This is a genomic window from Dehalobacter sp. TBBPA1, assembly GCF_040931655.1.
Lineage (GTDB): Bacteria > Bacillota > Desulfitobacteriia > Desulfitobacteriales > Syntrophobotulaceae > Dehalobacter > Dehalobacter restrictus.
Genome location: NZ_CP162385.1, coordinates 1,745,671 through 1,861,013 on the forward strand (window position 1 = coordinate 1,745,671; position 115,343 = coordinate 1,861,013).

Genomic DNA, 115,343 nt, shown 5'->3' on the forward strand with positions numbered 1-115,343 from the left:
CTTAACCTGCTGATTTGGCGCAGATATCTTAAATAATACGTTGCCGACTTGTAGAGGATCTGAAACAAAAACCTTGTTCGCTTGGCCGTATTGAAAGAACGCCGGTTATACTCATTAAATTCGAGAACAACGGGGTTATTTTCGAGACAGACCGTGATAATGTTTTCAGTCGTTATAACGATACCCAAAGGCAACGTGTCATAACTCGTCTCACTTAACATGACCGGTATATTAATAAGAATAAGCGCAGAATCATCTTCGATTTCAATACGCGGACGTTCTTCTTCATCAAGCGCCGCTTTTAGAAAATCAAGCGGGCAGTTGGTTTTTTCCGCAATCAGAACAAGTTCATCTGACGCGGGATTAACAAGGTTGACCCAGGCATTTCGCGTCAGGCTGTTCAGGTCATATTCCTGGTAATTAATTCCATCATTTTTATAGATTCTGAGCACAGCTTCCCCCCCGTTTTCCGCAGGAAGAAAGTCTCAGAATCAAATGATCAACGCTATCTGCTTGATGACAGAACTATTTTCAATGTTCAAAAAATCGTAAGAAAACTAAGACTTTTTCCTGCTTTATACTATTGTAGATTTCTATTCCTCCGTAGGAACCATCACCGTCCAGTTTTCTCACCTGCTCTCATTTTTAGAAAACTTGGCTGATGCCAAGCCTTTTGGCATCGCCTTCGTTTCACTGAAAAAAGACTCTAATGTTTCAAAAGTCTTTCGAAGCCTATAAAAAATATACTCTCTAATCAGGCATAAGTCAAACATTAATGAAAAATGACCGGCTGAACACGTACCGGCCATTTTTTATAATAATTTTTTGGACACCGAATTAAATAAAGTTTCCGTTCATCCTATTGTAACTTGTCAGGTGGTCATACCACCGTCCGACATGTACAATATATCACAAATCACATGAGTATACAAGTACTTTAGGTGATAGTTTTAAAATTTTTTACATTTTTTTGGATGGTGCCAAAAGTGCACCTCCAAATGCTAGATTCTTTTGTCCAACATTTGGGGTGCACTTCAATATGATGTCTTTTATTTAGGGCTAAGTTGTGTTACAGTCAACTAGTTTGTCATTAAATACGCGTCGATCGAAGCTGCAGCCGTTTTTCCAGCGCCCATTGCCAGAATGACAGTGGCTGCGCCGGTCACGATGTCTCCGCCGGCATACACACCCGGAATCGAGGTCGCCATGGTCGTCTCATCGGCTACGATGTTCCCCCACTTGTTCAGTTCCAAACCTGCTGTCGTGGTGGTCACGAGCGGATTCGGTCCCTGGCCGATCGAGACTACGACGGTCTGCACCGGCAGGTCAAACTCGGAACCTTCAATCGCTACCGGACGGCGGCGTCCGGATGCATCCGGCTCACCCAGCTCATATTTCAGACAGGTCATGCTCTTGACATTACCGTTTTCGTCACCATTGATCGCAATCGGATTGGTCAGGATCTTAAATTGAATGCCTTCTTCCTCAGCATGATGCACTTCCTCAACACGCGCCGGCAGTTCGGTCATGGAACGGCGATAAACGATGTATACGTCTTTGGCGCCGAGACGAAGTGCTGTTCTGGCTGCGTCCATGGCCACGTTGCCGCCGCCAAGTACCGCGACCTGCTCCCCTACTTTGATAGGGGTCGCATGATTCGGGAAATCATAGGCTTTCATCAGGTTCGACCGGGTCAGAAACTCATTGGCGGAATATACGCCGTTGTAATTTTCACCCGGAATCTTCATAAAGTATGGCAATCCAGCGCCGGTGCCGATAAATACGGCATCATAGCCGTTTGCCAGCAACTCCTGAACAGAAGTGACTTTGCCGACAACCTGGTTAACCAGGATTTCGACGCCCATATCTTTTAAGCTGTTGATTTCTTTCTGAACAATGGCTTTCGGCAGACGGAATTCAGGAATTCCGTACATCAGTACGCCGCCGGCCACATGCAAGGCTTCCAGAACGGTTACGGCATGGCCTTTGCGGGCAAGCTCAGCTGCACAGGTCAGTCCGGCAGGACCAGCACCAATCACGGCTACTTTTTTGCCTGACGGCGTTGCTTTTTCTAATTTGCTTGTACCGTTGGCCATTTCGTAATCCGCTGCAAAGCGCTCCAAACGGCCGATTGCAACCGGTTCGCCCTTTACGCCAAGGATACACTGGGCTTCACACTGGGATTCCTGCGGGCAGACACGTCCGCAAATTGCCGGCAGGGTATTTTTACCTTTTAAGATGGACGCGGCTTCGAGGTGTTCACCCTCGGCTATTTTATTGATAAACTGCGGAATATCTACCCCTACCGGGCAGCCTTCCACACATTTTGGCTTCTTGCACTGAATGCAGCGTTTGGCCTCTTCTGCAGCAGTCTCTACCGTGTATCCCAGCGCAACTTCGCTGAAATTTTTCCCCCGGACAATCGGGTCCTGACAGGGCATATCATGTCGTGGTGCTTTTGATGCCATGATTATTTGCCCTCCTTTGCACACTGGCACTTGACTTTACCGTAAGCGACAGCTTCTTCGTTTTTAAAGAAGGCCGAACGTTTCATGGCCAGGTCAAAATCTACCTTGTGGCCGTCAAATTCTGGCCCGTCAACACAGGCAAATTTGGTTTCGCCGCCGACATCGAGTCTGCAGGCACCGCACATTCCTGTTCCGTCGACCATGACAGGATTCATACTGACGATGGTCTTGATGCCAAGAGGTCTGGTGAAATTCGCTACGGATTTCATCATAACGACCGGACCAATCGCCCAGATCGTATCAACTTTGATGCCCTGGTCCAAAACGGACTGAATGCCGTGCGTGACAAAACCTTTCATACCATAAGTCCCGTCATCGGTTGTAATGATGACTTCATCACTTACAGCCCGCATTTCGTCTTCGAGGATCAGCAGGTCTTTGGTTCTTGCTCCGAGAATGGAGATGACCTTGTTGCCTGCTTCTTTCAGGCCGCGCGCAATCGGATGAACCGGCGCGACGCCCACGCCGCCGCCAATGCACAGAACCGTACCGTAATTCTCGATTTCGGTGGCTTGTCCGAGCGGACCTACAAATGTAACAAAAGAATCCCCCTCCTGCATCCGGGTAATCAGATTGGATGAATAGCCTACTTCCTGGATGACGATGGTGATTGTCCCTTTATCCCGATTAAAGTCCATGATGGTCAAAGGGATCCTTTCAGATTCCTCATTTTGTCGAACAATGACAAATTCGCCGGGTTGGGCTTTTTTGGCGACTTCCGGAGCTTCTACTTCCAGCAGTGTAATAATGTCCGCCAACTGCCTTCTTTTGACTACCTTATACACGTTGTCTCCCCCTCAGGATTATTCGTTGTACCGACCAAACGGATGAATGGCGCCTTTTCCCAAGCTATACAAGTATATACATCTATGTTTGGCACAGTAACACGTATTTGATACTTTACCTTGTTTATTATAAATGAACTTTTGCCTCGAAATCAAGTCTTTTAATTGTAAAATGTCCTTAGGGCACGAAAAAACTCATTATATAATATCATATTTTTAGTTTTATTCTAAAATATTTTTTCTAAATCTCTTTTTTAAATCTCTTTATAGAAGATAAAAACAATTAATGATTGTCCGACAGCATGGTTTCCCGTGTCAGAAGTGCGACCCCAATCGAATTATCCGAACTCCATCCCGGCTTTGCCCAAAATAATCTGGCCTGAGATTCCAGCTTCTTTTCAAGCTGATTCCTTAGATATTGATTTGAGGCTACTCCGCCGACAATCAGAATATCTCTGAGTCCGGTATCGTCAACAGCTTTGGTCAATACCTTATAAATCGTCCGGACAATACATCCTTCCACCGCCCGGGCCAGATCGGCCGGACGTTTTTTTTCTTCGATCAGACGCTGAACTGCCGACTCGACGCCCGAAAAACTCATCTCATATCCTTTGACCGAGGAAGGCAGCAGGGAAGAAGATCCAGGCGCTGATTTTAAAGCCAGTTTTTCGAGCTCCTTTCCCGCCGGGAAAGATAGTCCCAGACGCACGCCGACCCTGTCTACAAATTGACCGGCATGCAGATCACTGCTTCCGCCAAGAATCTGCAAACTTAGTTTTCCCGGAGAATCCTTCCGGACTTTCAATACTTCCGTTGTTCCTCCCGAAAGGTGGACAGCCAAAAAATCCGTCAAAGCAAAACCTTCGGCGGATTCCAATCCTGCAGCCAGATGTCCTTCCTGATGACTCGTCGTTACAAGCTTTACATTTAAAGCGCTGGCCAGAGATGAAGCAACCGACCTTCCTGCCAGAAAGACCGGCATATAGGATTGCTCTGCCGGACGAGGCGCCGTACTGACGCCAATGCCGGCAATTTCCGGCCATATCGTTGGCGGAACCAGGGCCAGTAGTTCCGGAAGATTTTTAATATGATTAAAAAGAGCTTCCGACTGGGCCAAGCCTTTCTCTCCCTGAGGAACTTCGAGTAGGCGTCTTTTTTCCCAGACCAGATGCTTTTCTTGATCCACCACGGCAACGGATGTCGTGTATGCGCTTGTATCAAGACCTAAGAACATCATTTTTCACTCTCGTCCATCAGCTTGTCTAAAATACCGTTAATGAATTTTGCTGAATCATCCCCGCCGAACCTTTTGGCAATCTCAATCGCTTCATTTAAAGTGACCCGCTGGGGCGTGCCGGGGCTGTACAGCATTTCATAGGCAGCAAGCCGCATCAGATTACGGTCCACATTGCCCATCCTGTCCAGGGCCCATTCGTGGGAAGTCGAAGCAAGCTTGGCATCAATATCCGTTTTGTTCTGCAGGGTTCCTTCAACCAGTTCCCTAATAAAATCTGCCGTCTTATCAGAGACGGCAAATTCCTGGATCCAATGCTGCAGGACTTGTTCCCGCTTGTCCGTTTCTCCCGTTATATCAATTTGATAAAGTATTTGCAGTGCCGTTTCGCGGGCCTTTCTTCGGCCCATTATTTTACTCATGAATATGCCTCCGGAATTTCATTCTACGTTTTATGTTTGCCCCAAAAAGGTATTCTATGTATTACTTTGCTCAGTCCGGTAGGCCAAACCCCATCATCCCAGCATTTTCCCAAGTAATATCCCCCGCAGGATAAGGCAGCTAAAAGCAGCGTCTGCCAAAATCCCAGCAAAATAAACATCAAAGCCACAAAAAAACCAATCAAAAAACCAAAAAATTTACCAGGATGATTATCAAGACACCATAGAAAAAAAATATTGAGTTTATCTCCGATATTTCTCCAGAAATTGCTCATCTCTCCACCCTGCTGCACTGTTCTATTTTTCTTTCAAATCTTTTTCTTTATTCGTTTTATCTTTGCTGTCTTTGACGTCCTTGATCTCAGCCGTGTTTTTAAACGCGATGCCTTGAATATGAACGTTGATGACCATGACGGTTAATCCGGTCATCCCTTCAATCGCTTCTTTCACAACGACCTGTACCTTCTGGGCTACATCAGGAATTGACACCCCGTACTGGACGGCAATAAACAAATCCACGGAAGCTTCTTTTTCGTCAATTTCAACTTTGATGCCCCTGGAACCTTTGGATGTATTTTTGCCCCGGCCTAAAATATTGGCGATATCCTGGGCGAAACCTCCGCTTAACTCAGCGACTCCCTCAACTTCCGAAGCTGCCATTCCGGCAATCACTTCGACGACCTCATCAGCAATTTTGACTGACCCAATTGAATGATCTATTTTGTTATTATCCATTATCGCACCTCATTTTCCATCTTCAACCTGTTATTATTTTTATTATAACAGAATCCCCCGTTGCCGCAAATCCCCCTGCCTGATTAACGTAAATTTCATTCCTGAATAACGCAAATATGGAACATTTCCCACCGGACCCGATTCTCAGATTTTTTCCGACGTGTCTTTGACGACTGCTACTTCGATTTGATCAACTGAAAAACCGGTAATTTCCGATGCCGTGTTTTGGATAATAAACATGTCCTGAACTTTTAATTGGTTTGTCAGGACTGTAACCGTGGCCTTTTGCGTGTTGACTTCCGAAACAATATCTGTAAAACCTTTCATTTTCAGCACATTCTCAATTTCGGCTTCCCTGCTGATCTTGTCGCTTAAGGCCAGCCAGCGCTGCTGCGCCTGACTGCGTGTCTCCGTGATATCGGACGCCAGCAGAGGCTCCAGCATGTTAAGTGTTTCCTGTCTGGTCTGTTCCCGTTTGATCCTATAATTAACAAAGTAGTTTTCCCCCTGATTTTCCGTCAGTTCAATAATTTCTGCTGAGAAACAAACGGAATCCGGGATATTGACCGGCAAGCCTTCTTCCTTTTGCTGCCCAAAACATGCTTGGCTGAGCCAAACAATGGAGCATACCGCGATGGCCGGAATCACGGTGATCCAGATCAAGGATGCTTTTATTTTGAGGTCCAATTCAGACGCCCCCCATTGGAACAACGCTGATTTTGGCCGGTTCAATATTCAACAGCGTCCTGACCGCTTCAAATACTTGTTCCTTTATTTTGGGATCACTTGCTCCCTGCGCGATAACCAATACTCCCGTGACCTGTGGACGCTCCTCCGTAATGATTAAAGCATTTTCGCCGACGACCACGATCTTGTTATTCTGAGTTACCTCTTCCGTCTCTCTGGTTCCGCCGTCTTTATCCGTTTCCTTGGAAGTTTTTTTCGTAACGCTTTCATCCCTGGCATACTGTTTCTTTACATCGGAGATCAGGGTAACCAGGACCTTCGTTTTGCCAACGCCCTGAATTTTTTCCAGATTGGCTGCAAGTTTTTCTTCAAGTTGTTTTTCCAATGCAGTAAAACCCGATTCATTTTCTGGAACGGCTGTTACCGTTTCAGCCGGGAGTTGGACTGATGCAGCGGACTGATCCTCCTGTGAGGTAAAAATAAGAATGGCTGCGACGATTACCAGCAAGATCACGGCCAACGTAATCTTTTCTGTGATCACCTGCTTGAAAAATCCCATACTGACTTCCTTCCTCCTATTTTTCTTCCTGCACAAACACGATTTCTTCCGGCAGCTGCATGAGTGCTGCAACCTGTTTTTTTATTTCCATTGCTTTCGCTGACACAGCCGCTCCCTGACCCTCGGCCTGGTCTGTGTTGACGCCTCCGATAATGACCGGCTTAACAGGCTCAATGCTGACACTTTGCTGACTGAAATGGATCTCGACTTTTTGGATTTGCGGATAGTCAGCAAATCCCTCTCCACCGTCCTCCAGTTCAACATTCGTATCCGAGCTTTTGACCCCTTCCACCCCGGATACAAGGGCCTGAATCTGGCTAACCAGAATCCTGCGGTATTGTTCGATCACCAGAGCATTTGCTTCCGTGGAAGAATTGTCTTCTCCGTCAGAACTATTTTCCTGTGCCAGAACAGGCAAGTCTCCGGAAGAACTGCCGGCCCAGGCCGGCACGCTATTTTCAAAGTCCCAGTTCAGTAGATCTGCCAACGGATTCAGGATTGCCGCAATCACAAACAGCCCCATGACCATCTGCACAAATCCCCGCATGGATTTATTCGGCAGAAGCATCTCGAGAAAGGAGGCCAGCAATAGAATGAAAGCCAGGTTGCGGATCAGCGTCTTTAATCCTTCCATTTTTCCACACCTCAAAATCAGCGAAGCATTACCGCCAAATTTCCAGTCCCGACAATGATCACAATCGTCATAAAAAACATGATACCGACGGATGTAACGGTTACAAAAATATATAATAAGCCTTTGGACATGTCCTGAAGACTATCCGCAAGTTCTTTTTCTCCCAGAGGTTCGACCAGCGCCGCAGCCAGTTTAAAAGTAAACATCATCGCGATAATCTTAATCGCCGGCAGAAAAGTAATGATGATAATCGCAATCATTGCTACGATCCCCAGCGCGTTCTTAAGCAAGAGACCTGAGCTTGCCACGATCTCAACAGCGTCTTTGAAAAATTTGCCGGCAACCGGGATCAAATCTGCTGCATATTTTACCGTCCTCAGCGTGACCCCGTCGGCTACGCCCCCTGTTACGCCTTGTACCGACATAATGCCGATAAAAACCGTCATGACGATACCAATACTGAGTTTACCTCCGAACTCCAGCAGAGAGGCTAATTTACTGAGCTTGAACTGTTCGGAAATGTTATTGAACAGCCTCAGGATAATGCTCAGGAAAAAAAGCGGCAACACAATGTTTTTGATTACCGTAGCCAAAAAGATCAGACTGCCGATGACCATCGGTTTAAACAAGGCTGCGCTGGTCAGACTGCCCATGGTCAGCAGGACAGTATACATGGCCGGGAGGATGATCTGCATAAAAGAAACCATATTGTCAATGGACGCATTGCCAACATCCAGTGCAATACGAAAAGATGTCATCGCAAGCGCCAACAGAACAAGATATACGAGCATTCGGGCTATCCTGCTTACTTCGCCTGTAAAAGCAGACTGCAGTTGATTGATGATTGCGCAGATCACAGCGAGCACCAGCAGCTTTGCAATCAAAGGCGCGTTGGTGACTACCTGTTTTAGCAGAGCCTTGACAATACTGCTGCCGATGCCCTGCAGACTAAAATTAACCTCGCCGTTTTTAATGCTTTCAAAGATCTCTGTTAAAGAAAAATCAGGCAGAGCGTCCTGAACATCGCGGTCCAGTTGATTCAAAAATTCTCTGACTTTAGATAAATCGATCTCCTCGGACAAATCTACTTCTTCGGACACGCCCATCTCCCCGGAAGTCTCTGCTTCCGCAAATCGTTTATCCGCCTCCGTCCCTGTGTAACTCGTCTCCTGACTTTCTGCCGCCAGGGTCACCACTGGAAAAGCAAATACCAGGGTCATCCATATGGCAAGCCCCAGCGCAGCCAAGACTTTTTTTGTCATCCGTATCGCTCCTCACGCCAGCAGCTTCATCATGGATTCCATAATCGCTGCAATGATCGGGATAGCCAAAATGACCACGAATACTTTGGCTGCAATTTCAACTTTTGTGGCCAGTGCATTCTCTCCGGCATCCCGGCAGATTTGGCCTCCCAATTCCGCCAAATAGGCTACTCCCACGATTTTAAGAACAATGAACAAGTAGTAGGAACTGATATCTGCCTGATCAGCCAGTTTCTGCAGCAGATCAACCACCAGTCTGATTTTGTCCATGATCAGCAGAAATATGGTTACCCCTGCCAGAATGCTTAGCTGAATTGCAATCTCAGGTTTAATTTGTTTCAGAACAGCTCCGAGAACCGTGACAATGATGGCGAGTCCAATCACTTGTGCTATTTCCATTGCCAGAGCCCCCTAGTATAGATTAAATACGCTTTTCACCAGAACAAACAGATCGGAGATTCCCTGGATGACCAGATACAACACGACCACAACCCCGGCAATGGTAACCATCTGGGCCTGCTCTTTCTTACCGGCCTCATTCAGGATAATTGCACAAATGCCCACCAATAGACCAATACCTGCTACCTTCAAAATGAGGTCAATACTCATCGCGAACCCTACCTCCTCACATGATCATAATGACAACCGCAATTCCGCCCAGGAAACCGAGGTAAGACCACATCTTTGCCCTGCTTTCTGCCTGCTGCCTGGCCTTTTCGTCTACGCCTGCCAAATGCCGCTGAACAAGTTCGAGCTGTTTATGCTGTTCATTCCGGTCCGACCTGCCCAATCCCTGACTAATTCCACTGATCACCAGCCAATCGTCCTCTATCAGGCAGGTTTTCCGGCGGTGCATTTCAATGCTTTTTTTCCAGGCCTGAGAAGCATTTTCTCCGGCTCTGATCTTTTCCTCGAGACTCGCAAAAAACAGGTGCCAGGGAGGACCGGTTCTTTCCTTAAGTACCTGGAAAGCATCCGGCAGGGGTGTTGCTCCCCAGTATATCTCCGTATCCAGCAGCGCCAAGGCATTGATCATTTCCCTGATTTCCTGCGGACGTTTCTTAATTTGATTTGCTCTGATAATCCCCAAACAGCCGAATCCAATAATTAGCCCAAGATAACCTGCAACCAACATACTTTTCGCCTCCAGCGGCCTAATAAAGCGGACCAATCAACTAGTGAAACATTCTTTATATAACTACCCTTAACTACCCTCTTGGCTTAGAGACTAACCTAAGCAAACTTATCACCAGTCTGGGGGGTACAATACCGCTGTGAGCGGAGCACGATGCGGAGCGCGGCTTTTTGCGCCATAGATGGCGCAACAGCCGAAAAGCGGTATTGTGCCCCACAGACTTGCCCAAAAAATAGTTCAATCATTTTGAGATGAATCTGAGAGTAGTACTAATGTCGCGATGCCATGGAAGGCTTATTAAACAAATTAACGCCGCTCGCCATGTCATAAACGGCTTCCACTGTGCCTGGACCGTTTGCCCTGCTTAACACAACAACCCTTTCAAACGTCTCTCTATTCAGCAATTCCCTGAGATGGGCCCTTTTTTGCAGTTCGTCCAGAGAACCGGCATGGACCGTAGCCAGAATTTTTACGCCGCAGCGAACGGCCTCCCCAAGCGCCGCGGCATCTTCCCGCCCCCCCAGTTCATCAACAGCAACCACCTCAGGCGCCATAGACCTAATCAGCATGATCAGTCCCTGGGCCTTGGGACATCTGTCCAGCACATCTGTGCGGCAGCCAAGATCAAAAGAAGGAATGCCTTGCCACATTCCGGCAATCTCACTTCTTTCATCAACCACGCCGACAGTATGACCTTTTAGTTTTAGCTGAGGTACACCGTTGCTGAGATTTTTTACTAAAAATCTCAGCATTGTGGTCTTCCCTGCTCTCGGAGGTGAAACAAGCAAAGTATGGCAGACTGTATTTTCCTGATTGATCAGTAAGCCCAGCAATTCCGGAACGATCATTTCCGGCTGTCTCGCTAAACGAATATTCAAAGCGGAAATATGGCGCATGATTCTGATCTTGCCATGTTCAACGACTGTTTCTCCGCTTAATCCCACGCGGTGCCCACCGGGCAAAGTCAGAAAACCCTGCCGTAATTCCTCCTCAGCGGCATATACAGAACTGAAGGTCATTTTTTCCAGCGTTTCCAACAGGTCTTCACGCTTGACAATATACGCTAGATTCTTTGTTCCGGTTTGCCCCGCCGAAGTACAGAAATATTCCCTGGTTCCTGTTCTAAAGAGGACAGGCTGGTTGATTCTGAGACGAATTTCCTCAATATTTTCCGTGTCGGGTAAAGCCCCTGCCGCCTTGCGGATCATTCCGCCCAGCCGTTCCCCAAACCAACGGATAATCCCTTCACCCTCTGATTCCGGATTAAAGAGTACATCATTTTTATTTCTAGGAAATTCCGTTAAAGGTGAAGCAAAGCTTACCTTCATGTTTTAACCTCCTCTGTATTAGAAGGTATGTCCTAATAAACGTTTTTAGAATTACCAGTTTGTTCGGAGAAAATAAAAAACAGCCTCAATGGCCGTTTTAAGGAAAATTAAACATGAAGGGCCCCTTGCCAAAGATAAATCACCTTGAGTCTCCTTTCTACATATCTTACATGAAAAGGAGTGGGAGGTGCTCTATGCTTATCCATGTCGTCAAAGCGAATCAAACTTTGGATCAGATTGCAATTACATATCGGGTCTCGCCGGCATCAATCATAAGCGTGAATGGACTTGTTGAACCTGTACAATTGCTAACCGGACTAGCATTAGTTATACCGACTGAAGATGTCCTCCATATTGTGAAATCGGGAGAAACATTATGGAGAATTGCCCAGATTTATGGAACGACCGTACAAGTCATTCTCGGAAACAATCAAATTACGAACCCTGCCAATATTTATCCTGGTCAGTTGATCACCATTCCTGCCAGGCGGCATCGCGTCCTTGCTGGGGAGACTTTATGGTTTATTGCTCAAAAATATCAAGTCTCTTTACAAAACCTCATTAAAGTCAATAACATCACGAACGCCAATTTGATCTATCCGGGCACCGTACTCATGATCCCGCGTAAGCCTCGCCCAACCATTGATGTCAATGGCTATATCTATCGTTTCAGTCAGGACGCGGTTGCTACTGTCAATCGGGAAGCTGAACATCTTACATATTTAAGTCCTTTTGCCTACTTGATTAGAGAGGATGGAAGTCTGCAGGCAATCGACGATCTTCCGTTCATTCAAGCTGCCATAACAAAAAAAGCGGTCCCGATGATGTCCGTTACCAATTTTACGTCAACTACGCGTGGGGAAAATCTTGCTCATCTGGTCTTGACCAATACCGAAGCCATTAATCGGTTAATGACAAATGTCATCAATATCATGAAAGAAAAGGGTTATCGGGGACTTAACATTGATTTTGAAAACGTACTTCCCGAGGATAGAGAAGCTTATAACGCTTTGCTTCAAATAGCCGTAACCCGTCTTCATGCAGAGGGTTTCTTCGTTTCAACGGCTTTAGCGCCAAAATTAAGCGCAGAGCAACGGGGATTGCTCTATGAGGCGCACGATTATCCAGCCCATGGCCGAATTGTCGATTTCGTTGTTCTCATGACCTATGAATGGGGTTGGCGTGGTGCTTCACCGCAGGCAATTTCTCCATTGAATCAGATCAAAAGGGTTTTGGATTATGCTGTTTTAGTCATGCCAAGAGACAAAATCTTTTTTGGCTTTCAAATTTATGCCAGAGATTGGCTTTTGCCGCACGTCTCCGGCCAAATTGCCGAAACCTTTGGGATGGATGAAGCAATGTCCAGAGCCCTTCGATACCATGCTGAGATCCAGTACGACACGGTTACCCAGTCCCCTTTCTACCGGTATACGGATACGCAGGGAAGAAGTCACGAAGTGTGGTTTGAGGATGCCCGCAGTGCCCAGGCCAAATTTGATACCGTCAAAGCTTATGGCTTAAGAGGTATTAGTTATTGGGCTTTAGCCTATCCCTTCCCTCAAAACTGGGCCTTGCTGGAAGATAATTTTACAATCCGGAAATGAGCCAAATAAAAAAGGGTTGTTGCTCAAGAAAATTACTTGCCCAACAACCCTTTTTATTCTAATTATTCTTCTTGCGGTAGATAAGATGACTAAGCCCGGGAAACATACGCTCCGCTTCTGGTGTCGATAATCAGGACATCGCCTTCATTCACAAAGAATGGAACCTGAACCGTAGCGCCAGTCTCGACAGTGGCAGCTTTCGTACCGCCTGTGGCCGTATCACCCTTAACTCCGGGCTCACATTCCGTTACTTTAAGCACAACTGTATTGGGAAGGTCTACCCCAATGACTTCGCTATTATAGAGCAAGACACCAAGGTTCATATTTTCTTTGAGCCACTTGACTTCCTGGCCAATTTGAGCCTCGGTCAGCATAATCTGCTCATAGCTTTCATTGTCCATCACAACGAATTGATCACCGTCTTTATACAAATATTGCATCTCACGGCGATCCAGACGGGCTCTGGGAACTTTCTCCCCAGCATTGAATTTTTTTTCGACAACGCCGCCCGTTCTGACATTCTTAACTTTGGCACGCACAAAAGCAGCGCCTTTTCCAGGTTTCACGTGTTGGAATTCGACTATCTGAAATATATCGCCATCCAGTTCAATAGTCACTCCGGTTTTAAAATCGTTTGAAGAAATCATTTTGCTGATCCTCCCATAATATTGTAGATTCTTTTATGTATCAATAACGGATACAAGTCATACCACTAATCAATAATAATGCACTGCTTTGGCGTTTGTGTCAATACTTCCGCACCAGAATTTGTGACAAGCGCAACATCTTCGATTCTGACACCGCCCCAGTCAGGGATATAAATTCCGGGTTCAATGGTAAGTACCATACCCGGTTCGAGTACCGTTTCATCACGGGTATTTAAAAACGGTGTCTCATGGATCTCGATCCCGAGGGAATGCCCCAGACTGTGACCGAAATATTCACCGTAACCAGCACGTGTAATCACTTCTCTGGCTGCCGCGTCGACATCTTTGGCCTTAACGCCGGGCTTCAGAGCTTTAAGCCCGGTCAGTTGTGCCTCGAGCACGATATCGTAAACTTCCAGGTGCTTGCTCTCAGGCTTTCCCAAAAACAGCGTCCGTGTGAAATCGGAACAATACCTTTGGTAGACCGCTCCAATATCGAGCGTTAAAAATTCCCCTTTTTGCATTTTTTTGCTGGAAGCTGTACCGTGCGGCAACGAGGAGCGTATCCCTGAGGCCACAATATAGTCAAACGAACGACTGCTGGCACCCATTTTTCTCTGCGAGAATTCCAGTTCCAGAGAAAGCTCTTCTTCCGTCATTCCTGGATAAATCTTGCTGAGCGTCTGGGCGAAGGCATGGTCCGTGATTTCAATCGCTTGGCGAATCAGCGCAATTTCTGTTTCATCCTTAATTTGTCGAAGCTTCTTGAAGAGTGCTGAGGCATTCTCAAATCTGCGCCCGTCAAGAGTCTTCTGCAGTTTCTGGAAATCGCCCAGGGACAAAGCCTCTTCCTCAATCCCTATCACGATCAGCCCTTTAAGCATTTCCCCGATGACTGTATAGGGATCTCCGGTCACTTTGACAATTTCAAAACCCGGAGCTTCCGTTGCGGCCTGTTCCATGTACCGGAAGTCTGTGAACAGAATGGAACGTTCTGGTTCGATCAGCAAGGTTGCACTGGTTCCCGTGAAACCGCTCAAATAAAAAATATTGGGCGGTGAGGTCACGATCAGCGCATCAAGTTTATTCTCGGCCAGTCTCCGGCGAATCTTTTCCAGCCTCATGGTTGCTATTCCTTTCTTTCTGACGGTACTTTTGAAATTCCAGCGCATAGGCTAAGGCCAGAAAATAACTGTCTGTCCCGAGTCCGCTGATTTGCCCGACGCAAGCTCCAGCGATCACCGAATGGGAACGGAAGCTTTCCCGGGCGTAAATATTCGACAGATGCACTTCGAGAGCGGGTACGCTGACCCCTTTGATCGCATCGTAAAGCGCATAGCTCGTATGGGTCCAGGCCCCGGGGTTAAGGATTAAAAAATCAGACGGCGTTAACTTTGTAATCCAGTCCACAAGCTCTCCTTCATAGTTCGTCTGACGGCACTCGACAGTGAAGCCATGTGTTTGCCCCGTCTCGATCAGTCTGCCGTTCACTTCATCAAGGGTTATTCTGCCGTATATATCCGGTTCTCTCTGCCCGAGAAGATGAAGATTGACACCATGGAAAACATGAATACGGTTCATAGGTCTCTCCTTCTTTATCGATTATTTTCTATAGAAAACAAAATAATGACATAGCCTTTTTCTATCTAAAATAAGGCATATCTCATTATAACGAAAAAATGAAGATTATTAAAATCATTTTAGTGATTTCTTTCAAATCGTTATGAACCGCGTCAGGGACATCTATTTTGGCGCTTCGCTGTTCGTCTTCTCACTGTTCTGGGTTTGACGATAAATGACCCCAAGCGCAGATTTTTCGCCTTCGATCCGCGGAGAATTGACAATGTTAATATTGCTCAGCATGATGCTGGTTTCAATAACTCCATTTCCGGGACATTCTACTTTCCGGATTTCAGTCCTTGGCAGGATAAAATGCACCTCATGCGGAACTGTCGGTTCGCCTATTCTGGCAACCCGGATTTTTACGCCTTCGACTTCAAGGATTACATCATCATACCGTTTTTGGGCACCGGTAAAAGAATTGCCTGGATTGTTGGCGTAAGCTGAACCGGCAGATCCGGAAGCACCATAACCGGAAGCCTGACGATCTGGAATATTGATGAGCTGTCCGATGACCAAAGCACAGGGATCAACGCCGGGGTTTGCTTTGCTGATATCCTGCCAGCAGCACCCGTTTTGGCTGGCTAAAAGGAAAAATGTATCTCCTGACTTTATTGCATACTTTTTCAACGGCCCTACCCCTTTCTACATTTCCATATTATGGGGATCAAGGTTGTCAGGTTCTTTTTTATCTAGGAGGTCTTTGACATCTTTAACGAAATTTAGCTTCATTTACCTCTTGTTTTTATCCTTCTCCATGGTAATTTGAGAAAGTACGAGTTTGGGTATATTTTGCGGACATTGAGACTTTACAATGGCATAAGCATATTGCACTGAGAAGGGCTTTGGAAAATAAGCAAGATACCGGTTTTCCCAATGTGTGGGTGCATATTTGGCCTTGGCATGATGCAAAGCCTTAAAATCGTACGCATGATTCATATATTATAAATATAGGCAAAAAACTTTCGATTCTTTACATCCTTACTTTCTTTACGTCTACTATGCTACTGTAAAAGGCATATGTGCAAATGATTAACAGTCATCCATTGTTGTTCCCTTTCCCCGCATGACTTGTTGTCAAGTCTTTCGATGTGAATCTTCGATACGGCAAATTTTTTAATTTAAAGAACTTGTAAGCGCCTACAAATTCTTCGGTTAATGAAATAATTGACTTGCCGTTCTATTGATAGCAATTAAACACAACGACGGAACCCTTACTCTTGATGAATTTGATATATCGAAAGATGAACCGATTAAATTAAATTATGTAGTTAGGGTGGTAAAAACAAATTAAAGCAGCTGCCGGGGAAATGTTCTCGGCAACTGCTTTAATATGAAGTTGAAATTTACAGCTTGAGCAGACGCTCTGCATTGCCATGGGCAATCTTTTCCTTATCGGAAGGGCTGATTGGTGCAGTTTCAAGAAACGCCCGCGCGTTCTCGTTGCCGATATAAGGATAATCTACAGAGAATATGATCCTGTCTGCTCCCAATACCTGCAAGATAAATTGGAAGTGCGGCAGCGTAAACATACCGCTTGGCGTAACATAAACATGGTTTATAAAGGTCTCAGATATTGTTTTCGGGAGATGTGTCGCTTCCTTGGAAAGTGCTTCATCAAGACGTGCAAGGAAAAACGGCACCATCTCGCCCCAATGACCTGCAATCAGCTGTAAATCGGGATATTTTTCAAAAATACCCGCTAATATCATTCGTAGCATATGGACGCCTACTTCTGCGTGCCACCCCCAGCCAAACGCTGACAACCTTGCACTGACAACAGGGTCTAATCCGGCATAATACGCCTCCTGCACTGTTCTGGCAGGAAATCCCGGGTGCATATAAATGGGCACCTTTAAAAAGTTTGCCATCTCAAGAACAGGCTCAAATTTAGGGTTATCAAGAAAGGTTGCGTCTGCAGACGGTCGTCCGCTAAGTAAAACCCCCTTGAAATTAAGTTCTTTGACGGTGCGTTCCAGTTCATCTGCCGCCGCCTTCGGGTCTGCCCATGGTAGTGTTGCAAAAGCTGCAAAGCGGTCAGGATATCTTTTAACCCTCTCCGCCATTTCATTATTGGCTGCCTGCGCTATCGAAACAGCTTCCGGTGCCGGAATTAGCTGAGTCGCTGTGGTATAAGAAAGCACCTGCATATCTATTTTTCCTGCATCCATGCTTTCCAACCACTTTTCCTCAACATTCCCATCGGTACTCGTTGTGTAATAGGCCAACCCCGGCGAGTGGGAATCGGAAATGTATGGTGTCATTTGCAACAAACTCGTCCATGCAGCTGCGGTTATTTCTTTATTATTTACATGTTCTTCTATTGTAATAATCTTCATTTTTTATTCACATTTCCTTTATGCGTTAATAGATGACGCAATCCCATTGACCCATACGCATTTAACCTTATGGAGGGCTTTAATATCGGTAGTAGGGTCACCATCAACCAAAAGCAAATCCGCCCTGAGACCCGGTTTAATCATCCCTCTGTCAGTGATGAATCCGAATAATCTGGCTGGAAGGCTGGTTGCGCTTTGCAGCGCCTGCACAGGAGTCATGCCTGCAGCCACAAACGCTTCGATTTCATCAAGTAAACCAATGCCGTGGTCGATACTGGCAGGGGCAAAGGGTGCATGATTTGCATCAGTACCTGCAATGACTGGTATTCCCGCATTCATTAAGGCTTTTAGTGTCATATCTATATTTTGCGTATCCAAGTTGACATTGGGGATACGATTTAGAAAAGCGATCGTTTTTTTCATCATGCCCGAAGTAGGAACCGTAATAGTCCCTTTTTTCAACATTTCTTCGATCAGGGATTGCGACATCGGGGCTTCAACCGGAATGTGCGTAATAACATCAACACCTGCATCAATGGCCGTTTTGAAAGTCGCCATCGATACAGCATGAGCGAATACCAGAAGTTTATGTTCGTGTGCTGCCTCCGTCAAGGCGGTAATTGTTTCCTGGGATAAGGGCTTTTCCGCCATACGCGGTTGATCCTCAATGATGATTTTTATATAATCTGCGCCTTTATTAACCTGATCGGCAACGAAAGCTTTGGGATCGTCAATAGGATAAAGCGCAGCTGTGTAACACGTCAATATATCCGAAAATCCCGGGCGTTTTTTCAGGCTGTTTATAAACTCCGTGGAATGAGCCGCCATATCAAGCATAGAGGTGACTCCGTATTTTACACCATTTTCCAGATCATTTAATGCTTCCATATGGACGTGCGCGTCAATCAGTCCGGGCAGCAGTGTACCCCCCTCGCCGTTAATAACCGTGTCCCCTTTGGTTTCGTGGGATATGAAACCATTTTCAATCACAACCGATTTATGATTCGTTAATTTTATGCCATCAAAAATCTGTACATTGGTTATTTCTATTGACATAACTTCCCCTCCTAAATTCTCATTTTGGGTCAAGCGCTTACTTCATATTTGTTCCCGCTAGTCCAATTCCCGACGATCCCTGTTATTCATATGATATTTCCTTCTATTTCATATGCCTGGCAGACCACCTCTCAAAGTAATATTTACTTTATGGTAAAAAAAACTTTACCGTTGACAATGATACTACCGGATGTTACCATTGTCAACGGTAAAGTAAAATATTTTTTACCGTAATAAAATGATGTAATAAGGTGTAACGATCATGCAGAATAAATCCGAACTAATAAAGGAACTAACCGATGTCGGGCATCTTTTTCGCAAGATTCTAACCCGGCCCATAGAATCGAATTGCAAAGTGAATGTAAAGCCTTCGCAAAAGTACGCCCTGATCGCACTGTCAAATTACAGTGAGATGACCATGTCAGAACTCGGTCGGGACCTATTGGTCTCGAAGCAGCAGCTTACCATCATCGTTGGCGAATTGCTGAGAAAGGGTTACGTTGAGCGTTATCTTGATAAGAATAATCTTCGTATTGTCTATGTCCGGCTGACCGAAGAGGGAAGAAACGCTCTTAATGAGATCTATACGCATGTAGAAACCGGACTTTCATCAAAGCTGGATCTACTGTCCGATGAAGAGCTTGACGCGTTAATGTCTGCGGCGGTTTCAATTAAGAAATCGCTCGAGAAAATAGATGAAAATGAATAGGATAAATATAAATATTTAGATAGGAAATGATCAAAGTCACCCTCTCTATTCGGAGCGAATAAGAATACTCAGACGAATTTCCGCTTCTCCGTTTACATAATCCAGTTCCTGAATCAAAAAAGGGACCTCCTTCTGAAGCTGAATTGTATTCACCGCCCGAAGTATTTTCTTCAGTTCCCCTTCTCCGTTTACTTTGATCGTGGCTTGAAAGAAATCCCCTCTTTTCATTGATGGCTGGGTGATATCCATTGCCTTAACCGAAACATTTTCGGATTTGAGGCAATGATTGATTTGTTCCAGCATATGCGGAAGATCGGCGCGATCCGGTATCAGCACATTGTTCTTGGCGCCTTCTGCTAGAATGTCCTGGTATTCCTGCCGGAGTAAGTTTTCTTTTGCACTGACGGTATCTAGTTGCCGGGTCAGCGGTCGCACTGCCAGGACTTGGACTGCGATGACGGCCAATAGAATGATACTCGCGCCCATGATCACAATTCTGCTTAAACTTAACCTATCTAAAAACCGCCACCTTGTAGCAGGCTCAGATAAGAAATCTCTCTGAGATGAGATGTTTCTATCAGATAAAAAGTGCTTTAAAAATTGAAGGTATTTAAAAGACACATTTTTACCTCACTTCAAATTTTTCTTTCTACACGCAAGCAGAACGAAATTGTTTTATCCCGATAATCATAATCGGTCAGGACTGGTTCCCTCCAGCCTTCTTCCGTCAAAACCCCGATTAAACTTGTGATACTAAGATTATCGGAACAGTCCGCATATAGGTACAGCGTATTCTGCCGATAGCTCAGACGATTCAAACGTATACTGCTGTTAAGGCTGGTTAAGGACTTCTGAACCATTGTCAAATCCCCAAATGTATCGCTGCGGTTCCGTTCCCATTCCGACCAGATCTGATTTTTCCGTTCCGCGTTTAGTTCATCGACCTGTTCCTGCAGTGCCGTAATTTCTATCTGGTGCTCAGAAATATGATTGATTAGCGGATAGCAATAACAACCTATCCCGAAGACCATTCCAATAAAAATCATCAGGGCCAGCAGGCATGTTTTTATTTTGGCCGGCCGCAAAAAAATGCAGCCAAAATTGCAGTTTTTCTTTTCTTTCACTCTTTGCCTACCAGCCAGCAGTGCCAGGTAATGAAAATTCATAGAATGGCTATCTGCCGAAAAATCACTGGAATCGAATTCCTGATAAACGGATTCCAGTGTCCGGGCACCCTCAGCCTCTCCTGAATCAATCAGGATATCTGCGATCCGGGTGGCTTCAGCGCTTCCATCCGTGACAACGATATTGAAAGGAATTGTGCAGTCTTTCAGCGCAGTATAAATCTGATATTTCGGAGTCTCCAGTTCACTGCCCGGGATCACCCTTATCACTTCCGGCAAGCCATTGCGATATTGGACAGCCTGGATATTTTGATTATGAAGTTTAAACAGGCAAAGAATTCTTTTTTCTTTTAAAGGTGCCAGGATCCCGCCAAATGCCTGAACAGTATATTCAGCACCGCAAAGTTCATATCCCGTCTGCTGAAGACACCGGGCATAAAGCTCAAGCGTAGTTTTCCTTACGCCAATGACGCTGATCCGAAGATATTCATCCTTCTTCTCGTCCAATACCACGTATTCATAACTAAGTTCGCTGATTGGAACCGGAACTTCCTGTTCAAGCCAGAAATGAACTGTTTTATCCCGATACTTCGGAACAACCCAAGGAATACAAAATTCCCTGATCAGCCCGTTCTGAAAAGGAAGCAACAGATAAACAGGGACTTTTCTCGAACATTTTCGTTGCCCGAATCGTCCCTGACAGTCTTTTTGACGATATTCATCCAGAACCATTTTAAGATTTTCTTCGGTGTCACTGCCTTCGGACCCTGAAAAAGTCTCCAGTGGAAAGCTGGAGACGACAATATCGGAACCCATGTTTCCAAGACGCTTCGAGCGATAAAAAAATCTTATTTCTTGGGCATCAATCTCTAAAAAAAGCATTTTTTCTCGGCCTGCCTTCTAAATAGACGACCATAAAGTACTGGCAAGGCTTTCGTCAAAAACTTTAACTTCAGCCTGAGATCCATCCGAACTTAGATATACCATAATCAAATTTCCGGGGTCAGGAAAGGTATTTCCGGTAATTTCTGCAATACCAAAGCCCGTTTTCCCTGTCTCGGCCTTTTGCTGCGTCACCGTTGGATCAAGTCTGGCAATATAATCAGGGATAAGTCCTGAACCCGTGATCGTTCCGTTTGCAGCAGAAAGTTCATCAATCCTGAGATATATTCCATTGTCGACCTGATACCTGTCCAGCGCTGCTTTGACTTCACGTCCTGTTGTGATGTCGGCTTTCTCCCGAGCTGTTTCTGCATTCCCAACGAAACGCGGGATGACAATTGCGGCTAGGATGGCCAGAATAACGACCACCAGCATAACTTCCAGAAGGGTAAATCCTTTCTCGTTTTTAACCACTTAAGACATTCCTCCCTGTATTTTTTGACGTTTATTTTAATTTTTGCCTGTGATTTAATGGCATGTTCAATTTTATTGTACAAAATATCAGCTTAATGGATCTGTGAGCTTATATCAAAGATCGGCAGGAGAACTCCGATAGCCACGAACCCGACCAGGCCCGCCATAAGAAACACTAGAGCAGGCTCTAAGAGCTTCGTATACTGCTCAATTCGCTCCTCCAGCTCTTTTTTGAACATCCGAGTCATATACGCAAGCATTTCACTAAGTTTGCCGGATTCCTCCGCAATCTCCAGCATTTTTGCAACTTCAGGAGGAAACAGCTTACTCGCCATGATGACCGAGAACATTCTTCTTCCTTCGTTAACAGCAAAAATTAATTGGGTTGTCAATTCCTGCATCAGATGATCCTTGAAAAGGTTTTTCACCAGGAGCAGTGATTCCTGCAGAGACAGCCCCGCGTCCAGCAATCTTCCCAGGACCGAACAAAATTGAATGAGCTGCCTGGTTCTGTTGATCTTACCGGTTCCAGGTATGATGAAGGAATATCCTTTTTTATTCAGCAGCCACACCGTTATGGCCAGAACAGGGATAACGGCTGTCAAATACGGGATACAACAACCCACATTAAACATTATTTTTGTTGCCAGCGGCAATTCCGTCTCAAACCCGCGGAAAAGGGTTTCATACATCGGCAGAATCATAATACTGAGGGTATAGATAATAAACAAAGATGCGACAAGAAGCAGAACCGGATAAAATAAAGCATTTTTGAATTTCTTCTCAAAAAAATACGCGTCCTCCAGATAATCTGCGATATCGATCAACGCAGTCGGCAGAGTCCCGCTTCTTTCGCCGGCTTTGACCATCGTGTCAAACAGGTGCCCCGGAGAGGGAATGATGCCCTGCAAACTGACATGCAGTTCGACGCCAGCCTGAAGAGAGCGGCTAACCTGCTTCCATTGATTTTTATCTAAACCGGTTCTTTCTCTTTCCGCAATGACATCTAATACCGCAAGCAGAGGAATGCCTGCCTCCAGCATTGTTCCCAGCTTACGAGCTGTCCTCCCCCAAAACAGTTTTCTATTTCCCGTCTTGTATCTGATCCACATCGAAGTGAATAATGCCCTGGTGATCTCCACGGGATATAAATGCTGTTCCCTTAGCCCGGAAACAACTCTGCTTTGATCTTCCTCCGCCCAGTAGCCCTTCCGTATATTGCTATTTTTATCAACGGCTTTCCATTTCCAGAGCAATCGCAAACCCTCTTATTGTCCTAATCTATATTTCCGCCCACAGTCTCATGATTTCTTCCAGAGAAGTTATTCCGGCAGCGACTTTCCTAAGCGCATCTTCTTTCAACGTAAGCATTCCAGATTTTCCAGAGACCTTTTCAAGGCTGGCGGCACTGCCTTTTTGCAGAATTAGTTCCTTAATTTCCTGATTGTAGGGAAGATATTCATGAATCCCTATCCTGCCGTTGTATCCGGTCCCATGGCACTTGGAACAGCCTGCCGGTTCATAAATAGCTGATAAGGCTTCCCCGTGAAAAATTTGTTTCTCTTCAGCTAAAACCGGTTTTAATTTCCGGCAATTCAGACATAGTCTCCGGACAAGTCTCTGAGCCAGTACCCCGCAAACCGCCGAAGCTACCATATAGGCATCGATATCCATATCCAATAAACGGGTAAGCGCTTCTGCTGCAGTATTGGTATGAACGGTAGATAAAACAAGGTGCCCGGTCATTGCAGCCGCTGTTGCAATTTTGGCGGTTTCTCTGTCTCTTATTTCCCCTACCATGATAACATCCGGATCCTGACGAAGAATGGATCTCAGGCCACTTGCAAAGTCCAGGCCAATACCGGCATTGACCTGGGCCTGACTGACTCCCGGTAGCCGGTATTCGACAGGGTCTTCGATGGATACCATATTGATGGTTTCAGACTGCAGCTCCCGGATCAGGGCATACAATGTGGTGGTTTTGCCGCTCCCGGTCGGGCCGGAAATGAGGATCAGCCCATGCGGCTGGCGGATAAGCTTTCGAATTTGGTATTCAACATCCTCCCGCATACCCAGTTCTTCCAGGGAGAGACGTGCGGTCTTTTCATCCAGAATCCTGGTCACGACTTTTTCTCCATAGACAGTCGGAAAAGTAGAAACTCTGACATCAATTTTCTTATCAGAAATGTCCAGCATGATTCTGCCATCCTGAGGGAGACGTCTCTGGGTTATATCCAGACCCGACATGACTTTCAAGCGGGCGGTAACACTTCTGGACAGATCCTTTGGCAAGTTTTCCTTAACCATCAGCAGCCCATCTATCCGAAATTTCACGCTGAATCCGGTTTCGATCGGTTCCCAGTGTATATCACTTGCTTTTTCGATAACAGCCTGTCGGAACAGTGAATCAACAAGGCTGACGACCGGCGTTTCCTGGGCATTAATATTTTCTTCAATCTTCCAGCTCACTGATTCGTTTGGATTTAGAACAGCATGTTCCCCAGTTGATCTTTCCAATGTAAAACATTCTCGGATCGCAATTTTGATTTCTTCAGCGGAAGCCAGGAGTGGATCAACCTGATATCCGGTAAAAAGCATCACATCATCCAACGCGGTTCTATCTGTAGGATCCGCCATAGCGATGATGATTCTTTGATTCTGAGCCGCAATCGGAATCAGCGTATATTTCCGGGCCAGTTCTTCCGAAACCAATTTTGCTGCTGAAACATTGACAGGTCTCTCAGCAAGACTGATCATGTTAATTCCTGATATCCGGCTTTTAAATTCCAGGATTTCCTCTTCTGCCAAATACGCTGCAAGAAGTTCTTCAAGTTTTACTCCCTGGTCGAGCAGGGCAAGCTGAGTAGCTATCTCATCGGCATTTGAAATAAGCGCCTTGTTCTCACGGGCATACACGTAAAGTTCTTTAAGTACAAAATCTTTCCAAAATCCTGGTTTGGACTGATCAATCATAAACGTACCTGTACCCGGTAAGGTCGTACTTCCCATCTTCTCCCAACACAAGCTCCCCAACCCTGCACTGTTTCATATTCCCCATTGTTGCCCTGGATGTGATTTGAGTTACATCGTTTTCCCGTATAACATCAACTTTCACAACCATTCCTTCCGAATCGTATTGAATGCTCCCCTGCCAGGAAGGATCATGAGCAAGAACTGCTTTGGCGTATTCCAGCCCGCTGTCAGCCATATAAGCGGTCTTAATTTTTTGGGCCTCGCAGACAACGATACGTTCCTGTGAGCAGATCAGAATAAAGGTCTGAACTCCCATCCAGGATAAAGAAAACGTAACAAGAAGTATCAGTAAAGATACATTACCGCTTTCCCAATTTATTCCGAAGAACTTCTGACGCGAACAGTTCTTTGCCAATAAATGGCTCTTTCCGCCTGCGCTGCTGTTATAGATATTTGCCATAATCCCTCCCTAACCCCAGTACAATGAAATTCACAAATCCTGCTTGCTACCGGAATCGGAACGCCAAGATGTTCACGGTACAAGTCCAAAACTCCGTTAAAGTCCTTGTCCGCAAGATAGTAGCTGTCTGTAATGATCTTACCGTCCTCAAGACAGTTGATACGTAATACTTTGCCTGTCCATGCTACACCTTCTGCTGTAGAAACAGCGGTGGTCAATACCTGACCTGCCCGGACAGCTGCAAAGGAAAGGTCGCCATCTGCCATTAGCCCTTTAGCCATCCGGTACTGGCTGATATACAATTGAAGAACCATTGCCGCAATGATTCCGGTAATGACCAGCGAAACGAGGACTTCTAACAGCGTAAACCCCTTGTTATTTTGCTGTACCGTTTTCTTTGTCAACCCAGCCATATGTTACTCCAACCAGCATAGTCAAACTCTCATCTACTTTATTTCCATTATTTAACTTAATTACTATATTTCTACATATTTCTAAAACTTCCTGCCTGTTTTATAAATAATTTACTTATTTTCCCAAATTAATTATTATTCTGCAATATAATGCAGATAGGTCAGGTTGTACTCTTTTTGATCTTTCAACTCTGTCCAGATGATTTTTACAGAAATTTTCAGCAGATTTTGAGAGTCCCATTCACAACAAACAGTTCTGGAAAACCGGCCGGATTCATCGCGCTCAGTTCCGTTCAAATAACGATTAACGGCAGAAGGATCCTCGAGCAGGACCACCGTAATTTCATCTACTGTCGAGCTGGCAAGATTGACTGCCTGCAGGATATTATCCGTATAGCTGTTCTTGATATAAGCTGTGTTGATTAATGCAAGCATGACTGCAAATCCCAAACTAAAAATAAAGAGTCCCGTTAAAACGTCAAGCAAAATAAAACCTTTTTTCTTATCGTTCATTCCTGCGCCTCCCCCCTAAGTAGATTAATTCGTAAATCCTATAAAAATTAAAAAAAACAAGCTTTGCTTGGATTAGTATCCTTAGCTTAACGAACCACTGCTTTTCCATCATCAAGCGTATAATGTTTGCTTGGATCAAACGGGCATGCCGGTATTTCCTCAAGATACGGTCCTTGCCAGTTTAGATCAGCAGAAGGGCAGGTAATCAGATCATTCAGACTTTCCGGATAGCTGCCCACGTCAAGACGGTATAGTCTTGCAGCACTTTCTATTTTGAGAATATTGACTTTGTGCACTTCCGATTCTGTACTGTTGATACTGCCGCTGTAACATGGCAGAATCATAGAGGCCAGGATACCCAACAAAGCGATGACCAATAATACTTCCCATAAAGTAAAACCGTTCTTGCAAGCTTTTGGCATAACGATTCCTTTCTTGTCTCTGATAAAACAAAAAAATATGTAAATTAATTACATATTTTCTACACAAATATTCTATTTCCTTTAAGATTGGTATTTTTTGGGAACAGCAAAAAGGTACTGCTGTAAATCTCAACTTACATTTTTTTGTTCTGCAATTTATATTATTAGTACTTATTTGACCTAAATGATGACTTTTTCCCAGGCCCTAAGGATTTCTTCATCGTTACAGTCTGCAGCGATGACCGATCTCCCAATGCCGACCGGCAAAATCAGCACCTTATTACCGGCTTTATTCTTCTTATCTGCAGACATGTGTCCAAGAAGTACTGCCCGGTCATGCGCTTTGGCCGTAGTGGGCAAATCCATTTTCATTAAGAGATTCAGGATTCTGTCAAGCTGTTTGTCGTTAACCAAACCTCTTTCTCTGGACAGATTGGCTGCGGCGGCAATCCCGATACTGACCCCTTCGCCGTGCATAACACCCTGATAGGCTTCCTCTGTCTCCAGAGCATGCCCGAAACTGTGTCCGAGATTCAGAAGCATCCTGTTTCCCTTTTCTTTCTCATCCTCAGTGACAATCTTAACTTTGACAGCCAGAGACCGCAGGGACATTTCCTTAATGATCTTGTAGTCCAATCCTTTGATAGCATCAGCATGTTCTTCGATGAATTCAAACAAATCCGGATCAGCGACAAGCGCGTGTTTAATGGTTTCGGCAAGCCCGTTCCGCATCTCTTCCCACGGAAGTGTCTGCAAGGTGTCAAAATCCGTCCAGACGGCCTGGGGGGCATAAAAAGACCCCAGGAGGTTTTTACCGGAAGGATGGTTCACCGCCACCTTGCCGCCAATACTCGAATCAATCTGGGACAGCAAGGTGGTCGGAATATGGATGTAACGCATTCCACGCATAAAAATACTTGCAAAAAATCCGGACAAATCCCCGATCACCCCTCCGCCGAGGGCCAGCACCACAGTGTCCCTGTCCGCTTTGAATTGCAGCGCCTGTTCCGTCAGTTTACTGATCCTGTCCAGTGATTTCTCCTGTTCACCGTCAGGAACGGTAATCAAATCGGTCTTTAAGTCCTTCATTCCGTCCAAAAGTTTATCTGCATAGTATCCGGCCACAACATCATTTGTGATGAGAAGATAATGCCCGCTCGTGCCGTATGCTGTTTTCAAATGACCGCCAAGCTCGTCCAAAGTTGCTCCCAGTAACAGTGGGTAACCGTGTCCTCTACTGACATCTATTCTCTGTATCATGCTGTAATGTGTTCTCCTTTCAGCAGTTCGAGGATCTCCGCCGCAACGGTTTGAACATCTTTATCCGATGTGTCAACCGTTATAGGCGCCTTTCTGTAAATCACTTCCCGGTCTCTCCAGAGCTTTTCTATTTGTTCCGGCTCGCTGCTGGAAAGAAGCGGCCGATCGTGATGTTCTTTTGCTCTCTGTAAAGCAATCTCCAATGGAACATATAGGTAAACCAACTTCCCAAGTCCGTGGAGAATATTCCAGTTTTCCGGATTTAAAACCGTTCCTCCGCCAGTGGCAATCACTGTATCGGTAAATCCGGAAATCTTATGAACCAGCAGATTTTCTTCCGACCGGAACCTTGCTTCACCGTATTTTTGAAAAATTTCCGGGATTTTCAACCTTGTCACTCTTTCGATCTCACTGTCCGTATCCAGAAATGCCCAGCGGAGTTCCCTGGCCAGAAGCTTGCCGACACTGCTTTTTCCAGCAGCCATAAAGCCGATAAGTACAATATTTTGGGGTATCGAATTCAGGCTATCGGACACGAAATTTCACCTCTCTATTCCATCCTGATCCTGCCCATCACAGGCGCAACAATCACATTTCTTTCTAAATCCCCTGACGCCAGCATGACCGTCAGACCGGTGTCAGGCGTCCCTGTCGGGCGAAAAGTAAGATCAGAAGGACTATTGGCAAAGTGCACACCATTCTCCAGGTTAACTTTGCGGATAAATTCTCCCTGTCTGAAGATCTTATATTCACCGGTATAAACAAAAAATTTGACTTTATACCAAACATTCTCAGCCAAAGCTGTCTGCTGAACTTCCCGTAAGTCCTGAAGCAGAACTGCCGCTGAGAGTTCCAGTCTCCGTTCCTCCATTTGCTGCGGAATGTGCACAAGGAAAGTAAAGGCTGCACTTGATAACAGCGCAAGCACAAGCAGGATCTCAATCAATGAGTACCCGTTTCTTTTCTTCGCAATCATTCCGATCCCCTGTTATCTCTCAGTTTCTCCTGTAAAGCTTTGCGCATAATGTCCAGCGGAGCCTTCTGCTCCAGCCAGAACTCCCAGGCAAGGATCCCCTGAAACAGCAGCATATCCAGACCATTCATGGACCGGCAGCCGCAGGCAGTGGCCTGCGCCATGAAATCTGTAACGGCCGGATGGTAAATCAGATCAACGGCCCAAGCCGAAGGATTAAGGCCTTGAAGATCGATCGTATACGCTTCGCCTTTCATGCCAATCGAGGTTGTTTGAATCAGCAAATCCACAACCTCCAGCCAGTGCCCGGGTGCCAAAATACCCGAGGCCGCATTTCCGCCGAGCGTGTTGACTTTTCCGGCGAGAATCACAGCTTTTTCCTCACTTCTGTTAAGAATAAGCATTTTTACCTGTAAGGATGCCAGGGCTGCCGCAATGGCTTTTGCAGCCCCTCCGGCCCCTAATATGACAACTTCTTTGCCCTCAAAAACGAAACCCTTACTCAGCAAAGCCTGAATGAAGCCGCCCCCGTCCGTGTTATGCCCATAGAGTCTTCCGTTTTGGACTTTCACGGTGTTGACTGCGCCAATACGTTGCGCTTCAGGAGTCAGGACATCCATATAAGGAATGATTTTTTCCTTCAGCGGATACGTGACGTTCCAGCCATCATAGCCGTTATTTTTGAGATATCCGATACTTTCAGCCAATTGAGTCGGCTGAACTGTGATCCTGTCGTAGGTTGCAGGCAAACCGGCAGCCTTAAATCCTGCCTCGTGCATTTTCGGAGACAGGGAATGTTCCACAGGATAACCGATGATTGCATACTTCATGCGTATCCCCTTAATAGCCTTAAGTATTCTTAAGATTTTATGGTGCGGGTATACTTGGCTTTTCTGCCTACCAGCCGTTCCATAAAACGCAGGACTTTCGTACCAGGGAATTCCCTTTGAGCAATCGGTGAAACTAATATGGTCTTAAGTCCGAGCTTGTTGCCGCCAAAAACATCTGTAAACAGCTGGTCCCCAATCACTGCGACCTCGGACTCCGGAATATCCAGGACCCGGATCCCTCTCAGAAAAGCTTTTTTCTGCGGTTTCTTGGCCCTGTAAACATAAAGTATTTCCAGCACATCAGCAACCGCAGAAACCCTTTCGGGTCCTCTGTTATTGGAAACGATGCAGGCTTTAATCCCTGCGTCATTCATTTTTTTAAACCACGCAATCACGTCTTCGGTTAAAGTTCTGTCATTCCAAGGTGTTATGGTGTTGTCCAGATCCAGGATTAAACCCTTGATGCCATTTGCCTGCAGATCCTCTGCCTGAATATCCTGCAGCATCTCATATTGAAAATCCGGTCGTAAGATTCCGCGCATACCGGTTCCTCTGCTTTCCATTTATATTACCAAATAATTATATATCAGCTCAATATCCAAGAGCAACCTGTTTCTGGCAAGTTTAAGGCAAGTTGTACCTGACAGGTTGTTATTTTTCCCGGTGATCCTTCATTTCCTCCATCAGTTTCTGCACCGCTTTTTTCTCTATCCGTGAGACGTAGGACCTGGAGATTCCCAGCAGTTTGGCTATCTCTCTCTGAGTCTTTTTGGGCGTGTTCATCAGGCCGAAACGAAGTTTTATCACCGTTTGTTCCCTTCCAGTCAAATATTTGAGTTTTTCCAGGACCACTCTTTGTTCAAATTGACTTTCCACCTGATCCGAAATTGCATCCGGATCTGTACCCAGGACATCAATCAGATTAATCGCGTTTCCTTCTTTATCCGTACCAATCGGATCATAAATGGACACTTCCCCGCGGGATTTTTTCAGGGAGCGCAAATACATTAGAATCTCATTTTCGATGCAGCGTGCCGCATAGGTGGCGAGTCTGGTTCCCTTTTCCGTGTTGAATGTATTGATGCCCTTGATTAAGCCGATGGTCCCGATCGAAATTAGATCGTCACTGTCCGCTCCGGTTCCGTCATATTTTTTTACAAGATGCGCGACCAGCCTCAGATTATGCTCAATCAGTTTATTTCGTGCGTTTTCCGCGACAAGTTCATTGGAAAAACTTCCGGCATTTTTGTAGTCCGCCAGGATACTCAGATATTCGGCTTCCTCCCTTTCTCCTAACGGCTGGGGGAACGCATTATTATTAATATATGATACCAGTAGGGTAACGCCCTTAATCACCGATAAGGCAAGCCCGACAAGAAAAGCTTCAGCAATCATTAACTCTTCAACTCCTTACGCATGCTCTTTTAATTACTATGCGCGGAGCAAAAGAATACTGCTTATCCTGACCCGGAAATTTTTTGGTCAAACAAAAATGGCTGTACAAAACTCAGCCATAAAGTGTTACATTTGCAGTTTTTCTTCTTTTCCCTTGGGCAGTGCAGCCTTGCACAGATACGAAGTGAACGCAAGTGCCAGCTGCGTTTAGCAAACATAAACCAACAGCTTTTAAATATGCCAACGGTTCACTTGCAGAAAGCCCAGAGGTTTTGGCATATTAGCAAGGGGTTATGTTTGTAGCAGCGAGAACGTGTGAGCGCAGTATCTGTGCAAGGCTACACCATCCTGAGCAAGTAAAACAATACCCCAAAATGGATGCATTTTTGTTTAAAATCACCTTAGTTGTTTATTCTTTGTATCCGTAAGCAATGATCCTAATTCTGGCTGCAGCCGTATCCTCTTCGCCTTCGGTTACCTGGATGCTGTCCAGCGCCAGATTATACTGACTTACCTTGCGAAGCCGTTCCACAAAGGCATAGATTTTGGCGGTTGGCCCCGTACAGGAGAAATTCATAGCCAGAGAAGAATAACTGCCTTCATCTTTCATCTCTTCAAAAGTCAGATTCTGAGAATTGATCCCGCTGTCTTTGGCCAGATTGAAAATAAAGACCATCATATCCGGTTTGACCAGGTTTTTCGGAACGGTCAGATCCAGTTCAGCAGCTTGAGTTGTTAAATCCGTCTGTTCCTGTTTCAGCCCGGACAAATTGATGTAATTGTTCTGCAACGTCACCAAATAAGCCTCGCGTTCGCGGAGTTGAGCTGAATTCTTCTGCAGCACCCCAAACTGACCAACCAGCAGATAGACATAACCTATCCCGAGCAGAATGATCAGGCCTGTTATTAAAATGCCATTTTTCTTCATACGCATCGTTTCTATTTCTCCTACGGTTTCAGTTTCAGAGCGAGATTTAACGTCTGTCCCCTGTCATTCAATGAAATCGTTTGGATATCAAAACTTTCAAACCTACCGGAATCAATAAAAATATTTTCTAAACTGCGGATATTTACTGATTCAGGCAGGATCAGCTGCAATTGGACCATATTATCCGCCTGAAGCAGAAAAGAAGTAACCTGCGCGTCTCCCGGCAAAAGTCCGCCTATTTGACTCCTTATAACTGCCGGATTGCTGATTGATCCCTTTGTCCCAAGCTCCAGAAAGCTGCGCTGATCAGCGATCAGGGAACGGAGCCTGTCGTTTTCTGCCATGACAGCAGCAACTTCATTGTAGGACTGAATGCTGGCTTCTATCCTTTCTAAATCTAAGGCCAGTTTTTGCTGCCAAACCCACGGGGAGGCTAGAATGATGACAGCAAAAAAAACAGCAATTATCCTAACAACGACGCTAAGCTTTCTTCGAACAGGCTGTTTTCCGCTGCCGGCTTCAATTTCCCAGCGCAGCGCAAAATTAAACTGTGTTCTTTCGTTCATTTGCCCCTCCAGTTAGTGGATATCTTCACGTAAGGCGAGTCCATACAGACTGCCATACTTCTGCCAGTTTTCCGCTAGGCTTGTATCCCCGTCCGCCTTAAACAGCGGCATCCAGTTATTTGGAAAGCCTGTTTCGGTGTTGATCCGTAAACTTTTTCGAAAATATTCTTCCAGCCCTGGCCAGAGGCAGTACTCTCCGGTCAGATAGATTGTCCCTACCGAATTTCCGGCATGACGGTCGGAATAGAAGTTCAATAGCTTGGATAATGCGGATATGATCGGGCTTAAATCTAATTTGCCGGAAATATCAGAAAGTTCTTTCGGCGAACTGTACATACTCAGGTCAGCTTTTTTGTCAGCTTTTTTATTAGCTTTAGCGGCCATTTCTTTTTCTAAATCCTGATATGTAGAAGAGATAGGTAATTCCTCGTCCAATAACTCGTAAGGCACAAATAAATCTTCCAGGACAAACTCGTCTTTTTCTTTGACAGATTTGACGGATTCCAGCTGGGAATAATAGAATTCCGCGGCTTCTAATTCCTCCAGAGATAATGTTTCTTGATGATTCCGCAGGTTTTGGACCCTATAAAAATCGAGCCGCGGATATTCGTCATCTTTGGTCTCCAACCCAATTAATTCATTTAACAGATCAGAAGGTTCCTGGCCTGTTGATTGGGGCAAGTCTTCAGGGAAAGCATGTTTTTCGGTATTCCCTGTTCTACCCGCATTTTGATTTCTTTCATCCGCATTGAGAGTTTCTTCTGCATGGACGGTTTTCTCGTCCGTATTAACTTTTAAATCGGTATACAAAAAGAAGCTGCCATTTTCCAGCAGTACAAACTCAATCAGCCCCGGATTTAAAGAGACAATCGCGAAATCGTTATTGTTTTGTCCTTGTTCCGTATTTCCCTGGGAAGCATGTGCAGGCATTCTTTCTGCCAAAAAAGAATAAATTCTGGCCAGGCAATCCGCAGTAAGATCCACCGTCTTGGGCTCAATCCCAAGATCCCGGCAAAACGACTGAACCTGTTTCATTTTTTCGGCTGGGAAAGCTGCCAGGAGGACTTTTAACATGGGCGTCCCGTTTTCCTGATATTTTTTCAGGATGCGATAGTCCACAATATAATGATCGGTATACCGTTCAAGATATTCATCCATATCTCCGGCAATAAATTTTTCGAGTTCCTGATCCGCCATATTCGGCAGTGTAATAATGGTCGTAATTAATCCTTGACCCGAAACGGCAATTTTTAGTTTATGGAGCGGTATCCGCTGGTATTGAAGCCAGTTCTTCAGACCCGAAACATCATAACCGGCCGGCACGGCATAGCCAATATTTTTACCGCCCGGTTCCTTGTATGATGCATGCATATGTATCTCAATTTCTTTAGATTTTCCGACAGCAATTGTGGCTATTGACAATTCATTTTCACCGATGACAGCCAGCCAGTGTTTTTTCATGCGGAAAGTCTCTCCTACTCTTCTCGTATCACCCATAACACTATAATAGTATAGGATTTTTCTCAGAACAACAAGATTCTGGCAGAATATCCAATTATAATTCAAGGAATATCAAATTCCAGTTAGGGTAAAATCTCCATTTGCAAAGGAAGTGCCGAGAGTATTTTTTCTAGTTCAGGCCAGCAGTACCTGGTCGTTTGGATCATTACTTCACCTCTGGCTTTATCGGTTGTTGTGACCACCCCCAGGTGACCAAGTCCCTCGACATATTTGGCCAAAAGCTGAATATCTGAACGGGGAATCCTCGCTTTGACCAGCAGATCAGAACTTTCCCAGCTGATGTGGGATTCTTCAGCAATTGATTTCGCTTTTAGATTTTCGTTTTCCGTATTCTCGTCTTTTTTCATCTGGTCTTTCTCCTGTGTCTTTGCCCGATGCTTTTATTCTTTGTTGTTATCTCAGGTTGTTCTTCCCTAGGGTACATCAAGCTTGTATGAATGATTGGGGTGATCATGAACCTAACGGGCAGGCACAACTTTTCGCAGGATACTGAAAGGTTGCAACGATGCGGGAGCCGCAATCTTCAGTTTTTGCTGCGGATGCCTTGCCGCATCGGTTTCCTCCCCGTCCAAATTCCAGAGGCCGTTCACTCTAAATGTCCACGGTTCTCCTTCCGGGGCAAGCACTTCAAGCTCGTCGCCTTCCCGAAAATGATTACGCTGCTCTATCCAACAGCCGTATTCGTTTTCCTTCCCGATTGCCGCGCATTCCTCTTGTTCCAGCACTCTTCCGACAAAACTGTATTCGCGGATATAATTGGAAGTCTCAATGTTATGCGCTTCAGCCCCCGGTTTTCCAAAAAGGAATCCGGTCGAATAGTCACGGTGACTCACCTTGTCCATTTCAGCAAGCCAGGAGGGAATTTTTTCTCTAAATTTTGTTTCTCCTTGTTCCCATAGGACGTCCAAAGCTTCCCGATATACTTTGACCGTACTCGCTACATAATAGGCGCTTTTCATTCTACCTTCTATTTTATAGCTTGCCAGATTTAAATCTCTTAATAAAGGCAAATGGGGCAGAAGGCAAAGATCATGGGAGTTAAATATATAGCTTCCCCTGACATCTTCCTCCAACGGAAAATACTGTCCGGGTCTCTTCTCTTCGACCAGCGCGTAGCCCCAGCGGCAGGGATGGGTACATTCTCCGTGGTTGGCGTCACGACCAGTGAGGTAATTGCTCAGAAGGCAGCGTCCCGAGTACGACATACACATGGCTCCATGGACAAAGATTTCCGATTCGCCTTGGGCTTGGGGACAGAGGGTTTTTAGTTCTTCCAGTGTAAGTTCCCTTGCAAGTACGGTCCTGCGCACGCCCTGGGAAAACCAGAAGTTGGCACTGGCTGCATTCGTACAATTGGCCTGCGTGCTCAAATGGACGGGCAGATCCGGCGTTTCCTTCCGGGCCAGGGACAGTATCCCGGGATCAGAGACGATGATCCCGTCAATTTCAAGCTCCGTTAATCTGATCAGATAATCCTTAAGTCCGGCAAAATCCTGTTCATGCGCAAAAATGTTGACGGCAATATAGATCTTCCGGCCAAGTCTATGCGCATATTCGGCTCCCCACTTAAGTTCGTCATCATTCAGGTTCCCGGCATAAGCCCGCAAGCCAAACGAAGCTCCCCCTGCATATACCGCATCAGCACCATACGCAAACGCAAATTTTAACTTTTCAAAATCCCCGGCAGGTGCCAGGAGTTCCGGTTTATTCATCAGTTTCTCCGCTGTATTATTTTTAAACTTAGACAATTAATGATCACGTTTTTATCAAATATTTCTATTGATAGATGCTTACATTTTTTAAATGTTCCTCATAGGTAACAGCAAAAGCATGTGACCCGTCATTTTTGGCGACAAAGAAGAAATAGTCGGTATCTTTCGGGTAAAGCGCGGCCTGTAAAGAAGCATGACCCGGGTTCGCGATCGGTCCGGGAGGCAGCCCGGTATTCCGGTACGTATTATACGGAGAATCGATCTGGGTATCCGCAATGGTTAGCACCGGTTTGACTTCCCCCAAGATATACTGAATCGTTGCGCAGGATTCCAGCGGCATGTCAATTTTTAGACGGTTTTCAAAAACACCTGCAATCAACGGTCTTTCTTCCGCTTTCTTCGCTTCTTTCTCGACGAGGGAAGCTTTGATGAGCCACTCAGAAACAGACATATTCCGTTCAGCCAGTCGTTTCGTGATTTCAGGTGTCAGCTCCTGTTTAAAACGCTGCAAAAATCGTTCAATGGTTGCTGAGGGCGTAGCCTTTTTATCAAAGAAATACGTGTCGGGAAACAGAAAGCCTTCCAGCCGGTTTTCACCCGAAGGGATATCTGCCAAAAAGCTGTAATTATCCTGATCAAATCGTTCCATAGCGTCATAAAATTCATTCTTCGTTCCCAAGCTATTCTCGACGAGCTTATCGACAATCTGGGCAACCGTATATCCTTCCGGAATCGTAATCCGGACAACTTCCGGTTCCGGTCCTTTCATCAGCGTATCCAGGATCTCCCTGGAGCTCATGGAAGGTGAAAGATAGTATAATCCTGCAACCAGCTTGGAATCAGCTTTGTTAATCCGGCATAACTGGCGGAACACACTTGCCTGGCGAATTAAATGGTCAGTTTCAAGCTTGGCCGCAACTTCAGAGGCATTCATGCCGGGCTCCAGAACAAAAGCAACTTTATCGGAAGAGTCGGAGACCGGCTTTAAATTCCCTGACCACCATGATCCTCCGGCCAACAGCACAAGCAGCACGACCAAAATAATGCCAATCGTATAGATTTTTTTTCTTACAGGAGCCTTTCGGCGTTTTCTCCTCACTTTACCTCTCTCTTTCCTTATCCCAGAATTTAAATGACTAAAATAATGATCAATTGACAAACCTGCTATGTGCTATTATACCTTTTTTTTCGTCAATAAGAAACTCACGCTTTTCAGCGTGAGTTTCTAAAATTATTTATGACTTTAAGAACAAATTTTCTGCTTATTCTTCGTCAAACTCGTCTTCCATTTCTTCCCAAGCATCGGCAACTTTTTCCCATTCCTCATCGTCTTCAATATCCATGAGCATGTCTTCACCGTTTTCATCTTTGCCAAGCTTCAGAATAATGGCTTCGGCTTCCTCTTCGTCTTCTTCTGTTTCTTCAACAGGAAGAAGCACGAAATACGTACTGCCTTCAACTTCGAGGGTGGCAAGATGCATGAATTCGTTTTCATTTCCTTCGTCATCATTTAAGACAATGACATCAAAAACCTCTTCATCATCAAGATCATCTTGCTTATTAATTTCATCGGACATATGTATCACCTCTTCAAATCAGATATTGTAATTCTACCTTGGCAGGAAAAGAAAGTCAAATGGTATCTCAATTTCCGTTCACTTGCTATTAAGATATCCCTGGAGAATGAATACTGCCGCCATTTTATCAATGACTTTTTTTCTCTTTGCTCTGGATAGATCTGCCTCCAGCAAGGCCCTTTGGGCTCCGATGGTGCTCAGCCGTTCATCCCACAACTTCACCGGCAGTAAATAGCCTTCACGAAGTTCTTCGGCAAAAATCTCCGTCAGCTTCGCCCTTTCACCGAGTGTCCCATTCATATTCTTCGGATATCCCAGAACAATTTCATCCACTTCGTATTCCCGAATCAGGCGGGCTAATTCTTCCCGCTCTTTCTCTTTTTTGGTTCTTCTTATGACTTCCACTCCCTGGGCGGTAATACCCAGCGGATCGCTCATCGCGACGCCAATCGTCTTTTCACCAAGATCCAGCCCCATTATCCTCATTCATGCACCTCAGCAACTGCCTGACCACGCAAGGTCTACGCACGGTCCTGCTCGTCATCGTTGTTTAATGGAATAGAGTCGTTCATTACACCCTGCGAATTGTGACTTCCGCAATTCTTACACAACCATTCTTCGCCATCATACAGGAATTCAGTAACTTCACCGCATTCAATGCAATACTCCTGAACTTTCTTTTCCATAACAGCGTCCCCCTGTCTGTACATTTTGGTATCACTATTCGATTATTTTCAGATGTACGTCACTTATCCTAATTATATACCTTAACATTTTTCTCCGCTATTATTATCCCGGTTTACAGAAAATATTATTTAAATTTTTTTCATGAAAGGCATCAAGTATGCTAACCTCAGGTCGGCTCAATTTCATATGATCAGTCTGCGTGCCACAGTTCCGCGACAAGCGGAGCATGGATGCGGAGCGCGGCCTTTTGACGGCCACGGATGGCCTAATGTCGCGATGCCATGGATGGAAAGGAGCGACGCGTCAAGGAGGACGCAACGGCCGAAAGCGGTATTGTGGCATGCAGACCGTCCCCAGAAAAAGGCAAATAATACAAAGGTATCATATAATCTTCAAACAAAAATGTGGGCAATATCTGCCGCAGTATCCGCATAGAACACATCTTTCCGGCTGCAGACAAACCTGTCCATCGTTAAGATAAAGCGCATTTTGCGGGCAGCCGCCGACGCATTTTCCGCAGCCCTGGCACCAGTCGGCGATGTACAGTTTTCTCTCCCGGTGCAGAACCGCTTGACGCAATTCATCGGATATAGGTTCCTCGTTTAGCAGTGCCAGGTTATAGTCTACTTCCGGAATCGATGACATGCCTAAAGCCATCGCCTGAATTCCTGGAATACTCCGGATAAAATTCACGGCCCTTTCTGGTTCAGCCGCCAAGTGCCCACCGCCAAAAACCTTCATCGCATAGATCCCGATACCTAATTCAGCTGCAAACGCAATAGCTTCCAGCATGTCCCCAAGACTTCCATCGATAATACCGAGCCCCTGGTAATTAATGAGTGGGTGAATCACGTCAAGACCCGGCTGAAGTGCCCCTGCTCTTACCCCTTGAACCGCATGGGTCGAGATTCCGATCGCCCCGACCTGACCCCTGGCCTTTGCTTCAAGCAGTCCTTCCCAGGCCGCAGCATGTCCTTTGAGCGTCAAATGGCTTTCCTGCTCATGAAGTAGAAAGATATCAATAGAATCCCTGCCCAGTTCCTTTCTGGCTTTCTCAAGACTCGCATCCAGCTCCTGATGCGTCACCGCATAAGATTTGGATACAACTTTCATCTCGGGGTTCCTAGCCAGAACAGGTTTTAACTGACTGTAGTTTTCATAGAGTTCTGCCGTATCGACCCAGTCTATCCCCCTTGAAAACGCATATTGAAGGATCTCTCTTCCCTGCTCTTCGCTCACTCTGCCCTGAAGCGAAGAAATCGCGAGGCTGCCAAAACATATCTCCGACACCGTCGGACCCTTTAGCCCTAATTTGACCTTCAGCAAATGACTGTCCTCCAAAACAAAGCCCCCACGTACTGTGAGGGCAGCTATCAAACGCAACGCAAAAATAAGAACCATTCGTGTTAATTGAAAAAATCCAAAAAAATGAAAGGTATTCAGATGCCAAAAGAATTCTTAAAGAAAAAGGTGAAAATAAAAAATAAGAAAATTCTTTTTTATAGATCGCGCAAATAGAATTTTACCAGTTCCTCCAGCAATTCATAACGTTCCAGCTTACGGATTTTGGTTCTGGCCTGATTATGACTGGTAATATAGACAGGATCTCCGGACATCAAATAACCCACCAACTGATTGATCGGATCATATCCTTTCTCCTGCAGTGCAGCATAAACCTGTTGCAATATTTCCCGCGGTGAATTGTCACCTGGATGGGATTTGAACATCATGGTTTCTTCCATCTTACTCAAGGTTTATACCTCCTTTCTTTCACCAGTATGTTATACATTATTCTGCATTGATCCAAAGATTACCTGTCAGTTTGTTAAAAATATTTTAACTTTTTTAGTAATCTTTAACTATTATGCCCCAAAAAATGATGGATTATGGAAGGTACTTTATCCAGCGCCTCGCCAAGCTTGGAAGGGTCCTTGCCACCGGCCTGGGCCATGTCGGGACGGCCCCCGCCTCCGCCGCCTGTAATCGAAGCCACTTCCTTAATAATCTTGCCGGCATGAAGTCCATTTAACCCCGACGGATGAACCACAGTCACCAGATTTACTTTTTCGTCGGCAACCGCGCCCAGTACAATGACACCTTCTTTCAGCTTGTCCCGGAGCATGTCCGCTGTTTGTCTGAGTGTCTCCATATCCGGGGCCTGAACCCTGGAAGCGAGTATTTTTACGCCGTGGATATCCTGAACCTTGCTCATGATGCTGTCCGCTTCATATTTAGACAGCTTAGCATTCAGCTGCTGAATTTCTTTTTCGAGTTCTCTGATCTGAGCAGTCATAAGGTGAATCTTTTTCACGCTTTCCTTTGGTTGAACTTTCAGCACCGTACTGATCTCATCGAACTGGCTCTCCATTTCTCTTAAGTATGCCAAAGATTCCATACCGGCCACAGCCTCTATTCTTCTTAAGCCTGCGCCGATACCGCCCTCGGAAATGATTTTAAACAAGCCGATTTCCCCTGTATTTTTGACATGCGTTCCGCCGCAGAGTTCTCTGCTGTAATCACCCATTTCGACCAAACGCACAATTTCTCCGTATTTTTCACCAAATAACGCAATCGCGCCTTTTTCGCGGGCCTGGTTCATGCTCATTTCCTCCGCTTGCACCGTAAGACTCGCCATAATTTGCCTGTTCACGTTGTTTTCTACTTCGGTAATTTGTTCAGCCGTAAGCGGTGAAAAATGTGAAAAATCAAACCGCAGGCGTTCACTCGTAACAAGAGAACCTGCCTGTTGGACGTGATCTCCCAAGATCTTACGCAGCGCCGTCTGCAGAAGATGCGTTGAACTATGGTGTCCGGCGATGGCCTTGCGTTTTTCCTTATTGACGACGGTGTGGACCTTTTCCCCTATTTTCAGCACGCCATCCTTGATCAGCAGACGGTGCGTGATCGCGCCGCTCGGAAGTTTCCGCAATTCCAGTACTTCAGCATACGCCTTGCCGGTCCGGATGATTCCTTCGTCTGAAATCTGTCCGCCGCTCTCAGCATAAAAAGGTGTCTGATCCAAAAGACAAATGACTTCCTCTCCTTCACCGGCCCCATCCACTTCCCCTTCTTCATTGAACATCGCTTCAATGATGCTGTCACTTTCCAGTTGTTCATAACCGAGAAAACGGGTCGGCCCCAGTCTTTTCGCTTTTTCCGTGAGCAGGCTGTTTTCCCCGGCAGCCTTCATCTGACGGGATTGTTCTTTCGCCAGCAGACGGTGTTCTTCCGATGCTTTGTCGAACGACTCCATATCCACGGAGATCCCCTCTTCCAGCAACATTTCTTCCGTCAATTCTACCGGGAAACCATAGGTCTCATACAGGTGAAAAGCGTCTTCCCCACTGAGGATCTTCTGACCCGATTCTCTGAACGCTTTCACCTTATCCTGAAGGATCAGCATGCCCTGCTCGAGGGTAGCCTGGAAATTCTTTTCTTCCAGCCGCAAATGATTGAGGATAAAATTTTCATTCTCCTTGAGCTCCGTATACCAGTGTGCATAATGTTCCTGGATAACACGGAATATTTGTTCCAAAAACGGCTTTTCAATTCCTAAAAGCCGGGCAAAACGAATGCCCCGGCGTAAGATTCGCCGCAAAACATAACCACGTCCGTCGCTGCTCGGCCTAATTCCGTCCGCCAGCATAAAAGATACTGCTCTGGCATGGTCGGCAACGACCTTCAACGCAACATCCGTCTTCGGATCTTTTTTATATTGCAAGCCGGCGATTTCTGCCGTTTTATTGATGAGCGGCATAAATAAATCCGTATCAAAGTTGGATTCAACTCCCTGAATCACCGATGCGATTCTTTCCAACCCCATCCCGGTGTCAATATTTCGCTTCGGCAGAGGAGTCAGTGTACCGGCTTCATTTCTTATGTACTGCATAAAGACCAGGTTCCAAACCTCCAGGAAACGGTCACAGTCACAGCCAATTGCACAATCATCTTTGCCGCAGCCCCGACTTTCTCCAAGATCTACGTAGATTTCCGAACAAGGCCCGCAAGGTCCGACCGGTCCGGCAGCCCAGAAATTCTCGGGATCGGCGACAATCCGATCCGGACTTACACCTGCCTTTGACCAGATACTTCTGGCCTCTTCGTCCTCTGGATAGATGGTTACCCAGAGCTTTTCGACGGGAATTTGCAGTATGACGGTAATATATTCCCAGGCCCATGGAATGACTTCCTCTTTAAAATAGTCACCAAAAGAAAAATTACCGAGCATCTCAAAAAAAGTATGGTGTCTGGCCGTTTTGCCGACACTCTCCAGGTCGGGGGTCCGGACACATTTCTGAGCGGTGGTCGCTCTCGAAAACGGAGGTTCCACTTGCCTTAAAAAATATGGCTTAAACGGAACCATTCCGGCTACCGTTAAAAGCAAAGTAGGATCATCTTTCGGGATCAGGGAGGCACTGGGCTGAATAACATGTCCTTTTCCCTCAAAATATTTCAGAAACATTTCGCGCAGTTGATTTCCGGTATACATCTACTTCCTCCTTATATGGAAGGCTCCTCGTGCCTTGTCAACTCTAAAATGATAACATAATGGCGATCAACGACAACGCCGTATTGCGAGAAATCTGCCCACAGGATATATCAGATTTAGGGTTGACATGGTACTTAAGCTTATATTTATTACAGAATAGCAAAGGCAAATCTAGCTAAGACATAAGAAAACTTGGCTGGCACCAAGCCTCTTTGGCACAGGCGGCAGCCTTCGTTGCACTTAGCTGGTTCAGGAAATACTTACACTTTCTGATACACTAAAATAAGTATAGCCAAAAGAGAAGTTGCCTGTCAACAGACCTGATAGCCACAAATCCTACTTAATTCTTCGTTGACTTCAGATCTCGCGGTGCAATCAGATAATAATAAATATTTCTGATGATAATACGCAGGACCGCTGCCAGTGGAACGGCAAAAAGCATTCCGAGCAAACCGCCGATTTCCCCGCCGGCCAAAAGAGCAAAAACGACCCAGAGCGGATGAAGCCCGATTTTATTACTCATCAGACGCGGATTAATCAGATTGCTGTCCAGCTGCTGGACAATGAAGATTACCAGGGTGACTTTTACAGCCATCAGAGGGGATCTGCTTAAGCCTAGTAAAATTGACGGTATGCCGCCTAAGATCGGACCAAAATACGGGATCAGATTGGTAATTCCGCAAATAATCCCGATAATCAGCGCATATTCCATACCGATGAGCTTAATCCCTATGCCGATCAGAAGGCCGACGATGACCGCATCAATCATATTGCCCTGGATATACCGTTTGATCACATAATCAATTTCCTGTAATACCTTGTGCCACTGCTCCCTCATCCTGCCAGGAACAAGCATTAAAACCCCGTCTGCAATTTTTCTCCAGTCCGTCAAAAAATAGATGGCCAGAATTGGGGAAAGAACCATTAATCCGATGGAAGAAAGCAAAGCCGGAATATTTTCCATGACCTTTTCCAGCCAGCCGGTCAGATAGGATTGCCCTTGAATCAGTTTTTTATCCATTAATCTGCTGAGCTCTTCAGGCAGGATATTTTGCGGGTAGACACTTTTCCCAGTTTGTACATAATGGTAAATGACTTCCAGCCTCTCTGGCAGTACGACGGACAGTCTTCCAAGCTCCAGGTAAAACGTGGGCAGCAGCAACAAAAACAGCACAGCAAGCAAAACCACAATCCAAAGGAAAATCAAGGCAATTGCCCACCGTCGGCGCAGGCCTTTTTTTTCGAGCCAATTGACCATGGGACTTAAAAGATAGGCTATAACGGCGCCTGCTGCAAAAGAAAAAGCAATCTTTTTAACCTTCATAAACAGAAGGAAGCCTGCTATAACCAACAAGATGCCAAAAATCCAACGCAGCTTGGTCTGTCCCATACTCGCCTCCTGTTATGTTTTAAGACAAATAAAGGGTGGTCTTTTCAAAATGAATTTGAAAATCCCAACCCCCGATGGACAGGCCGTGGCCTTAGCTTCTTGGCCTTGCCGCTACTTGCCATCCATGGTATAAGCGAAGTGCCAACTCTATCCTACACATGCACGGTATGAAGGTATAGACATGGCAATTCGGCGTCATTCAGCAGCTGCCTGAGCCTGAACGATCTGCTCGCTTTCAAGGAAGAAATCTTCCCACGCTACCAGTGTCCCATCTTCTTCCAGATCAAATACGACTACCTGATCGGTATGACTGTTGAATTCAATAAAACAGTCCCAGCAATAGTATTGTTCCACACCGACCTTTCCGGTCTGTCGTCCCCCGCAAACCGGGCAAATCATGACAATGAACCTCCTTCAATCACAACAACATCCTGGCTCTCGCAAAGAATGTTTTCCTCAAATACAGCCTCCCTGCCCTTCACCAAATCCGCAAAAAGACCGTCTGATATTTCATAACCAAGTACTTTTTGGACTGTGTTGTCCACATAGATATCGCCTATCGTTCCTTTGATATCGCCTTCTCCATTAAAAACCTTGTTTCCGACTTTCTGGGACCAGGATGCACCTGAAATCTTTTTCCCTTCTGGGTTCTTAACAGCAAGGGAATCCTTGCCGAAAGATACGATATCATCTCTGCTCATGTCTTCGAGTGGGTGCGTGAGCAGAGAATCTTTTTCCACGATGACGCCGGAAACCGTATTGTCTTTTTCATTATATATGATATCTTTTACCCAGCCCAGACGTTCCCCGGAATTTAGATCAATCACCGGGAGCCGGACAATATCTCTCATCCTCCGCATAATTCCCTCATTTGCCTTAGGATTATATCCGGTATTATTGCCGGAATATCAGGATAATATTCCTTTCAGCAATATTGCATTTTATATTATGACATAAAACTGAAATATCGCTGAAAGAAGTATTTCGCACGGGTCAGCCCTTCGGCAACCACTTCTTATTCTGCCTTAAGAAGATCTTGGCGGATTCCGCACTTATCCGATACAATGACCCCTCCTCCCAACACCGTCGGCCCGTCATAGAACACAACCGACTGACCGGGAGTAACTGCCCGCTGCGGAGTCTCAAACTGAACCCTGACAAGATTATTTTCAGGATAAAGAACAGCTGCTGCGGGATTCGCCTTGTAACGAATCTTGGCCTGCACCTTCAAGGGGTCGGACAGCCTTTCCAGAGCAATCCAGTTCAGATCTGTCGCCCAGAGAACATCGGTATAGAGATCATTTCCTTCTCCAAGTATTACCCTGTTGCCAACCGGGTCAATCGAAGCCACAAACATTGGTTTACCAAATGTTACCCCTAATCCCTTGCGCTGTCCGACCGTATAATGGATCAATCCCCTGTGTCTGCCGATAATGCGGCCGGAGAAATCCGTGAAATCACCTGGTTCAGAATCTTTGCCCATTGTCGTCCTAATATACTCCGCATAGTTGTTGTCAAGAATAAAACAAATTTCCTGACTCTCACTGCTGTCAGCAGCTGTCAATTTTCTGTTCCTCGCCAAGTCCCTGACCTGTTCTTTCGTATAATCACCAAGCGGGAAAAGTGCATGGGCAATCTGCTCCTGGCTTAAGGAGTATAACACATAACTCTGGTCTTTTTTCGCGTCCAGCCCGGTTTGGATCAGCCAGCGGCCTGAAGTTTCGTCAACCATTTTCCGAACATAATGACCGGTCGCAAGATAGTCGGCACCAAGTCTGTGCGACTGTTTCAGCAATTCTCCAAATTTGATTTTCCGGTTACACAGCACACACGGATTTGGCGTTTCCCCTCTGTAGTAGCTCTCCGCAAAAGAATCGATGACTTCCTGTTTAAAAACCGTCCGGAAATCAAGCACATGCAGCGGTATCCTGAGCTGTTCAGCTGCTTCCAGCGCAGCGGTTTCAGCAAGTCCGCCTTCATGGGTCACAATGGTGACTCCGATCACCTCATGACCATTTTCTTGAAGTAAAGAAACGGTGGTGGAACTATCCACGCCGCCACTCATTCCAACAGCAACTTTCATACGTTTAACCTTCATCCTTCCTCAGACCTTGGTCTTTTTCTGGATGTAGTCTTTGATAGCTTCATGAACAGCATCTGCGGCAAGATTGGAACAGTGCAGCTTGGCTTCAGGCAAACCTCCAAGGGCTTCGGCAACAGCAGCGTTCGAAATATCCAAGGCTTCATTCACGCTTTTGCCTTTGACCATTTCCGTAACCATACTACTGGTCGCTACCGCAGCCCCGCAGCCAAATGTCTTAAACTTGATATCTTTGATAACATCGTTTTCAACAACCATTGAAATCCGCATAATGTCGCCGCACTTGGCGTTGCCGACTTGCCCAACGCCATTTGCATTTTCAATTTCACCTACGTTGCGGGGATTCGTAAAATGATCGATTACTTTTTCTGAATACATCTGATTCACTCCTGTCTTATTCCTGTCTTTCAACTTGCTTTGAGGAACTATCTATTTGCTTTAAGCTAGTTCAAATTGCTTTATGATATAAAGGAGACATTTCTCTTAAGCGCTGCACGATCTTCGGAAGCTCCTGTAACACATAATCGATCTCTTCATCCGTATTCTGTCTGCCAAGCGAGAGCCTCAGCGAACCATGGGCAACCTCGTGGCTTAAACCCATGGCCAGTAAAACATGCGAAGGATCCAAAGATCCCGAAGTACAGGCCGAACCGCTGGAACCGGCTATTCCAACCAAATCGAGACTTAAGAGCAGTGATTCTCCTTCAATAAAATTAATGCTGATATTGACATTGTTCGGAAGACGCTTGGCGCCACGCGGGCCGTTCACCTTGACACGATCAATGCTGGCGAGGATTCCGTCGAATAATTTATCACGGAGTCTGACCAGTTCAATATTTTCGTCTGCCATCCTTTGTCCGGCCAGCTCACAGGCTTTGCCAAAACCAATGATCCCCGGAGCGTTTTCCGTACCGGAACGGACTTTTCTCTCCTGTGAACCGCCAAAAACAAGCGAAGAAATCCTGACGCCTTTGCGGATGTATAAAGCCCCGACCCCTTTCGGGCCATAGATTTTATGGCTCGATATCGTTAACAGGTCAACATTCATCTGATTTACATCGATTGGCAGTTTTCCAAGAGACTGGACGGCATCGACATGGAACAGGATCCCTTTTTCCCTGGCAATCCGGCCTATTTCAGCGACAGGCTGAATCGACCCGACCTCGTTGTTGGCGTGCATAATACTGATTAAAATCGTGTCCGGACGGATTGCTTTTTCTATATCCTGAACACTTACCAAGCCTTCCTCATCGACCGGCACAATGGTTATTTCGTAGCCGTTTTTAGCCAGGTATTTAAAAGTATCCAGAACAGCATGATGCTCAATCGCCGAAGTAATCAGGTGCGTGCCTTTTTTTGCTCTTGTTCTGGCGGCACCCTGAATGGCCAGGTTATCAGCTTCCGTTCCGCCGCTGGTAAAGGTAATCTCCGAAGGATTTGCCCCAATCAGAGATGCAACCTGTTCTCTGGCTTCGTCGATGGCCTTATGAACTTGTCTTCCAAAGGAATGTACGCTGGATGGGTTTCCGTAGTACTCTGTAAAGTACACCATCATTAACTCTGCCACCTGCGGGTCAACCGGCGTTGTGGCACTATGATCCAAATATATTCGTTTCATCTTATCCTCCATTAAGCAGCTTTTATCTGTCGACAATTATCTGACAGATCGTAGCGAAATCATCATCTCAGACACCTATTGAAGAAATCCCAAGTTTTCTCCGCCGCTACCTGCTTCTTTTAGTAAATCAGCCAGAGAAATAGAATCAACGACACCGTTGATGGAATCCCTAACCTTCACCCATACTTCCCGCGTTACGCAGAAATCTGTTTTCTGGCAGCAGTCTTCTTCCGACTGGGTAACGCACTCGACTGGTGCGATCGGCCCTTCCAGTACCCTGATCACATCGCCGATATTGATTTGTTCAGGGCGCTTGGCCAGTTCATACCCGCCCTGGGGCCCCCGGATGCTTCTGACCAGCCCTGCCTTACGCAGCTCAGGAACGAGCTGTTCCAGATAATGCTCAGATAGTTTCTGCCTGTCAGCGACAGACTTCAGAGAAACCGGACCATCAGCCGCGTGCTGGGCTAAATCAACCATGATTTGTACGCCATATCTGCCCCTGGTAGAAAATCTCACGCAATTCACCTCATGCCATGCAAAATGTTACCCTTCGTCAGTACGCTTATATCCTACTAAACCAATCGGAATTTGTCAATAAGCATTCTGGTTATTCTTTTGCAATTTTTTTGGTATAATGGATTCATCTTTCATAACATTTCCTTTTTATTATTGGTTTATCAATGATCAAGTATATCTGCAAGAATAATTTTGGAGGAAAAAGAAAATGAATCTTTTTTCGGCTGCTTTTGACTCCGGCAAAGTTGCTCCCCTGGCCGACAGAATGCGTCCCCGTACCCTCGAAGAATTTATCGGCCAACAGGAAATTCTTGGGCCCGGCAAACTTCTACGCCGTGCCATTGAAGCAGACCGGGTGACATCGATCATTTTATACGGTCCGCCTGGAACAGGTAAAACATCCCTGGCTCAGGTCATCGCTAATAAAACAACCTCGAATTTTATCCGGATCAATGCTGTTTCTTCAGGCGTCAAAGAACTCAGAGAGATCCTGGAAAAAGCCGAGGAAAGGCTGCATCTTTATCAGCAGAAGACGCTTGTATTCTGCGATGAAGTCCACCGTTTCAACAAAGGCCAGCAAGATGTTCTACTCCCGGCTATTGAACGCGGTATGATCACCTTTATCGGAGCAACCACTGAAAATCCTTATTTTGAAATCAACTCCGCTCTTTTAAGCCGTTCCACGATTTTCAGACTGAATCTTCTTTCAGAACATGAACTCCGTCTGGGGCTTGAGAATGCCTTGAAGGACAATGAGCGAGGTCTTGGTAATTACCATACGGAGATTACAGCAGAAGCCTTTCAGCATTGGGTTGATTTCGCCGGCGGAGATCTGCGCCGGGCGTTAAATGCGCTCGAACTCGCAGTTCTGACCACAGCTCCTGAAGACGGGATCCGCAGGATTGATCTGGAGACCGCCATAGAGTCCGTTCAGGAAAGACACTTCCGTTTTGACAAAAACGGTGACAACCATTACGACATGATTTCGGCGATGATCAAAAGTATGCGCGGGTCCGATCCTGATGCAGCCCTGTATTGGTTTGCTGTTCTGCTGGAATCCGGCGAGGACCCTCGGTTCATCATGCGCAGGATCATCGTGCATGCTTCCGAGGACGTCGGCCTTGCTGATCCGTCAGTCATGCTCCAGGCCCATGCCGCAGCCAATGCCTTGGAGTGGGTTGGCCTGCCTGAAGCCAGAATACCGATGGCACAAGCTGTCCTGGCTATTGCGACTGCTCCGAAGAGCAATTCTGTTGTTGCGGCGATCAATCAGGCTCAGGAATACGTCAAAGCAAACAAAGCCGGCCAAGTGCCGCTGCATCTGAAAGATGCCTCTTATCACGGCGCCAAGAAGTTTGGCCACGGTTTAGACTATCTTTACCCGCATGCTTATCCAGGCAACTGGGTGGAACAGGACTACCTGCCCGAAGAAGCCAAGGGAGCAAAATTCTTTGATCCGACCGGTCGCGGGATAGACAAGAACAGAGGAAAACCGACTTAATAAACTTACCTAATCTGTGAGAAAAATAATTTTTCTTTCATGTCAATGACAAATAGTTGGCAACAATTAAAAATCCGAGCAAAAAAATGCACACCTCGCTGTCTTTTAGCACAAGTGTACATCGATAATCTCTATGAGAAGAAAATCAGGCTAACTGTTCTTCTTTTCTCTTTTCTTTTCATACATGACCTCATCCGCTTTTGCCAGTACATCATTCGGGGTCTGGCATCCCTGCAACGGGGCAATCCCGAAACTAAGGTCGACCATCGGTTCAATATTTTTCACATAGTCTTTAAATTCTGTTTTGACTTGTTCCAAAACCGTCTCCACGTGTCCGCTTTCACCAAAATAAACAACAATAAACTCATCGCCGCCCCAACGGCTGATCATATTTTTCCCATTATCAAAATGCCGCCTTAAAATAGCCCCCAAATGTTTCAGTCCATCGTCTCCGGCTAGATGTCCTTCTTTATCATTAATCATCTTAAAATTATCGACATCAAGCATGATCAAATGACCGTTGTAATTTCCGGATTCAAACTGTTTCTGCAGGATATCATTAAAATTTCTTCGGTTCAACAGCCCTGTCAGCTCATCAAAATGAGCAAGTTGCATGAGCCTTCGATTCGTCTGGTAGTAAGCGTCAGCAAAATAGCGTACAACTAAGAAACTCAAAAACAGGACAATTGGAACCTGAATCAGCTGGTCCACGAAAAAACTGCCGGGATCCAGTACGGGTATTCTCTCCGGGAAATAATGGGCGTAAGTGTGGACACCGATAAAAGCCAGAATAATCACAGCGATAATTGTATTGCGGTACCAGCCGTCCAGAATGTAACTGGCGACAATCAAGAGAAAAAATACATACGCAATCGTAAAGCTGTTACTACCTCCGGCATCGATAAAACCAAAAGGCAGAACAATCCCTGTCAGAACCAAAAAAAACAAAAATTTGCTGCGCTCGGAAAAACCTCTATGTCTTTCATACAATACACTGCATACTGCTAAAACGAGTAAAAAAATCCATTTAATATTGAGGCTTAATGGGTAGCCTACGGCAAGATTTCCAATAATAGAAAACGCTGATAGTAGTATCATGGCCTTTAACAGGACTAGATAAAACCCCTGCTTAAGATTCGTTTCCTTCACTAACCCCATCTCTATTCTTTTTTAAATTAATACCAGTCATATTGAAAATCATAACATGATATTTTTTGGATAACAATCATAATTTTGGAATTTTTTCCAAAATGATTCATCTTTAATCTGAGCATCAAGACAGAACAATACCCCGGAAGAGCCGGGTCATTCGTATATTTATTTAATTAATACCAGTATCTAGCTTAAAATGTTCTGGCTTTTTCTTCGGCTTCCTGCATTTTTTGGGAGAGTTCTCCCTGCGCATCAAATCCGATAACATCAAGTTGTTCCGCAGCGATTGTTGTAAAGTCGGTGATGCCCAGAAAACCGAAAATTGTTCTTAAATACCTGTCACCCATTTCATAAGCACCGCCTGCTCCTTCAGAATAAGCGCCGCCCCGGGTTACGATATGAACAGCTTTTTTCCCCTGGCATAAGCCCACGGGGCCTTGTTCGGTGTAATGAAAGGTAATCCCGGTGACCGTAATATAATCCAGATAACATTTGAGAATGGATGGAAAACTAAGATTCCACATTGGAGCAGCGATAATGATTTTATCACTGGCCTTGAACTCATAAGCATACTTTAAAACGGGATGATTGACGGAATCCGCGTCCTTTGGACCAAAAACAGATTGTAGATCCTCTGCAGACAGAGGCTTGACACCTTCCTGGTAGAGATCGTGGGTAATAATCTCATCACCAGGATTGTTTTGCCTGTAGGCGGTGATAAAACTCCCTGAAAGGCGAAACGTCCTCGACTGCTCGTCCGGCTTGGGATTTGCTTTAATATACAGTACTTTAGCCATAATTTTTATCCTCCATAATCATTGACAATCTTCAAATAGTTTTAGTCATTTTTGATAAAGCTATGACTGCCATTTCAAACCAAAACAATCATCTTCGCTTTGGCTGCTTTTGCCGAGTTTTTCCCTTACCCTGGAGCTTCTCCTGCAGTTTCTCCAACGCCTGGCGTATCTCCGGCTGCAAAGCGTCTTCCAATTTAGGATCTTCCAGATCTCCCATGCTGGCAAGGCTCTCCACATAGGAATCCCGAAGACCCCGATTGATTTCCACGAGCTGATAATCTTCTTTAATCCCGGCAAGCAGAGCGTCCCTGCTGCTGAGAAAGGTTTCTGAAGTTTCCCTGACTGATCCATTTGCCGACTTTGTCCGGATCGGAGCTTTTGGTTTGGCAGCCCGAGTTTCCGTTTTCTGGTGATCTTTCTGTGGGAGGGCATCCCGGGTCTCTTCGAGCGCAGCTTGAAAATAATTGATTTCTTCCATGAGCTTTGCCGCCCATTCCTTGACTACCTCAGGGCTCGGGGTAACGATAAAGGCCTCCTGAACAGATCCACCATTTTTCAGTAGGATCTTACATCCGGTCGGTGTCTCGTATTGATAGGTCGCACCGCGTTCCCTGGTATTGGTTACATCAATCACCCCTGGAATAATGTCTGTGATTTCGCGCCGCTTACTCAAATCCTCCAGCCAGTCCAGGGCGCCGGTAATGATACTATGTTCCCTTTTAATTTTATTGCGGCGAAATTTCATATGATAACCTCAAACTGCGCGATGGACAAAATAATTAAGAAACAGATTAAAAAAACAAATGCTGGATATCAAAATTTCCTTTTTTTTCACTTAAGTTTAATAAGCCCATCGAAAACTGTGGCTGTCCTCTTCTTTCTGTTGGAGATCCAGGATTGAACAGCAATACCCCTTCATAGACATTTTTATAAGGTATATGGCTGTGTCCAAAGATAATCATATCTACATCTTCTCCCGAAAAGAAATTGTAAGCCCTTTCCGGGGTATTCTTTCCGGATCCAAGATAACCATGCGTAACACCAATCCTTAGAGAACCTAGTTTGGCTATGATTTTCTCCGGCAGCTCTTCCATTAACCAGTCACAGTTTCCTCTGACTGCAATGACCGGTGCAATCAAATCCAGTTCCTCAATCAGACTCTTCGTCACAACATCTCCTGCATGAATAATTGTATCAACCTCACTTAAAACATTCCAGACAAATGATGGGAGTTTCCGTCCATAGCGAATATGCGTATCAGAAAGAATGGCAATTTTCATTTCTTTCCTCCCGTTCTGTCAGACTGCTTTGGATACATGTTCCACATTTAATACTTTTCGGATTATTTGGTTAATTTCGTATTTATATAATAGTAATGAATAATTGCTGATTTGCCAATAGCTGTCTACATAATTTAACAGACAATATGTAAAAATAAACAGAGACATTCATCTCTGTTCTCTTCATTGTTATAGAACGTTATAAATACTGGCATTGACATTTTAAGGTTTTGCGAATTTCGTTGGCAACCCTCCAGGTTTCCTGCAGATGCGGAGTAAGCAGCTCTATCTTGCCGCTGAATCGGTCTACAAGCAGATCGGGGCTCGGATCACCGTCAAGGTCTTTATTGGAATGGCGGATATCTATCGCGATTTTATTGTCGTCAAACACAGGCGGAACAAAATAATTGAGTACTTCTTCTGTCGCATCTATCAGATCAGCCACTTGATCATCCGAATAACCTTCCCGTAAAAGAATCTCTTTAACCTGAGGCAAAGAATGATCTAAAGTAAGCAACATCTGCGCCCTTCTGACCATTTCAGGATCTATATTCATTCTGCCACCTCTTTTCATTAGCTGCTTATCAACATTTTTCCCTGTAAGACGGAACAAATACTACTATATTTTTTACTGACTTGGTGTTCTTGCCCAACATCAAATCTTTATTTTAATATATGTGCCAATTTAGTGGAGGTTAGAGTATGTTAAAATTTTTTTCGCTGCCTGCTGTTCTGGCAGCAATCTCCGGAGCTGCAATGGCCGTGCAGGGAACGCTGAATTCACAGCTGACGCAAAAAACTTCTTTGCTTTCTTCGACGCTGATCGTACACATCATTGGCAGTTTGATTGCCCTTCTGGCCGTATTGGCTTGGAAAGTACCTATGTTTGGGCATAAATGGCTGCAAATCCCTTGGTATCTCTATTTGGGAGGAGCGTTAAGTGTCGGAATCGTTGCCTTAGTCGCCATAACGATATCCAGAATTGGCGTATGCAATGCCACGACGGCCATTATCCTTGGACAAGTCGGCCTTGCGGTCATTATTGATCACTTTGGGCTTTTCGGGGTCCAAAGAATAAGCTGGAATCCGTGGCAGTTGCTGGGTCTTGCACTTTTTGTCGGTGGCGCAAAGCTGCTGTTTAAATAAATACTAGATTGTTCCGGAACGGTTATTGATCATATTTAAATTCAAGAGGATATTATAAACTTCTTCCGTGACCACGTATTTGTGAATATTGCCATTAGCGGAAAGCAGTAATATTTTTGTTGCTTCCCCTTTCCGATCTCCATCGATAAGCCTTATAATATACGCATAGCTCTCTGCCGACAAAGAAAGTTGCTGAAACTCGTTGTCGCCGACAAACAACGCCCAGTATCCGTCTGAGATTTCACTGTCCCCAGTATAGATGGAATTATAGACACTAGTTGTATCCGTCCCATCCCCTGTTGTGGTATCCTTAACCTCACTTGAGGTTGGCAGCGTAATTTCGCCTATTTCTTCAGTATTTGCAGTTGCGGAGGTTAGCTGATCGTAAACATTATGAAAAAAATCCGGGAATAGCAAATATCCGACAATACCGACGATGAATATCCATAATGCAAGCACTTTAATATCGCCCCAGATATCATTTTGTGGAGGACGTCCCCAGGCGTTGCTGCGCATAATACCACCCCAAGAAAATATACGTCCATTTATTGGAGAATATGACGTTGCATCTTTTAATTATTCCCCCTACAATTTAACTGAGGTGAAAAATTTTGATGGATTTGCTGCAAAAGAAACTGAAATTGCTGCCGGATAATCCTGGCGTTTATTTGATGAAAAATGCTACTGGTAAGATTATTTACGTTGGCAAAGCCAAGGTGCTGAAAAACCGGGTAAGGTCTTATTTTACAGGGTCCCATGATCAGAAGACCCAAAAACTTGTCAGTGAAATTACCGACTTTGAATATATCCTGACATCTTCTGAGGTTGAGGCTCTCCTGCTTGAATGCAACCTCATCAAAAAACACGACCCGTACTATAACATTATGCTAAAGGATGATAAATCTTATCCGTATATATTAATAACATCCGAAAAACACCCCCGGATTATTGTTACCCGTAAATTTTCCAAAAAAGCCGGCAAATATTTCGGTCCCTATCCCAATGCAACAGCGGCCAGAGAAACTGCCCGCCTGCTGAACCGGCTGCTTCCTTTCCGCAAATGCAGTCAGATCCCTACCAAATCCTGTCTTTATTATCATATTGGACAATGTCTCGGTCCGTGTATTCATCCTATTGAGCCTGAACAATATCAAGAGGTCCTCGATAAAGCCACCATGTTCCTCCGCGGCAATCAAAAAAGCATCATCAACTGGCTGGAAGGAAAGATGACCAAAGCCGCCGAAGCGCTGCAGTTTGAGGCAGCCAGAGAATACCGGGATCTGATTCAAGACCTGAAAACCATCAGTGAAAAACAAAATATTACGCTAAGTGATTTGCGAAACCGCGATATCGTGGCCTACGCGTTTAATGAAGAGCTAATGAATATTCAGGTCTTCTGTTTTCGTCAGGGTAAACTGGTTACCCGGGACAGTTTCTTCTTTGCCTACTACGATGAACCGGAAGAATCATTTCTTTCATTTCTGATCCAGTACTATACGGACGAGATGGTCATTCCGGATGAGATTTGTATTCCTGAAATCCAATCGACCGCAGTCATGGACATCCTTCCTCTGACCATACCTAAAAAAGGTAAAACCAAACAACTTTTGGCAATGGCCGCCTCGAATGCTGAGACTGTTCTGAAAGAAAAAATGGACCTGGAAAAAGACAAAAATGAAGAGATTCAGAAAACGATGGCAGGATTATGTGAACTTCTCGGAATCGCTCAGGCCGATATGATCGAAGCCTTCGATATTTCAGGACTGTTCGGCAGCAATATTGTCGGGGGTATGGTTCAGTTTAAAGCCGGAAAACCCTTTCGGGCAAACTACCGCAAATTTAATATTGCCCCGCTCGCGAACAACAATGATGATACTGCCTACCTCAAGCATATTATCGGGCGCCGTTATTCCCGTCTGCAGAGAGAAGAATCCGCAATGCCGGATCTGATTCTGGTTGATGGCGGAAAAGGACAAGTCAAAGCCGCACTTGATGCTCTGAAGGAGCTCCGCTTGACCATTCCGGTTGCCGGTATGGTTAAAAACGACCGGCACGAAACGCGCAGTCTGATCAATCAAGCAGGCCGTGAGCTTTCTATTGACACCAGAGTCGAGGTGTTTTATCTGATCCAGCGAATCCAGGACGAAGTGCACCGTTTTGCGATCACTTTCCACAGGCAGCAGCGGATTAAAAACATGACCGCATCGGAGCTGGATGGTATCCCCGGAATCGGGCCAAAACGAAAAAGAATGCTCCTCAGAACTTTTGATTCTTTGGATGCGATCAAAAATGCTGCACCTGAAGAATTTATTAAGTCCGGTTTGTCGGCAGTGGCCGCCCAAGAAGTCTATAACCACTTTCACCACACGTAAAAACAGGTATGATATTATTTTATATCTTGTTAAAAATTTCTTTGATGTTTGTTTGATTTTTCTTCCTGCCTTGACAAGACAGTCAAAGACGTATATCCTAGAAAATGGATTAATGACTCACAAAAACGCGAAAATATAATATATTTTCGTTTTTTGTGTCTTATTCAGGAGTGATATTTTGAAGCACAAATACTCAATTATTATTATCCACCCTGACCACGACAAAGCACCCCGGCAGATTCAGTTTTCTGTCAAAGCGAAAAAAATGATTGTTACCAGCTCAGCTGCACTGGGTATCTTTTTTACGGGACTTTTTGCTTATGACATTTACCAGGCTCATTACATCAATGTTTATCAGCAAAAAATTGCCTATGTCGATAAGCTTGAAGATCAGTTGCAGGCCAAGGATTTGGAAATCGCGAGATTAAATGAAAAGACATCCGAAATCAATCAGAACTTGTTAACCATCTCCTCACTGGAATCTAAAATTGCCGGCATTCTTAAAATCCAGCAGAAAAGTACGACGGAAGTCAGCCGCAGCAGTTACTCCGTACAGTCATATTCCGAGCCAGAAAGCCTTGATCAGGCTTCAAATCTGCTCAATTCTCATTTGGAAACCCTGCAGAAGTATTATGATGCTTCCGTAGAATACAAAGACAAGCTGAACCGGACACCGAATATTCTTCCGGTCAATGGCCCGATCTCCTCACCTTTTGGCTATCGCCGCAATCCTTTTGGCGGCTGGAGCAGTGAATTTCATTCCGGTATTGATATTGCCTGCGATTATGGTACACCTGTCCAGGCGGTTGCTGCCGGGACCGTCACTTATGCAGGCTATGACGGTTATTGGGGACGAAGGGTGCAGATTGACCACGGCTATGGCGTTGTAACGTTTTATGCCCATAATTCTAAACTGACAGTCAAAGTCGGAGACACGGTTCAGAAAGGCGAGATTATCGCGTACAGCGGAAATTCTGGCCGGAGCACCGGCAGCCACCTTCACTACCAGGCCTATGTTGACGGCGAACTCGTTGATCCGACAGTCTTTACTACATATACCGAAGCGCAATAAAATAAGGAGCGGCTAAGCATGTTTAGTAAAAAAGAAAACGACATAAAACCGGTCATCCGCAATATCAGCACGAACACAAATATTACATACATTGCCGAAGACTGTGAGCTCAAGGGGTCTTTGGTATCGAGCGGCAATATTCGGATAGACGGCAAGCTGGAAGGCACTGTTGAAGTCGGGGGCGACTTAATCATCGGTCAGTCTGCCTCAGTAAAAGCCAATATTTCTGCTGCTACAGCAACGATTACGGGCGTTGTCTGCGGGAACATTAAGGTCGGAGACCTGTTGGAATTAAGCCCTACCTCCCGCCTCTACGGGGACATCACCGCCAAACAGCTTAAGATCGACCAGGGCGCCATCTTTGTCGGCACAAGTTCCATTGTCACTGACAGTACAGATCATCCCGATGACTCTTCCCCTGAAAAAAAGTCCTAAGAAACAATGTATATTCGGAGTCGGAGTTTTGCAGGAATGCTGTAACAGCAGCCCAGCAAAACTCCTTTTTTAGCTCTGTATCAAATATGAAGAATTTTTTCGTCCTATAACATATCTTCTTGAGGTCTAAGTTCTTAGATATTATAACATACGATATTTTTATTTAGTTTATTAATTTCGCTATGGTTAGAGGCATATTGAAAAATTTCTTGAGTTATAACTTTATTTTTTTTATTTTCTTTCATAAGTACTGACAAACAAGCTTTGACTACCTCACTATCATATAAAACATTACTATGTTTTAATACTTCAGCCATTGCTTCTCCTAAACCACGGGCAGGTCTATAAGGTCTATGAGAAGACATCGCATCTATCGTATCCGCAACAGCTAATATCTTTGCATCTATAAGTATTTCATTATTTCGTAAACCATTTGGGTACCCAGAGCCATTCATTCTTTCATGATGCTGTAAAATTATTTTAGCAATTGGCCAGGAAAAGTCTAAGGTCTTAATAACTTCAAAACCATTCTGAACATGCTCTTTGATTAAATTGAATTCATTATCTGTTAAATTACGAGGTTTATTAAGTATATCTAAAGGTATAGCTATCTTTCCAATATCATGTAGTAGTGCAGCTACTTTTATTCCTTTAATTTGTTCCTCCGGTAATTTCATTTCTTTGGCTATAGCACAAGACAAATTAGCAACATTTGTTTGATGAGAAGCCGTATATGAGTCCTTTTGTTCTAACAGTTCACTCAATGCTGTAATTGTAGATTGTGAAAGGATTTGTAATTTCTCATTGGTTTTTTTTAGTTTTGCTTCCAATGACTTAAATGCTTCCTTTTCCATTAATAATTCTGTTTGCACTTGCTTATACTTTGACATATCACACATATATTCAAAGCGAACATCCCTGCCGTCCCTCCAACGGATTATCTTATTGGTAATTTCAAAATATTTATTTACAAAAGTATTATAATGTTCCCAGATATATGGTTTGTCCTTGGTTTCTTTTATAATTTGATTTGTACAAAAAATACATGGATAATCCTTATTATGCAAGACCTTATAGCATAACTCTCCTATCGGTTCTCTACCATAAATATCTTTAATAAATTTATTTGCATAAAGTATTTTGTAGTTTTCTATATCCGAAACGTAAATTCCCGCATTGATGCTATCAAACATAGTACAGTATTGAATACGTTCGAAATTCATGCTTTTTTTCGCCATATCATTTGCAATAGTTGAACAAAGAATTCTAGCAATAGACTGGAGAAAGTTAACATCAACTTCCAGCCATTCACGATAATTTCCCCATACATCAAAACCTAAACAACCGTAGTATATATTTTTAACAAATAACGGGATAATAAAAAGAGATTTTATCCTTTGGTTAAGTATTATTTTTTTTGTCATCTCATCGGGAATATCTTCAATGTCTGAAAAACATATTATTTTATTATTTTCCACTTGATTTAGTAACCAAGGTGTAAAACATTCCGACATATCATGAAGATTATTTTTTTCGTGCACAATACCGGGCGAAACCCATACAAAATTATTATTTATATTTGTTTCTAAATAAGGTTCTAATAAATAGGCTCGACTAACTAATAGAGTTTCTCCAAGAACTTGAAGACTTTTATTTATGCAATCGTCTATATCACTATCTTCAAGAGTAATAAGAGAAACTTTATTTAGCAATTGTTCATATATGAGTCTGTTTTTTAATGAATTTATTAAATTCCTTTTTTCAACAGCCAAATGTGTATGCAAAAATGCTTACTCACTTTCTAAAAGAAGTTTTATAATCTTAGAAGAAGTGTAAATCGGCTACCAAATGATCGTCATTTTAAATTTAAAAAATCCTTATTTATTTTTAATTATACTATTATAAAACATTTTACTCAAGAAAAATTTTGTTTTTCAAAATATTTTTATTACTAAATATTTATTTAAAGCTCCATGAATATTCAATAGCCGAAAAGCGGTTGGGGACACGATATAAACCCCTAAATTTACAAAAAGATACTGCCAACAGTATAAAACTATTAACAGCATCTTATAGGTTTGGAGTTACTCTTATTTAGGGGGTTATCCCTACAATACAGAACCTTATCTTACATACCACTTTTGATGGTAGTCCCTTGGATTGTAGGATATCGAGAAGTAAATGTTGCGGCTTAGGTCAAGTAGGTTTTCCCACCAGGATCCCTTTGGTTTCCTGCAAGGGCGGTTTCCCCTTCCTCCTGGTCTGAAATGTTGCCATTTCTCAGAACTTGATCGCCACTTAGTCCGCACTTCAATCCTTCTCAATAAAACGCTCTAGAAGTTTTCCTTAACACTCCCGGTCACCCTAGCCTCTTTTGCAGAAAAGAATTTCCGGCAGGTATAACGGATGTTTGCCAACACCAGTTAACCAATCATCGCCTTTCCAACTTTTCCACCTCAAGGCAGGCTACACTGCACTAAGTTCCTTCCTAATGCAGGTTCATCCCCAAGCCGTAGCTATGTTTCAAACCACGTACCTGGGCCTCCACGGATAAAGGGTAGCGCCCACATGCCATTGCGGATCCCCCTCTGTCCTTAACTCCCAGCAGCAGCCCACGACTGGGCGTCCCAAGCCACCACCAGGAACTTCATCGGTATGCCCTTAGCGGATTCTTAGGCCCGCCCTCGAATGACCGTTTCATGCACTAGAATAACGCTCCATGATCCAAAGGAACCTTACACATCTGAAACTAAGATATAATTAGTTTTCACTAGTTCATTTTTATTAGCTTCCACATCATTTTATACATATAGCTTCCATATCATTTTATACATAATCCGTATTTTTTGCAAAAGCCGGATGTACTATAAAGCGAATTCATACCGCAGATAACTGAACGTTCGTTGATTAAAGAATCGTCTATTTCCGTCAGTTGATTATTTTCGGCTAAATTCGGCCAAAACAGTCTATATTGCCGACCAAAAACCACACCATTATTTGCTGTTTAAAAATAAAAGTCGATCAAAATTATATATCATTTTTTTTGTGATATTTTTCCCATAGCGAACCATCAGCATATTGGCTGGATGAGATGTGATTTCCTCATCGTCCGTATCTTTAATAAGCAGATCCGTATGCGTCATCAGACGGCGCATCATTTCCCTGTATTCCCAAATCGGCAGGTTTGTTCCATCCAAATCCCAGTGCCAGTAATATTCTGTTGCAATCACAATATAGTCTTCCATTTTTCCGTCACCAAAAGCAGCTTCCAGCATCCTGCGGGCTACTCCATAATTGCGGTAGCGCGGAGACACTTCAATCGCTCCGAGCTCCAGAACCTTGTTTTGTCCGGATGACCACCGTTCAAATTCATCCGGCGGATGAAACGTAATATAGCCGACCAGCTCCCCATTGATTTGGGCTGAGACGACTTTTCCCTGTGGAAGACAGCTGATCTCAACAATGGCTTTTTTTTGTTTGGCAGCCGGACGGAAAGCTTTTAATTGCTGGTCAATTTCAAGCTTTTCCAAGATATCCGGAGGTGTCACCCCGGATATCAGCAGTTCCCCTTTCGAAGTCTGGATAGTACAGGTAATGTTGATCCATTCCTCTTTATTCATTTACCCATCCTGCTAGGTATTCCGCCTGATCCGATGTCAGGCTGTCAATTTGCAGTCCAAGTGAATGAAGCTTCATCAGCGCAACCCTGTTATCCAGTTGTTCCGGAACATTAAAAACTTTGTTCTCAAGCCCCTGGTTTTTTACCAGATATTCGAGGGCCAAAGCCTGCAACGCAAAAGACATATCCATTACTTCCACCGGGTGACCGTCTCCTGCAGCTAAATTTACCAGTCTGCCTTCAGCAAGCAAGAAGATTTTTCTCCCGTCTTCAAGGGTAAATTCTTCAGTGTTGGGGCGGACCTTTCTTTTGGAAACAGCTAGAAGACTCAGGTCCTGCTTAGATATTTCCACATCAAAATGACCGGCGTTCGCCAGGATTGCACCATTCTTCATCCGTACAAAATGATCTTTTGTAATGACATTCTTATTGCCTGTCACGGTAATAAAGTAATCTGCCATAGAAGCGGCTTCCTTCATCGGCATGACCTCGTATCCGTCCATCCAGGCCTCATTGGCTTTAACCGGGTCAACTTCACAGATAATGATTTTCGCCCCAAGCCCTCTGGCTCTTAATGCCACACCTTTGCCGCACCATCCATAACCAACGATACAAACCGTTTTTCCTGCAACCACCAGATTGGTTGTCCGCAGAATTGCATCCCAGACGGATTGACCCGTTCCGTATCGGTTGTCAAATAAATACTTGCTTCTGGCATCATTGACGGCCATCATCGGAAATTCAAGCTTTCCTTCCCTGGACATGGCTTTTAATCTGAGAATACCTGTTGTGGTCTCCTCCGCTCCACCTCTAACCTGGCCAATCAGTTCCCGCCGGCAAGTATGAATTGTTGAAACGAGATCCCCACCGTCATCAATGATATAATCAGGCCCAAAATCGAGGGCCTTGTTGATATGCACTTTATACTCCTCATCTGTCGCACCGTGCCAGGCATGAGCCCTGATGCCGTTTTCGACCAGAGCCGCCACCACATCATCCTGCGTAGAGAGCGGATTGCTGGCGACCACAGCAACTTCCCCGCCTCCCGCCTGAATTGTCAAGGCCAGATATGCGGTTTTTGCTTCCAAATGAAGGCAGATGACAATTTTTTTCCCTGCAAACGGGCGCTCTTGAATATATTGATCCCGAAGTGAATTCAACACCGGCATGTACTGTTTTACCCAGTCTATTTTTCGTTGTCCGTCAGCAGCCAGCCTAATATCTCGAATGGTAGAAACTTCGTTCATCTTAGCACCTCCTCCGCTTTATTATACACGTATTTGTTCTAAAAGTCAGACTGCTTAGGAAGAAAATCAGGCTCCTTTTCAGGACCTGATTGTACAGTCTTGCTTGCGTACTTATGCTGTTTCTTTCGGACTTTTTTCCTTGCTGCAGGCATCAACTTTTTGAGCAATTACATCAAACAGCGCCGACTGATATTCTTCAACTTGCCCGGCATCGGAAAGCGCCGTTAGTCTTGGATCAATCGGCAATTGGCCGAGATAAGGAATTTCATTCGCCGCAGCTTCCTTCTCTCCGGCCGGTTTGCCGAATATCTCAATGCGCTTGTTGCAGTCCGGGCATTCAATATAAGCCATATTTTCAACAAGTCCATAAAAAGTAGCTTTATACATGGTGGCCATTTTTATGGCTTTGCGAACAACCATGTTAGCGAGCTGCTGAGGACTTGTGACAATGACCAAACCATCCACCGGAATAGACTGCAATACGGAGATCGGCACATCGCCGGTTCCCGGAGGCAAGTCAATCAGCAGGTAATCAAGTTCTCCCCAGATCACATCCGTCCAGAACTGTTTCACCAGTTGGGAAATGACCGGACCTCTCCAAATCACAGGATCATCCTCATTTTCGAGCATAAGATTCAGAGAAACAATCTTGATGCCACTCATGGATTCGACCGGCATAATCCCCTTTTCAGCGGCACTTGCTTTGTCTTTGAGACCAAAAATCTTCGGAATGCTGGGTCCTGTGATATCCGCATCGAGAATACCGACTTTATAGCCCTGACGCATCAGGCTTACTGCAAGCATGCTCGTTACAGAGGATTTTCCGACTCCACCCTTGCCGCTCATGACTGCAACAACATTTTTAATATTACTTAATTTTTGAGCTTCAGTAAGTTCCGGAACTGAGGAGCAGTTGCCGGAGCAGGTTGAAGCTGTTGAACAACTGCTGCATGGATTACTCACTTTTTTTACCTCCATTATTATTTGACAAGTTTTTCCAGCTGGTCGAGCAGCTCCACAAAAACATCCAGTGCCTGCTTAACCGGTTCCGGTTTTTCCATATCGACTCCGGCTTGGCGCAGAAGTTCGATCGGATAATCTGAGCCTCCGCTGGACAAAAACGCCAGATACCGCTGTACAGCAGGTTCCCCTTCCTGCACGATTTGCTGAGCGAGAGCCGTCGCTGCTGAAAATCCTGTCGCATACTTATAAACATAGAAAGCATTATAAAAATGCGGAATCCGTGTCCATTCCATATTGATCTGTTCATCCAAGACAATGTCTGACCCAAAATATTTCAGGTTCAGGTCCCGGTAAATTTCGGACAGGTAGTCCGCCGTGAGGGATTCATTCCGTTCGGCTGCAGCATGTATTTCCTTTTCAAACTCTGCGAACATGGTCTGCCTGAACACGGTTCCCCTGAATTGTTCCAGATAATGATTAATCAGATAGGCCTTCATTTTACTGTCATTCGAGGCATTGATCATATGACGCATAACCAGGGATTCGTTCAGTGTGGACGCAACCTCGGCTACAAATATTTTATATCCTGCATAAAGATGCGTCTGGTTTTTATTTGATAAATACGTGTGTAGGGAATGCCCCATTTCATGGGCCAGCGTAAACAGGGAATCCAGCGTATTCTGATGATTCAGCAAAACATAAGGATGGGAGCTGTACGTGCCCCAGGAGTAGCCTCCGCTTGTTTTGCCGATATTCTCATAGATATCGATCCAGCCGGAACGAAATCCTTCGTCCAGAATGTCCAGATACTCTTCTCCCAAAGGTTTCAGCCCTTCGCGTGCAATGGACTTCGCTTCCTCAAACGGAATATGCGTATCCATTTCAGGGACGAAAGGAACATAAATATCATACATATGCAGCTCAGTAACGCCGAGGACTTTTTTGCGCAGCTGGATATACCGCTGGAACTGCGGCAAATAGTCATGAACTGTCTGTATCAGCGCGTCGTAAACGGAAAGTGGCACTTTGTCGTCGTCAAGAGCGCTTTGAATCGCAGAATCATAGTGTCTGACCCTTGCATAAAAAACATCGGCCTTGACACTCGCTCCGAGCATTGCCGCCCAGGAGTTTATTTGTTTGCCGTAAGCCGCATACATCGTCGTAAACGCATCCTGTCTGACTCTACGGTCTTTACTTTCCATATACCGGATAAAATTTCCCTTGGTCAGTTCAATTTCCCGGCCTTCTTCATCCTTGATCGGGCCGATTTTCAGATCCGCATCGTTGGCCATGCTGAAAATCGTGCTTGGTGCTGAAGCCAGTTCGCCTGTTTCAGCCAGGATTTTTTCCTCGGCCAGACTCAAGACATGTTGTTTTTGTCTCAAGATATTTTCCAGGTAATGATGATAAATCTGCAATCTCTCATCCTGACGAATCTCACTAAAGCGTTCATCCGGAATAGCCAGGATTTCCGGAACAATAAATGACAAGGCGCTTCCGGCCTGTACTGAAAGCATTGTCGCCCGGTCTGTCATCCCCTGGTAACGGGAAATCCGGTTATCTTCATCCCTTCTCATCCGGGCGTACGTAAACAGTTCTTCCAGGTTCAGGCTGAAACGGTCTGCCCATTCCATACATTCAACAAAAATGTCCGCACCGCCGGCAAGCTGTCCCTGATATTTTGCGGAAAGCCCAATCATCTTTTCTGTTTCGCTAAACATTGTCTCCCAGTCCTGATCACTGGCAAAAATATCTTCGAGTCTCCATTTATATTCCTGCGGGATTTCTTCCCTTGAACGTAACGTCTCTGACAAACTGATCCCTCCAAATAATTGATCTTCTCGAAATATTATACACAGTAAAAGAAAAAATTACTAATTTTATTGAGCAAATTATTACTAATTGTTTGCCCTTAATAACAAGAATACCAGTCTGTGTAAACGACAGGCTGGTATCTTTTTATTCGGCTTATTCTGCCCACGTTGCAAAAGGCTTCCTGCCAAGATTAAGATTCGTGTAACGCTTCTCTCCGGTAATTTCACAGTCACCGGCAACCCATTCCGGAAATTCCAGCGGAAAATCTTCCTGCGGAATTTCTATATCCACCGTAATCAAGCCGGCATTCTCCTCCTCATAAACGTCAATCTCCCAGATTAACCCCTGACGGCTTTTCACCAAATATCTTGTCTTAATGATGGGTGGGCTTATTGCCAAGGATATAAGCTTTTGAATCTCTTCCTCTGTTATTTCTTTCACAGGGGTCTCCAGTTCAAACCGCCTGTTTTTTGTATAATAATCCTTGATTGTCAAAACCATTTTATTCCCCTTAATTCTGAACCTGACCGACGGTTTCTCCGAAAGATAACCTTGAATCATCCGTTCCCCTTCCTTCAGTTCCGGCAGAAGATGCTGATGAACAAGGTACTTGCGCTCAATCTCCAGTCCCACTATCCCCAACTCCCATACGAGTGCCATGTTAACCCCTAAAATTACAATAAATGGCGAGCCGATTCCTTGTAAGACAAGGCGGTATCACGAGAAATCTGCTGACAGTATATGAAGATTTAGGGTTGACATGGTACTATTGCAAATTTATTTTATAAGCTTCATTATACCTTAAATTTTCCAAGGTCTATATAAGTCTATTTAATTTATTATCTAACTTTTAATCTAATAATAAGGTTGAAATTTTGATCAAGTGTCTTCTGTTTTAGCTCCTGGTTTTTTATCGTAATCAACAAGTTTCAAATAGCCCCACGTCGCTAATAGGAACCAGATGATAAAAAGGCTGATGGGATAAATCAGCGGACCCGGTTTTAAAATTCCCAGTTTGGAGATCACCTGAGAAAACATCACGCTGTAAAATATCCCGGATAAGACATAAACATAGCGGTAAATATTTTTCTTAGGTAAAAAGTAGAAGTATAAAACATAAAATACAGCCCAGGATATCGGAGCAAAAAAATGCACTGCCATTATCCCGAACTCCTGGTAATTGATATACCCGAACAATCCGGTGAAATAGCCGATGGCCGCCGCAATAACATCAAATATAGCCCCGAATATGATTCCGTAGATCGATAGTCTTCGAATTTCTGCTCTCGGAACAACGGCAACCATAGTCAATACAAAAATAAATGTATAGACCATCGGAATAAATTTTACAGCCATAAAACGTGCTCCTTTACTAAAGAGAATGCTGATATTAATCATTCCTGCTTTTCGAAATTATTATGCAAATGACAGTCTTAAAATAATGTTGTATATCAGTAAACAGAGATCTATGACATGACAAGCAACAGTCCAATTAAGAAAGCAATGGTTCATAAGGCCTACAAAGCAAAGAGCACTTCTGACTGTTTATGACAGCAGCAGTGCTCTTACTTATTTTAGCCGGGACATTTGTACCCGCTCGTAATGCTTAATTTTAATACCTACTCTCTTACTGCTTCCCAATCTGCTGCAGCGCTTCAACTGCTGAGGCATCGGCAAGGGTCGTCGTATCGCCGATTGCCCTCCCTTCAGCAATGTCTCTTAAGATTCTACGGATAATTTTCCCACTGCGGGTTTTCGGCAATTCTTCCGTAAGATGAATTTCATCAGGTCTGGCGATTGCCCCGATTTTGGCGGCAACATGATTCTTAAGTTCATTCACCAAGTCTTCCCTGGCTGCAACCCCTTCACGGAGGGTGACGAAAGCTGCGATTGCCTGCCCTTTTACTTCATGGCTTTTACCGATGCAGGCAGCCTCAGCCACAGCCGGATGCTCAACAAGGGCGCTTTCGACTTCAGCTGTACCGATTCGATGACCGGAAACATTGATGACATCATCGACTCTGCCGATAATCCAGAAATAACCGTCTTCATCGACTTTGGCCCCGTCCCCGGCAAAGTATCTGTCTGGCCATGTTCCCCAGTAGGTGTCCTTATAGCGCTTGTCATCACCATAAACCGTTCTGAGCATTGCCGGCCAGGGTTCGGTGATCGCAACGAATCCAACCTCTCCGTTTTGAACCGGCTGTCCGGATCTGTTCAATATTTCGGCTTTGACACCCGGGAAAGGCACAGAACAGGAACCGGGCTTCATGTCGGTTACTCCCGGCAGAGCTGAAATCATAATCATTCCTGTTTCCGTCTGCCACCAGGTATCGACGATCGGGCATCTTTCTCCGCCGATATGCTTGTGATACCATAACCAGGCTTCAGGATTGATCGGTTCTCCAACCGTCCCGAGGAGTCTAAGGCTGGTCAAGTTTCTTTTCTGGGGATAGCTTTCTCCCCATTTCATAAAGGTCCTGATTGCCGTAGGCGCGGTATACAGAATGGTTACCCCGTACTTTTCAATCAGTTCCCAGTATCTGTCCTTCGCAGGGTAGTCAGGCGTTCCTTCAAAGAGGAATATCGTCGCACCGTTGGCCAGCGGTCCATATACAAGATAGCTGTGGCCTGTAATCCAGCCGATATCGGCCGTACACCAATAAATATCGTTTTCCTTCAGATCAAAAATATACTGATGGGTCGTCGAAACCCCCGTCAGATAACCTCCGGTCGTATGCACAACGCCTTTAGGCTTTCCGGTGGTGCCGCTCGTATATAGGATAAACAGAATATCTTCCGCATCCATTTCTTCAGCCGGACAATCGGCTGCAGCATCCTTCATCAGCTCATGGTACCAGACATCTCTTTCTCCTTGTACGGCATTATCTAGGCCTACCCGTCTGACCACGATGACTTTATCGATTTCCGCGACACCTTTCAGAGCCTCATCGACATTTTCTTTGAGCGGAAGAACCTTTCCGCGGCGATAGCCGGCATCAGCCGTAATCACAATCTTCGATTTAGCATCATTGATTCTGTCCCGAATGGCCTCAGCGCTGAATCCGCCGAAGACCACACTGTGCGGCGCTCCGATTCTGGAGCAGGCCAGCATGGCAACGACTGCTTCCGTAATCATCGGCAAATAGATAGTGACAACATCCCCCTTTTTCACACCGAGAGAGCGAAGTACCCCAGCAAATTTGCTGACTTCATGATGCAGCTCCCTATAGGTGAGCATTTGGGTATCACCATTTTCGCCTTCAAAAACAATGGCATTTTTACCCGCCCGGGGCCCGGCCAAATGCCGGTCCAAACAATTGTAGGACGCATTGAGTTTACCGCCGTTAAACCATTTGGCAAATGGCGGATTCCACTCCAGAACCGTATCCCATTTTTTGAACCAACTAAGCGTTGAAGCCCTCTCTTCCCAAAAGGCCAATCTGTCTTCTGCCTTTTGATAAATGCCCGGGTCGGAAATGAGAGCATCTTTCCTGAATTCCTCTGAACTCTGAAAGACGTGTTTATTTTCTGAACTTAGGGTAATCTCTTTGGACATCTCTTTTTCCTCCTTACCGACCCAACGATAATTTTTTATTTTTTTCATCATATCACAACCGACTGCCCAAATCGTCTGCTTTGGAGTCAATTGCCCGTATTTAAGGGTTAAACGCAAAATACCGGCCTTCGCCGGTATCTCCAGATTTCTTTATCATCTTATCTATATGTGTCTTTAAATATCTTGCTTCTCATCTGATCATTCATTCCTGCTTATAGATTAATAAGTGAAACAGGCAGCGTACGTTCCACTGCCTGTTTCAGCCACCTCGTCCACCTTTTCTCCCAGGAAGGTTCCCCATCCTTCCAATTAATTATTTTACTTGATGATATTTTCAAATGCAAGTGCAAATCCAAATATGTCCAACATAGGTACTAGTCCTTGAGAAATTTCCTTTCCAGATAAGCGGTAATTCCCTCCGGCTGGCACCTGTATACCTCCTGGGCAGGCTTCTCTCTTAAACCCTGCAGCCCGGAAGGGATATCCCAGCCTGTCAAAGCGCTGAGCCCGGTCAACGCTTCCCAGGGGCCACATTCTCTGTACCTGTCGCCGGCAATTACTGTCAGAACGCTTTGAGCAAACTTGAAAGGACTCGCCGTTGAAGTCAGGACAGTAAAGGTTTTGTCCCCGCTGTTTTCTCGATAATCGTTGTAAACCTTCATCGCGACAGCCGTATGCGGGTCCAGCAGATAGTTGTCTTCTTCATACACTTTTTTGATGGTTTCGAAAACACCCTCTTCATCCGTCCAGCCAGCGATCATATTCTCCCTACAGGCAGTCAAAGTATCCGGATCCACACTGAACTTTCCTTCGCTGGAGAGACGTTGGAACCAGCTACTGGTCTTGCCGGCATCCCTTCCGGATACTTCAAACAAAAAGCGCTCAAAATTGCTGGAAATAAGGATGTCCATTGAAGGTGACGAAGTCAGATAAAACGGACGATTGCTTTCATAAGTTCCGGCAGTGAAGAAGTCTGTAAGCACATTGTTTTTATTCGATGCACAAATCAGTTTGCCCAGTGGCAGTCCCATTCTCTTAGCATAATAAGCGGCCAGAATATTGCCAAAATTACCCGTGGGAACCACGATGTTGATTTTCTCTTCCGCAGCAGTTCTTCCGAGTCTTACTGCCTCGAGATAAGCCCAGAAATAATAAACAATTTGAGGCAGCAGTCTTCCCCAGTTGATGGAATTCGCTGAGGAGAAAACCATATGGTTGGCATCCAATTTTTGGCGCAGTTCTTCAGATGAAAAAATCTTTTTAACTGCAGTCTGGCACTCGTCAAAATTTCCGTTGACCGCTACAACGAAAGTATTTCCTCCGCCTGTCGTAACCATCTGGCGCTCCTGCACAGCACTGACGCCGCCGTCGGGATAAAAAACCACAATCCGGGTACCCGGAACATCCTTAAATCCGTCCAAGGCGGCCTTGCCGGTATCTCCGGAAGTCGCCGTAAGAATCAGAACTTCCACATCAAGCCCAAGTTCTTTAATACTTGCAGTAAGCAGATAAGGCAGCATCTGCAGGGCCATATCCTTAAAAGCAGCGGTTGGGCCGTGCCAGAGTTCCAGCATCCCGCAGCCACCGACTTCAACAAGCGGTGCGGGGTTTGACGTATCAAAACGTCCGTCTCCGTATACTTTGACTGCCTCTTCCAGCGTTCCTGCCGGTAGATCTCCGCAATACAGCTTCATAATTTGCATAGCAAGCTCGGCGTAACTGCAGTTGGCATATTGTTTCCAATCCACGCAGGGGATCTCCTGAGGAACAAATAGTCCTCCCTGAGGTACCATTCCTAGAGCAATCGCCTGGGCAGAGGTTTGAGCATCAATGTTGCCGCGGGTACTAAGATACATTTTTTCTCCTCCAATAATCACTGTGCAATATTTCAATCATCAATAATTGATATTTTACTTGATTTTATATGAAAAGACACGTAAAAACAATATAACTATAATAGAATCCTGCTTAACTATCAAGGATTATCCTGTATTATTTTGAACACAAGACAAGGTATTTTACGCCTGAGCAAGAATATATTGGATAAGCGACTGATGCACTGGATAAAATGACTCATATGGCTTGACATTCCTCAAATCAACCAGAAAGCAAGGCGAAATACGATGAAAGATAATTTCACCCGCAAATATAGACAGACTTTGCTGCTCGGCTTAATCAAGGTAATCCAGGAACTGTTCCCCGAAGAAATGCTGAAGATTCCTTATTCCATCCTTGACGGCGTTTATTGCGAATTTTCCGGCTCCTTGGTTTCTCCCAGAGAAGTCAGACAGATTGAAACAGCGTTAAAGAGCTGGGCTTATAATAAAAACTGCATTGAATTTTTGAGGAAAGAAGAGAATTTTCATATCTACAAATTGGATGAAGCCATCATAAAATCAATTTATTCCGCCTTCGAGGATACTTCTGCCATCAAGGATTTCCGGCTTATTCCTTTTCAGCCGGGATTTATCCTGGATTTTTCCGATGAATCCGGTTATTTGGCAGACTTTGTTCTTCCCAAAAAGCTTTCAGCAACCTATACGGAAACTCAACGCTGGCTTGAAGTCCTGGATCTGGCTGAGGTCAAGGACGTGAATTCCTATATCAGAAACGGCCGCTCCATCGATCTCATTAATATTGCTGAAGCTCTCCAGGAGAAAAAGATCGCGGACATTGCGGATATAATAACCAATGAAAATAAAAATGTCAGAATCGTGCTGATTTCAGGACCATCCTCATCAGGGAAGACGACCTTTACCCATCGTCTCTCGACTCAGCTGATCGTCAACGGCCTGAAACCGATTTCCTTATCTCTGGACAACTATTACCTGAATCGGGAAAACATTCCGCGTGATGCTTCCGGACAGCTGGATTTTGATACCCTATACTCCCTGGACCTTGCGCTGCTCAATGAACATCTGGATAAACTGATTATGGGAGAAACGGTCCAGACACCGGTATTCAACTTTTTCACCGGGAAGAGAAATCCGGACGGAAATTGTATCCGTCTTGACTCGGACAATATCCTGCTGGTCGAAGGCATCCATGCCCTGAACCCAGGTTTACTCACCATTAACAGAAATTCGTTCTTTAAAGTCTATATCAGTGCGCTTTTTCTGCTGAATATCGACCGCCATAACCGCGTCCCGACAACTGAGGCGAGACTGATCAGACGAATCGTACGCGACGATAAATTCAGGGGCTTTGGCCCGGAGCGGACTCTGAATCAGTGGCCAAGTGTCAGACGCGGGGAAAATACCAGCGTTTTCCGCTACCAGGAAGAAGCAGATATCATGTTTAATTCCAGCCTGCTCTTTGAAATGAACGCCCTGCGTTCATTTGCCGAACCCCTTCTTGAAAAAATTCAGGAAACAAATAGGTTTTACGATACTTCAATTCGTTTGCTGAATCTTCTGTCGTTTTTTGAACCCATGGACACATCCAACATCCCCTTAAATTCAATTCTCCGGGAATTTATCGGAGGAAGTATCTATAGTGAATAGCCATAACATATCATCCAAGGAGAAAATGATGGAACCCAACAGACTTATGATGCGTGATTGTAAAATGAACCGCATTCTTTGTATTTTAGAACAAACCTATCCGGAAGCGCACTGTGAGCTTAATTTTCGCAACCCCTTTGAACTCCTTGTTGCAACAATTCTCAGTGCCCAGACCACAGACCAAAAGGTCAACAAAGTAACAGCCGTACTTTTCGAACGCTGCCCCACTCCCAAAAAGATGTTGGAGATCACTCCCCGCGAGTTTGAAGAAATCATTCGCCCGATCGGACTCTTCCGCACCAAAGCCAAAAATATTCTGCAGACCTGCGAGCTGCTCATTGAAGAACATCACGGAGATGTCCCCTCGAATCTGGATGACCTCGTAAAAATGCCGGGTGTTGGCCGTAAAACAGCCGGAGTAGTCTTAGCAAACGCCTATGGCATTCCTGCTTTACCTGTGGATACCCATGTGCTGAGGGTTGCCAATCGGCTCGGCCTGTCCCGGGAAAAAGACCCTTCTAAAGTAGAAAAAGAGCTTACCGCTCTTATCCCTAAGGAACTATGGATAGATACCCATCACCGTTTGATTTTTCACGGTCGCAGACTTTGCCATGCCCGGAAGCCGGAATGCCCGATCTGTCCTTTGAAAGACTGCTGTCCGGCATTTACCAGCGCTTCCTAGTATCTATTCTTCCTGAATAAAATGATAGTTCTTAAGCATTAGTGCTTCTTTAGCTTTTTCCAGAACGAATACCCTTTGAACATAAATCTGCCCGTTTTTTTTTGCTGTCCCGGTTCATTTTTCATCAACAAGGAACTCTGGCCGTTTCACTGACCGATTTGATATTGGCTGCAGAAGCGGCCAGATTTTCCACCATCTCAGGCAATTTCGCATTAATGACGTTTAAGGTTTCCTGCGCCTCCCCGATAAATTCTTCAGCTTTGGCAGCAATATCCCGGACCGTGTTTAATGCACTGTCCATTACTTGCATAGTCCGGCGTGCTGAACGCAGCAGTACAAGCAGATATATCCCGGCAGAGCAGAATATGACCGTTAAGAGCACGGCGCAAATCAGTGCATAATTCGTAGCATTCATTTTATTTCCACCCTATTTTACAACATGAGCTGTCAACTGCATTAATGTGCTGCGGTTTTTCACCCCGGAAAGATTCTCACCCGTAATTTGCTCTCCTGCTTTTAATACTGTACCGTTCTCAAGCTGAATGTCATTATTCAGCGTTTTTCCGAGCAGGAACTGAAGCTGGCGCTGCTCAAAGACATTAAAATCCTCCGGATATATGATTGTCCCGCTATTTTCAGCTGTCTTCAGTAAACTTTCACTCTTACCGAACTGTTCAATTTTCTTCTTCAAAAGCTCTTTTTCACTCAAGGCCGGGCTCTCCTTACCGCTCGATGGCTCGGATGCCTCTAACGCCTTGTTCCGTTCCAGCTTGATCAGTTCCTTGGCTTGTTTTCCTGAAGAAGGAGGATTGTCATCAATCAGAATGATCTCCTTACCGTACGTGATCACGTGATCACATTTAAATTCGCTGCATTTCCCCTGCGGATCAACGACCTCACAGGCTGCAATTATTCCGGTTGTTTCATCGAACAGTATTTCCTTCACCTGACCTATTAGGCACCCCCGGGTCGTCAGAACCTGAGAACTAACGACCTTGACATCTTTTTTTAGAAGTTCCACAGCAAGGTCGTTATGCGCAACATCCTGAACAACGGTGCTGTCATTGATGATTAATGCATAATCCCCTAACCCCAGGATATCGGCGTAAGCGATTAATCTTGCACCAAAATAATCTGACGGCTGGTCGATGACAAAGAAAGCCAAACTCCCATCCTCAGAATTGATGATGATGTCTTTGACAGTGCTAATTTGCTTTCCTTCATTTATGCTGATAATTTTCAAACCCCGAATTTCTGCCGAAGACTTCATTTTCCGATATCCTCCCGCCTATTAAAAATGACTATCATTGCACTCTGGATGTAGTTCTACAATCATACAAAATTCTCCTTCTTTATCGAATAAAATACAAATACAACCTTATTGCTTCAATAACTGAATAAGGTCCATATGAGGCTGAAACAAAGTGCAGCCAGCCAAGGCAGCACATTCAGCCGGACAATCTGTGCGGCTTCCGTTTGGGTGACCGCACTGACAATAGCCGGGAATCCCCATGGAATCACTGCAGCGTCTGTCCAAATTGCCGTAACCTGCCCCAGAACGGCCAAAGGAACGGCTGAAATTCCGGCCGCCTGTCCGAGAGCTGCCGCAATCCCGCCGGCTAATGGCAGAGCAGCGAAACCGGATCCGCTCATTGCCCCCAATACCGCTGTCAGCATTACCAGCAAGGCACAGGAATACTTATTAAGCACCACGATACCGGATAACTTATAGGCCAGCTGTTCCAGATAGCCCGCACCTTGGTGCAGCAGGACATTTTCATAACCGGAATGCGTCCCGAGGAGGAAGAAACCTGATATTACAACGATCGGGGCAAATACCTCCATTGAAAACTTCATTCCGGTCTGGATATGCCGCCCAAAAGTATTAAAAGATGTCTTATAATCAGTCAAAATCGTGCCAAGAATCAGGACAAGCAGCGTTACGCCGCCGATAACCGCTACGGCACTGTCTCCCCGCAATCTGCCATAGATCAGCCAGATCACTGCCAACAAGTAAAATGCAACTGCCGCCAGCGCCAGGATCATTCTTTTTCTTTTCTGAATCTGATGGTTTTGCTTTATCGGAGAAAGTACATCAAGTTCTTTTTGCTGCTCCTCCCCCTTCTGCCCGTCCAGTCGTTCCCTGTTGTCTGCCACCACGTACGCAGGAATGTTTTTCTTTTGCTGAACCATCATCATTCGAAAGCCGATCAAAGAAGCGATGATCCCGCTTCCGCATACAAGCGGCAGAGACTGCCGTAAGACCTGCTCCAGAGCGACACCGGCTGACCTGGCGCTAAGGCTGGGCGCACCCTGAATCACGTAATCACCGGCCAGCGCAATTCCTTCGCCAAAAATGCATAGACCAACCGCCAAACCAAGCGGAGAAATCCGGCTGCGGTGAATCAGTGGAAGGATCAAAGCCCCCAGCAGGGAGACTGCAGGCGTCGGCCAAAGAAATAAACTAAAGGTAAGCAGCATGACCCCTGCGAGCCAGTACAAATAAGCGGCATTTTTAATCTTCAGAATTGGCTTGATCAGGATGGTTTCCGTTTTCGTTTCTTTCAGCATGCCGGTCATAGCGACTACCAATCCGATCAGCAGGATGATCGGAAGCAGATCCGCAGCTGTCAGGAGAAACCCCCGGAAGGCAGCCTGAATTCCCCCAAAGAAGCTGCCGGTGTCCAGCACGCCTACGGCCAAAAGTCCAATGGCAGCAATGATTACCGGTTTTTTCTTAAAAAAAATGGCGATTATGATCAAAAGAATAAAAGCAAAGTAGACAAGCATGCCGGGACTTGGCAAACGATATTCACTTCCTTTTCCAAAAGACAAATGCTATACTTTTTTATGGGTTGAATCATTTGAAATGAGAGGACTATGATCATGAAACATTATGATATCGGTATTGTCGGCGGTGGAATCTCCGGTATAATGTGTGCCTATGAACTGATCAAACACAACCCTAAGCTTAACATCTGCATTTTTGAAAAAGGAAACAGCATACGCGACCGAAAATGCCCCCTGACTGAAAACAAATCCGTGAAATGTGCCAATTGCCCGACCTGTGCGATCATGGAGGGGTTCGGAGGGTGCGGTTCCTTTTCTGACGGAAAATATAATTTTACCACCGAATTTGGTGGCTGGCTGAATGAGTATGTCTCCAATGACCATGTCATGGATCTGATAGAGTATATGGATTCCATGCTTGTTGACTTTGGCGCAACGACCAAACGTTTTAGTACCCAAACTCCCAAAGCGCGCGAAATCGGAAAAATTGCGCTCCAAAACGATCTTCATCTTCTCCAGGCCGAAGTCAAACACCTTGGCACTGAGAATAATCTTAAAATCATGACCAATATCTTCAATTTTTTAAAGGACAAAGTTGAAATCAGACATAAGACAGAAATCATCGATGTTTCCCAGAATAAAGACAGGTATATTTTGTCCGCAGCCGTTGGGGAATATTCCTGTGACTGTCTGGTCTGCGCGGTTGGCCGGGTTGGAAGCGAGTGGTTTACTTCATTATGCAGGAAGATGAATATTCCGATGACGAACAATCAAATTGATCTCGGCGTCAGAGTCGAACTTCCTTACGAAGTGTTCAGTCAGATCACCGATGAAGTCTACGAGGCTAAGTTGCATTACTACACCCGGAAATACAATGACCTGGTCAAAACCTTCTGCATGAATCCCCGGGGACATGTCGTCACAGAAAATACCGTCGGCGTACTTACTGTAAACGGTCACAGTTATTCCGACGATAAACTGAAAAGCAACAATACGAATTTTGCGCTGCTGGTCTGTAATAAATTCACTTCTCCGTTCAACGAACCATTAAAGTATGGCAAATATATCGCCACGCTTTCCAACATGCTTGGCGAAGGTGTCATCGTTCAGCGCTTCGGCGACCTGATGAAAGGCCGGCGGACAAATGAAAAAAGAATGATGAAATCATTCACCAAACCCACTTTGCAATCCGCGAACGCCGGCGATCTTGGACTTGCCCTTCCGAAACGCCATCTCGATAATATCATTGAAATGATCTATAAACTGGATAAAATCGCACCCGGAACGGCGAACTATGATACATTGCTTTACGGCGTTGAAGTGAAATTCTATTCGGCCAGGCCACAGCTGAACAAGCAGTTGGAAACAAAGTATTCGAACTTTTATGCGATTGGCGACGGAGCAGGCATTACCCGTTCCCTATCCCAGTCCGCAGCCAGCGGCATCTATGTCGCCCGCAATATACTAAAAAAGCTTGAAGTCTAGCTGGCTTATAGGTTTTGGCTTATCTGCGGGCTATAATACCGCTTTTCGGCTATTGGCCCGTAAATCTGCATGCTAGAAACTATGTAAACTATAGATTGCTTTCGAGGTAGTCGAGAGCTTCTTCTATACAGGGGTAGTTGCTGATACCTTCCGCAACGGCTGCATCCCCGATCATAAGGAAATCGTTTGTTTCGTCTTTCATTGGCAAATCCACGATCGTATTTCCAAATACAATGACTTCCTCACTGCGAATACCAAGGATCTCTTTGACCACAGCAAGGGCCCGACCCTTGCTGTTTTCTTTGGGCATGACCTCTACACAATCATCGTATCGATTGATTTTATACTTATTTCTCTTCACCGGTTCCAGAGCTTGTACTGCCTGATACAATAAATTAACCGTGGAAAAATCCTTAGGTGCAGCAGTCAGCATCGTCTGATTGGGCTGAAACCAGAGATCCGGAAATTTTTTCAGAAGATCTTGCTTCATTACCTCACCTATCTGGTGCGGGATAGCTTCAAGCTTTTTCTCCCATTTACGCAGCGGCTCAAAAATAACGCCGCCGTTTTCTCCTGCAACCAAAGGTTGACAGATCCCAATTCCCCTAGCCAATCCCGCCAGGTAGGAAGCCGTCCGACCGGAAATAAAAACAATTCTGATCCCCTGACGTTCCAGCGATCTTAATTTACAGGCTACCTGGGCAGTAATCGGATCGTCCGTTGGTGCCAAGGTACCGTCAATATCAAATACAGCAAGCTTGATTCCTATGCTAATCCCCTCCTTGATTGTACGAATACTTTCAAATACACCAAAGAACCAACCGTATAGTTGTATCCCGAAGGAGATTTTCTAATTCAATATATATTATTTTTATTAACCAATTAATTATTTGACTTCTCTCATATTCGCCAATATGTAGCCTTCAAATATTTAATTTATTTCATTTGCTGTTCTCCTTAAAAAGAAAAGACACCTTGGGTTCAACCATCCATTTAAATAAAGTTCTAATTCCGTTCAAGGCCAGGATGATTGCCAGCGCTGCCCCAAGTATTATTACCAGCGCTCGCTGCGGTCCTGTCTGCAAAACCTGATAAAACCCGTATGCAACAAGGGCCTTCACGATCAATCCATGAAGCAGATACGTATACATCGTATTGCGCCCCAACGCTGAAACCAGAGGAACCTTCCTGCCAGGCACCAGCAGCAGCAGGCTCAGACCTAAAACTACAGCCAGCAGGTAAATACCTCCACGGTATAGACCTGCGAACCATTCCGTAGCGCCAAGCGCCTGATAAGATGCGCTCCCATAAAACCACGTAACGGTATAATTCTGACCAAAATAACAGAAAGCCAGAAAAGCCAGTAGCATAACACCGCCAGCAGCGAAGCGCCAATTTTTCGTCAGCAGCTTTTCCAGATGCTTTTTCTCAAAATAAAAGCCTGCCAGGAAAAACGGAAAGAAAACAACAATCCGCGACAGGCTCGCATAGTAACCCAGCTCACCCGTATATCCGGCAATAAGGCCGAAAAGAAATGTAACAGGCAGTGCATATCTGATCCTGACCACATAAGGCAGCGCCACTTTCCAAATAATCATGCTGAATAAAAACCACATGATCCAGTACGGCGTAAAAAAAGTAAAATGCAGGCTTTCCTTATGGAAAATCCAAAAGTCAAAAACGGAATAGATCATTTCGAAAATAACATAGGGTATGACTAGTCTGCTGATAATTTTTATCTCATATTTCGGATCATCAATATTCTTGGCAAAATAGCCGGAAATGAAAACAAACAGCGGCATATGAAATGAATAAATAAACGCATAAATGGATTTGAAAGCTGGAATATAGATCAGGGGTTCAATCATATGACCGACAACCACCAAAACAATCAGCATGAATTTCAGGTTGTCGAAGTACGGATCTCTTTGATTCATCCTCTGTCGGGTTCCTTTCTTTTCCTGATGATTTGATCTGGTTTATTATATCATTCATTTTGTCAAGAATCCTTAAAAAATTGCATTTAATTGGCCCCTTGTATTTAACAGGGGGCCAGGCTGCTGACAAGGCAATCGTTTGTCAGCAGTTTTTATCTTTTCAGAGGGGAAAAAAATATGGGCTTCCGGCAGAGGAACAGGAGGAATTTATCACGGATAACCAGGTCGGGAACATGAAGACTACTTTCTTCCTGGAGCCCATATTCGGGGTGATTTTGCAGCTGTACTGGTTCCATGTATGGTCACATTAATTGTTTGGGTATCAATACCGAAGATTTTTATAAATATGCAGTCATAGGTATCTGTAAGATTAATATCCAATTCGTAATTTCGTTCTGTTTCCGTCAGTTTTGTCTGATAATAATCTACGCTTACCTGGCTTTCATCCAGTCCATTTAATACTGCATAGGTGTCGGCAATGTCATTGAGCGTCGCTTCAGGATTTTCCGAATGATCGATCGCCAATGTTTCATTAAAACGCGCATCCCTGATTATTTGCCCAACCTCAAACAAGTGTAGACGATTTAAGTACATCCCGCCAATATCTACAACAAGTCCTGTAAACCCAAACAATACAATTAACAGGGCAGCAAATAGAATTGTGATATTTCCATCTTCATTTTTTAAAAGTTTACGCATCAGCAAGCAGACGCTTCTAGGCATATGCCACCTACTTTCTGACCTAACACACTTTGATTTGCTAACCTTCTTTTGTCATAATCAGTCGATTTTTTTTAAGGTTTTTCGTAAATGTCAGCTGTTCTCCGAATATCACTCTTCCTACCGGAGTCAACGGTTCAACTGTATAAACTAAACTGGCTGTGATCTGCGCATATCTCCATTTTTTTGTATTTTGATCCGTACCGCCGCCACTTTTGGGCGTGTAGTAGTCTTTCTTTTCAGTCCAACATTTTAACTTGGCATCACTCACAGACAGATCTTCCTCATCAACCAGCGACGATGTCTTTTCCATCGCCTCTTTTATTGCTTTTTTGGCAGATTCTCCACTGATAGTTTGGGAATAATCACTATCATAGCTTATACCCATTGTCCAAGACGCATTGCGATAAGCGTAATCAAAAGTAAGATACTTATTCATCATCCACCCTAAATCTATCACAGCAAACGTTAACGTTAGAAATAAAGGAAGTACCAGGGCAAATTCAACAAGTGCCTGTCCATTTTCATTTTTTAGCATGCGCATCAAATTGAACACCCTTCCCTTCAAACGTATCCGTTCGATATCTCTAACCATCCTCAGGGTACCCCTCTAAAAACACCTGCGAAGTAAATGTTGACAATACCCTAAATTCATCACCAAAAAACAATTTTGACTGCGGCATGAGCACCGGTACATCATATTCCAAGGTTACTGTCGCGTTAAAATATGTATAATAGCTTGGTAATTCTTGAAATTGAGATCCCTTGTTCGCATGATACGTATAATTCCTTCGTTTTGTCTCTCCAGCTTTGGCCTCAACGGTTAACTGATCAAAATCCAATCTGTCTGTATAATCACTAATGGAATTTTTTACTTGTTCTTTGATATTTGTCTTGCTGGTAACTTGCCGGATTCCCTCATTTGCTGCACTCTGTACCAATACTTGTGCATCGACAATTCGTCCGGCATCCAAAATAAAACCAAAAAATAGTAGTAAGATAGGCAAAACCAGTGCAAATTCCACCATAGCCTGACCTTTTTTGCATTCCCGTAAACTAATAAATTCTCTGATTTTCATATTTTTACCGCCCAGCATTAATATAATCAGCCGCTGCCATATGCAACTAGTTAAGCCTTGTCTATTTTTTACAATATATTTACGTTTAGTTTACAATCATTTTACATTTGGTTTTATATGGATTCTATCTATAAAAACTCAGACCCTCAAGAGGAAATTTGTCGAAATGATGTCTTTTACAAGAAATTGATACTTTCGGACTATTTTTGTTTCCCAATAGTACCAGTAGATTAATCCATGCGTTCCCAGTACCTCCATATTTTGCGTAAAAAAAAAGGCCCCTGAGGGTCTTATTTTCTATACGCTAACCGACTTTAATACAGCCCCAGCATCCTTCCAGGAAACCTGCCCGTTGGTGAATTCATGCAGCCAGCCAGTAAAGGTATCCTGATCTCCATCCCGGATGTATACTTCAAGATCAATTTCTTCACTAAACTTTTTATTACCGCTTTCCATGCCCTTTTGCTTCAGGCCGTACCGGATCTGTTCAAACCAGGAGTACGGAATCCGGAGTACATAGATCCGGTGCGGAACGAGCTGGACAATCGCTGTGTTCTCCAATGCAAGGCGGGCTGTCCCGCCATAGGCTCTTGTAAGTCCACCGGTACCAAGCAGGATACCGCCAAAATAACGCACAACAATGATCTGGATGTTCCAGAGCTGCCGGTGCTGGAGCAGTTCCATGATCGGTCTTCCCCCTGTACCCTGCGGTTCGCCGTCATCCGAGGCTTTCTCAATCCTGCCTTCGTGAATACGGTAAGCGTATACATAATGACGGGCATTAGGAAGGACTTCCCGGATTTCCTTCATATTTTTTTCGGCTTCGGCCGTGCCTTCGATATATTTAACCAAAGCGATAAACCTTGATTTTTCAACGACTTGTTCGGCCTCTGTCTCTCTCTCGATTGTTTTAAATGCTTCCACTTTTCGTCCCCACCATTAACTTAATTATAGTTTTAGCCAGTACCTATATTCTAAATATAACATAGATTTCAACTTATATCCTTTAACCCTTCTTATATTTGACTTTTTCACACTATAACCGAACACAAAAAAGCCAGGATTTTCTCCTGGCTGATAGTTGCTTCTATATTTTTCCCTGCCAGTAGGCACTGGTAAACTACTTCCGGCAGTACGGATATTTGTTTAAAAGAGTGCCAGGAAAGTTACATAGGCAAAACTCATTTCCTGTCCAATATCCCAATTCATTCCCATCGCGGGGTCCTTGTCTGCGAGTTCCGGAGCTCTTTAACGATATCACTCCAAGAAATCAACAATTGTTCTTCCATCGTGAAACACCTCTTATTTATAAATACCATACTCCATGACAAATTTATTTACGTCGATAATGTTTTCCGCCTTACCATCCGCTGGTGCAAGAAGTTCCTTATCGGTCCCAAAAATGTATCCTCCGCCTGCCATACCATCGATTAATTCTTTCGCTTTGGCAATACATTCTTCCTTGGTCCGCTCTTGATAGAGGTTCATAGCTTCACTTATTGATCAACCCACCCATCTCTGGCATATTTTTACACCTTCAGCTGCGTTTGTCGAAAAGGCATCGGCACCTATACTTTTACATACATTCTCATTAACGGGTACTCCGCCGATAATCACCTTAACTGAATTTCTAAGGCCTGCTTCATTAAGCGCATTAACTGTTTCTTTCTTACTATCCAGCGCCAAAGTCAGTACGCCGCTTAATCCTATAATATCAGGGTTAACCTCTTTTACCTTGTCCACGATCTGGTTAACCGGAACATTGATCCCCAGGTCGATCACCTCAAAACTCGCGGCTTCAGCCACGGATCTGAAAATATTTTTGCCTATGTCATGAATATCTCCAAAGACTGTAGCTAAAACAATCTTTCCGCCTTTTGCTGAGGAACCTGCACTTAAAGCCGGTTTGAGCTTGTCCATTACACTTTGCAACACTTCCCCGGCGAAGACCAAATCTCCGATAAAGTACTCGCCCGAATCATAGCGTTCACCTACGAGTGTCATACCTTGCTGACAAGCTTTAACAACTTCTTGAGCTTCTGCGGCATTGTCGTCTTTACTTAGTACTTCATCAATGGCCTTGTTTAGCACGTCTTCGTCCAAATCGGACATCGCTTGAGTCAGGACTTTCAAATCCACCACTTCAGATCATCCTCCATAAAAATTTGTGTATACAAGCAACTATACCAAATATACATTTTTTTAAATTTAGTATGAAATGATTTTTAGAAATTTTATGTTCAAATATATCCGGATCATTGATTACATCTTTAGAACTGTTTTAGCTGTAACATTACACAATCTTTTATGGTACATGTATCTCAATTCATACTTTTGGATTTTGTCTGACAGTATCTATTTATTGAATTTCCACCACATCGTAACTGCCTGAGAAAATTGCAGCACCAAACCACAAAAAAGAGCCGCTTAAAAATGATATTTTGTTTTCACTCATAAAACCTCCATAAAATATGTAATGGGATATGCCATTGTAAAGCATATCCCATTTATGATTGAAGTATCTTTCCTATCTGGCATTAATGGCTGATGCCTCGCGATATACCGTTTAAAGCCTCTCCAGCCTCATTGATATGAATATTTTCAATCGCGAGGTCACCTAACGCAATGACCCCAATAATTTGCCCCTTGTTCAGCACAGGAAGACGTTTTACCTGGTATTCAGCCATGGTTTCAGCAACAGTATCGATATCCTGCGTGCCATCGATACAGATTGGATCTACCGTCATGCATTGCTCGGCCGTCATCTGGTTGACATCCTTGTTCGAAGCGATGACCCTCAGAACAATATCCCGGTCTGTAATAATTCCCAATACTTTGCCGGCCTGAACGACCGGAACAGCACCAATATCTTTATCTCTCATAATTTTAGCGATATCCGTAACTTTGGCTGCTGGGTCCACCCAGCTTACATCTGTTGACATAATATCCATGACCCGCATATAAAAAACACCTCCGTTTTAATATTTCCACTAGTTTTTCACTGAAACCAATGAATTATGTCAGTAAATAATCCCTTTGTAAAACGTTGATTTTAATTAAAGAAAAATGATTATCTGTACTATCTTTTGCTGTAAAAATAAAATTATCCTCGGTTGACCCGGGGATAATTTTATTACGTTATTACTGCTATTATTGTTGTTTATTAATTGAATTCCCTATTTTTATTCTATTTGTTTGATTCATTTTGGTTTTCGGCCATACACGATCGCCACAACACCGCCGACAAGATTTTTATATCCCGTATCCTGAAGTCCGCATTCAGCAAAGATCATGGTGAGCTGACGCTGAGATTCAAACTCACAGGCTGAATCATAAAGATACGTGTATTCTTTTTGTTTTCCGCCGTGGATTTTTCCCAGCCACGGGACGATCTTCTCAAAATACAGCCAGTAAAGCTGTTTGAAAACCGGTATAGTCGGTTTTCCCATATCCAGAGATACAACCATCGAACCAGGTTTGACAACACGGATCATTTCCCGGATTCCGCGGCGCAGATCAGGAAGATTCCTGAGCCCCCAGCCAACGGTCGCTCCGTCAAAACTGTTGTCGGTAAAAGGCAAGCTCATCGCATTGCCCTGCAAAAGCTCAATACTCGCTTTGTAACGGTCATTTTCAATATTTTTCCGGCCCACAACCAGCATTTCCTCTGAAAAATCGACTCCGGTGACTCTGCCGGAATCCCCGACGGCGACGGCAATTTCTCTGGTAAGCTTGCCGGTTCCGCAGCACAGGTCAATCATCTTCATTCCGGGTTTAGCCTCGACAATCCTGACTGCTTTGGCCCGCCAGGCGTTATCCATCCCCATACTCATCAGGGAATTCATCAGATCATATTTCCCGGCAATTGCGTTAAACGTTTCCTTGACGTATTCTGATTTATCTTTGCCTGCAAAATCCATTTTCTCTCTCCTTGTACCATCTTGCCCAGTATATGGTCAGTACTATCATATGATAATTAGCCCAAATTGTCCAATTTAAGAACTATCTAGAATATCTCACCTGAGAAGCAAATGATCTGATGAAAAGCAAACAGTAATCTAAAACACTATTGCTAATGATTTTCAACTATGGTAGGATAAAACTAATTTAATAGTATGGGGAGCTGGGGATGCTGGCTGAGAGGGATATCACGTATCCGACCCTTAAAACTGATCTGGGTAATGCCAGCGTAGTAATAATAAAAAACTTTAATAACTGCGCTGCCTTTGCAGCGTTTTTTGTTTGTCGGTCATGGTTGATAAGCAGTGTCTTATTATTTACAAAGTCACGGACAGTAATCTATAAAATACGTGAAGGAGAAATGTATTTTGGCGAAGATAACAATGGCCTTTCAGGTCATTCCAAAAGTTGAGGAATCCAGAATCTATCCGGTTGTTGATGAAGCAATCAAAGTTGTCGCCCAAAGCGGCCTTCCCTACGAAGTCGGTCCGATGGAAACAGCACTTGAAGGAGAGCCTGATGAAATCTGGCAGGTCATCAAAGATGCTATGGAGGCTTGTATCAAAGCCGGGGCTTCCAGGGTAATGACCAATGTAAAAATTGACTATGTACCCCAGGGTTCCACGATCAATGAGAAAATTGCCAAGTACCGCTGAAAAGAAGGGATTCCCATTGCTGAAAAACAATAGCCGGAGATTCCGACCACCGGCTGTACTGCTGAGGTATGCCCCTGCCCTTTTCTTTTTGGTTGTGCTGCTGGCAGTCTGGCAGCTTACGGTAAATTACTTCAGCATCCCCCGCTGGCTTCTTCCCTCTCCTTCTCAGATCGGGAAAGCTCTCTGGAATACGAAGGACATGATCTGGGGCCATACCAAAGCAACGATCATTGAGACGACGTTGGGCTTAGGGCTCGCTGTTGCTCTGGGCATGACGGTCAGCACACTGATGACGCTGTTTCCGCTGTCTCGGCGGGTGTTTTACCCATTTCTGATCATTTCCCAGACGATCCCCTTGATAGCGGTCGCACCGCTGCTGTTGCTCTGGCTGGGGTATGGGGTACTGCCTAAAATCTTGATTGTCGTTCTGGTCTGTTTTTTTCCGGTCGCGATCAGTTTGCTTGAAGGCCTTGAATTAAGCGATTTAGATCTTCTGCATCTGCTGCAAAGCATGGGCGCATCCAAATGGCAGGTATTCTCCCTAATCCGTTGGCCTCACGCTATGCCGGCACTGTTTTCAGGCTTGAAAATTGCTGCTGCCTACAGTGTCATGACGGCTGTCATCAGTGAATGGCTTGGAGCAAGCCAAGGGCTCGGTGTCTATCTGCTGCGTTCTTCGAATAATTTCCTTACCGACAGAGTATTTGCAGCAATCATTGCAATCACTGCTCTCAGCTTCTTTTATTATGCAATCATTATTATTCTGACCAGGCTACTGCTTCCCTGGTATTCCCGATACAGACGGACAAGCTGACCCAGGGACGTATCTTTCGTCCCCGTAAACAAGGAGAAAAGATACGTTCCTTCGCCCCCCAAAAAATACAAGTGAGGTATAGAAATGAAAACGAAAAAGATATTGGTTACGTTTATTGTGCTCCTTCTGATTCTCACTGTGGCTCTTTCGAGTTGCAGCAAACAGGCTGAACAGAACTCCGGCCAGAATAACCAGCCGGTTAAACTAACGCTTATGCTGGACTGGACACCGAATACGAATCATACCGGGCTATTTGTTGCTCAGGATAAAGGCTATTTCAAAGACCAGGGACTCGAAGTCAACATTGTCAACCCATCGAGCCAAGGAACACTCGAGCAGCTTGTTGCAACCGGAAAGGTAGATTTTGGTATCAGTGCACAGGAACAGGTTACATCTGCCCGCCTCAGTGACTTGCCACTTGTCTCTCTGGCAACCATCATTCAACACAACACCTCTGGTTTTGTCTCGCTGAGAAGCAAGAATATCCTGACAGCCAAGGATTTTGAAGGAAAAACATACGGCGGTTGGGGGTTGCCTTCGGAAACCGCGATCCTTACAGCGCTGATGCAAAAAGAAAATGCCGACTTCAGCAAAATCAACATGGTCAATATCGGGGAAACCGATCAGTTGGCCTCTTTGAATAGCAATATTGATCTGACCTGGATTTTCTATGGTTGGACAGGTATCCAGGCTGAAATCAGAGGACAGGAACTTAATATGATCTGGTTGAAAGATATCGACCCTGCCCTCGATTATTACACACCGGTCATTGTCTCGAACGAGGAAATGATTCAGAGTAACCCCGATACTGTCCGCAAAATGATGCAGGCAATCAGTGCCGGCTACGAATATGCAATTGGGAATCCGGAAGAATCAGCTGAAATCTTGATCAAATACGCTCCTGAATCCGATCCGGAAATGATCAAACGCAGTCAGGCCTGGCTGAGCCCGCAGTACAAAGCCGATGCGAAACAATGGGGTGTCCAGAAAGCAACTGTCTGGGAAAACTACAGCAAGTGGCTCTATGACAATAAGCTCGTCACCAAAATGATGGATTCATCCAAAGCTTTTACCAATGATTTTCTTCCGACCAGATAATGGAGGTCAGACGCCTTGACACTTGCCTTAAAAAACCTTTCGAAAACCTATATCGAAAACGGTCAATCCATGGAGATTTTCCGGGATTTGAATCTGACCATTGAGAGCGGTTCTTTCGTCTCCCTGATCGGGCCTTCCGGTTCCGGCAAGAGTACGCTGTGCAATCTTATCGCCGGTATTGAAAAGCCCGACCAGGGGCAAATCCTTCTCGATGACCAAGAAATCACCGGAATGCCAGGACATGTCGGCTACATGTTTCAAAAAGACCTGCTTCTTCCGTGGCGAACCCTTCGGGAAAATGTAACGCTGGGCTGCGATCTCAGACGCCAGGATAAAAAAATCTCTTCAGTCGAGGCCATCAAGGGTCTGGAACATTTCGGGCTGCTCGATTTTGCCGATTACTATCCTCATCAGCTTTCCGGCGGCATGAAACAGCGCGGCGCCCTGCTCCGAACCATCTTATTCGGACAGCCCACGCTGCTTTTGGATGAGCCTTTCGGGGCGCTTGATGCCCTGACCCGCAGAGAAATGCAGCTTTGGCTGCTATCAATCTGGATTGAAACGAAGCATACCGTGCTCTTTATTACCCATGATATTGAGGAAGCAATCCTGCTGTCGGATAAAATTTTTGTACTCAGCAAATACCCGGCAGAAGTTGTCGAGATCATCGACGTTCCGTTTCCTCGGCCGCGTGATCCAGAACTGATTTTTTCTTCCGGGATATTGCCTTTGAAGACAAAACTGTTTCACTTGCTGGGAACTTGATATTCAAAGAACGTTTGAAGATGTTTCAATACCTGAAAAACTTTTTTGAAATCCCGCTGGGTTCTTTTACCCTTTGGCGCGATATGTTAAAATAGGGTAAGCATTTTTTCCCAGGAGGATAAGACTAATGTATGAACTAAAAAATTTTAGTGAAGTCATCGTGAAGAAAACACTGGAAGATTATCTGCCCGTCGCCAATATCCCTTGCAAATGCGAACGGTGTCAGGCCGACATAATGGCTTTTGTACTGAACCGCTTCCCTCCAAGATATTATGTTTCCTTAAAAGGCGAAGTCATGACGCACTTTGAATCACAAATGTTTCCGGACAAAGCCCGAGTTTTGGCAGAAGTCGTTGGCGCTGCCCAGATAGTTGCTGCTTTCCCGTCCCATCCGCTTGACCAGAAAGAAGAATAAACCCGCATGGGATTAATGACAGTTGCAAAGGCGCTTCAAATGATATGAGGCGTCTTTACTTTTGTATGGGTATGGATTTGATTATCGCTATTTACTCTGTTACAATGATTGCGACTTCAAAATAAAAGCAGGTGATCAGCGTGATTTCCGAGTATCAGGGACTAAAACTCGACCAATTCCAAATGGATGCGATTGAAGCAATCAATCACGGGCATTCCGTCATTGTCTCAGCCCCTACCGGGACAGGAAAAACAATGGTAGCAGATTATCTGGTCGAAAAATCAATTCGGGAAAGCAAACGGATTATTTATACAGCACCGATAAAAGCGTTAAGCAACCAGAAATTCAAAGATTTTTCCCACCAATTTGGCAGCGAGACCGTCGGGATCATGACCGGGGATGTTGTGATCAATCCTGGCGCTCCCCTTCTGATCATGACGACAGAGATCTTCCGCAACCAGGTCATCACCAACGACCCGGAACTGGAGCACGTTTCCTATATCATCTTTGACGAGATTCACTGGCTTAATGATGAGGACAGAGGTACAGTCTGGGAAGAATCTATCATTCTCGCTCCGCCAAATATTAAGATTCTGGGCTTAAGTGCCACAATTGCCAATGCCGTGGAACTGAAGGGCTGGATCGAGGCCATCCGCAAAGACACCGTTGTGTTGATCGAGGAACAGCAAAGGATCGTTCCTCTGGAATATTATTATTTTTGTCAGGACACCGGCATCATCGGCTATGATGACCTGATCAGGTTCTATTATCAGAAGATTAAATCCACGGACAGAACCGATAATTCCCCGCTGTTTAAACAGACGTCACATCTTGACCTGATCAAAACTGTTGATAAACAATATCTTCCTACCCTCTATTTTGTATTCAGCAGAAAGCAATGCGCCGATAAAGCGCATGAACTGGCCAATATCAAAAACTATCTGTCGTCGGAACAAAGCAAAGAAGTGAAAAACATTTTTTTGGAGCATTTTGGTGCTGAAGATACTTGGTCCTCTTCCACGCGCAAGTTATTCAGGGTCTGCCGGAAAGGTATTGCCTATCACCATGCCGGGCTGCTGCCTTTGCAGAAATCCGTCGTAGAGGATCTTTTCCTGGCCAAGACGATCTCAGTTCTGTACTGTACCGAGACCTTCAGTGTCGGGATCAACTATCCTGTCAAGGCCGTCTGCTTTGATTCCCTAAACAAATACGACGGACGCAGTTTCAGGGCTTTGGCAAACCACGAATTTTTTCAGATGTCCGGCAGAGCCGGCCGACGCGGTATTGACGAGATCGGTTATTCCTTTGCGATTGTTGATTTGAATTACTTTGAAAAAGAACCGCCGGTAAAATTTGATATTGCCAAGTTAGAACCTCTGACCAGTCAGTTTCGGCTTTCCTATAATACAGTTTTGAATCTCCTGGCAACATTATCGCCGGAGCAAATCGAAACCTATTTCAAAAAAAGTTTTGCTGCTCATTCCTATATCTTGACCGCACAAAAAACGGAAGAAGAGATTCGTCTTCTGTCCGAGCAATCAGCCCAAGCCAAAGAGAACCTTTGTGAGCATGTCGGGACCTATCGGTGTCCGCTGAATTACTACCCGAAAAAGAAAGAATTGGACAGGCTTCATAAAGCCTATGATAAATTGGACCCGCGACGCCGCAATAAGATTTTCGGGCGTCAGATGCACCGAAAAATCATGAAATGGGAGAAGATCCTTAAGACTGTTCCCCAGAAATGTACCAGAAAACAAAACGACAGCTGTAAATCCTTCGCCGGAAAGTGGATGAACCTCGAAAAAGAAATCACGGACCTCAAGAATCAATTGTTCTCAATGCCGGATTACAACACATTTAATTCCGAATTCGAAAGAAAAAAAGCCCTACTGCAGCAAATAGGCTATATCGGAAATGACAAGCTTTTGCCGCGGGGGGAGCTCGCCAGATATATTTATGTGCAGGAAATCCTGGTAACCGAGTTGATTTACTCAGGAATCATCGAACAGCTGGATGATGACCAGCTGACTGCGCTGATTTCCTGTATTGATTATGAAAGCAAACGTAATGAGTATTTCCAAAAGTTTGACCAGATTGATTTTAAGCCTGTCAGGGAAATCCTGAATTATATACAGAGCATCTGTGGGCCTGACGCTGTGCGCTTTGAATCCAAGGCGGCCGTCCTTGCGTATCATTGGAGCAAAGGCGCCGCATTAATCGAGCTTCAGCAGCTCTGCACCCTCGACGAAGGAGACATTATCGCGGTCTTAAGACGAACCATCGATTTACTGCGCCAGATGCGGGAAGCCGTAACAGACCAGTCGTTAAGAGAACGCTTCAGCGTCTGCATCAAGAAACTGGACAGAGATGAGGCTTCGATCCAAGAGTTAAGTTAAGCTGCCTTGCCCTCTGTAGCCATCAAAAAGAGGAGCCGTTTTAGGGCTCCTTTTGTTGAGTCTGCCATTTCCGACCGGATTAACCTCAGGCAGACTTTTTTAATTTTGAATCTTTCCTAACCAAACCAATTCTGAAGATTGACTGCCCGACACTCAGGCTCTTACGACCAGCAGTATTCAGTCAAATACCCCTCCTGCAAGAAATTGCTCGTTCGCTGCTATCGATGACTCCCGGCCGCTTAAGCACTTCCTGACCGCCTGACATACCTCCTTTCAATCTTCCTGTCCTGACTTGGGCCTTTTTTCTGTTCCAGGCGATCTGGTCGCCAGCCATGACAACGCATTGCCATACGTCATTCAGAAAAAGGCTTTACGCTAACGTTAAAGATATTCTCTGTATTGCTTTGAATTCCTTGGTCAAATAGTTTCATATTGTTTCTAAGTTTGTCGAAACGGAAAGGGCATCTTACTATTGACAAATAACCTGAGATATGCGCATTTGTTGTAATTGCATACACTTTAGCATAAGAAAAGCACCGTAAATATACCGCCTAAGGTAAAGTGGCCAATAAGCTATGCCCTGCTTCCGCTGTTTCCGGTAAACCGCTTATGACATAATCCGGCTGTCACCATCGGACAAACACCGGCATAAAATAAACCGATAAGCTGGACAAGCCGGCCTGTCATATAAACCGGGAAGGAGATGATGGAGATGGCGGTTACTGCTACACCATTAACTTCTACGCTGGTCGTAACATGCGAGTCCGGGGTAACGCCTGCCGGTGACCCGGTGACCAGAAAGAAAAGTTTCAGCGGCGTAAGAGCCGATGCCACGATCCAAGATGCCTATGACGTGGCAACAGCCTTATTCAGCCTGGTGCAGGATCAGGTATTGGAAGTGGTCCTGAGCAGCAATTCGGAGCTGGCGGATGAATAACCGGCAGCCAAAGCGGATAGACAAGGAGGTGAGACGCAATGGCGGTTACCACAAATAAAGTCGTGCGCTTAACGTTCTTAACCAGCGGGGGCAAGACATTCGCAATCACCCTGACCAATCCGAAAACAGGCTTGACGAAGGCTGAGGCTGAAGCCGTGATGGATATACTCATCACGAAGGACGTATTCATCACTGCGAGCGGCGCTTTGGCCGCTAAACGGGATATTAAAGTTATCAATACGGAAACGGATGATCTTTATGATCCTCCGGAAGCGTAAGCGATAACCGCAGCAACCTGGGCGAAGCCCCGTTGGAAGAACCTCCGCCGACTTAGCCGGCTGGGAGGTTCTTCCTTAAAATCATGGTGTTTCGGGAGCAGGAGCCTCGGGAACCGCCTGTTCTGTCGGTGCCGTTTGTGCATTTTTTTTGATACGTTTTAACTTACGCGCCGTCTTTGCGATAAACTCACTTGTTTGATTAACAAACAGCTTGTAAGCCTTAGGATCTGCTCCAGCCATCTCCCTGATCGTGCTGAACAGGTCGTCGAATCCTTTGACGATTAGATCGTAGCGGGCGTCGGCCTGTGCCATGGCATGGTTGATCTTGGCTATATCGCGCTCCCGTTCGATCTCTTTCATACGCCGGGCGGCCACGCTGTCGTTCTGAAGCACTGTCAGCTCCCGCTGCAGCTGCGTTACCCTGCTCTGCTCACTCCATAATGCCTGTTCTTTAGCCTCCGCCTCTTTTTTCGCCTGATCGCGCTCCTCAGCTAAGCCGGAAACTTTGTCTTGATGGATCTTCAGTTTTTTGGCCAGCGCTGTTTTCTCTTCAAGAGCCTCGTTCCTGTCCTTGATCACCTGCTGCAGTGCGCTCACCGACATATGCTCAATATCTAGCTGCGCGATAAACTCTGCCCGTTCCTCCGCGGGGATCCCCAAAAGGGCGAATGCCTGGCTGTAACCAAGTCTGGCAAAAGGCACAGTACTCACATCGGCTTCGGATAGTATGGACAGCCCCGGTCCATACTCTTCGGCGATGCGCATCAGTTTATATGCTACACGCTCTGAGTAATCAACGGCTTCCTCCAGCCATTTACAAAATTCCCCATAAGGGATCATTTCCTTGGCTTCCATCAAGCGCCGTCCGACTTCAACCGCGCTGACAAGCAATATCTTTCTTGTTTGTGCTTTGATGGCAGCGATTTCCCCGGCGACGACAGCCGGCGTTCTTTCAGTTGGCGTGCTCTCCATTTTTACATTCCTTTCGGTTGTATATATTCTGTATTATATGGTATCAAAACTTTCCCGGTGAAATTTCGTATGCTTAATTTTTATAGGTCAAAACAATTGAATATGTATTCAATTGTTTTGACTTATGTATAATCGCCAATTATATCATGACCATAAAACGCCGCTAAAAAAAGCAGGAAAAATTCCTGCTTAAAAGAGCAAGCCCGCATGAACAGCGGGCTTTTAGACAATTTATGGCAAGTTAGATGAATATAGATGCCATAGTATTTCTTCCTATTTGAGTGATAATTATTGGTGCATAGAGGAGCTGGATAATTAGTTTGCTCTTGGACTCAAAAATTTAAATCCTACCATTGACCGTTTCCAGCTCCCCTGAATTTGACATCGGACTTCGAGAGCATTAGTTATACAAAGACTGATATTAATATCTATTCAAATGTATAGGTTACAGAAAGTTTGCTTTGCTTTTAGGATCTTGGAATATTATTTAAATCAACATCCTTACTACACCCGACATTGTTATATGGATATTTTGCATCCGTTGCTCTCTCCCATCTGACGTATTTCTGGATCTCCGAAGAACTTTAGCTTCTGTTTAACGTGATGAAAGGCTTCTTACATCGACCTGATCCCCCGTGCGGTCCTTATTGTCCCGGTTGTACGGGTAGTATGAAACTTTAGCGCGTATTTTCTTCTGCCGTGATCCAACCTCGCCCCAGAGTACATAAACCTCTGTGCCAAAATCCCGATACTCCAGATCAAGCAGTGCCATTGAAATTACTGTCCGATAGTAATGACTCTGCGTACGGCTTGTTGAAAGCCCGATTTCTTTTCCGTCTTTATTGTAAACGTAGTCTGTCGATAATACCCAATTGGCAGAGCCGTTGAGCATTGATTCAGGTCCAGGGAAATCCATCGGGCTGTAGTTCTCTTCACCCGGTCGGAAGTTTGAAGCATAAACATCGATGATATCCTCGGCGTTCCATTCAAGCGTCACAATGTCACGCTTCTGATTTTTTTTGTATTCCAGTAAAGCTGCTTTCCCGCGGAAATCATGGTTCCAGTTAATACACTTGCCAAGTCCACATTCGATTGGATTGAACACCACTTTCATGGGATCGCCGCCGGCGCTGCCTTTAAAGTCAAAGCCGAATGAAGAATAGTTGAGTTCTCCTTCTCCTTCTCCTTCGTCTGAGCCCTGCTTAGACCACTTCTGGAACCCTTCATCCAGGAACAAAGCAGACATGAAGCTGAGATTGGCTTGGAAGTTTCCGCCTTCGCTATGATTCAATAAATAGTTGGAGAATCCAAGTTGTCGAATACCATAAGGGTTGCCGATCTCGATTAATTTCTTTTGGATTTCTTTAGAGTATTGGGCCTCCCCATGAACCTCATAGGAAAGTGTACCCGCCATGCCAAAACGGAGAATACGTACTTTATGACCATTAATCGTACTATTGCGGTAATGGCGATAGTCAATGTCCTTCAAATCTTCGCCGGTAGCTTCCTCAAGAATGGACAGGCAGTTTGGGCCCTGAAGCTGTAAAATAAAGACTTTCATTGTCATATCTATCAGTTCTGCATTGTAATCCTTAAGGCCGAATAGATAGTTGAGGTACGGAGCGTGCCACCATAACTCATATTCTTCCTCGCCGGTACGCATAATAACGCCATGTGTCGCGATAAGCCCGTTCTCGAGGCACAAAATTCCATGCTTTATAATACCGATGGGGAAATCCTCCACATTATTCACAAAGTTTTCGCTCATGAACTTTTTCGCTTCCGGGCCTCGAAGGATCGTTACCACTGAAGGATTCAAACCTGCGTGCAATGAACACGTCAAGTGCCAGGATAATGCTTCATCCCTCCAATCCGTATGCCAGACAGGCATGAGATATGGAAATACTCCCATCTTATAAAGGCCGCCTCCGGGTGTAGATAGTGCAAACGGTCCACTGCTATAACTGACATCGTGCTCTGCATCAAGTGCGGTGGTATCGATGGGATGCTGATTTTTGTAGTTTTCGTACATTTTGTATTCCTCCCTTTAATTTTAATTTTTTTAGCAAATTAACTTTGCAATCACAGCATCGTTTTAAATACTTGCTTATGTAGATTATAATGATAGAGACTCTCCATTTCATCGTAAATAAATGGAGAATAATAACCAAGAAATTTCAGCACTATTGTACAATAAGAGCTCAGAAAATTTCATTAACACAGATACTACTGATTCCTGCGATAATTACGCTCTTACGGAACGGCAAGGAGTACTATGATTGGATTCGCCAAAATAATAAGTTAGCCACCGTCATACCACCTGAAGATTTCTGGCGGTATGATGGTGGTGCAATCTTATCGCCCCAAGATCAGCTAATTGTAGGTTTATCTATTTGTACTTCGCCAATCTCGGGATTGTGTTTACGTCGATGTTTTCATTACGATTTTCATTAAAATAAGGGAAGCGAGATACCGTTGCTCGTATTTCCTTCTGTTTAGTACCAGGATCTCCCCATAGAACGATTACTTCGTTGCCAATGTCACTGTGTTCCACGTCGATCGTGCAGAGAGATAGCATCTGTCGGAAATGGTAGCTGTATAACCGCCCTGAGCTTATTCCGATCAGTTTTCCATTCTTAAGTACCTGATCGGCAAATAAGGTCATTCCATTGCCGTCATAGAGATTATGAATTGGAGTGTCAATGTTGGCATACGGTTCGCCGGGCTTAAATTTGGAGGCATAGATATCAAGAATGTCCTCTGCATTCCAAACCAACGTGACCATCTTGCGGCGGGGATTTGCGACTTCTTTTTCGAGTGCCGCACGGCCGACAAAGTCATGATTAAAGCTGATACGGTTGGCCCATCCAAGCTCGACAGGGTTACAGAAGCGAAGTCGGATATCAGGCCCCATGCTCCCTCTACAGACAGTGTTACACCTAATTACGTCGCCACGCTTCTTGAGCTTGGCAACGAAGTTTTCATCCTCTACTATCCAGGGGTGAGTAAAATGTATAACAAACTGTGGAAATCCGTCCTCAGTGTGATTCATGAGATATGAGCGAAAACCAATACGCTTCAGCCCTAGTGGTTTCCCCGCTTCCAGTACACGATTGTAAACAACACGGCCATACTGAGCATCGCCATGTAGCTCGTAGGCTAGCGAACCGGCCATACCCACTCGTATGACGTTTACTTCAACCCCAGCTATACTGCTTTTACGGTGGTGCAAGAAGCGAATATCGTGGAGGTCTTTACCGGCTGCCGCCTCGATGATCTCAAGTGAGCGGGGGCCGGCAATTTGATACATAAACTTTGTACCGGTCAGGTCTTCACCCACCGCATTCCAGTTGCCCTGTTCAAAAACGTGGGCGATATATAGTGCTCCCATTTCATAAAAGAGAAATTCATCTTCATCGAGTCGTAGCATCACACCATCACCCATGTTCAAACCTTTTTCGTTGCACATGATGGCATGTTTGGCCGTGCCTATGGGGAATTTTTCAAAGTTGTTAACAAGCACACTAGAGAGGTATTTGATCGCATCAGGGCCTTTGATACGCCATGTAGGCTGTGGATTAAGAGAGTGTGAGATATAAGCTCCATCTTTCCATGACTCGACCTCATCCATCCAGTTGGTGTATTCATATGGCAGAACGACATCACCTGCAGAGATGTAGATCATGACAGATGGATCATAGGGAATTAGTGGGTGGTGATCAAAACTCTTTTCTATCATATTTGCACTGTCTTCTTTTATCATATCATTGATCCTCCTTTTTACCGTATAGCTTAGTACTTTTTCTAATGAAAAAGTGAAATCGATTTATAAATCCGGATTTAGTTTTATTGTAGGTGATGCGTATTTATAATGGAAATACTATTTTTTATTTCCGGTTATGCATATATTGAATATTGAATAACCTGTAATAAAATGTTAAAAAAAATCAAAAAAAATCCCTATGTTTGACATCTCGTTATCTGATTGTCAATCATAGGCCTTTTCTTAGACTTTTATAAGTTAATACTGTTACTTTCCCACTTGTGAAAGTTGATTTAATAGTTAGAAAATTTTATTTACATTATTAATGAATAATGGTATTGCAGCATTATTGTTAGTTACCTTATAGGCAAGTGCCATATCGATAAAGAATTCGCTATCGTTTATTTCAAGGAATGCTGTATTACTGATGGACATACTTTTTAAATGGTGAGGCACCACAAATATTCCATTTGTCTCTTTAATAGTAAATGAAACGGTGTCGATCTGATCAGTAAATGTGAAATACTTTAGGCCAATACCGTGGTTTGTTAATAATCTTTCAACACAAAATCTGTGCCACTCTTGGTCACCTAAGAAAATAAATAGTTGTTCATCAAGATCAGCTACGTCAACAGATTCCTTTGAGGAAAAAGGATGTTTGTCAGAAACTATCACAGCTAATTTTTCGCTGCGGATATCATGAAAAATTAGGCGGTCAGCATGTGGAAAGTACTCATGAAGAGTAAGACCAACGTCTATTTTATCATTCAATAAATCTTGTATAAGTTGCATTGGCTGATAGGACGATATTAAAAGTTCAATATTAGGATATTTTTCTTTGAAAAATCTCATTATTGGAGTTATATATTCATCACTGGCGTAGTATAACATCCCTACCTTGAGTTTACCTGTAAAACCGGAAGATAATAGCGTAGCCTTAGTAAGTAAATTTTCATATTGTTCAATAATTTTTTTAAATTCACTAACTACAATCATACCCATTGGAGTAAGCTCAACGCTATGTTTTGTTCGTTTAAGTAGCTGAATCCCTATATCTGTTTCAATCGCAGTTATGTGCCTGCTTAGTGCTGGTTGTGATATGAATAATTCCTCTGCGGTGTGTGAATAGTTCAGATTTTCAGCCAGTGCGATAAATTCATGCATATAGCTAATCTTCAAAATATCACCTCACAATTTTTATTCATTCTCATTATACTGATGTATGCTTAAATGCCAAATTTACCATAATACAACGCTATAATTTTTCTTGCAATTATCATGTACTAGCCTCCTTTCAGAATTTGTAGAGTAAAATCGGCGTGTCGGGCTCATGCCGTCTGCATAGAACGTCCAGTACATACCACGGTTTACCAGTACTGAGTAATAATTGGATATTATGCGGAGAGCGCTTAACAGTTTTATACTAGTCTTTTATAAAATTTTTGCATAACCAACGATAAAACGATTATTTCCATTATGATGCATTCTTTGTTAGAATGCATATACTTTAGCACAATAAAGGAGTTAAAACAAGAATTAACATTTCGAGTAATAAGGCTAATTGAAAGTCACTAGGAGCCAAAAGAAATCAATGAATAATACTGCTTCTTGTTATTTTTATTTAGTTAGGGAGGATTTATATGTCAAAACCAATAGGATTCCGTATGGTCGTAGCAGCTGGCATCGTAGGCTATGTTCTACTTACACTCAACAGCATGTCTTCTATTGCATCCATGATGTGGATGTGATTTATGCCCATGGTCTGTTATTTTAGTACAGGCCGATCAGGAACTGAGAAGTAAGATTAAAGCCAGCTAAACGATCTGGAAATAATTGAGCTTGAAAAGGCAGATAAAATTTACCAGAATGTTGAACGGTAGGATAAGATTATGAAAATCAATATTTTTATTCTTTATGATGAATTAAAACGGTATCATCCTCAAATAATCGCAGATGATGAATTCCCGTTAAATTTATGCGGAGTTCGACGTTTACCTCTGGATCAAAAGAACATCACCACGGATTATTTATATCTGTTGTTTCCTGAAGAAATCCCGTCTCTAGATGTTAATCCAAAAAAACTTAACATTGTTGTATTAGGTAAGATTGATAAAAGTACCATACTGGCTTACGGTTATCAGGCAATTATCATAGACGGAAATAATAATTCAGAGCTCGTTTTTCAACAAATCCAGGACATTTTTGACAAGTATAATTGTTGGGGAGAAACTATGATGGAATATATTTTACAGCGCAAATCTCTCCAGATCATCCTTGATAAAGGGGCAGAGCCTTTATCCAATCCGATTGCGCTTTTCGATATTTCATTTAAATTTATTGGTCAAGGTGGAGTCTTGAATTCTAAAACAATTGAAGGAAGTATATGGAAAACCGCCTTTACGAAGGGATATGCTCCTGTAGATATTTTTCCCGATACTTATAGAAACATGTTTTATGAAAAACTGGAAGGATCTGATTCCAGTTTTCTTATTCGCCCTCCTAAAGAATTTCAAGACAATTGCTGGTTGTTAGGTCCTGTTTTTAGTCAAAACCATCTGAATGGATTTTTAGGGGCAACTGACATAAATTGTGATTTTACAAAAGGAGAGTGCTCAATTGTTACCTATTTTGCGAAGATGATGGGGATATATTTTGAAAATATCGTAGAAACTACTATCCCCGACAGAGATATCCCTTATTTTATTGATCGAATACTAAGTGGGTATTCTGTTGAAGAGGGCATCGTGGAGTATTACTTAAAGAAGCAAGGTTGGAAAATGAATGATACATTCAAGCTTTTTTATGTAAGCGGACAAGATCTTTCCAAGTCTCATCAGGAACTTTACTTTATTATGTTTCGTCTGAAAGTAATTTTTAAAAACTGTATTTTATTTAGATATGAAAACGGAATTGTTGTAATCGTAAAAACAAAAGAAAATAAATTAGTTTATGAAGGCGAAGGAGAAGCTGATTTTAAGGAATTTGAAAAACTATTATCAGAAATGAACGTAAACGCTGGTATAAGCATGGAATTTTACGACTTTATGAGTATAAAATATGCTTATAAACAAAGTAAAGCCGCATTAAAAGAAGGAGCGCCTTTTTCCCATAAAAGATATTGTTTTTTTGAAGAATGTTATAGTAAACACATCATTAGTTCACTGAATGAATCTACTGGGTTAAAAAGTTTATGCAATCAGCAAATCCTCAAAATTTCTGCCTATGATAAAAAAAATGGCGACATGCTCTTAACAACCTTACGAAGCTATCTTTTAAGTGGATGCAACATTTCACAAACTGCTAAAAATCTATACATTCACAGAAATACATTGATGTATAGAATTAACAGAATCGAAGATATTTTGGAAACTGATTTAAGAGAGATAAATGAAGAACAATTCTTGATTTTATATATAACTTGTTTGATATTAACAAATAAAAACTAAGAGTATGCGCATACATATAATAAATTTTCCAATTATGTATTCGGTATCAGCATCAAGCCTTACGACTAAAGGATATGGACAGAAACATAATAGATCTCTCTGCCTATGAATAAATTGTAAGGAATCAGAAGCATACAAGAAGGACTATGCAAATTCCCCGATATAACATCCATATAGAATTTTATCTGTTGTTGCAGAGTTTTTTAGCTGCGGGAACGGGAGAGCTGTGATCTGTGCATGGCTACACCGCTCAAGTTATGATAGAGCCTCTTCAAATCCAGAAATTATTTGATATCGAAGATTAACGCCGAGAGGCTTGACAACATATCATGCGGTGTAAGCGTCAAACCGCAATCTTATTTATACTGGTTCGCCAGTCTCTTCTTCAGATTTTCTGCCACTAAGGCAGGATCAATCGGATTCCTGGCAATACCGGATTCCATTGCAGCTTTGGCTGTTGCAGCAGCGACAGCAGCGGCAACTTCAGGATTAAAAGCACTTGGGATGATGTAGTCGGCACACAATTCTTCCGGTTTAACGCAGTTGGCAATTGCTTGAGCGGCAGCAATTTTCATTGCATCGTTGATATCGGTTGCGCGGACATCAATCGCACCGCGAAACATGCCCGGGAAAGCCAGAACGTTGTTGATCTGATTGATAACGTCGGAACGTCCGGTCGAGATGACAGCAGCGCCGGCATTGATGGCTCTTTCAATCGGCCAGATTTCTGGAATCGGATTGGCCTGAGCAAAGACGATCGGATCTTTGGCCATGGATTTAATCATCTCTTCGTCAATAGAATCTGGAGCTGATACGCCGATAAAGACGTCCGCACCCTTGATCGCGTCTCTGAGGCTGCCTGTGCACATTTCATAATTTGTCTTTTCAGCGATTTCGTCCTTATATTTATTCATACCTTCAGGGCGTCCTTTATAGATCGCACCTTTGGTATCGCACATGATGACATTTTTCAGTCCCATACTCATCATCAGCTTGATGATTGCAATCCCGGCGGCTCCGGCGCCGTTCGTTACGACTTTGATTTTATCTATACGCTTGCCGACGACTTTCAGCGCATTAAAAAGACCCGCCAAGGTAACCACAGCCGTTCCATGCTGATCATCATGGAAGATCGGTCCTTTGAAAATATTACGGGCTTTTAACTTTCCTTCAATTTCAAAACATTCGGGAGCTTTGATGTCCTCAAGGTTAACACCGCCAAAAGTCGGGGCCATTAACTCGACAAGCTCAACAATTTTATCAATATCATTTGTATTTACACAAATCGGGAAGGCGTCAACGTCGGCAAAGGCTTTAAACAGAAGGGCTTTTCCTTCCATGACAGGCATAGCCGCTGCTGGACCGAGGTTGCCAAGCCCGAGAATGGCTGTTCCATCGGAAACGATACAGACATAGTTGGCATGGTTGGTGTAAACATCGAGATTCGCTAAATCTTTTGCAATTTCTTTCACAGGATCAGCCACTCCGGGGGAATAGGCCAGCGTCAAATCGTCCCTGTCATTGGCAGGAACCGTTACTTTTACTTCAAGTTTACCAGGCCTTACAGCGTGAAACGCTAAAGCCTCTTCACGCAGGTTTTTAATCCGGGACATTCACATCTTCCTCTCACTTTGTGGTTTTTTTCGTTTTATTTTTGGCTTATTCAGTATGCTTTTTTAAGTAATACATTGTCGTTATTTGACACATTACTTATGTAAACAAATTATAAAGGCGTTTCGTTAAATTATCTCATGAATGAAAACAAAAAATCAACCATTTTGTTTTTGAAAGTAAGTATCAGAATCGGTGAAATTGTCCTCGGATGTTGGGATCAATACGTTATATTGATTTGAAGCGGATTAAATAGCTCACAATGTCTGGCCGCCCCTACAGGGGCAGTCAGACATTGTGTCACGCGAGTCATATAAAACTTTAGAGCAACCTTAGCTCAAGCTTCTTTCGCTTCAATCTCAGCCTGAGCAGCCAGAATATCTTTGGCATTCAGGTATACGGGAGTATCCACCATTTTTCCGTTGTAGGATACGGCTGCTTTTCCTTTGGCAATACCCTCTTCTTCAAACACTTTGACAACGCCGTTAGCCCATTCTACATCGGCCGGGTCCGGAGCATACAGACGGTTGGACGGTTCGACCTGGCCCGGATGAATAATCATACGACCTTCATAGCCCATCTGTTTGCCATCGGCAACGTTCTTCTCGAAAGCGGGAATATCCTGGTAAGCAACAAACGGTGCGTCAATTGCTACGATACCGGCTGCACGGCAGGCAACACCGACTTTGGCGCGTCCCCACAGCTGCTCATTCGCTTCAGAGGTTAGTTTAATCCGCATGTCGCGGCAATAATCTACAGCACCAAAAATAGCATTCACGTTACGTTTGCTGGCCATACAGCACTCATATGCATTCATGATTCCTTTTGCTGTTTCCAGTAGCATAGAAATTTTGATGGAACCCACTTCCAGACCACGTCGGCGCTCCAGCTCTTCGAGCTTCCAGTCCAGACGCTTGACATCATCTGGATGTCCAGTCTTGGCAAGCGTTACGCCATGAAGACCTTCCCAAACGACAGCCTCAAGGTCATCGTTGGTTAATTCTGTTTCCCAGTTGTTAATTCTGACATAAACCTGGGAACCATTGGAACCGGCGTATTTCAGATTCTCGGCAATAATTTTGCGTGCATTTTCCTTTTCTGCCGGCGGTACGGAATCTTCCAGATCCAGCGTGATGATATCAGCAGGAAAGCTTGGCGCTTTCTCAACCATCTTCGGGTTATTTCCCGGTACATAAAGAATCGATCTCATAACAGCCATTTTGAATATGCCTCCTATTTTTACCTTTAAGATTTTTGGGTAACAATGCTAAGTACTTTGTCAACTCTAAAATGCATTAAATCACTGAGGGAATTTTCGTCTGACCGGACGATACCAAGAATCAATCATTATTCCTTAATTTTATCCTTCAAAATAATGGGGATATCTATTGGCGTTTCAGCGACAAAACCGCCCGCTTTAAGGACCGCTTCAATTTTACTCTTCGCTGACCCGCGGCCGCGTTCGACAATATTGGAAGCATGGGAAAAACGTTGGCCTTCAGGAGCCCAGGCTCCGGCTACGTAGATTACGAAAGGTTTTGTGAATTTGCCTTCCGCAATAACATCGGCACATTCCTCTTCCTGAGAGCTGCCGATCTCAGCATAGACGGCTACACCTTTTGTTTCAGGATCTGCTTCGAATAAGGGCAGCAAATCAGCCATAGATGTTCCAAGTATAGGCTCGGTTCCGGTATGCACAACCGTACTTACGCCGAAACCACCTTCTCTTAATACCCAAGGAATGGTCCCTGATTGTCCGCCACTGCGCGAAAAGACACCGATATTACCTTTCTTAAAGAACTTGTTAGCCCACTCGACATTGCCACCAAGCCAGCCAACAACTGCTTCTCCCGGTGTCAGAATGCCAATGGATCCGGGGCCGATTAAGCGGGTTCCTCTCAACTTGCAATAAGCGACCATTTCCATAATATCATGGATGGGTGTTCCTTCAACGCACGGAATAACATTTTTGACACCCGCGTCGGCAGCTTCAAAAACAGCGGTTTTCAGAACACTGCCCGGCACAAAGATGACGCTAAAGTCAATTTCATCGTGTTCTTTAGCAATTTCCTTAACCGTATTATAGACGGGGATGCCATGAACCTCGTCCCCTTTTTTCCCTGGGCTGGTTCCACCGATGACTTTGGTGCCATATTCTTTCATGTATTTGGTTCTTACAGATCCTTCACGGCCGGTAATTCCCTGGATAATGACTTTAGACCGGTCACTGATTAAAATACCCATTCTTATCCCTCATTTTAATTTTGTAAAAGAAAATTGGCTGGTGACAGCCTTAGCTGCACTTAGATATATCAGAAAGTAATTTATACTTTCTGATATGCAAATGAACTATTGTAAACCGCGTTTGGTTAGATAGACATCAAGACCCGCAATCGGAATATTGATGGTCAAAGCCTTATTCCCTTCGAACTTGCAGGCGATCTCACAAGCCAGACATTCTGTTCCAAGCCGGAGAACTTCCTCTGCGCTCAGATGCTCGACGGATGGTTTCCCGTCAACAATTTGAAGCAACCCTCTGGCATATTTTTTACAAGCTGCTGCGCACGCTTTGGTTTCACATATGTCACACTTGTTGGTATCGATGCCTATGGTAATACTTTTTTCTTTGATTTCCAGCATGGCATTTTCCTACTTTCCCTGAGCATCTTTTTCCGCTCTGTATTCTTTGGCCAGAGCCAGAAGTCTTTGACCGATAAACTTCGTATCCGTGACATGCTCTTTTCCGTATATTTCAATTCTTTTGCCAATTCCGTCCGAAGTCATAAGCTCTGCCAGACCCTTGCGCAGAATCTCCATGGATTCATCCTCGCGGTTGCCGCAGAGTAACAGAACGCAAGGCAGGCCGGGCTTCTTCGGAAGCTCTTCCCACAGTACTTTGACAATCGCATTGGCATGGTGCCATTGCTCCTGATTCGCCATCATAAAACCGCCAAGAAGGTAACCGTCAATATTGGGCTGCGACAGTACGCTCTTAGCAACGCGATAGATTTTGGATCCAACAGGATTGCCGCTCGTGTCGGCATAGTTGGCAGGTTTGAGTCCTACCTGATTCAGCGCATCAAGTCCCATCATCGCCGAACCGCCGCCGATCGGATGATAGCCAATATAGCCGGGGCTTACTTCGTCATAACCCATATTCATCAGAAAGCCGGTTCCACGGGCATCTGTTTCTTCAATGCTCCAGCCGATCATATCGAGTTCGGTGACTTCACCAGGCAAATCGCGGGCAATTTTAATGCCGAATTCCGGATGTCGGCCCACAGAACTGTTATCAATCTCCATTTTGCAGTCTGCGCAAATCAGGCTTCCATCCTCCGTCATGACAAACGGATTGATTTCCAGTGTCTGGCAGTCATACTTATTGTAGACTTGGGACAGCTTCGTCAGGAAAGAAGCAAACTTACTCAATTCTTTATTTGGAATGCCAGCTCGGACACAAAAATCGATCGCATCGTAAATCTGCAGACCAAAAATAGGGTCAATATTCATCTTAAAAATAAGTTCTTCAGGAACACTTTCAATATCCATGCCGCCTTCTGAGCTGAACATCAGCATCGGGCAGCGGGCGTCTCTCGCATTGTTAATGACAAATGAACAATAGTATTCTTTTTTGATCGCCAGTTTCTCCTCAATTAAAACCTGTCTGACAGGGAGTCCTTTGACTGTCTTTACCAGTATTTCAGCAGCTGCCGCCGAAGCTTCGGACGGAGTTTCGACCAGTTTTACAATCCCCGCTTTTCCTCGTCCTCCTGCCTGGACCTGACCTTTGACAGCTACGGACTTGCCAATCCATTCTGCCGCTTGCTGTGCTTCTTCCGGAGAAGATGCCGACCTGCCCTTCGGTACGGGTATTCCCGCCTTGGCAAGCCATTCCTTACCTTGATACTCTAGAAATTTTGCCATCCATAATCCCTTCCATATCGTCATATTGATTCTAGTACTTGTATATACTGAAAGAAAACTCAAAAAATTAAAGGAATATATGGTTATTCCTTTAATTTTTGTTCATTATTAAAGTAATCTTATGTATCGCTATTAACTTGCCTTATGAATTATTATAACGAAATTATTTGCAAAAACAAGACTAAATAAGCCGAATTGCATGATTTATTAGGGAAAAACCAATCTTTTAGAACTTGATTTAGGCCAAAGCTTCGGCAATCGCTTTGCGGGCAAGTTCGTCACATCGTTCGTTCTCGGGATGTCCGGAATGACCTTTGACTTTAACCCAGACAACGTCATGCTTTGCCGTGAGTTCCACAAGCGATACCCAGAGATCACGGTTCTCAACCGGTTTCTTTTGCGAACTCTGCCAGCCATTCTTTTGCCAGCGAGAAAGCCAGTTTTGTTCAAATGCATTAATTAAATAGGCGCTGTCACTGTGGACCTGGACACTGCAGCTTTCTTTCAGGGCAGCAAGTCCTTGGACTGCCGCTGTCAGCTCCATGCGCTGATTGGTTGTATTAAACTCAAAGCCGCTGATCTCTCTTTCATGTTCACCATACTTCAGGATTGCCGCCCAGCCTCCCGGCCCGGGATTGCCTGAACAGGCTCCGTCCGTATAAATTTTTACACTTTTTACAGTCATTGAACCCCCTATTTTAAGTAAAGAATTAAGGCATTTTCATCACAATTAGGAAACTTAACACAATTGATGCATTCTTTCCAGACCTTATGGGGCATTGAATCCTTTTCGGTGATTTCGAATCCCATATGTTTGAAGAAATCTACCTGATACGTCAGGGTAAATACCTTGGGGCAATGGAGCTCCTTGGCCTCTTCCAAAAGTAGCTCAACAATCTTGCGGCCTAACCCCTTACCTCTGTAGCTTTCCTCAACCGCCAGTGCCCTGATCTCAGCGAGATCGTCCCAGGTAATATGTAAAGCGCCGGTTCCGACGATCCGGTCATCCTCTACCGCTACAATGACCTCCCTGATTCCTTCATACAGCGCACTTCGGGTTCTGGGCAGCATGAGTCCCTGTTCTGCATAATAATTGATCAGGCTAATAATATCTTCCACATCGCTTAGCTTTGCATGTCTATAGGTTACCATCTTTTCTCCTTTATCTGTCCATGTTTCCCGACAAATGATGGAATGATCAGATCCGGTACCGGGCAACTGTCAGGTATTGCCGAATGCCTTTCTCCACTTTGCTTTGCATTAAAGCATAATGGACGGCAGTCTCTTTAAGATCAAGCGTACTGCCCCAATTTAGGATATTTTGGTCGATACCCTTGATGCCGCCGCTCGCTAAAGTAAGATGAGGTTTAAAAAGCCTGGTATCAGGCGGTGCTCCAAGTTGGCTCGTCGCGTGCTGGATCTGCTTTTGCAGCTGAATCAGCTTCGGTTCTTTTCTTATCCCGGCCCATAGTATCCGAGGCTGTATGATATTCGGGAAGACACCAAGGGAATCAAAAGCAACCGCAAATTCACCGATACGTCCCGAAACACCCGTCAGGGTCTGTTGCAAAGCATCAAGATCCTTTTCTTCCACTTCTTCTAAAAAACGCAGCGTCAGGTGCAAGTTATCACGTCTGCGCCAATAGCCGCGGACACCTTTAACCTTAAGTTCATTCTGCCATTTTTCGAATTGGTCAAGACTGTGTTCACTAAAATTCAGGCTGATAAATAATCGCATGCAGCACGGCTCCATCGTATGTGGCATTTTTTCCTTACCACAATCTTACTATGCATCGATGCCGAATGCAATGAAGTTATCTTTTACTCCTTTAAAGCCCTCCGTCCGCCATTCTTTGGGCATAATGATCAATGGATAGTTGTCGGGCTGCTTCAGCCAGGATTGGCACAGACGCAATTCTTCCATGTAATCGGCTTCGCAAAAAAGGAATATTTTGTGGTTCCACTCCAGTTGCGGATATCCCGGGAAACCTTGGTGATGCTTCGTATAGCTTTCAAAAGCTGAAAATGCCAGCAGCGTTTGTACAACTTTTAGCGATGGTTTCTCCAGAACGGGTTTAATTATCCTAATAGATTGATCCTGTTGGAAAAAATACAGTTGCCGGCTTTCAATCAAATCACTGAAGTCTTTTGGATACCAGGGAACCTCCAGGTACTTTCCAAAATATTGGGGGATAAATTCCCTGTCATAGATGATCTTAAGATCTAATAATTCCCTGGAATCAAGGCTGCCATTGATCTCCATATTCTCCAGCAGTTCCAGTATCCCATTAATGGCTCTGCAAAATTCATCATTAAGATTTCCGGAGAAATCGACCCACCCCAACTTTAGAAATTTGGAAGCAATATTTTTATTCCTGGTCCATTTTACTTTAGTAGACAGTTCAAACTTGTTCCCTTTCTTTTTAAACTCGGCAATTTGAATATTTCCCCAGCAATAGGTGATTTTATTCTTTTCGGATACTGCCCGGACTCTTCTCTTGGCCAGGCTTTGAAAATAGCGGTTGATCACCGTCAGGTGATTCCAGGCCACCGGATTTAATTCTCTTTGCCAGTGTTCCCAACCGGGGTGCAACTCACCTGTATCCAACCGAAAAAAGCCTTTATCGTAATCTTTTTCTGCCAGGACATATAAATTTGGGGTTAATTTTTCCCGCCAAAAAACCGCCCTGGCAAACAGCATGCCTCCTATTTGAGAAACCGCACCTAAAAATACAGGAGAAAATTCTTTTGCCACATAATAAATCAAAGTCCTGCTGCCGTTTCCTAGATGCCTTCCCCACAGGATCCCACCCAAAAGAAAGTCTTCCTCCCGGTAGACTCCCTGCGCAGCGATGATTCCAACTCTGAAGCTGATATCCCCGGCACTGAAATAATCAAATTGGGAAGGCAGATGCCAACCTTTCCTGACTTCTTCTGGACATTCTTCCCATCCGGATACACTGAAAATGTCCGGATTAGCATCCCATAATTCCTTCCATTTTATGTTCAAGTCAAATCCTCCCTTTACAAGCTGTTTTTTTATTATTACGCTTGATAAAGGCAGGAAATGACAAGGTATCTTTCCAATCATAAAATTATAAAAGAAATTAACCCGGCAACGCCCGGGTTCTTTAGCTGATGGTCAAAATAGAATATAGAATTCCATGTATATTTCTGTCTATTTGTTTAAATTTTCCCTAACGCCTAATTGCATATAAATAACTTCTTCCCCGATATTCGTACAGTAATCGCCGATTCTTTCGATATAGCGGGTCGCTAGAAGCAGGTAGACCGCCTGGCCTGATATTGCCGAGTCTTTTGCCATCATCTCATTCAGTTCGTTAAAAATCAGTTTATAGTAATGATCCACTTTGTGGTCGGTCTCAGCTAAAGACCGTGCAAGTTCAACATCTTCACAGATAAAAGCCTGGACGGCCGTACGCATCATTTGGACTGCTATCTCAGCCATTTTCGGCATGTCAATCAACGGCTTGATCAGTGGATCTGGTCCGATCCGCAAGGATACTTTGGCAATATCGACAGATAGATCACCCATTCTTTCCAGAGAGGAAATGATTTTATAGCTTGCAACAATATTGCGGAGATCCGAGGCAAACGGCTGCTGGGTTGCAACAAGGTGGGTACAGAGCAGCTCGATATCCTGCTCAGAATCATTGATCTGGCCGTCATCACGGATGACCTTCTCCGCCAGAGCCATATCCCTGTTCTTCAAGCTTTCCATGGCCTGTTCTAGCGCCTTCTCAACTAACACGCTCATCTCTACTATTTTTTTCTTCAGCTCCTGAAGCTGGGCTTCAAATTTATGGCGCATCGTATCCCCCCGGTGTGACTTCCTCTGCAAAATGTGCAATGTAATACAAAATAGCATAACCTAATGTACAAATGATAACGACGATCCATGATTATGCCTAAGCTTATTAAGACACTAGAAATTATAAATCGTAAGGGTATAATAGAATAAGAATGAGATTAAAGTCAAAATAAAAAGGAACTGAATGATGTTCTATCGGATCAAACAATTACGCAGTGCGCTGCACCCGGTTGTAAATGAGAATGAATACTCCTGGCTAAATACCGTACTGTCGGAGCGGGAAAGACAGCTGTTTCTGAAGCAGACCCTTACAGAGCAGAGACATGCACTCGATGTCGCTCGGGATATCCAGGAACAGAGCAGTCTTATTGAAAATGGTTATGGAAAAGAAGTTTACCATAACCTATTAAGTGGTGCGCTTCTCCATGACTGCGGAAAATCAGTGATCCATCTGCTTCTGTGGCAGAGAATATTTATTGTTGTCTTTGATTATTTACCGGAGCGGATCAAAAACATCATCCGCCAAAGCAAATCAGTTTTCGGCAAGACGCTGGTGATTTACACACAGCATCCTGCTTGGGGGAAACGACTGGCTGCCCGGGCAGGACTCTCTCCCGAAATCCAGCGCTTAATCCATAACCACCATACCCCACAAAATTCTATGGAAGAAATGCTTCACTCGGCCGATAACAGGCACTAGTTTCCAAGTTACCTGTACAGCAATTCCAAAGCAACTTGTACGATTAAAACAAGCAAGCTTTCACAAACTACAAATGCAACTTACCGAAAGCGGCCATCCATTACGGAGACTAACCCGAGCAAAGACTTTATACTGCTTATTCTTTCAAATAATCCTTAAATTCATATAATTCAAAATCCTGCGAATAAACCGATTTATGCTGGTTTATCTTTTTGTATTTCTGAAGATGTCTGCTTTTTTGATCAAGCTTTTGCGTAAGGATCTTATTTTCCTTTTCAATCTGCTCAAGCAGGTCCATGAGGACTCTCCTGCTTAAACGCAGATTATCAAGCTGTTTTTCCAGTTCCATAATTCTATGAGTCAACAGGACGGTTTCCTCATTCGTGCTCAAACTTTCATCTCCCGGAACAGAATTATATTCTTATACAGCTATTCTATACGCTTCAGATTGTTTTTAATCCTTCCCGGCTAAAAAAGTTCCAACCCGCTGAACCGCTTCCTGAAGCTTTGTCTCATCCTGAACCAGGCCAACCCTGACATATCCCTCGCCATACCGGCCAAAGGCAATGCCCGGCACGACAAGAACGCCAGCCTCGCTGGCCAATTCAAACGCAAAGGATAATGAATCCTGCTTCGTGGGCACCGGGGCCCAGACGAACATGGATCCTTTGGGCCTGTTCATCTTCCAGCCGGCTCTGGCACATCCGTCGACCCAGATATCTCTTCTGTTTTTATAAGTCTGCTGATTGGCGAGGATGGTCTGATCACCGCCGCTTAAGACAGCAACTCCGGCCTTCAATACAGGCTGAAAACTCCCATAGTCAATATTGGATTTGATAGTTTCCAGTGCTCTGATGACTTCTTTATTGCCTACCACAAAGCCAAGTCTCACTCCGGCCATATTATACGACTTGGAAAGGGAATGAAACTCTACCCCTACGTCCTTTGCTCCTTTGGCCTGCAGAAAGCTTGATGGCCTGTAGCCGTCAAAAGCCAGTTCTGTATAGGCAGCATCATGACAAACCACAATTTCATGTTTGGAGGCAAACCTGACGACTTCATTAAAGAAAGTCTCCGATGCAACAGCAGCGGTTGGATTATTAGGATAGTTAAGGACCATCAGTTTAGCCCGGTCAGCTGTCTGGGAGGGGATCCGATTGAGGTCCGGCAGAAAATCGTTCGTTTCCAATAACGGCAGTACAACCTTTTCACCTTCGACCAGCGCCAATCCGTCTGAATAAATCGGATAACCAGGATCAGGGATGAAAGCAGCATCGCCTTTATCAATAAACGCCCAGAAAATATGCGTTAGACCGTCCTGGGAACCCATGACCGGAAGCACTTCCGTCGCAGGATCAATATCGACGTTAAATCTTCTTTTATACCATAATGAGCAAGCTTCCCGGAACTCCGGAATTCCTCTGGTCAGTGTATACCCATACGCCCTTTCATCGAGGCTCTGCTCACTGATTATTTTTCTGATCTCCAGAGACGGAGGCAAATCAGGGCTTCCTACACTTAGATCAATGAGTGCTTTGCCTTCACGTTTAAGCTCTTCTTTCAACGACGCCAATTGTGAAAAAATGGATGTTTGCAGACTTCCCATTCTTACTGCGAGCTTCATGTCATCTTCCTCCTCAGCTGCTCAATTTGTTGAATGGCCTCCATACCAACTCCCCAAGAGCCTAATTTTATGCCAGGCTTAATCGCATGACCATGAAAATCAGATCCGCCTGTAATCAGAAGGCTCTTTCTTTCTGCCAGTGCTTTAAAGTAATTTCGCTCCTCCACACCGTGGTCGGGATGATAGACTTCAATCCCCTGCAGCCCGGAGTCGACCCAGGCGGCAATCTCGGGTTCTGTACATTGGTTGCCCGGATGCGCAAGCACGGCCACGCCTCCGGCTTCTCTTATAATTGTAATAGCTTCGACAGGATCAAGCTTATACCTGGGAACGTAAGCCGGCCTTCCTATCTTTAAAAATCTCTCAAAAACGTCTTTCAGATTGGCGGCATACCCGTGCCTGATCATGGCCTGAGCCACATGAGGTCGGCCGACAGAATCCCCATTGACAAACTGACTTACTTCCTCAAATGTCAGGGTGATTCCGAGCTGTTCCAGCTTCTGAAGGATCTTTCTTATTCTTTGCACTCTTTTTTCCCGCAGTTCCTGCAACCTGTTATGAAGAACCTCATTGCCCTCTTGTAACTCATACCCGAGGATATGGACTTCCTTGCCCGCCCAGTCGGTGTTGATCTCTATGCCTTTAACCAGACAGATCCCCGTCTCAGCTGCAGCCTGTTCTGCCTCCGCCCAGCCATTGATGCTATCATGGTCCGTGATGGCCAAAGCTTTCAATCCGACTTCTGCCGCAGACTTAACGACTTCTTCCGGTGTAAGGATCCCGTCTGAAGCAGTCGTATGACAATGCAGGTCGGCCTCAAATCTTGTCTGGTATTTCATGATATGTATACCTCTAAGAATTTTCACATTAAGACATCGCTCAAAAACCTGACATAATTCCCATAACATATTCTGGCTATTTCGTTCTGATTAAAACCACACTGAGACAATTTTTCCACTAGATACGGGAATGTCCCGACATTTTCCAGCCCTTCCGGCGTCGTCTCAATTCCGTCAAAATCCGATCCGAAGCCAACGGTATCCACTCCCGCTACTTCTGCGATGTGGCAAATGTGCCGGACAACATCATCTATAGTTGCTTTTCCGGTATCACTCAGGAAATCCTCACAGAAATTGACCCCAACCAGACCTTTCTTGTCTCCTAGCGCACGCAGCTGGTGGTCAGTCAAGTTCCGGCGATGGCCGCATAACGCTTTGGCACAGGAATGGGAAGCGATGACCGGACGTTCAGAATGCCGCAGCACATCCCAAAAACCTGCCTCATTTAGGTGGGAGACGTCGATTACCATCCCAAGCTGATTCATTCTTTCGATTACCTGAAAGCCAAAACTAGATAAACCGCCGCTTCCTTCGCTTTCCCCGACGCCGTTGCCGATCGCATTCCTTTCATTCCAGGTAAGGCCAATGCTTCTGACTCCGAGCCTGAAAATCAGATCAAGCATAAAAACGTTTTCCCCAAGAATTTCTCCGCCCTCGATATTGATCAGCAGGCCCAGCTTATTGGTCCGGCCTAATTGGGCTGCGTCTTTTTGGGTTCTTACTAAGAAGACATCACTGGAATTATGATCAATAAACCTAAGTGCGGCTTCGAGCAATTCCAGCCCTCTCCAGGCTGCCTGAAACGGTTTGTATTCACTTTCAATATAGGCAGCAAAAAACTGCAGGCCAAGATTGGCCTGTTTTGCCCTGGTCAAATCCCAGTGCCCAATTTTCGCTGGTTCTTTCAAATTCCTTTTCCCGGCAGCAAAATCTCCAATGCTGTCGCAATGACCGTCGGCAATCCATATATTTTTCATGGTCAAATTTTGCTCCTTTATTTGTATTCTAAAGGATAATCGGGCAGAAGGCTACTTATTTGGAAAGCTTGACTGATACCAATCCTTTAGCGACTGCCTTAGTTGCACTTAGCTAAATCAGAAAGTACAAATACTTTCTGATATATTAAAAAAACCCGCCCCAAAGCAGGCAGGTTTAGAATCATTGGGTTTATCTGGGTTCGACAATCAGTTTGATCGCAGTCCTCTCTTCTCCTTCAATCAGGATATCGGTGAAAGCCGGAATACAAACCAGGTCAAGACCACTCGGAGCAACGAAACCTCTGGCAATAGCAACTGCCTTTACTGCCTGGTTTAATGCGCCTGCGCCAATTGCCTGCAATTCAGCTCCGCCTTTTTCCCTAAGTACTCCTGCTAACGCTCCAGCTACTGAATTAGGACTTGATTTTGCTGAGACTTTTAACACATCCATTATCTAATACCTCCCAATCGATCCTTTTTACATGTATTTCCACTTTGATGCTATATACTATTCGCGTAATAGTAAAAAAATCCTCTTTTTAGAAATGTCTCATTTGGTATTTTCTGTGTAAAAAAATCCTGCACCTTATATGGTGCAGGATGTATGTCTATTTTTGGATGGGAATAATACGCTGTGTTTTGCCGGTTTTTTCATCTATTTGAAGCACCACAGCATTTAGCTGGTTCACCCCGTCGGCCACTTCAAATCTCGCCGGCATCTGCGTCAGAAAATTATTAATAATGATCTCTTTTTTGACTCCCAAGACCGAATCTCGCGGGCCGGTCATTCCAACATCTGTAATATATGCCGTGCCCTGGTCCAGTACCCTGGCATCCGCAGTCTGGATATGGGTATGTGTACCAAGAACTGCACTTACTTTGCCGTTAAGAAACCAGCCAAGCGCAACTTTTTCCGAGGTCGCCTCGGCATGAAAATCGACAATGATCACCGGGGTCTCCACAGCCATCATATTGATAATTTGATTGACCATCGTAAAAGGGTTTTCCAACGGAGGCAGGAAGATTCTGCCTGATAAATTGATAATCCCCGTC

The 115,343-nt window shown here is 44.5% G+C and carries 123 protein-coding genes, 1 pseudogene and 1 riboswitch (2 of these 125 only partly in view); of the genes and pseudogenes, 20 read left to right on the forward strand and 104 right to left on the reverse strand.

The window, feature by feature from the left end:
• The 15 genes from AB3489_RS08575 to spoIIIAA form a co-directional block, all read right to left on the reverse strand.
• On the reverse strand, positions 1–452 hold the 5' portion of the coding sequence (locus AB3489_RS08575) for a magnesium transporter CorA family protein (protein ID WP_025205486.1). Its footprint begins 502 nt before the window's first position; only the first 452 of its 954 coding nucleotides appear in the window; it begins with the start codon at positions 450–452; its stop codon lies off the left edge, out of view.
• 627 nt (positions 453–1,079) lie between these two features.
• Positions 1,080–2,468 (reverse strand): NADPH-dependent glutamate synthase, encoded by a 1,389-nt coding sequence (gltA, locus tag AB3489_RS08580; protein ID WP_019225587.1) that lies wholly within the window; start codon positions 2,466–2,468, stop codon positions 1,080–1,082.
• A 2-nt stretch (positions 2,469–2,470) separates the two neighbouring features.
• A complete protein-coding gene (locus AB3489_RS08585) occupies positions 2,471–3,313 on the reverse strand; it encodes a sulfide/dihydroorotate dehydrogenase-like FAD/NAD-binding protein (RefSeq protein WP_368292567.1) in 843 nt (280 codons plus the stop codon).
• A gap of 283 nt (positions 3,314–3,596) precedes the next feature.
• Positions 3,597–4,550, reverse strand: a complete 954-nt coding sequence (locus tag AB3489_RS08590; RefSeq protein ID WP_368292568.1) for an O-sialoglycoprotein endopeptidase — start codon at positions 4,548–4,550, stop codon at positions 3,597–3,599.
• Positions 4,547–4,969, reverse strand: a complete 423-nt coding sequence (nusB, locus tag AB3489_RS08595; protein ID WP_015042521.1) for a transcription antitermination factor NusB — start codon at positions 4,967–4,969, stop codon at positions 4,547–4,549. Before nusB ends, AB3489_RS08590 begins: the two co-directional genes overlap by 4 nt.
• 23 nt (positions 4,970–4,992) lie before the next feature.
• Entirely contained in the window at positions 4,993–5,262 is a 270-nt protein-coding gene (locus AB3489_RS08600; protein WP_368292569.1) for a DUF2273 domain-containing protein, read from the reverse strand.
• 22 nt (positions 5,263–5,284) lie between these two features.
• The gene (locus AB3489_RS08605) at positions 5,285–5,722 is read right to left on the reverse strand and encodes an Asp23/Gls24 family envelope stress response protein (RefSeq protein WP_019225829.1); all 438 of its coding nucleotides are present in this window, start codon (positions 5,720–5,722) and stop codon (positions 5,285–5,287) included.
• Between the two features lie 144 nt (positions 5,723–5,866).
• Positions 5,867–6,409: a SpoIIIAH-like family protein gene (locus tag AB3489_RS08610; protein ID WP_368292570.1), complete on the reverse strand. Its 543-nt coding sequence runs from the start codon at positions 6,407–6,409 to the stop codon at positions 5,867–5,869.
• Position 6,410: 1 nt separating this feature from the next.
• The gene (locus AB3489_RS08615) at positions 6,411–6,968 is read right to left on the reverse strand and encodes a stage III sporulation protein AG (RefSeq protein WP_368292571.1); all 558 of its coding nucleotides are present in this window, start codon (positions 6,966–6,968) and stop codon (positions 6,411–6,413) included.
• 16 nt (positions 6,969–6,984) lie between these two features.
• Positions 6,985–7,602 (reverse strand): stage III sporulation protein AF, encoded by a 618-nt coding sequence (gene spoIIIAF, locus AB3489_RS08620; protein WP_368292572.1) that lies wholly within the window; start codon positions 7,600–7,602, stop codon positions 6,985–6,987.
• Positions 7,603–7,619: 17 nt separating this feature from the next.
• Positions 7,620–8,864: a stage III sporulation protein AE gene (gene spoIIIAE, locus AB3489_RS08625; protein ID WP_368292573.1), complete on the reverse strand. Its 1,245-nt coding sequence runs from the start codon at positions 8,862–8,864 to the stop codon at positions 7,620–7,622.
• Positions 8,865–8,876: 12 nt separating this feature from the next.
• Entirely contained in the window at positions 8,877–9,263 is a 387-nt protein-coding gene (spoIIIAD, locus tag AB3489_RS08630; protein WP_019225824.1) for a stage III sporulation protein AD, read from the reverse strand.
• Positions 9,264–9,275: 12 nt separating this feature from the next.
• Positions 9,276–9,473 (reverse strand): stage III sporulation protein AC, encoded by a 198-nt coding sequence (gene spoIIIAC, locus AB3489_RS08635; RefSeq protein WP_015042513.1) that lies wholly within the window; start codon positions 9,471–9,473, stop codon positions 9,276–9,278.
• Positions 9,474–9,489: 16 nt separating this feature from the next.
• Positions 9,490–9,999, reverse strand: a complete 510-nt coding sequence (locus AB3489_RS08640) for a stage III sporulation protein AB (protein ID WP_368292574.1) — start codon at positions 9,997–9,999, stop codon at positions 9,490–9,492.
• A 269-nt stretch (positions 10,000–10,268) separates the two neighbouring features.
• A complete protein-coding gene (spoIIIAA, locus tag AB3489_RS08645; protein WP_368292575.1) occupies positions 10,269–11,327 on the reverse strand; it encodes a stage III sporulation protein AA in 1,059 nt (352 codons plus the stop codon).
• Between the two features lie 194 nt (positions 11,328–11,521).
• Here spoIIIAA and AB3489_RS08650 point away from each other — a divergent pair, with 194 nt between their 5' ends.
• Positions 11,522–12,931 (forward strand): LysM peptidoglycan-binding domain-containing protein, encoded by a 1,410-nt coding sequence (locus tag AB3489_RS08650; protein ID WP_368292576.1) that lies wholly within the window; start codon positions 11,522–11,524, stop codon positions 12,929–12,931.
• Between the two features lie 89 nt (positions 12,932–13,020).
• Here the strand turns inward: AB3489_RS08650 and efp are convergent, their stop codons facing one another.
• The 6 genes from efp to AB3489_RS08680 all read right to left on the reverse strand — a co-directional run bounded on the left by efp (position 13,021) and on the right by AB3489_RS08680 (position 18,593).
• Positions 13,021–13,578, reverse strand: a complete 558-nt coding sequence (gene efp / locus AB3489_RS08655; RefSeq protein WP_015042509.1) for an elongation factor P — start codon at positions 13,576–13,578, stop codon at positions 13,021–13,023.
• Between the two features lie 65 nt (positions 13,579–13,643).
• Positions 13,644–14,702: a M24 family metallopeptidase gene (locus AB3489_RS08660; protein ID WP_368292577.1), complete on the reverse strand. Its 1,059-nt coding sequence runs from the start codon at positions 14,700–14,702 to the stop codon at positions 13,644–13,646.
• The gene (locus tag AB3489_RS08665) at positions 14,662–15,159 is read right to left on the reverse strand and encodes a type II 3-dehydroquinate dehydratase (protein ID WP_019225819.1); all 498 of its coding nucleotides are present in this window, start codon (positions 15,157–15,159) and stop codon (positions 14,662–14,664) included. The genes AB3489_RS08660 and AB3489_RS08665 overlap by 41 nt, the downstream gene beginning before the upstream one ends.
• Positions 15,160–15,321: 162 nt before the next feature.
• Positions 15,322–15,828 (reverse strand): LysM domain-containing protein, encoded by a 507-nt coding sequence (locus AB3489_RS08670; RefSeq protein WP_019225818.1) that lies wholly within the window; start codon positions 15,826–15,828, stop codon positions 15,322–15,324.
• A gap of 716 nt (positions 15,829–16,544) precedes the next feature.
• Positions 16,545–17,537 carry an amidohydrolase family protein gene (locus tag AB3489_RS08675; RefSeq protein WP_368292578.1) on the reverse strand — a complete coding sequence of 331 codons (993 nt, stop codon included), beginning with the start codon at positions 17,535–17,537 and terminating at the stop codon, positions 16,545–16,547.
• Between the two features lie 18 nt (positions 17,538–17,555).
• The gene (locus AB3489_RS08680; RefSeq protein ID WP_368292579.1) at positions 17,556–18,593 is read right to left on the reverse strand and encodes an amidohydrolase family protein; all 1,038 of its coding nucleotides are present in this window, start codon (positions 18,591–18,593) and stop codon (positions 17,556–17,558) included.
• 262 nt (positions 18,594–18,855) lie between these two features.
• On the opposite strand from AB3489_RS08680, the gene AB3489_RS08685 reads away from it, so the two are divergent.
• On the forward strand, positions 18,856–19,302 hold the full coding sequence (locus tag AB3489_RS08685; protein WP_019225814.1) for a MarR family winged helix-turn-helix transcriptional regulator: 447 nt from the start codon (positions 18,856–18,858) through the stop codon (positions 19,300–19,302).
• Positions 19,303–19,347: 45 nt separating this feature from the next.
• On the opposite strand, the gene AB3489_RS08690 is transcribed toward AB3489_RS08685, so the two are convergent.
• The 34 genes from AB3489_RS08690 to AB3489_RS08855 all read right to left on the reverse strand — a co-directional run bounded on the left by AB3489_RS08690 (position 19,348) and on the right by AB3489_RS08855 (position 48,129).
• Entirely contained in the window at positions 19,348–19,788 is a 441-nt protein-coding gene (locus AB3489_RS08690) for a hypothetical protein (RefSeq protein ID WP_368292580.1), read from the reverse strand.
• A 149-nt stretch (positions 19,789–19,937) separates the two neighbouring features.
• Entirely contained in the window at positions 19,938–21,308 is a 1,371-nt protein-coding gene (locus tag AB3489_RS08695) for a hypothetical protein (protein ID WP_368292581.1), read from the reverse strand.
• An 18-nt stretch (positions 21,309–21,326) separates the two neighbouring features.
• The gene (locus AB3489_RS08700) at positions 21,327–21,782 is read right to left on the reverse strand and encodes a prepilin-type N-terminal cleavage/methylation domain-containing protein (protein WP_019225811.1); all 456 of its coding nucleotides are present in this window, start codon (positions 21,780–21,782) and stop codon (positions 21,327–21,329) included.
• A 92-nt stretch (positions 21,783–21,874) separates the two neighbouring features.
• A complete protein-coding gene (locus tag AB3489_RS08705) occupies positions 21,875–23,038 on the reverse strand; it encodes a type II secretion system F family protein (RefSeq protein ID WP_368292582.1) in 1,164 nt (387 codons plus the stop codon).
• 25 nt (positions 23,039–23,063) lie between these two features.
• Positions 23,064–24,806, reverse strand: a complete 1,743-nt coding sequence (locus tag AB3489_RS08710) for a GspE/PulE family protein (protein WP_368292583.1) — start codon at positions 24,804–24,806, stop codon at positions 23,064–23,066.
• The gene (locus tag AB3489_RS08715) at positions 24,748–25,170 is read right to left on the reverse strand and encodes a hypothetical protein (protein ID WP_368292584.1); all 423 of its coding nucleotides are present in this window, start codon (positions 25,168–25,170) and stop codon (positions 24,748–24,750) included. Before AB3489_RS08715 ends, AB3489_RS08710 begins: the two co-directional genes overlap by 59 nt.
• On the reverse strand, positions 25,131–25,628 hold the full coding sequence (locus AB3489_RS08720) for a type II secretion system protein (protein WP_368292585.1): 498 nt from the start codon (positions 25,626–25,628) through the stop codon (positions 25,131–25,133). The genes AB3489_RS08715 and AB3489_RS08720 overlap by 40 nt, the downstream gene beginning before the upstream one ends.
• A gap of 135 nt (positions 25,629–25,763) precedes the next feature.
• On the reverse strand, positions 25,764–26,141 hold the full coding sequence (locus AB3489_RS08725) for a hypothetical protein (protein ID WP_368292586.1): 378 nt from the start codon (positions 26,139–26,141) through the stop codon (positions 25,764–25,766).
• Between the two features lie 86 nt (positions 26,142–26,227).
• Positions 26,228–26,563, reverse strand: coding sequence for a type II secretion system protein GspG (locus AB3489_RS08730; RefSeq protein WP_019225805.1), 336 nt, complete (start codon positions 26,561–26,563; stop codon positions 26,228–26,230).
• 180 nt (positions 26,564–26,743) lie between these two features.
• Positions 26,744–27,823, reverse strand: coding sequence for a 3-dehydroquinate synthase (gene aroB / locus AB3489_RS08735; protein WP_368292587.1), 1,080 nt, complete (start codon positions 27,821–27,823; stop codon positions 26,744–26,746).
• Positions 27,820–28,359: a shikimate kinase gene (locus AB3489_RS08740; RefSeq protein ID WP_019225803.1), complete on the reverse strand. Its 540-nt coding sequence runs from the start codon at positions 28,357–28,359 to the stop codon at positions 27,820–27,822. Before AB3489_RS08740 ends, aroB begins: the two co-directional genes overlap by 4 nt.
• Positions 28,360–28,373: 14 nt before the next feature.
• On the reverse strand, positions 28,374–28,799 hold the full coding sequence (locus AB3489_RS08745; RefSeq protein WP_368292588.1) for a prepilin-type N-terminal cleavage/methylation domain-containing protein: 426 nt from the start codon (positions 28,797–28,799) through the stop codon (positions 28,374–28,376).
• Positions 28,796–29,626, reverse strand: a complete 831-nt coding sequence (aroE, locus tag AB3489_RS08750) for a shikimate dehydrogenase (protein ID WP_368292589.1) — start codon at positions 29,624–29,626, stop codon at positions 28,796–28,798. Before aroE ends, AB3489_RS08745 begins: the two co-directional genes overlap by 4 nt.
• Positions 29,627–29,655: 29 nt before the next feature.
• Positions 29,656–30,189 (reverse strand): YqeG family HAD IIIA-type phosphatase, encoded by a 534-nt coding sequence (locus AB3489_RS08755; protein WP_368292590.1) that lies wholly within the window; start codon positions 30,187–30,189, stop codon positions 29,656–29,658.
• Between the two features lie 88 nt (positions 30,190–30,277).
• Positions 30,278–31,021, reverse strand: coding sequence for an RNA polymerase sporulation sigma factor SigK (gene sigK, locus AB3489_RS08760; RefSeq protein ID WP_368292591.1), 744 nt, complete (start codon positions 31,019–31,021; stop codon positions 30,278–30,280).
• A 409-nt stretch (positions 31,022–31,430) separates the two neighbouring features.
• Positions 31,431–31,955: a type 4a pilus biogenesis protein PilO gene (gene pilO, locus AB3489_RS08765; RefSeq protein WP_368292592.1), complete on the reverse strand. Its 525-nt coding sequence runs from the start codon at positions 31,953–31,955 to the stop codon at positions 31,431–31,433.
• Between the two features lie 14 nt (positions 31,956–31,969).
• On the reverse strand, positions 31,970–32,515 hold the full coding sequence (locus AB3489_RS08770) for a hypothetical protein (RefSeq protein WP_368292593.1): 546 nt from the start codon (positions 32,513–32,515) through the stop codon (positions 31,970–31,972).
• A 12-nt stretch (positions 32,516–32,527) separates the two neighbouring features.
• A complete protein-coding gene (gene pilM / locus AB3489_RS08775; RefSeq protein WP_368292594.1) occupies positions 32,528–34,012 on the reverse strand; it encodes a pilus assembly protein PilM in 1,485 nt (494 codons plus the stop codon).
• Between the two features lie 86 nt (positions 34,013–34,098).
• Positions 34,099–34,383 carry a DUF4911 domain-containing protein gene (locus AB3489_RS08780; protein WP_368292595.1) on the reverse strand — a complete coding sequence of 95 codons (285 nt, stop codon included), beginning with the start codon at positions 34,381–34,383 and terminating at the stop codon, positions 34,099–34,101.
• A 111-nt stretch (positions 34,384–34,494) separates the two neighbouring features.
• Positions 34,495–35,748, reverse strand: a complete 1,254-nt coding sequence (locus AB3489_RS08785) for a U32 family peptidase (RefSeq protein WP_368292596.1) — start codon at positions 35,746–35,748, stop codon at positions 34,495–34,497.
• A 64-nt stretch (positions 35,749–35,812) separates the two neighbouring features.
• Positions 35,813–36,847, reverse strand: a complete 1,035-nt coding sequence (gene mltG, locus AB3489_RS08790; protein WP_368292597.1) for an endolytic transglycosylase MltG — start codon at positions 36,845–36,847, stop codon at positions 35,813–35,815.
• 163 nt (positions 36,848–37,010) lie between these two features.
• Positions 37,011–37,325, reverse strand: a complete 315-nt coding sequence (locus tag AB3489_RS08795; RefSeq protein WP_015042479.1) for a DUF1292 domain-containing protein — start codon at positions 37,323–37,325, stop codon at positions 37,011–37,013.
• A gap of 78 nt (positions 37,326–37,403) precedes the next feature.
• Entirely contained in the window at positions 37,404–37,811 is a 408-nt protein-coding gene (gene ruvX, locus AB3489_RS08800) for a Holliday junction resolvase RuvX (protein ID WP_368292598.1), read from the reverse strand.
• Between the two features lie 35 nt (positions 37,812–37,846).
• Complete coding sequence (locus AB3489_RS08805) at positions 37,847–38,011, reverse strand: hypothetical protein (RefSeq protein WP_368292599.1); 165 nt, start codon at positions 38,009–38,011, stop codon at positions 37,847–37,849.
• A 382-nt stretch (positions 38,012–38,393) separates the two neighbouring features.
• Positions 38,394–39,353, reverse strand: a complete 960-nt coding sequence (locus AB3489_RS08810; RefSeq protein ID WP_368292600.1) for an aldo/keto reductase — start codon at positions 39,351–39,353, stop codon at positions 38,394–38,396.
• A gap of 158 nt (positions 39,354–39,511) precedes the next feature.
• Positions 39,512–39,763: an IreB family regulatory phosphoprotein gene (locus AB3489_RS08815; RefSeq protein WP_015042474.1), complete on the reverse strand. Its 252-nt coding sequence runs from the start codon at positions 39,761–39,763 to the stop codon at positions 39,512–39,514.
• Positions 39,764–39,867: 104 nt separating this feature from the next.
• Complete coding sequence (gene alaS, locus AB3489_RS08820; protein ID WP_368292601.1) at positions 39,868–42,501, reverse strand: alanine--tRNA ligase; 2,634 nt, start codon at positions 42,499–42,501, stop codon at positions 39,868–39,870.
• Between the two features lie 340 nt (positions 42,502–42,841).
• Positions 42,842–43,891: an AI-2E family transporter gene (locus AB3489_RS08825; protein WP_019225789.1), complete on the reverse strand. Its 1,050-nt coding sequence runs from the start codon at positions 43,889–43,891 to the stop codon at positions 42,842–42,844.
• A 195-nt stretch (positions 43,892–44,086) separates the two neighbouring features.
• Positions 44,087–44,290 (reverse strand): hypothetical protein, encoded by a 204-nt coding sequence (locus AB3489_RS08830; protein WP_015042471.1) that lies wholly within the window; start codon positions 44,288–44,290, stop codon positions 44,087–44,089.
• Positions 44,287–44,751 (reverse strand): PRC-barrel domain-containing protein, encoded by a 465-nt coding sequence (locus AB3489_RS08835; protein ID WP_368292602.1) that lies wholly within the window; start codon positions 44,749–44,751, stop codon positions 44,287–44,289. The genes AB3489_RS08830 and AB3489_RS08835 overlap by 4 nt, the downstream gene beginning before the upstream one ends.
• Positions 44,752–44,906: 155 nt before the next feature.
• Entirely contained in the window at positions 44,907–45,974 is a 1,068-nt protein-coding gene (gene mnmA, locus AB3489_RS08840; RefSeq protein ID WP_368292604.1) for a tRNA 2-thiouridine(34) synthase MnmA, read from the reverse strand.
• 21 nt (positions 45,975–45,995) lie between these two features.
• Positions 45,996–46,370 (reverse strand): Fe-S cluster assembly scaffold protein NifU, encoded by a 375-nt coding sequence (nifU, locus tag AB3489_RS08845; protein ID WP_019225786.1) that lies wholly within the window; start codon positions 46,368–46,370, stop codon positions 45,996–45,998.
• Between the two features lie 70 nt (positions 46,371–46,440).
• The gene (gene nifS / locus AB3489_RS08850) at positions 46,441–47,610 is read right to left on the reverse strand and encodes a cysteine desulfurase NifS (protein ID WP_368292605.1); all 1,170 of its coding nucleotides are present in this window, start codon (positions 47,608–47,610) and stop codon (positions 46,441–46,443) included.
• A gap of 75 nt (positions 47,611–47,685) precedes the next feature.
• On the reverse strand, positions 47,686–48,129 hold the full coding sequence (locus AB3489_RS08855) for an Rrf2 family transcriptional regulator (protein ID WP_015042466.1): 444 nt from the start codon (positions 48,127–48,129) through the stop codon (positions 47,686–47,688).
• A gap of 208 nt (positions 48,130–48,337) precedes the next feature.
• On the opposite strand from AB3489_RS08855, the gene AB3489_RS08860 reads away from it, so the two are divergent.
• Positions 48,338–49,630 (forward strand): replication-associated recombination protein A, encoded by a 1,293-nt coding sequence (locus AB3489_RS08860; RefSeq protein WP_368292606.1) that lies wholly within the window; start codon positions 48,338–48,340, stop codon positions 49,628–49,630.
• Between the two features lie 150 nt (positions 49,631–49,780).
• Here AB3489_RS08860 and AB3489_RS08865 read toward each other — a convergent pair whose 3' ends face one another.
• From AB3489_RS08865 to AB3489_RS08885, 5 genes are all read right to left on the reverse strand, one after another.
• Entirely contained in the window at positions 49,781–50,578 is a 798-nt protein-coding gene (locus AB3489_RS08865; protein WP_368292607.1) for a GGDEF domain-containing protein, read from the reverse strand.
• Positions 50,579–50,973: 395 nt separating this feature from the next.
• The gene (locus AB3489_RS08870) at positions 50,974–51,579 is read right to left on the reverse strand and encodes an FMN-dependent NADH-azoreductase (protein WP_019225782.1); all 606 of its coding nucleotides are present in this window, start codon (positions 51,577–51,579) and stop codon (positions 50,974–50,976) included.
• A gap of 88 nt (positions 51,580–51,667) precedes the next feature.
• Positions 51,668–52,324 (reverse strand): DUF2103 domain-containing protein, encoded by a 657-nt coding sequence (locus tag AB3489_RS08875; RefSeq protein WP_368292608.1) that lies wholly within the window; start codon positions 52,322–52,324, stop codon positions 51,668–51,670.
• A 46-nt stretch (positions 52,325–52,370) separates the two neighbouring features.
• The gene (locus AB3489_RS08880; RefSeq protein ID WP_368292609.1) at positions 52,371–52,859 is read right to left on the reverse strand and encodes a metallophosphoesterase family protein; all 489 of its coding nucleotides are present in this window, start codon (positions 52,857–52,859) and stop codon (positions 52,371–52,373) included.
• A 199-nt stretch (positions 52,860–53,058) separates the two neighbouring features.
• Positions 53,059–53,415: a hypothetical protein gene (locus AB3489_RS08885; protein ID WP_015042459.1), complete on the reverse strand. Its 357-nt coding sequence runs from the start codon at positions 53,413–53,415 to the stop codon at positions 53,059–53,061.
• 146 nt (positions 53,416–53,561) lie between these two features.
• Here AB3489_RS08885 and AB3489_RS08890 point away from each other — a divergent pair, with 146 nt between their 5' ends.
• On the forward strand, positions 53,562–54,005 hold the full coding sequence (locus AB3489_RS08890) for a DMT family transporter (RefSeq protein ID WP_019225780.1): 444 nt from the start codon (positions 53,562–53,564) through the stop codon (positions 54,003–54,005).
• Between the two features lie 3 nt (positions 54,006–54,008).
• Here the strand turns inward: AB3489_RS08890 and AB3489_RS08895 are convergent, their stop codons facing one another.
• Positions 54,009–54,521, reverse strand: coding sequence for a hypothetical protein (locus AB3489_RS08895; protein WP_368292611.1), 513 nt, complete (start codon positions 54,519–54,521; stop codon positions 54,009–54,011).
• Between the two features lie 98 nt (positions 54,522–54,619).
• Between AB3489_RS08895 and uvrC the strand changes: the two genes are divergently transcribed.
• The 3 genes from uvrC to AB3489_RS08910 all read left to right on the forward strand — a co-directional run bounded on the left by uvrC (position 54,620) and on the right by AB3489_RS08910 (position 57,884).
• Positions 54,620–56,377 carry an excinuclease ABC subunit UvrC gene (uvrC, locus tag AB3489_RS08900; protein WP_368292612.1) on the forward strand — a complete coding sequence of 586 codons (1,758 nt, stop codon included), beginning with the start codon at positions 54,620–54,622 and terminating at the stop codon, positions 56,375–56,377.
• Between the two features lie 178 nt (positions 56,378–56,555).
• Positions 56,556–57,449 carry a peptidoglycan DD-metalloendopeptidase family protein gene (locus tag AB3489_RS08905; RefSeq protein ID WP_368292613.1) on the forward strand — a complete coding sequence of 298 codons (894 nt, stop codon included), beginning with the start codon at positions 56,556–56,558 and terminating at the stop codon, positions 57,447–57,449.
• 18 nt (positions 57,450–57,467) lie between these two features.
• A complete protein-coding gene (locus AB3489_RS08910; RefSeq protein WP_368292614.1) occupies positions 57,468–57,884 on the forward strand; it encodes a polymer-forming cytoskeletal protein in 417 nt (138 codons plus the stop codon).
• Between the two features lie 134 nt (positions 57,885–58,018).
• Here the strand turns inward: AB3489_RS08910 and AB3489_RS08915 are convergent, their stop codons facing one another.
• The 9 genes from AB3489_RS08915 to thrC all read right to left on the reverse strand — a co-directional run bounded on the left by AB3489_RS08915 (position 58,019) and on the right by thrC (position 70,943).
• Positions 58,019–59,656 carry an HD domain-containing phosphohydrolase gene (locus tag AB3489_RS08915; protein WP_368292615.1) on the reverse strand — a complete coding sequence of 546 codons (1,638 nt, stop codon included), beginning with the start codon at positions 59,654–59,656 and terminating at the stop codon, positions 58,019–58,021.
• Between the two features lie 1,221 nt (positions 59,657–60,877).
• Complete coding sequence (locus AB3489_RS08920; protein WP_368292616.1) at positions 60,878–61,504, reverse strand: GNAT family N-acetyltransferase; 627 nt, start codon at positions 61,502–61,504, stop codon at positions 60,878–60,880.
• On the reverse strand, positions 61,497–62,750 hold the full coding sequence (locus tag AB3489_RS08925; protein WP_368292617.1) for an adenosylhomocysteinase: 1,254 nt from the start codon (positions 62,748–62,750) through the stop codon (positions 61,497–61,499). Before AB3489_RS08925 ends, AB3489_RS08920 begins: the two co-directional genes overlap by 8 nt.
• A gap of 111 nt (positions 62,751–62,861) precedes the next feature.
• The gene (locus AB3489_RS08930) at positions 62,862–63,713 is read right to left on the reverse strand and encodes an Mrp/NBP35 family ATP-binding protein (protein ID WP_368292618.1); all 852 of its coding nucleotides are present in this window, start codon (positions 63,711–63,713) and stop codon (positions 62,862–62,864) included.
• A 17-nt stretch (positions 63,714–63,730) separates the two neighbouring features.
• On the reverse strand, positions 63,731–65,527 hold the full coding sequence (gene pepF, locus AB3489_RS08935; protein ID WP_368292619.1) for an oligoendopeptidase F: 1,797 nt from the start codon (positions 65,525–65,527) through the stop codon (positions 63,731–63,733).
• Positions 65,528–65,681: 154 nt separating this feature from the next.
• On the reverse strand, positions 65,682–66,188 hold the full coding sequence (locus AB3489_RS08940) for an adenylate cyclase (protein WP_368292620.1): 507 nt from the start codon (positions 66,186–66,188) through the stop codon (positions 65,682–65,684).
• Positions 66,189–66,407: 219 nt separating this feature from the next.
• On the reverse strand, positions 66,408–66,884 hold the full coding sequence (locus AB3489_RS08945; protein WP_368292621.1) for a hypothetical protein: 477 nt from the start codon (positions 66,882–66,884) through the stop codon (positions 66,408–66,410).
• 271 nt (positions 66,885–67,155) lie between these two features.
• Positions 67,156–69,087 (reverse strand): acetate--CoA ligase, encoded by a 1,932-nt coding sequence (acs, locus tag AB3489_RS08950; protein ID WP_368292622.1) that lies wholly within the window; start codon positions 69,085–69,087, stop codon positions 67,156–67,158.
• A 374-nt stretch (positions 69,088–69,461) separates the two neighbouring features.
• Positions 69,462–70,943 (reverse strand): threonine synthase, encoded by a 1,482-nt coding sequence (thrC, locus tag AB3489_RS08955; RefSeq protein ID WP_368292623.1) that lies wholly within the window; start codon positions 70,941–70,943, stop codon positions 69,462–69,464.
• Positions 70,944–71,210: 267 nt separating this feature from the next.
• Here thrC and AB3489_RS08960 point away from each other — a divergent pair, with 267 nt between their 5' ends.
• Both AB3489_RS08960 and nth read left to right on the forward strand, forming a co-directional pair.
• Positions 71,211–72,590 (forward strand): uridine kinase, encoded by a 1,380-nt coding sequence (locus AB3489_RS08960; protein ID WP_368292624.1) that lies wholly within the window; start codon positions 71,211–71,213, stop codon positions 72,588–72,590.
• A 28-nt stretch (positions 72,591–72,618) separates the two neighbouring features.
• Positions 72,619–73,272, forward strand: coding sequence for an endonuclease III (gene nth, locus AB3489_RS08965; protein ID WP_368292625.1), 654 nt, complete (start codon positions 72,619–72,621; stop codon positions 73,270–73,272).
• A 124-nt stretch (positions 73,273–73,396) separates the two neighbouring features.
• Here nth and AB3489_RS08970 read toward each other — a convergent pair whose 3' ends face one another.
• From AB3489_RS08970 to AB3489_RS08980, 3 genes are all read right to left on the reverse strand, one after another.
• Positions 73,397–73,687 (reverse strand): hypothetical protein, encoded by a 291-nt coding sequence (locus AB3489_RS08970; protein WP_368292626.1) that lies wholly within the window; start codon positions 73,685–73,687, stop codon positions 73,397–73,399.
• 12 nt (positions 73,688–73,699) lie between these two features.
• Positions 73,700–74,542, reverse strand: coding sequence for a PRC-barrel domain-containing protein (locus AB3489_RS08975; RefSeq protein WP_368292627.1), 843 nt, complete (start codon positions 74,540–74,542; stop codon positions 73,700–73,702).
• Positions 74,543–74,658: 116 nt separating this feature from the next.
• A complete protein-coding gene (locus tag AB3489_RS08980) occupies positions 74,659–76,077 on the reverse strand; it encodes a hypothetical protein (RefSeq protein WP_368292628.1) in 1,419 nt (472 codons plus the stop codon).
• 75 nt (positions 76,078–76,152) lie between these two features.
• Between AB3489_RS08980 and AB3489_RS08985 the strand changes: the two genes are divergently transcribed.
• On the forward strand, positions 76,153–77,547 hold the full coding sequence (locus tag AB3489_RS08985; RefSeq protein ID WP_019225762.1) for an NAD(P)/FAD-dependent oxidoreductase: 1,395 nt from the start codon (positions 76,153–76,155) through the stop codon (positions 77,545–77,547).
• A gap of 88 nt (positions 77,548–77,635) precedes the next feature.
• On the opposite strand, the gene AB3489_RS08990 is transcribed toward AB3489_RS08985, so the two are convergent.
• The 10 genes and pseudogenes from AB3489_RS08990 to AB3489_RS09035 all read right to left on the reverse strand — a co-directional run bounded on the left by AB3489_RS08990 (position 77,636) and on the right by AB3489_RS09035 (position 85,203).
• Complete coding sequence (locus tag AB3489_RS08990) at positions 77,636–78,394, reverse strand: HAD family hydrolase (RefSeq protein ID WP_348980997.1); 759 nt, start codon at positions 78,392–78,394, stop codon at positions 77,636–77,638.
• Between the two features lie 94 nt (positions 78,395–78,488).
• Positions 78,489–79,484 carry an acyltransferase family protein gene (locus AB3489_RS08995; protein ID WP_368292629.1) on the reverse strand — a complete coding sequence of 332 codons (996 nt, stop codon included), beginning with the start codon at positions 79,482–79,484 and terminating at the stop codon, positions 78,489–78,491.
• 240 nt (positions 79,485–79,724) lie between these two features.
• Complete coding sequence (locus tag AB3489_RS09000; RefSeq protein WP_242837050.1) at positions 79,725–80,183, reverse strand: pilus assembly protein TadG-related protein; 459 nt, start codon at positions 80,181–80,183, stop codon at positions 79,725–79,727.
• Between the two features lie 61 nt (positions 80,184–80,244).
• On the reverse strand, positions 80,245–80,799 hold the full coding sequence (locus AB3489_RS09005) for a TadE/TadG family type IV pilus assembly protein (RefSeq protein WP_019225758.1): 555 nt from the start codon (positions 80,797–80,799) through the stop codon (positions 80,245–80,247).
• A complete protein-coding gene (locus tag AB3489_RS09010) occupies positions 80,792–81,283 on the reverse strand; it encodes a TadE/TadG family type IV pilus assembly protein (protein ID WP_368292630.1) in 492 nt (163 codons plus the stop codon). Before AB3489_RS09010 ends, AB3489_RS09005 begins: the two co-directional genes overlap by 8 nt.
• A gap of 297 nt (positions 81,284–81,580) precedes the next feature.
• The gene (locus AB3489_RS09015; RefSeq protein WP_368292631.1) at positions 81,581–82,207 is read right to left on the reverse strand and encodes a YigZ family protein; all 627 of its coding nucleotides are present in this window, start codon (positions 82,205–82,207) and stop codon (positions 81,581–81,583) included.
• A gap of 378 nt (positions 82,208–82,585) precedes the next feature.
• Positions 82,586–82,750 (reverse strand): annotated as a pseudogene (locus tag AB3489_RS09020) (uroporphyrinogen decarboxylase); the annotation flags it as partial.
• A 36-nt stretch (positions 82,751–82,786) separates the two neighbouring features.
• A complete protein-coding gene (locus AB3489_RS09025) occupies positions 82,787–83,425 on the reverse strand; it encodes a B12-binding domain-containing protein (protein WP_019225754.1) in 639 nt (212 codons plus the stop codon).
• Positions 83,426–83,820: 395 nt separating this feature from the next.
• Positions 83,821–84,243 carry a CBS domain-containing protein gene (locus AB3489_RS09030; protein WP_019225752.1) on the reverse strand — a complete coding sequence of 141 codons (423 nt, stop codon included), beginning with the start codon at positions 84,241–84,243 and terminating at the stop codon, positions 83,821–83,823.
• 240 nt (positions 84,244–84,483) lie between these two features.
• Positions 84,484–85,203, reverse strand: coding sequence for a demethylmenaquinone methyltransferase (locus AB3489_RS09035; protein ID WP_368292632.1), 720 nt, complete (start codon positions 85,201–85,203; stop codon positions 84,484–84,486).
• A gap of 186 nt (positions 85,204–85,389) precedes the next feature.
• A riboswitch (TPP riboswitch) is annotated at positions 85,390–85,496 on the forward strand.
• A gap of 115 nt (positions 85,497–85,611) precedes the next feature.
• Here AB3489_RS09035 and AB3489_RS09040 point away from each other — a divergent pair.
• From AB3489_RS09040 to AB3489_RS09065, 6 genes are all read left to right on the forward strand, one after another.
• The gene (locus AB3489_RS09040; RefSeq protein ID WP_015042425.1) at positions 85,612–85,899 is read left to right on the forward strand and encodes a thiamine-binding protein; all 288 of its coding nucleotides are present in this window, start codon (positions 85,612–85,614) and stop codon (positions 85,897–85,899) included.
• Between the two features lie 16 nt (positions 85,900–85,915).
• The gene (locus tag AB3489_RS09045; protein WP_368292633.1) at positions 85,916–86,713 is read left to right on the forward strand and encodes an ABC transporter permease; all 798 of its coding nucleotides are present in this window, start codon (positions 85,916–85,918) and stop codon (positions 86,711–86,713) included.
• 84 nt (positions 86,714–86,797) lie between these two features.
• On the forward strand, positions 86,798–87,811 hold the full coding sequence (locus AB3489_RS09050) for an ABC transporter substrate-binding protein (RefSeq protein ID WP_368292634.1): 1,014 nt from the start codon (positions 86,798–86,800) through the stop codon (positions 87,809–87,811).
• A gap of 15 nt (positions 87,812–87,826) precedes the next feature.
• Entirely contained in the window at positions 87,827–88,576 is a 750-nt protein-coding gene (locus AB3489_RS09055; protein WP_019225748.1) for an ABC transporter ATP-binding protein, read from the forward strand.
• Positions 88,577–88,703: 127 nt separating this feature from the next.
• Positions 88,704–88,991, forward strand: a complete 288-nt coding sequence (locus tag AB3489_RS09060; protein WP_019225747.1) for a late competence development ComFB family protein — start codon at positions 88,704–88,706, stop codon at positions 88,989–88,991.
• Between the two features lie 140 nt (positions 88,992–89,131).
• Positions 89,132–91,387 carry a DEAD/DEAH box helicase gene (locus AB3489_RS09065; protein ID WP_368294611.1) on the forward strand — a complete coding sequence of 752 codons (2,256 nt, stop codon included), beginning with the start codon at positions 89,132–89,134 and terminating at the stop codon, positions 91,385–91,387.
• Positions 91,388–91,568: 181 nt separating this feature from the next.
• Here the strand turns inward: AB3489_RS09065 and AB3489_RS09070 are convergent, their stop codons facing one another.
• Positions 91,569–91,721, reverse strand: coding sequence for a hypothetical protein (locus AB3489_RS09070; protein WP_368292635.1), 153 nt, complete (start codon positions 91,719–91,721; stop codon positions 91,569–91,571).
• 378 nt (positions 91,722–92,099) lie between these two features.
• Here AB3489_RS09070 and AB3489_RS09075 point away from each other — a divergent pair, with 378 nt between their 5' ends.
• Both AB3489_RS09075 and AB3489_RS09080 read left to right on the forward strand, forming a co-directional pair.
• Positions 92,100–92,324: a DUF1659 domain-containing protein gene (locus AB3489_RS09075; RefSeq protein WP_025205451.1), complete on the forward strand. Its 225-nt coding sequence runs from the start codon at positions 92,100–92,102 to the stop codon at positions 92,322–92,324.
• A gap of 38 nt (positions 92,325–92,362) precedes the next feature.
• Positions 92,363–92,602: a DUF2922 domain-containing protein gene (locus AB3489_RS09080; RefSeq protein WP_025205449.1), complete on the forward strand. Its 240-nt coding sequence runs from the start codon at positions 92,363–92,365 to the stop codon at positions 92,600–92,602.
• Positions 92,603–92,683: 81 nt separating this feature from the next.
• On the opposite strand, the gene AB3489_RS09085 is transcribed toward AB3489_RS09080, so the two are convergent.
• The 4 genes from AB3489_RS09085 to AB3489_RS09100 all read right to left on the reverse strand — a co-directional run bounded on the left by AB3489_RS09085 (position 92,684) and on the right by AB3489_RS09100 (position 98,516).
• Positions 92,684–93,574: a DUF3102 domain-containing protein gene (locus tag AB3489_RS09085; RefSeq protein WP_368292636.1), complete on the reverse strand. Its 891-nt coding sequence runs from the start codon at positions 93,572–93,574 to the stop codon at positions 92,684–92,686.
• Positions 93,575–94,169: 595 nt separating this feature from the next.
• Entirely contained in the window at positions 94,170–95,606 is a 1,437-nt protein-coding gene (locus tag AB3489_RS09090; RefSeq protein WP_368292637.1) for a hypothetical protein, read from the reverse strand.
• Positions 95,607–95,963: 357 nt separating this feature from the next.
• Positions 95,964–97,337 carry an aminomethyl transferase family protein gene (locus tag AB3489_RS09095; RefSeq protein WP_368292638.1) on the reverse strand — a complete coding sequence of 458 codons (1,374 nt, stop codon included), beginning with the start codon at positions 97,335–97,337 and terminating at the stop codon, positions 95,964–95,966.
• 300 nt (positions 97,338–97,637) lie between these two features.
• A complete protein-coding gene (locus tag AB3489_RS09100; protein WP_368292639.1) occupies positions 97,638–98,516 on the reverse strand; it encodes a LysR substrate-binding domain-containing protein in 879 nt (292 codons plus the stop codon).
• A gap of 710 nt (positions 98,517–99,226) precedes the next feature.
• Here AB3489_RS09100 and AB3489_RS09105 point away from each other — a divergent pair.
• Positions 99,227–100,783, forward strand: coding sequence for a PucR family transcriptional regulator (locus tag AB3489_RS09105; protein WP_368292640.1), 1,557 nt, complete (start codon positions 99,227–99,229; stop codon positions 100,781–100,783).
• A 356-nt stretch (positions 100,784–101,139) separates the two neighbouring features.
• Here the strand turns inward: AB3489_RS09105 and AB3489_RS09110 are convergent, their stop codons facing one another.
• The 10 genes from AB3489_RS09110 to phoU all read right to left on the reverse strand — a co-directional run bounded on the left by AB3489_RS09110 (position 101,140) and on the right by phoU (position 110,150).
• Positions 101,140–102,396: an NADP-dependent malic enzyme gene (locus AB3489_RS09110; RefSeq protein WP_019226675.1), complete on the reverse strand. Its 1,257-nt coding sequence runs from the start codon at positions 102,394–102,396 to the stop codon at positions 101,140–101,142.
• 335 nt (positions 102,397–102,731) lie between these two features.
• The gene (locus AB3489_RS09115; protein WP_020491734.1) at positions 102,732–103,613 is read right to left on the reverse strand and encodes a CoA ester lyase; all 882 of its coding nucleotides are present in this window, start codon (positions 103,611–103,613) and stop codon (positions 102,732–102,734) included.
• Positions 103,614–103,741: 128 nt separating this feature from the next.
• The gene (locus AB3489_RS09120; RefSeq protein WP_368292641.1) at positions 103,742–104,638 is read right to left on the reverse strand and encodes a CoA-binding protein; all 897 of its coding nucleotides are present in this window, start codon (positions 104,636–104,638) and stop codon (positions 103,742–103,744) included.
• A 105-nt stretch (positions 104,639–104,743) separates the two neighbouring features.
• Positions 104,744–105,034 carry a hypothetical protein gene (locus AB3489_RS09125; protein WP_368292642.1) on the reverse strand — a complete coding sequence of 97 codons (291 nt, stop codon included), beginning with the start codon at positions 105,032–105,034 and terminating at the stop codon, positions 104,744–104,746.
• 9 nt (positions 105,035–105,043) lie between these two features.
• Positions 105,044–106,318: an ATP-grasp domain-containing protein gene (locus AB3489_RS09130; protein WP_368292643.1), complete on the reverse strand. Its 1,275-nt coding sequence runs from the start codon at positions 106,316–106,318 to the stop codon at positions 105,044–105,046.
• A gap of 238 nt (positions 106,319–106,556) precedes the next feature.
• Positions 106,557–107,003 (reverse strand): ribonuclease HI, encoded by a 447-nt coding sequence (rnhA, locus tag AB3489_RS09135; RefSeq protein WP_368292644.1) that lies wholly within the window; start codon positions 107,001–107,003, stop codon positions 106,557–106,559.
• Between the two features lie 8 nt (positions 107,004–107,011).
• A complete protein-coding gene (locus tag AB3489_RS09140) occupies positions 107,012–107,470 on the reverse strand; it encodes an N-acetyltransferase (protein WP_019226681.1) in 459 nt (152 codons plus the stop codon).
• Between the two features lie 46 nt (positions 107,471–107,516).
• Positions 107,517–108,056: an RNA 2',3'-cyclic phosphodiesterase gene (gene thpR, locus AB3489_RS09145; protein ID WP_368292645.1), complete on the reverse strand. Its 540-nt coding sequence runs from the start codon at positions 108,054–108,056 to the stop codon at positions 107,517–107,519.
• A 48-nt stretch (positions 108,057–108,104) separates the two neighbouring features.
• Complete coding sequence (locus AB3489_RS09150; RefSeq protein WP_368292646.1) at positions 108,105–109,328, reverse strand: hypothetical protein; 1,224 nt, start codon at positions 109,326–109,328, stop codon at positions 108,105–108,107.
• 168 nt (positions 109,329–109,496) lie between these two features.
• Positions 109,497–110,150 carry a phosphate signaling complex protein PhoU gene (gene phoU, locus AB3489_RS09155; protein WP_019226684.1) on the reverse strand — a complete coding sequence of 218 codons (654 nt, stop codon included), beginning with the start codon at positions 110,148–110,150 and terminating at the stop codon, positions 109,497–109,499.
• 184 nt (positions 110,151–110,334) lie between these two features.
• On the opposite strand from phoU, the gene AB3489_RS09160 reads away from it, so the two are divergent.
• Positions 110,335–110,850, forward strand: a complete 516-nt coding sequence (locus tag AB3489_RS09160; protein WP_368292647.1) for a hypothetical protein — start codon at positions 110,335–110,337, stop codon at positions 110,848–110,850.
• A gap of 136 nt (positions 110,851–110,986) precedes the next feature.
• On the opposite strand, the gene AB3489_RS09165 is transcribed toward AB3489_RS09160, so the two are convergent.
• From AB3489_RS09165 to AB3489_RS09190, 6 genes are all read right to left on the reverse strand, one after another.
• Complete coding sequence (locus AB3489_RS09165) at positions 110,987–111,241, reverse strand: hypothetical protein (RefSeq protein ID WP_015042395.1); 255 nt, start codon at positions 111,239–111,241, stop codon at positions 110,987–110,989.
• Between the two features lie 63 nt (positions 111,242–111,304).
• Positions 111,305–112,474: an aminotransferase class I/II-fold pyridoxal phosphate-dependent enzyme gene (locus tag AB3489_RS09170; RefSeq protein WP_368292648.1), complete on the reverse strand. Its 1,170-nt coding sequence runs from the start codon at positions 112,472–112,474 to the stop codon at positions 111,305–111,307.
• Positions 112,471–113,313 (reverse strand): PHP domain-containing protein, encoded by an 843-nt coding sequence (locus AB3489_RS09175; protein ID WP_368292649.1) that lies wholly within the window; start codon positions 113,311–113,313, stop codon positions 112,471–112,473. The genes AB3489_RS09170 and AB3489_RS09175 overlap by 4 nt, the downstream gene beginning before the upstream one ends.
• A 23-nt stretch (positions 113,314–113,336) precedes the next feature.
• Positions 113,337–114,290, reverse strand: a complete 954-nt coding sequence (locus tag AB3489_RS09180) for a dipeptidase (RefSeq protein ID WP_368292650.1) — start codon at positions 114,288–114,290, stop codon at positions 113,337–113,339.
• Positions 114,291–114,480: 190 nt separating this feature from the next.
• A complete protein-coding gene (locus AB3489_RS09185; RefSeq protein WP_015042391.1) occupies positions 114,481–114,741 on the reverse strand; it encodes a stage V sporulation protein S in 261 nt (86 codons plus the stop codon).
• Positions 114,742–114,898: 157 nt separating this feature from the next.
• Positions 114,899–115,343 carry the 3' portion of a TIGR00282 family metallophosphoesterase gene (locus tag AB3489_RS09190; RefSeq protein ID WP_019226689.1) on the reverse strand. The gene runs 326 nt beyond the window's last position, so only the last 445 of its 771 coding nucleotides appear in the window; its start codon lies beyond the right edge, outside the window; it ends in the stop codon at positions 114,899–114,901.

What these genes read in the sequence shown, in the direction of transcription:
- AB3489_RS09090 (WP_368292637.1), bottom strand. Translation starts at nt 95,606, where the DNA reads ATGTACGAAAACTACAAAAATCAGCATCCCATCGATACCACCGCACTT.
- pilM (WP_368292594.1), bottom strand. Translation starts at nt 34,012, where the DNA reads ATGGGTGATACGAGAAGAGTAGGAGAGACTTTCCGCATGAAAAAACAC.
- AB3489_RS09140 (WP_019226681.1), bottom strand. Translation starts at nt 107,470, where the DNA reads ATGGTAACCTATAGACATGCAAAGCTAAGCGATGTGGAAGATATTATT.
- AB3489_RS09050 (WP_368292634.1), top strand. Translation starts at nt 86,798, where the DNA reads ATGAAAACGAAAAAGATATTGGTTACGTTTATTGTGCTCCTTCTGATT.
- AB3489_RS08945 (WP_368292621.1), bottom strand. Translation starts at nt 66,884, where the DNA reads ATGGCTGTAAAATTTATTCCGATGGTCTATACATTTATTTTTGTATTG.
- AB3489_RS08970 (WP_368292626.1), bottom strand. Translation starts at nt 73,687, where the DNA reads ATGAATGCTACGAATTATGCACTGATTTGCGCCGTGCTCTTAACGGTC.
- AB3489_RS08780 (WP_368292595.1), bottom strand. Translation starts at nt 34,383, where the DNA reads ATGAAAAAAGACGAGAATACGGAAAACGAAAATCTAAAAGCGAAATCA.
- nifU (WP_019225786.1), bottom strand. Translation starts at nt 46,370, where the DNA reads ATGTATTCAGAAAAAGTAATCGATCATTTTACGAATCCCCGCAACGTA.
- acs (WP_368292622.1), bottom strand. Translation starts at nt 69,087, where the DNA reads ATGTCCAAAGAGATTACCCTAAGTTCAGAAAATAAACACGTCTTTCAG.
- AB3489_RS08730 (WP_019225805.1), bottom strand. Translation starts at nt 26,563, where the DNA reads ATGCCAAAAGCTTGCAAGAACGGTTTTACTTTATGGGAAGTATTATTG.
- AB3489_RS08720 (WP_368292585.1), bottom strand. Translation starts at nt 25,628, where the DNA reads ATGGCTGGGTTGACAAAGAAAACGGTACAGCAAAATAACAAGGGGTTT.
- AB3489_RS09125 (WP_368292642.1), bottom strand. Translation starts at nt 105,034, where the DNA reads ATGCTGGAAATCAAAGAAAAAAGTATTACCATAGGCATCGATACCAAC.
- AB3489_RS09170 (WP_368292648.1), bottom strand. Translation starts at nt 112,474, where the DNA reads ATGAAGCTCGCAGTAAGAATGGGAAGTCTGCAAACATCCATTTTTTCA.
- AB3489_RS08745 (WP_368292588.1), bottom strand. Translation starts at nt 28,799, where the DNA reads ATGATTGCGAAGAAAAGAAACGGGTACTCATTGATTGAGATCCTGCTT.
- AB3489_RS09010 (WP_368292630.1), bottom strand. Translation starts at nt 81,283, where the DNA reads ATGAAAATCAGAGAATTTATTAGTTTACGGGAATGCAAAAAAGGTCAG.
- AB3489_RS09105 (WP_368292640.1), top strand. Translation starts at nt 99,227, where the DNA reads ATGAAAATCAATATTTTTATTCTTTATGATGAATTAAAACGGTATCAT.
- AB3489_RS08695 (WP_368292581.1), bottom strand. Translation starts at nt 21,308, where the DNA reads ATGCTTTTTTTAGAGATTGATGCCCAAGAAATAAGATTTTTTTATCGC.
- AB3489_RS09185 (WP_015042391.1), bottom strand. Translation starts at nt 114,741, where the DNA reads ATGGATGTGTTAAAAGTCTCAGCAAAATCAAGTCCTAATTCAGTAGCT.
- AB3489_RS08875 (WP_368292608.1), bottom strand. Translation starts at nt 52,324, where the DNA reads ATGAAATTTCGCCGCAATAAAATTAAAAGGGAACATAGTATCATTACC.
- AB3489_RS08640 (WP_368292574.1), bottom strand. Translation starts at nt 9,999, where the DNA reads ATGTTGGTTGCAGGTTATCTTGGGCTAATTATTGGATTCGGCTGTTTG.
- AB3489_RS08795 (WP_015042479.1), bottom strand. Translation starts at nt 37,325, where the DNA reads ATGTCCGATGAAATTAATAAGCAAGATGATCTTGATGATGAAGAGGTT.
- AB3489_RS08890 (WP_019225780.1), top strand. Translation starts at nt 53,562, where the DNA reads ATGTTAAAATTTTTTTCGCTGCCTGCTGTTCTGGCAGCAATCTCCGGA.
- AB3489_RS09080 (WP_025205449.1), top strand. Translation starts at nt 92,363, where the DNA reads ATGGCGGTTACCACAAATAAAGTCGTGCGCTTAACGTTCTTAACCAGC.
- nifS (WP_368292605.1), bottom strand. Translation starts at nt 47,610, where the DNA reads ATGAAACGAATATATTTGGATCATAGTGCCACAACGCCGGTTGACCCG.
- AB3489_RS08880 (WP_368292609.1), bottom strand. Translation starts at nt 52,859, where the DNA reads ATGAAAATTGCCATTCTTTCTGATACGCATATTCGCTATGGACGGAAA.
- AB3489_RS09035 (WP_368292632.1), bottom strand. Translation starts at nt 85,203, where the DNA reads ATGGATTTTGCAGGCAAAGATAAATCAGAATACGTCAAGGAAACGTTT.
- AB3489_RS09075 (WP_025205451.1), top strand. Translation starts at nt 92,100, where the DNA reads ATGGCGGTTACTGCTACACCATTAACTTCTACGCTGGTCGTAACATGC.
- AB3489_RS08675 (WP_368292578.1), bottom strand. Translation starts at nt 17,537, where the DNA reads ATGAAGATTATTACAATAGAAGAACATGTAAATAATAAAGAAATAACC.
- spoIIIAE (WP_368292573.1), bottom strand. Translation starts at nt 8,864, where the DNA reads ATGACAAAAAAAGTCTTGGCTGCGCTGGGGCTTGCCATATGGATGACC.
- AB3489_RS09110 (WP_019226675.1), bottom strand. Translation starts at nt 102,396, where the DNA reads ATGTCCCGGATTAAAAACCTGCGTGAAGAGGCTTTAGCGTTTCACGCT.
- AB3489_RS08690 (WP_368292580.1), bottom strand. Translation starts at nt 19,788, where the DNA reads ATGGGCGCGAGTATCATTCTATTGGCCGTCATCGCAGTCCAAGTCCTG.
- spoIIIAA (WP_368292575.1), bottom strand. Translation starts at nt 11,327, where the DNA reads ATGAAGGTAAGCTTTGCTTCACCTTTAACGGAATTTCCTAGAAATAAA.
- ruvX (WP_368292598.1), bottom strand. Translation starts at nt 37,811, where the DNA reads ATGAGGATAATGGGGCTGGATCTTGGTGAAAAGACGATTGGCGTCGCG.
- AB3489_RS09070 (WP_368292635.1), bottom strand. Translation starts at nt 91,721, where the DNA reads ATGGCTGGCGACCAGATCGCCTGGAACAGAAAAAAGGCCCAAGTCAGG.
- AB3489_RS08910 (WP_368292614.1), top strand. Translation starts at nt 57,468, where the DNA reads ATGTTTAGTAAAAAAGAAAACGACATAAAACCGGTCATCCGCAATATC.
- nusB (WP_015042521.1), bottom strand. Translation starts at nt 4,969, where the DNA reads ATGAGTAAAATAATGGGCCGAAGAAAGGCCCGCGAAACGGCACTGCAA.
- AB3489_RS08925 (WP_368292617.1), bottom strand. Translation starts at nt 62,750, where the DNA reads ATGAACGAAGTTTCTACCATTCGAGATATTAGGCTGGCTGCTGACGGA.
- AB3489_RS09115 (WP_020491734.1), bottom strand. Translation starts at nt 103,613, where the DNA reads ATGGCTGTTATGAGATCGATTCTTTATGTACCGGGAAATAACCCGAAG.
- AB3489_RS09120 (WP_368292641.1), bottom strand. Translation starts at nt 104,638, where the DNA reads ATGGGTATTTTAATCAGTGACCGGTCTAAAGTCATTATCCAGGGAATT.
- spoIIIAD (WP_019225824.1), bottom strand. Translation starts at nt 9,263, where the DNA reads ATGGAAATAGCACAAGTGATTGGACTCGCCATCATTGTCACGGTTCTC.
- AB3489_RS09180 (WP_368292650.1), bottom strand. Translation starts at nt 114,290, where the DNA reads ATGAAAAATATATGGATTGCCGACGGTCATTGCGACAGCATTGGAGAT.
- AB3489_RS08660 (WP_368292577.1), bottom strand. Translation starts at nt 14,702, where the DNA reads ATGAGGCTGGAAAAGATTCGCCGGAGACTGGCCGAGAATAAACTTGAT.
- AB3489_RS09060 (WP_019225747.1), top strand. Translation starts at nt 88,704, where the DNA reads ATGTATGAACTAAAAAATTTTAGTGAAGTCATCGTGAAGAAAACACTG.
- AB3489_RS08615 (WP_368292571.1), bottom strand. Translation starts at nt 6,968, where the DNA reads ATGGGATTTTTCAAGCAGGTGATCACAGAAAAGATTACGTTGGCCGTG.
- aroB (WP_368292587.1), bottom strand. Translation starts at nt 27,823, where the DNA reads ATGATACAGAGAATAGATGTCAGTAGAGGACACGGTTACCCACTGTTA.
- AB3489_RS08860 (WP_368292606.1), top strand. Translation starts at nt 48,338, where the DNA reads ATGAATCTTTTTTCGGCTGCTTTTGACTCCGGCAAAGTTGCTCCCCTG.
- AB3489_RS09000 (WP_242837050.1), bottom strand. Translation starts at nt 80,183, where the DNA reads ATGCGTAAACTTTTAAAAAATGAAGATGGAAATATCACAATTCTATTT.
- AB3489_RS08940 (WP_368292620.1), bottom strand. Translation starts at nt 66,188, where the DNA reads ATGGCACTCGTATGGGAGTTGGGGATAGTGGGACTGGAGATTGAGCGC.
- AB3489_RS08835 (WP_368292602.1), bottom strand. Translation starts at nt 44,751, where the DNA reads ATGCGGAGGATGAGAGATATTGTCCGGCTCCCGGTGATTGATCTAAAT.
- AB3489_RS08650 (WP_368292576.1), top strand. Translation starts at nt 11,522, where the DNA reads ATGCTTATCCATGTCGTCAAAGCGAATCAAACTTTGGATCAGATTGCA.
- AB3489_RS09175 (WP_368292649.1), bottom strand. Translation starts at nt 113,313, where the DNA reads ATGAAATACCAGACAAGATTTGAGGCCGACCTGCATTGTCATACGACT.
- AB3489_RS08685 (WP_019225814.1), top strand. Translation starts at nt 18,856, where the DNA reads ATGCAGAATAAATCCGAACTAATAAAGGAACTAACCGATGTCGGGCAT.
- mnmA (WP_368292604.1), bottom strand. Translation starts at nt 45,974, where the DNA reads ATGAAAGTTGCTGTTGGAATGAGTGGCGGCGTGGATAGTTCCACCACC.
- AB3489_RS09030 (WP_019225752.1), bottom strand. Translation starts at nt 84,243, where the DNA reads ATGCGGGTCATGGATATTATGTCAACAGATGTAAGCTGGGTGGACCCA.
- AB3489_RS08830 (WP_015042471.1), bottom strand. Translation starts at nt 44,290, where the DNA reads ATGATTTGCCCGGTTTGCGGGGGACGACAGACCGGAAAGGTCGGTGTG.
- AB3489_RS08825 (WP_019225789.1), bottom strand. Translation starts at nt 43,891, where the DNA reads ATGGGACAGACCAAGCTGCGTTGGATTTTTGGCATCTTGTTGGTTATA.
- AB3489_RS08605 (WP_019225829.1), bottom strand. Translation starts at nt 5,722, where the DNA reads ATGGATAATAACAAAATAGATCATTCAATTGGGTCAGTCAAAATTGCT.
- AB3489_RS08725 (WP_368292586.1), bottom strand. Translation starts at nt 26,141, where the DNA reads ATGAACGATAAGAAAAAAGGTTTTATTTTGCTTGACGTTTTAACGGGA.
- AB3489_RS08960 (WP_368292624.1), top strand. Translation starts at nt 71,211, where the DNA reads ATGAAAGATAATTTCACCCGCAAATATAGACAGACTTTGCTGCTCGGC.
- AB3489_RS08665 (WP_019225819.1), bottom strand. Translation starts at nt 15,159, where the DNA reads ATGAACCGTATTCATGTTTTCCATGGTGTCAATCTTCATCTTCTCGGG.
- AB3489_RS08995 (WP_368292629.1), bottom strand. Translation starts at nt 79,484, where the DNA reads ATGAATCAAAGAGATCCGTACTTCGACAACCTGAAATTCATGCTGATT.
- pilO (WP_368292592.1), bottom strand. Translation starts at nt 31,955, where the DNA reads ATGCGTATGAAGAAAAATGGCATTTTAATAACAGGCCTGATCATTCTG.
- sigK (WP_368292591.1), bottom strand. Translation starts at nt 31,021, where the DNA reads ATGATTGCTGAAGCTTTTCTTGTCGGGCTTGCCTTATCGGTGATTAAG.
- AB3489_RS08590 (WP_368292568.1), bottom strand. Translation starts at nt 4,550, where the DNA reads ATGATGTTCTTAGGTCTTGATACAAGCGCATACACGACATCCGTTGCC.
- AB3489_RS08785 (WP_368292596.1), bottom strand. Translation starts at nt 35,748, where the DNA reads ATGAATAAACCGGAACTCCTGGCACCTGCCGGGGATTTTGAAAAGTTA.
- AB3489_RS08600 (WP_368292569.1), bottom strand. Translation starts at nt 5,262, where the DNA reads ATGAGCAATTTCTGGAGAAATATCGGAGATAAACTCAATATTTTTTTT.
- AB3489_RS08985 (WP_019225762.1), top strand. Translation starts at nt 76,153, where the DNA reads ATGATCATGAAACATTATGATATCGGTATTGTCGGCGGTGGAATCTCC.
- AB3489_RS08870 (WP_019225782.1), bottom strand. Translation starts at nt 51,579, where the DNA reads ATGGCTAAAGTACTGTATATTAAAGCAAATCCCAAGCCGGACGAGCAG.
- spoIIIAC (WP_015042513.1), bottom strand. Translation starts at nt 9,473, where the DNA reads ATGAGTATTGACCTCATTTTGAAGGTAGCAGGTATTGGTCTATTGGTG.
- AB3489_RS08755 (WP_368292590.1), bottom strand. Translation starts at nt 30,189, where the DNA reads ATGGAAAGCAGAGGAACCGGTATGCGCGGAATCTTACGACCGGATTTT.
- spoIIIAF (WP_368292572.1), bottom strand. Translation starts at nt 7,602, where the DNA reads ATGGAAGGATTAAAGACGCTGATCCGCAACCTGGCTTTCATTCTATTG.
- AB3489_RS09095 (WP_368292638.1), bottom strand. Translation starts at nt 97,337, where the DNA reads ATGATAAAAGAAGACAGTGCAAATATGATAGAAAAGAGTTTTGATCAC.
- alaS (WP_368292601.1), bottom strand. Translation starts at nt 42,501, where the DNA reads ATGTATACCGGAAATCAACTGCGCGAAATGTTTCTGAAATATTTTGAG.
- uvrC (WP_368292612.1), top strand. Translation starts at nt 54,620, where the DNA reads ATGGATTTGCTGCAAAAGAAACTGAAATTGCTGCCGGATAATCCTGGC.
- AB3489_RS08895 (WP_368292611.1), bottom strand. Translation starts at nt 54,521, where the DNA reads ATGCGCAGCAACGCCTGGGGACGTCCTCCACAAAATGATATCTGGGGC.
- rnhA (WP_368292644.1), bottom strand. Translation starts at nt 107,003, where the DNA reads ATGACTGTAAAAAGTGTAAAAATTTATACGGACGGAGCCTGTTCAGGC.
- AB3489_RS08975 (WP_368292627.1), bottom strand. Translation starts at nt 74,542, where the DNA reads ATGAAGTCTTCGGCAGAAATTCGGGGTTTGAAAATTATCAGCATAAAT.
- AB3489_RS08920 (WP_368292616.1), bottom strand. Translation starts at nt 61,504, where the DNA reads ATGAATAAAGAGGAATGGATCAACATTACCTGTACTATCCAGACTTCG.
- efp (WP_015042509.1), bottom strand. Translation starts at nt 13,578, where the DNA reads ATGATTTCTTCAAACGATTTTAAAACCGGAGTGACTATTGAACTGGAT.
- AB3489_RS08680 (WP_368292579.1), bottom strand. Translation starts at nt 18,593, where the DNA reads ATGTCAATAGAAATAACCAATGTACAGATTTTTGATGGCATAAAATTA.
- thrC (WP_368292623.1), bottom strand. Translation starts at nt 70,943, where the DNA reads ATGTATCTTAGTACCCGCGGCAACATTGATGCTCAAACCTCTGCCCAG.
- nth (WP_368292625.1), top strand. Translation starts at nt 72,619, where the DNA reads ATGGAACCCAACAGACTTATGATGCGTGATTGTAAAATGAACCGCATT.
- AB3489_RS09160 (WP_368292647.1), top strand. Translation starts at nt 110,335, where the DNA reads ATGATGTTCTATCGGATCAAACAATTACGCAGTGCGCTGCACCCGGTT.
- aroE (WP_368292589.1), bottom strand. Translation starts at nt 29,626, where the DNA reads ATGAAGTATGCAATCATCGGTTATCCTGTGGAACATTCCCTGTCTCCG.
- AB3489_RS08805 (WP_368292599.1), bottom strand. Translation starts at nt 38,011, where the DNA reads ATGGAAAAGAAAGTTCAGGAGTATTGCATTGAATGCGGTGAAGTTACT.
- AB3489_RS08770 (WP_368292593.1), bottom strand. Translation starts at nt 32,515, where the DNA reads ATGAACGAAAGAACACAGTTTAATTTTGCGCTGCGCTGGGAAATTGAA.
- AB3489_RS09005 (WP_019225758.1), bottom strand. Translation starts at nt 80,799, where the DNA reads ATGGTTAGAGATATCGAACGGATACGTTTGAAGGGAAGGGTGTTCAAT.
- gltA (WP_019225587.1), bottom strand. Translation starts at nt 2,468, where the DNA reads ATGGCATCAAAAGCACCACGACATGATATGCCCTGTCAGGACCCGATT.
- AB3489_RS08885 (WP_015042459.1), bottom strand. Translation starts at nt 53,415, where the DNA reads ATGAATATAGATCCTGAAATGGTCAGAAGGGCGCAGATGTTGCTTACT.
- AB3489_RS09085 (WP_368292636.1), bottom strand. Translation starts at nt 93,574, where the DNA reads ATGGAGAGCACGCCAACTGAAAGAACGCCGGCTGTCGTCGCCGGGGAA.
- AB3489_RS09130 (WP_368292643.1), bottom strand. Translation starts at nt 106,318, where the DNA reads ATGGCAAAATTTCTAGAGTATCAAGGTAAGGAATGGCTTGCCAAGGCG.
- thpR (WP_368292645.1), bottom strand. Translation starts at nt 108,056, where the DNA reads ATGCGATTATTTATCAGCCTGAATTTTAGTGAACACAGTCTTGACCAA.
- phoU (WP_019226684.1), bottom strand. Translation starts at nt 110,150, where the DNA reads ATGCGCCATAAATTTGAAGCCCAGCTTCAGGAGCTGAAGAAAAAAATA.